Source organism: Streptomyces sp. NPDC048441 (assembly GCF_043200235.1).
Taxonomy (GTDB): Bacteria; Actinomycetota; Actinomycetes; order Streptomycetales; family Streptomycetaceae; genus Streptomyces.
Genome location: NZ_JBICXM010000002.1, coordinates 56,649 through 169,528, shown reverse-complemented (window position 1 = coordinate 169,528; position 112,880 = coordinate 56,649). Strand labels below are relative to the sequence as shown.

Sequence of the window (112,880 nt, the reverse complement as noted above, 5' to 3'; positions counted from 1 at the left end):
CATGCCCTCGACGACGGCGACGGAGATGGCGCGGAAGAAGCGGCCGAGCCGGAGTGCGCCCATGGCCAGCTGGAGGATCCCGGCGGCGAGCACGAGGGCGCCGAGCGCGGCGAGACCGTACTCCCGCACGGCTTCGTAGACGAGGACGGTGAGTCCCGCGGCGGGACCACTGACCTGGAGGCTGCTGCCGGGCAGCAGGCCGGTGACGAGACCGCCGACGATGCCGGTGATCAGGCCGAGTTCGGCGGGTACTCCGGAGGCGACGGCCACGCCCACGCACAAGGGCAGGGCGACGAGGAAGACGACTACGGAGGCGGTGAAATCGTGCCGCGCGCTGTCGCGCGCGCTGAACAGCGAGCGGGCGCGGTCGAGTACGGAGGCAGGGGAATGCTGCATGTCGGTTGACTCCTGAGCGCCGTGGGGGGCGCATCGGTGTGACGTGGACCGGTGTTCGGGTCCGGCTCGCGGCGGCGTCAGGCAGGGGAGCCCGGCGGCAGAGCCGCGCCGGAGGGACCGATCAGCAGCGGAAGACCTGGAGGATGGCCGGTAGTTCGCGGCCCGCGGGTCTCGTCTCGCGGTAGGCGGCGTTGACGGGGCGGTACGCGCGCGTGCCGTCGTCCACGGTGGTGCCGGGACGGGCGGGCCTGGGCGGGGCGGAATCGGGGGAGAGGTCGCGGCAGTGCGACCGGCCGCGGACCCGGAAACGCTCGGATGTCTCTTCCGGGTGCGTGTCGTCGCCGCAGTGTGTGTACGGCGATGTGGCGGGCGCCGAGCGTGACTCCGGGGCGGACGTGGGTTCGTTGACCCCGTGGGCGAAGAACTGGACGATCACCAGGATCACGGCGGCAAGCACCGCGACCATCACCGCGGGCAGCACGCGTCGGCGCGCTCCGGATCCCGTGGCAGTGGCCGTCACAGTGGCAAAGTCCTCACGTGGCTGCGTAACTCTTATCGTCACCAAGCAACTTAACCGCCAGATGTGTCATCAAGGTGACCGGGTGGTGACATGGCGCGATAGCCACCCTTCGATCAGGAGTACGTGGCGCATTCGCGCCGGGCAAGGCGGGTGCGCCTCGCCCGGCACAGAGCCCGGCACAGAGCCCGGCATAGAGCCCGGCACGGAAGCCCGGCACAGGGTCAGTGCACGTGCGGCCCGCCCGTCAGCTGTGGCTTCCCGCGCGGCACGAGTACGAACGTGGCGACCGCGCTCGCCGCCGCCACGACGGCGCACACCGTGAATGCGTTGGCGAAGGCGCCGCTCGTTCCGCTCTCGATACCGGCGGCGGCGACAGTCGAGACCACGGCGACCCCCACCGAGCCGCCCACCTCGTGGAAGGTGTTGACCACACCGGACGCGACGCCCGCCTCCTCGTGGGCGATGAATCCCAGCGCGGTGGTGGTAGCCGCGACGAAGACGGATCCGAGCCCCAGCGCCGCCACGGACATGGCGACGGCCACACTCGTCCACGCGTTGCCGGCAGGCCCCGCGGCGGTGAGCAGCCCGGTGCCGAGCCCCGCGAGCGCGAGCCCCACGGCCGCGGTGGGCCGTGCCCCCAGCTTGCCCACGAACTGCCCGCCCAGGTGCGCGCCGACCCCCGTGGCGACGGCCACCGGAAGGAACAGCCCCCCGGTCCTGAGGGCGCTGTAGCCGCGTACCTCCTGGAGGAACATCGATCCCAGGAAGAACAGTGAGATCAGCAACGCCGTGGCGACCAGCATCAGATACGAGCCCGCGACCACCGGGCGCCGCCGAAGAACGGCCAAGTCGATCAGCGGCGTACTCTGCGCACGCTCGACGAAGGTGAACGCTCCATAGGCCACCACCGCGGCCGCCACCGGCACCAGCGTCCGAGGGTCCGACCAGCCCGTGTCGCCCGCGGCGACGAGGCCGTAGATGAGCGAACCCGTACCCGCGGTGACGAGGAGCGCTCCCGGGATGTCGAGCCGGGCGGGCCGGGGCGCGCGGGCGGGGACGACGGCGGGCAGGGCAAGGAGCAGGGCCGCGCCGATGGGCACGTTGATGTAGAAGATCCACTCCCAGCCGGGACCGTCGGTCAGGACGCCGCCGAGCAGCACGCCGATGGCCGCGCCCGCGCCGCCGATCGCCGCCCACACGCCGAGCGCGCGATGCCGGTCGCGGCCGTGGAAGGAGGTGGTGACGAGCGCCAGGGCGGCGGGGGAGAGCAGCGCGGCCCCGACGCCCTGGGCGGTGCGGCCCGCGAGGAGCGTCGCCGGCCCCGAGGCGAGGCCGGTCATCAGTGAGGCCGCGGTGAACAGGGCGAGGCCCATGAGGAGGGTGCAGCGCGCTCCCAGGACGTCCGCGAGCCGTCCGCCGAGCAGCATCAGACCGCCGAAACAGAGGGTGTACGTCGTGACGACCCAGGTCAGCGCGGTCCGTCCGAGGTCGAGATCGGCGGCCATGCTCGGCAGCGCGACATTCACGACGGTGACGTCGAGCACCAGCATGAACTGGGCGAGACAGAGCAGCGCGAGCGCGGTCCAGGGGCGTGGGCCGCCGGGTGGTGGCTCGGCCGTGTGGGGCGCGGCGGGGGTCGGGTGGGGATGCGTCATGGCAGGTCCTCGCTAGGGAGATGGGCTGGGGCCGAAAGCGGACGTGGCCACGTCGCTGACGCATCTGAACTGTACTGACTAGTTCACATGAACTCAACTGTTCAGTTCAGTTCGCTGATAAAGTGCGACGCATGAGCAGCGAGGGAAGCGGCGTCAGAAGCGGCCAGGGAAGAAGCGTGGGACCCAGCGGCCCGCGCGCGGAGCGCAAGCGCGAGGCCATCGTGCGGGCGGCCCGCGCACTCTTCCTGCGTGAAGGATTCGGCGTCGGCATGGACGCCATCGCGGCCGAGGCGGGCGTGTCCAAGGTGACCGTCTACAACCACTTCGGCAACAAGGAAGCGCTGTTCACCGCGGTGATCGCGGGCGCGCTCGACGAACCCCTCGCCGCGTCGTCATCGGTTTCCGCGCTCGACGGTCTCACCGAGGCGGACGACCTGCGCGAGGCATTCCTCGGTGCCGCCCGCAGCTGGGTCGACGCCGTCCGTACCGACCGGGAGATGAACGCCCTGCGCCACCTCGTGGCCCGCGAGATCCACCGTTTCCCTTCGCTCGGCAAGGCGTGGGAACAGCACGGCCCGGAGAGCCATCACCCGGCGATCGCAGGTGCGTTGCGCGAGCTCGCCGAGCGGGGACGGCTCGCCATCCCGGACTTGGAGGCGGCGGTCATCCAGCTCTACTCCCTGCTCGTCTTTCCGCACCTGGTCTTCGGCGCGTACGGCACCGACATCAGCGACGACCTGACGGAGCGCCTGATCGTTGCTGGTGTCGACATGTTTCTCGGGTGCTACGAAGCCGCCTAGGGCCTTTCGTTTGGGTCAGGCCGGGCTCGCGGGGTCTGGCACGCACATCTGCGGCGTTGTCGTCAGTCCCCAACGCTCCGCGTTGACTCCCTCCTCCGCCTTGCAGCTGCACGCACCAGACCCCGCTCCCTGATCCGGCCTGACCCAAACGAAAGGCCCTAGCGCCACGGTGGTGCGCCCGAATTGCGCCACCCGAAACCCCTCTGAAACCACCCAACCGCCCCGCCCGCCTACACTCCGGCCCATGGCGCGGATCCTGCCCTTCCAGTCCAGGCGGCTTCCTGCCGGCGACGAGAGCGGGGCCACCACCCTGCGGTTCCGTACCGTGCACGGCTACCGGCGCGCGTACCGCGTCGCCGGTGAAGGCCCCGCGATCCTGCTGATCCACGGCATCGGTGACGCCTCGGCGACCTGGGCCCCGCTGATGCCCCAACTGGCCCGCAACCACACGGTCATCGCCCCTGACCTGCTCGGCCACGGCGCGTCCGACAAGCCCCGGGCCGACTACTCGGTGGCCGCGTACGCCAACGGAGTCCGCGATCTCCTCGGCGTACTCGGCATCGAGCGGGTCACCCTCGTCGGGCACTCGTTCGGCGGCGGCGTCGCGATGCAGTTCGCCTACCAGTTCCCCGAGCGCGTCGACCGGCTCGTCCTGGTCAGCACGGGAGGCGTCGGCCCGCAGGTCAGCCCGGTCCTGCGAGGCGTATCGCTGCCGGGCGCCGCGCTGCTGCTCTCCCTGCTCGGGCTGCCCGGCGCCGACGTGCCGGTGCGGGCGGTCGTGGCCCTGCTCCGGCTGCTGGACACCGACCTCGGGCAGGACGCCCCCGACCTGATGGGCCTGGTCGACGCGCTGCCGGACGTCTGGGCCAGGGCAGCGTTCATCCGCACCCTGCGGTCCGTCGTGGACTGGCGGGGCCAGGTCGTCACCATGCTCGACCGCTGCTACCTCGCCCAGGGGATGCCCACGCTCCTCGTCTGGGGCGACCGGGACGGCGTCCTGCCGGTCGACCACGCGTTCACCGCACACGAGGCGATGCCCGGCAGCCGCCTCGAAGTCTTCCCGGGGGCCGGGCACTTCCCCTTCCACAGCGATCCCGCGCGCTTCCTCTCGCTCGTCGAGGAGTTCATCGGGGCGACGGAACCGGCCAATTGGAGCATCGAGCAGTGGTGGCGCCTGCTGCGGGCCGGGCGGCCAGGTGACGACGCGTACGTCGACGAGATGGAGCGGCGGTATCGCGAGGCGAGCGAGCGAAGCGCCACCTAGGGCGAAGCCCCCGGGCAGATCTCCTGCCCCTGAGCAGCGGCAGCCCAAGGGGTTCCCCGGTGACTGCTACTCCTCCGAGAGGACCCGCTGTGCCACCGCGAACGCCGAATTGGCCGCGGGGACACCGCAGTAGACCGCCGTCTGGAGCAACACCGCGCCGATCTCCTCCGGCGTGAGCCCATTGCGGCGGGCCGCCCGGACATGCATGGCCAACTCGTCGTAGTGCCCGTGCGCGACCAGGGCGGTCATGGTGATCATGCTGCGTTCGCGGTGCGCCAGGGTGGGATCCGTCCAGATCTCGCCCCAGGCGTAGCGGGAGATGAAGTCCTGGAAGCGGGCCGTGAAGGCCGTGGTGTCCCCCTGCGCGCGATCCACGTGGGCGTCGCCGAGCACCGCCCGGCGGACCGCCATCCCGCTAGCGGCCGTACCCGTCAAGTGCGTGCGCAGCACGGCGATCACGGCCTCTGGACGCTCCGCGGGCGCCAGGTGCGAGGCGCCCGCGAGCTCCGTGAGCGAGGCACCCGGCACCGCGTCGGCGATCTCGCGCGCATGGGCGGGCGGCGTCGCCGGGTCCTCGCGGCCCGCGACGACGAGCGTGGGCGCGGTGATCGTCGGCAGCGACTCCCTGATGTCGTACGCCGCAAGGGCGTCGCAGCACGCGGCATACGCGTCAGGGTCGGTGTTCCGGTGGTCGTCGACCAGCCGAGGGACCGTGAACCCGCGCGTGAACCAGCGCTCCGGTGCGCCTTCCGCGAGCGTGGCGAGCCCCTCGCTGCGTACGAGTGCCGCGCGCTCCTCCCACCGTGCGCTGCCGCCGAAGTGCGCCGACGAGCAGACCACGGCGATGCTCTCCACCCGCTCCGGGTGATGCACGGCCAGGTGCAGGCCGACGGCTCCGCCGAGTGAGACGCCCGCGTACGCGAAGCGGTCGATGCCCAGGGAGTCGGCGAGCGCGATGACGAGCGCGGCCAGGTCGGCGACGGTTGCTCCCGGGCCGATCAGGTCGGCGGGGGACTTGCCGTGACCGGGGAGGTCCCAGCGGATGACCCGGTGGTTGGTGGAGAGTTCGGGCGCGACGGCGTCCCATAGGGCGGTGGAGGTGCCGACGGAGGAGCCGAGGAGGAGAGGGGGCGCGGTCGGTGCGCCCTCGGTGGTGTGGTGCGGCAGCTTGCTGGTCATCGTCGCTCCAGGGCTCGGTCCGTGAGGGTTCCGGCGGAGCCGGTGTAACGGGTGGGGTCGGTGAGTTCGGCGAGGTCGGCGAGGTCGATGCCCGAAAGGTCGGGCTCTTCGGCAAGCACCTCTGCGAGGGACCTGCCCTCGTCCCGGGTGCGGCGGGCCGCCGCGGTGAGGAGTTCCTTCGCGCGGGCCCGCCCGACGAAGGGCGCCAGCTCTGCCGCGAGGCGCTCGGAGACGATCAACCCATGGGTGAGGCCGAGGTGTTCGCGCATCGCGTCCGGGTGGACCTGGAGGTTCTCGGTGAGTTCCACGGCGTGGTGGCTCGCGCCGCCGACCGTGCGGAGCAGGTCACGCAGGGTCTCCCACTCCGCGTGCCAGGCGCCTGCCGGGCGCTCGTCCTCGGCGGCCATCGACGCGTGGAGCGTTGCCGCGAGAGCGGGGGCGCGGCGGGCTGCCGCCGCGATGAGGGTGGAGCGTACGGGGTTCGCCTTGTGCGGCATGGCGGAGGAGCCGCCGCCCGACCCCTCGGAGAGTTCGGCGATCTCCGTGCGGGTGAGAGTGAGGATGTCCGTGGCCGCTTTGCCCAGGGCTCCCGCGGTGAAGGCGAGGGCCGCGGCGAGATCGGCGACCGGGGTGCGGAGGGTGTGCCAGGGCAGGTCGGGTTCGGCGAGAGGCAGTTCACGGGCGTAGGCCGCGATGAGGTCTTCCCCGAGCCTCGCCCTTACCGAAGGCGTCGTACGAGGGCGCACGCCATCCGCGTACGCCCCGAAAGCGGCCAACGTTCCTGCCGCACCCCCGAGTTGAGCCGGAAGTGAGTCGCGCACCGACCGCACACGATCCCGCGCGTCAAGGACCAGCGCACGCCAGCCCGCCGCCTTCAGGCCGAACGTCGTCGGGACCGCGTGCTGCGTCAGGGTGCGGCCGGGCAGCACCGTGTCCCGGTGCTCCGACGCGAGGCGGGCGAGTGCCGCCTCCGCGCGGGCCAGGTCCGCCAGGATCAGGTCCAGCGTGCGCCGCGCGACCAGCATCATCGCGGTGTCCATGATGTCCTGGCTCGTCGCGCCCCGGTGGACGTACGGCGCCGCGTCCGCGGGCACAGCGGCCGTCAGGTCCGCGACCAGCGGGATCACCGGGTTGCCGCCGGTCCGCGCGCGGAGCGCGATGTCTCGTACGTCGAAACGATCGGCGTGGGCCACTCCGGTGACGGCGTCGGCCGCCTCAGCCGGGGCTCGGCCCACCGTCGCCTGTGCCCGCGTCAGCGCGGCCTCCGCATCCAACATGGCCTGGAGGAAGGCGGTGTCGCCTGTCGCCGTATCGGCGGGGGAGCCCGCTCGCCCGGGGGCGAGCAGGCCGAAGTCGGCACTTTCAAGACTCACTGGAACTCCAGGAACACCGTTTCGCCCTCGCCCTGAAGGCGGATGTCGAAACGGTACGTGCGGGGTGTCTCGGAGCGGGCGATCAGCGTCGCGCGCCGCGCCTGTTCGAGGGAGCCGAGGAGCGGGTCTCCCGGCTCGTCGACCAGGTACGCGCGCGTGTACAGGTGGTGGAGCAGACCGCGCGCGAAGACGGCGACCGCGATGTACGAGACGCCGCCCGGCGGGAGCGTACGCAGCGTCCAGTGGCCGTCCGCGTCGGTCGGCACGCGGCCGAACCCGGTGAACGCGACGCCGTCGCGGCCGATGACCTCGCCCGTGACCGGGTCGTGCCGCAGCGAGCCGGGAGCGCCCGTGCGGGAGCCGTCAGGCGCGGGCTGCCAGGTCTCGATCAGGGCGTCCGGTACGGGATTTCCGGCGCCGTCGTACACGTACCCGTGCAGGGTGATCGTGTCCGGGTGCCCGGCCGGTGCGACCTCGCCGCCGCGCGGGAAGGGCAGCGCGTAGCCGTAGAACGGGCCGACGGTCTGGGAGGGAGTGGGCGCGGAGGGGGTGGGAGCGTACGACATCAGTGGTGGTCGCCTTCCTCGAAGAGTGTCGCGGAGGGGCCGTCGAGGACGATGTCCCAGCGGTAGCCGAGCGACCACTCGGGGGTGGAGAGATCGTGGTCGTAGGCGGATACGAGGCGCTGCCGGGCCGCTTCGTCGGTGACCGAGCGGAGGACCGGGTCGTAGGGGAACAGCGGGTCGCCCGGGAAGTACATCTGCGTCACCAGGCGCTGCGTGAACGCCGTGCCGAAGAGCGAGAAGTGGATGTGGGCGGGGCGCCACGCGTTGACGTGGTTGCGCCACGGGTACGCGCCCGGCTTGATCGTCGTGAAGGAGTACGTTCCCTCGCCATCGGTCAGGCAGCGGCCGAAGCCCGTGAAGTTCGGGTCGAGCGGGGCCGGGTGCTGGTCGAGCTGATGGGCGTATCTGCCGGACGCGTTGGCCTGCCACAGCTCGACCAACTGGCCGCGCACGGGCCGCCCTTCGCGGTCGAGGACGCGCCCGGACACGGTGATCCGCTCGCCGAGCGGCTCGGCAAGGTGCTGCCGCGTCAGATCGCGGTCGAGCGCCGTGACGTCGGTGACGCCGAACGCGGGGCCGTATCGCTCCACCGCCTCCGGGTCGCGCAGCGGGATCAGCGGCTGCTGGGGGTGGCGGAAGTGGCTGCTGCGGTACGGGGGATAGTCACGCGGCGGATGGTCGGCGCCGGGCGCGGCCGATGCCTGCGCCTTGGCGACCTCCGTGTCCATCTCCTGCTGGCTGAGACCGTCGGGCAGGGGTTCGGAACGGGTCATGTCTCTGGGCTCCGTTAGTACGGTGTGGTGCTGGGGAGTACGGCGGGGTGCTGAGGCTGCGAATGATCAGACGATGGAGCCGTCACGCAGACTCATCACGGGCATCACGGGCATCACGGGCGTCCTTCGAGGATCGCTTCGGGGATGTGGACCTTGGCCGCGGTGCTGGCGACGATCTCGTCCGAGGTGACGCCGGGCGCCGACTCGACGAGTTCCAGGCCGGTTCCGGTGATGTCCAGGACGCAGAGGTCGGTGATGATCCGGTTCACGCAGGCACGGCCGGTCAGCGGCAGCGCGCACTCCTCAAGGATCTTGGGGGAGCCGTCCTTCGCGGTGTGGGTCATCGCCACGATCACCGTGCGTGCCCCGTGCACCAGGTCCATGGCTCCGCCGATCCCAGTGATCATCTTCCCCGGGATCGCCCAGTTGGCCAGGTCCCCGCGCGCCGAGACCTGCATCGCGCCGAGCACCGCGACATCGATGTGGCCGCCGCGGATCATCCCGAAGGACAGCGCGGAGTCGAAGTAGGAGGCGCCGGGGCGGACGGTGACCGTCTCCTTGCCCGCATTGATCAGATCCGGGTCCACCTCGGACTCGGTGGGATACGGGCCCACGCCCAGGATGCCGTTCTCGGACTCCAGGACCACCTCGACGCCCTCGGGGAGGTAGTTGGGGATCAGCGTGGGCAGTCCGATGCCCAGGTTCACGTACTGGCCGTCGCGCAGTTCGCGTGCGGCGCGGGCTGCCATCTGCTCACGGGTCCAGGCCATCAGCTGCTCACCGTTCCCAGTGCCTCAGGCGCGGAAACCGTACGCCGCTCGATGTTCTTGTCCGTGGCCTGTGACGGGGTGAGGGCGAGCACGCGCTGGACGTAGATCCCCGGCAGGTGCACCGCGTCGGGGTCGATGGCGCCGGGCTCCACCAGCTCCTCGACCTCGGCGATCGTGATCCGTCCCGCCATCGCGGCAAGGGGGTTGAAGTTGCGGGTGGACTTGTTGAAGACGAGGTTCCCGTGCCGGTCGCCCTTGGCGGCCCGCACCAGCGCGAAGTCCGTGCGGATGCCGTGCTCGAGGACGTACTCCTCGCCGTCGAACTCCCGCACCTCCTTCGGCGGCGAGGCGAGGGCCACCCCGCCCGAGCCGTCGTAGCGCCACGGCAGCCCGCCGTCGGCGACCTGGGTGCCCACCCCGGCCGGCGTGTAGAACGCGGGGATTCCGCACCCTCCGGCCCGCAGCCGCTCGGCGAGCGTGCCCTGGGGGATCATCTCCACCTCCAGCTCACCGCCCAGGTACTGGCGGGCGAACTCCTTGTTGCCGCCGATGTACGACCCGGTCACCCGCGCGATCCGGCCCGCCGAGAGCAGCACGGCGAGCCCCGACTCCATGGCCCCGCAGTTGTTGGACACCACCCGCAGGCCCGACACGCCGGCTTCGTACAGCCCCGCGATCAGCACGCCGGGCACACCGCTGAGACCGAAGCCGCCCACCGCGAGCGACGCACCGTCCGGCACATCCGCCACCGCGTCGGCAGCGGAGGCCACCACCTTGTCCATCCGTCGAGCCCCATCTCTTCCAGCTCTTCCAGGCTTGCGATTCCCGGCCTTCGATGCCCGTCAATTAATCAGGGCACTGACTATCTACGCGAGATTGAACTTACGCTGCCACTCGTGACGTAAGGCGTCAAGGGCGGGTAGTGTTCAGTGCACCTACAGAAATTCTCAGGCGCGATGCAGTGGAGGACTCATGGCCTCGGTGGACCTGACCACCCACCCCGGGCACCTGGCCCGGCGGCTGCAGCAGGCGCACTATCTGCTGTGGAACACGATGGTCTCCGAGGAGATCACCTCGCCGCAGTTCGCCGTCCTGAACGCGCTCGTCGCCGAGCCCGGTCTCGATCAGCGCACCGTCGGCGAGCGGGTCGGCCTCGACCGCTCCACCATCGCGGAGGTCATCAGCCGCCTGATCCGCCGCGAGCTGCTCGACAAGGTGCGCGACCCGCAGGACGGCCGCCGGTATCTCCTGCACCTCACCGAAGAGGGCAAGCGCACGCACCGCAAGCTGACCGTGCGCACGGCCCGGATGAACCAGATCTTCCTCGGACCGCTCTCCGCGGACGAGCAGACCGTGTTCTTCGATCTGATCCAGCGGGTCTCCGAAGCGGCCGAGGGGCTCCGCAATCCCGCCGAGCCCCTCCCCGTCAACAGCCGCTGAGTCACGCCTTCGCGAACACCACCCACACCTGGCCCTTCGCGAAGGGCAGCTGCTCGCCGCCGTCCGCCGTGGTGAACTCCGTGCCGTCCTGCGGGGACGACCGCTCCCAGCGCGCGTCGTAGGCGCGGCCGTCCCGCAGGACCCGTGCCTTGCCTGAGCCGACGGTCTCGGTGAAGGGAGTGTTGTTGCCCGAGCGGTCGTGGAAGCGGGACTCGCGCACCTTCACGTACTGCACGACGACCGTGGCCGCGCCCAGCGTCTTGCCGTCGGCCGTGCGGGCCTGTCGCCCGTCCATGGAGACCAGCCAGCGCCCCCGCTCGGCCGACCAGTCGAAGGTGAACCGCGCCGCCGGGAAGCGGACGGTCCGCTCACGCTCCGGGGTGCCGCCCTTCGGGCGCGGGCCGAACCGGAAGCCCGTGCTGGCCAGGCCGCCCCCGCGCGGGTCCGCTTTCAGGGCTTCGGGGCGTACGAAGAGGTTGTGCGGGGCCACCTTGTCGCCTCCCCGGAAGTAGGCGTCGCCCGGTGCCTTGCCTGGAGACAGTGGGCGCAGCGGAGCCGACGAGATCAGCGGGAGGAGCTTCGACTGCGCCCCGGAGAACGCGAGCGCCGGATCGTCGAACTGCCGGAGCAGCTCCAGGTCCGTCTCCCGTGCGCTGCGCACCGGGCCGATTACCGGCGGCAACCGGCCCGCGTACACCGCCATCAGGCGGCTGAGACCCGCCTCGACCTGCTCCGCGTAGATGACGTCCGCCGCCTCAAGGCCCGTTTGCGGGCGTGCCGGGCCCACGTTGTCGATCTTCACGGCGAGTACGCGCCCTCCGCTGCCGCCCGGCACCTTCCCGTCGCCCCCGCTGGTGTCGCTCAGGGTGCAGCCGGGCGCGAGGCCCAAGGTGGCGACGGCCGCCACCGCCGCCACCGTCCTGCGTCGTGTCCGTTTCCGCGTTCCCATACCGGCTTCCTACCCCGTACGCCCCTGCTCTCCCGCCTCTCGGCCCCTCAGCTCTGCCCCTCAGCCCAGATCGAGGGCGTTGCGCAGACCGAGCCGGTAGCGCGTGCGGTCGTGGCGCTTGAGGAGTTCGATCGCCGGGGCGCGGAACAAGGAGGCCACCGTGCACGGTTTGGAATCCGAACCGACGCGTTCCAGGAGGGCATTCACCGCCTGTCGCGCCGAAGTGTTGGCGCCCTCCATCGTCGCGAGGTCGATCGGCACGGCCACGTAGTCGCCCGCCAGGTAGAGGTTGGGGATCTTCGTGGCGGCCGAAGGGCGGTTGTGGAGGGTGCCGACCGGGTGGATGAGGAGCTCGTCCTCGTTGGTCGGGTTCGGCGTCCCGATGCCGTCGACGCCCGGGTCGAGGAACCACGAGTGCAGTTTGCTGTCGCTCAGGACGACCTTGCCGGTGTCGTTGAGCGCGGCCTTGAGCTGGGCCCACACCTCCTTGGCGACCTCGTCGCGCGTGCATTGCTTGGCCGTCTTGCCGTACAGGATCCCCGGCTTGTCCCACTCGGAGATGTCCACGGAGAGGCACTCGACCGCGACGCCGTCTCCGTAGTCCGCGGGGAAGTCACGGTCCGGCCAGTGGCCCGCCTGCGCGATGCCGGTGAGCGACCAGGGCGAGTCGATGAGGTTGAAGTGCCCCTTCACGACGGGCGGGCGCTCCGTCAGATAGAACTGGATGCCCGTCATCCAGTCCGTCTTCAGTTGGTCGCAGCGCGCCAACTGCGGGTCGGCCGCCTTCAGTTCCGTACTCCACGTCGTGCGCGCGTGCTCCACCGGCATGGCCTGGATGTAGTGGTCGGCGGTGATGTCGCGGCGTACGCCGTCGGGATCCTCGATGACGGCCTTCGTGATGCGACCGCCCGCGAAGCCGAGCTGCCGCACGTTCCAGCCCATCCGGAACTCCACGCCGAGTGACTTCAGATGGGACACCCACGGGTCGAACCACGCCTCGTTCGTCGGCGCGTTCAGGATCCGGTCGGGCGGGCCGTCCGCGCCCTGGCCGAGGACGTTGAAGACGAAGGCCTCGCCGAGCGTGCCGACGGTGCGGGTGCTCGCCACCTCGGCCTTGGTGGCGACGATGTTGCGCGTGACGCCGATCGCGAGGATGCGCTGGTAGTCCTTCGACATCTTCTCGGCGCGCGTGAACTCCCACCAGGGCGTCGACTCCCAGGTGTCGTCCCGGCGTTCGTCGCAGCTGGTGAGGAAGACCAGGGCGCGGTTCACGAAGTACGCGGCCTCGTGCGCGGGCAGGTTGAACGCGGTGTCCAGGAGCGCGGTGAGCGCACGCGCGATGTCGTCCAGGGTGAGCTTCTCCGGCTCGCTGCCCGGCCAGGGGATCGGCATCCGGATGTCCTCGCGCCCGGTGCGCGCGAACGACATCTCGTGCGGCGCCGCGAGGTTGTCCCAGACGCCGTTCGCGTTCCCTGGGAACGGGATGCGGCGCATCGTGTCCGGGAGGTTGTGGTAGATCCCCGGGATGAAGCGGAACCCGTGCTCGCCGGGCAGCGGCTTGCGGTTGCCCTTCGCACTGTTCGGTACGTCCATGCTGCGCGCCTTGCCGCCCAGTGCCCGGCGTTCGTACACCGTGACGGCGAAGCCGCGCTCGGCGAGCTCATGGGCCGCGGTGAGTCCGGCGACACCGCCGCCGAGCACGGCCACGGACTGCCGTGCCGCGTCCGCTCGCGGGGCGTTGTCCTCGGCCGCCGCCGGTAGGGCCCCGACTCCCAGTGCCGCCACGCCGCCCGCCGCTGCCGCCCCCGCGACGAATGTCCGTCTCGTGCTGCCCGCAGCTCCCGAGTACCCCATGGACAGAACCCCTTACCGTCGGTAACTCCCGTATCAGGCGCAGGAGCTTACGGTCGCCGCCGGGGACGTGGAAGCGGCATGGGGGCGGGGGCCCGAACATTGGCGTGAATGCGCTGCCGGAGTGGGGGCGCGGCAGGGTGGTGTGACGTGCGGATGGCCGGAGTGCTAGCGCAGCACATCCGCCAGGTCGTACCGGACCGGCTCCTCCAGCTGGGAGAACGTACAGCTGTCAGGTGTACGGTCCGGTCGCCAGGTGCGGAACCGCGCCGTGTGCCGGAAGCGCTGCCCGCCCTCCATGTGGTCGTACGCGACCTCGCAGACGCGCTCGGGGCGCAGCGGTACCCAGGACAGGTCCTTCTTGCCCGACCAGCGGCTGGGCGCACCAGGCATCCGGGCCGTCTCATGCGCGGCCTCGTCGCCCCAGGCCGCCCAAGGATGACCTTCGGCCGACGCCGACTCCAGCCGCAGCGGCTCGAGTTCCTCCACCAGCTCCGCGCGCCGCTGCATGGAGAAGGCGGCGCAGACACCGACGTGCTGCAGGGTGCCCCCGTCGTCGTACAGGCCGAGGAGTAGCGAACCGACGATGGGCCCGCTCTTGTGGAAGCGGTAGCCCGCGACCACGCAGTCCGCCGTGCGCTCGTGCTTGATCTTGAACATGAGGCGTTCGTTCTGCCGATAGCGCAGGTCGGGCGGTTTCGCGATGACGCCGTCGAGTCCCGCGCCCTCGTACTGCTTGAACCACTCCCGGGCCAGCTCCGGGTCCATGGTCGCGGGCGCGAGATGAACGGGGGCGCTCACGCCTTCAAGGGCCTCGGTCAGCCGCGTACGACGGTCGGTGAGGGGAGCGTCGAGCAGAGCCTCGTCGTCCAGGGCAAGGAGGTCGAAGGCCACGAAGGAGGCCGGGGTGCGCTCGGCGAGGGTCCGGACCCGTGACTCGGCGGGGTGAATGCGCTCGGTGAGGGCGTCGAAGTCGAGATGGCCGTCCCGAGCGATCACGATCTCCCCGTCCAGGACGCAACGGGCGGGCAGGCGCTCGAGCAGAGCCTGGGCCAGCTCAGGGAAATAGCGGGTCAGCGGCTTGCCCGTGCGGCTGCCGATCTCCAGGTCATCGCCGTCGCGAAAGACGATCGCGCGAAAGCCGTCCCACTTGGCCTCGTACTGCATACCCGGGGGGATCTTCGCCACGGGTTTGGCGAGCATGGGCTTGACGGGGGGCATGACCGGCAGATCCATGGCTCAAATCTATGTGGGGTCCAGACAGCCCGCCTGTCCTGGCGATCTCGGCCGTCAGCGGTCACACTCCGATGAATCTCACCGTTTCCGTCATGTCCGCCCGCCCGGTACGCAGCCGTGGCACGCCTTCTTTCTCAAATCCCACTGAGATGCCGCAGAACAGCACGAGCTCGTCATCGGCTCCCACGGTTCGGCTGACGGTCTCGCGGTACATGGTCCACATCACTTGGGGGCAGCTGTGCAGCCCTTCCGCCCTCAGCAACAGCATGACCGTCTGCAAGTACATTCCCGCGTCACCCCACTGTCCGGGCCCCATCGCCCGGTCGAGGTAGCAGAACAAGACGACCGGCGCTCCGAACGCCTCCGAGTTCAAGGCAGCGATCTTCTGGGGCCGGTCGGGGTCGTCGCGCTCGATCCTCAGCGCTTCGTACCGCTGGGCCGCCGCAGCGGAGAAGCGGTCCAGATACGGCGAGGTCAGTTCGGCCGGGTACATCGGATACTCCCGCTCATCACCCGGGTCTCCCGCCAGTGCCCTGCCGGTCGCGCGCCTCTTCAGTTCGGCCAAAGGCTCGCCGGTTACGACATACAGCTGCCACGGCTGTAGGTTCCCGCTGGAAGGAGCCCGCGTCGCCGCGTTCAGCACTCGTTCGAGCACTTCCTTGGGCACCGGCTCATCGCTGAACGCCCGCACCGCCCGGCGACTGTCCACGGCCTCATACACATCCACCTCTTCGCGTCCTCTCATTCAACCGGGCAGCCCCTCCACCTGTCCCTGGCAAGGCACCTGACCTGGGCATTGTTGTCACGCCGCAGACCCATATGCCGATCCCGCCGCAATGTGTCACCTTCCACCCGGTATGCGGCTCTCGCGCCTTACGCCTAGCGTGGCCGCATGGGTGGTAAAGCGGTCGAGCTCGACGCGGGTGGGCGGACTGTGCGGATCTCAAGCGCCGACAAGGTCGTCTTTCCCGGGCCGGGCTTCACCAAGCTGGACGTCGCTCGCTACTTTCTCGCAGTCGGCGACGGGATCGTACGCGCCCTGCGGGACCGCCCCACGACGCTTCAGCGCTTCCCGGACGGCGTCACCGGCGAGTTCTTCTACCAGAAGCGCGCCCCCAAGAATCTCCCCGACTGGATTCCCACCGGCACCATCGCCTTTCCCAGCGGCCGCACCGCCGAGGAGATCTGCCCCACGGAAGTCGCCGCGGTCATCTGGGCCGCCCAGTTCAACACCCTCACCTTCCATCCCTGGCCGGTACGGCGCGACGACCCCGATCACCCCGACGAACTCCGCATCGACCTGGACCCGCAGCCCGGCACGGACTACGCCGATGCGGTGCGTGCCGCCCATGAACTCCGGGCCGTCCTGGAGGAGTTCGGGCTCCAGGGGTGGCCCAAGACCTCCGGCGGGCGCGGGCTGCACGTCTTTGTGCCGATCGAGCCGCGGTGGGACTTCACCGGCGTACGGCGGGCCGTGATCGCCTGCGGTCGCGAGCTGGAGCGGCGGATGCCGGACGCGGTCACCACCGCGTGGTGGAAGGAGGAGCGGGGCGAGCGGATCTTCGTCGATTTCAACCAGACCGCCCGCGACCGGACCATCGCCTCCGCCTACTCGGTACGGCCCCGGCCGAACGCGCCCGTGTCGGCGCCGCTGCGCTGGGACGAGGTCGACGACGCGGTGCCGGAGGACTTCGACATCGGCACCATGCCGGAGCGGTTCGGGCAAGTCGGTGATGTGCACGCTGACATGGAGAAGCACGCCTTCTCCCTGGACGCGCTCCTCGAACTCGCCGACCGGGACGAACGGGACCGTGGCCTCGGCGACCTGCCCTATCCGCCCGAGTACCCGAAGATGCCGGGCGAGCCGAAGCGGGTGCAGCCGAGCCGGGCCAGGCATGAGGAGTGAGTGACAGCGGCCCCCGCTCCCCCGGACAGCGCATTCCGGGGGAGCGGGGGCCGAAGCCGGTGCAGGAAGTCGCCGGCTACAGCTCCTTCACCCTGATGTCCCGGTACGAGATCACATCCGTGACCCCATGCACCTGCAACCCGACATAGCCGGACGAGTACCGCCGCCCGTCCGTGCCCGGGTCGTCGCCGCGCGGTGGCGTGAAGTCCTGGCCGCCCGTGTTGTCGAACTCGTTCAGGAGGACTCCGTTGCGGTAGATCGAGTAGTGCTGGTCCACCACCTTGATCTCGTAGTCGTTCCACGTGCCCTTCGGGGTGACTCCGGCGCCGCCGAGGCCCACCCGGTCGAAGCCGTAGATCGAGCCCGTCTTGTACATGTCGCCGTCAGGCTTGTCGAGCACCTGGACCTCGTGCCCGTACTTGATGGCGACCCACTCCGGACGCGGCTCCTCCGGGTGGTCGTGGACCTGCGGGAAGCGAACGAAGACGCCGCCGTTGGCGTTGCCGTTGGCCGGTGCGTCGTCACGCCACTGGAGCTTCAGCGAGAAGTCGCCGTACTTGCGCTGCGGGAACCACAACATGCCCATGCCCTCGACGGTGGTGCTGCTGGTGATCGAACCGTCGGCGTTCAGGCCGAACTTGCCGCCGCCGACCTGCTCCCACTTGTTCAGGGAGTCCTGGGTGCCGTCGAAGATCTTGCGGTAGCCCTCGGTCTGGCCCGGCTTGCCGATGCCGGACTGCTTGGCGGCGCGGTTGATCTTGTTGTACTCGCGCTGGTCGATCTCGCCGGCCTTCAGGAGCTTGTCCGTGACGCTCTTGACGTGCTTCAGGAAGAGCGCCTGGGACGTCCACTCCTTCTCGTCCTCGATCAACTCGTTGATGCGGCACCGGTTGTTGGTGACCCGGTTCGGGATGCCCGTGTCGACCGTGCCGACGAAGACAGTCGACCGCTCGTCGAACTCGGCGCAGTTGGGTGCCGGAACCCCGCCGCCCTCCGCGACCGTGAAGGAGACGTTCTTCGCCTCCGACGCGTTGCCCGCCTTGTCGCTCGCGCGGTACGCCACCGTGTGGCGGCCCACGCGGTCGACGACGACCGGGGCGGAGTAGGCGAGATACGGGCCGCCGTCGAGCGAGTACTCGACCTTGTCGACACCCGAATCGGCGTCGGTCGCGGTGACCGTCACCTTCGCCTTGCCGACGTACGCGCCGTCCGAGTCCTTGTCACCCTCGACCTTCGCGGTGGTCTCCGGCGGCGTCTTGTCCTCCACCGGCGGTGTGACCACGGTGAATTCGACGGACTTTTCGGCCGCCTGGTTGCCCGCCTTGTCAGAGGCGCGGTAGCGGATCTTGTGGGCGCCCGCCGCGTGGACCATGACCGGCGCGGTGTACGCCGTCCACTCGGCGCCGTCGCCGACCGCGTACTCGATCTTGTTGACGCCGGAGCCGGTGTCGGACGCCGTCACGGTGACGGTCGCCATCCCGATGTATTCGCCCTTGTCGTTCTTCTCGCCGGTCACCGTCGCCGAGGTCTCCGGAGGCGTCTTGTCGTCGGTCGGCGGCGCGACCACCGTGAAGTCGACGGCCTTCTCCGCCGCCACGTTGCCCGCCTTGTCGCTCGCGCGGTAGCGGATCTTGTGGGTGCCGACCTGGTCGACGACCACGGGCGCCGTGTACGGCTGCCAGGCGCCGTCGGCCCCGACCGCGTACTCGGTCTTGTCGACGCCCGAACCCGCGTCCGTCGCCGTCACCGAGACGGTGGCGGAACCGACGTACGCGCCATCGGCGTTGGTCTGTCCCTCGGCCTTGGCCGCCGTCTCGGGAGCAGTGGTGTCCTCGCCGCCGCCCTCGCTGACCACGAGGATGCCCTGCATCGAGCTGTGGCCGGGGATCGTGCAGTGGTAGCGGTAACGGCCGGGCGTGAGGGTGACCTCCGCCGTGTACTTGCCGCCCTGGTCGTCGTTCGGGTTGGCCATGATGTTCAGCGGTACGTCGTTGTTGTACTCGGGGTCCGAGACGTCGAACGTCAGCGTGTGCGGCATACCGGTGTCGTTGCCGGTCGCCGCGCTGTTCTCGAGGACGATCGTCGTCGCGCCCGCGACCGCCGTGGTGGGCGCGGAGGCGTACTTGGTGATGTCGTTGTTCGCGGTCCAGGTCAGTGTCTGGGCCGCCGCCGGGCCCGGGACGTCGGGCTGGCCGGCCGCCGTCGACGTCAGGCCCAGCACCATCAGGAGCGACGCGAAAAGCGCCGTCCAGAGTCTTCGCTTGCGTACCGCGGGAATCGTCATCCTGCCCTCCTTGCCAGGTCCTTGGCGGCCGGTGTGGCCTCGCCGCCCGAGTAAGTGACGCGCCACAGCGCCGACTTGGCGTCCGAGGTGAAGAACCCTCGGCCGTAGTCGAGGACGTAGAGCGAACCGTCGGGGGCGAACTTCCAGTCCATGAGGTTCTTGATGCCGTCGTTGCCGATCGGGATGATCTTCTTCAGGGATTCGGCATGGGTCGGCAGGCCGCCGCTGCCGACCGTCTTCGGGTCGGTCAGGACCGCGTGCCGGGGCTGGTCGGCGTCGTAGAAGTCGCCGACGAACCACTTGCCGTCCCAGTACGAGGGCCACTTGTCGGCGCTCGTGCTCGCCGCGTCGTAGCGGTAGACCGGGCCGTTCATCGTGGCCTGGCCGCCGCCCTTGAGCCACGGCAGGAGCGTCTTCTGCTCCGACGTCTGGTAACTCGGGATACCGTTCGCGTCACGTGGGTAGTCGACTCCGCCGCCCTGTGGCGAGTACCAGATGTTGTTCGGCTCGGCCGGCGGGATGTTCACCAGACCGTCGTTGTTGGGCGACTCGTTCTTGAGCTTCTTGCAGTCGTACCAGCCGAGCGGCTTCGTCGGGTCCGGCAGATTGCGGTCGCGGTAGGGCTGGTTGTTGCCCATGCAGTACGGCCAGCCGCGGTTGGACGCGTGGGTGATCGCGGCGAACGTGTCGTACTTCGCCGGGCCCCACGTCGTCGACGGCTCCCCGGCATCGGGACCGACCCAGCCCGCGTAAAGGGTGTCGGTCTTCTTGTCCACGGAGATGCGCGCCGGGTTCCTGACACCCATCACATAGATCTCGCCGCGCGTCTTGCCGCCGCCCTCGTCCGGCTCCTTGCCGGTGAAGAGGTTGCCGTCGGGGAGTGTGTACGTCCCGTCGGTCTCCGGGTGGATGCGCAGGATCTTGCCGTTGAGGTTGTTGGTGTTGCCCGCCGTGCGGCGCGCGTCGGCGAAGGAGACGCCCTTGAAGTTGGGCTGCGGGTTGTTGCCCGAGTAACCGCCGCTGAAACCGGAGGAGTTGTTGTCACCGGTCGCGATGTAGAGATTGCCCTTGGAGTCCCAGGCCATCCCGCCGCCCGCGTGGCAGCAGCTGTGGATCTGCACCGGCCACTTGAGCAGGACCTTCTCGCTGGCCAGATCCAGCTTGTTCGTGGCCTGGTCGAGCGTGAAGCGCGAGACGTAGCGCTCGGCCATGTGCGTCTCACGGTTGATCTTCGAGTGGGGTGTGTAGTGCAGATACACCCAGCCGTTCTGCTCGAACTTCGGGTCCAACTCGATGCCGAGCAGGCCCTCTTCGACCTTGATCAGCTCATCGCCGCCGCCCTTGTTGCCGAAGATGGTGAGCGCTCCGGCGAGCGTCGACTTCTTCGTCCTGGGGTCGTAGACGTGGATCTCGCCCTTGCCCTTGCCGATGTCCGGGTTGTTCCAGTCGGTGACGACCGGCTGCGAGGAGTCGGCGCCGCCCCGGCCGATGTAGAAGACGCGGCCGTCGGGCGCGGTGACCAGGCCGTGCGGCTCGCCGATCTGGTCGTTCTGGCCCGGCTGGTTGGGCTGGGTCAGGCGCTGCGCCTTGTAGTTGGCGGTGATCGTCGACTTGCAGTCGGCGCGTGAGATGCGGGTCGTCCAGTTCAGGGCGCCGCGCAGGTGCTGACGGAAGTCGGTTTCGTCGTACGAGGATGCCGTGCCGCCCATTCCGGTGTAGAAGGAGCGCCCGCCGTCGTAGTCACGGCACCAGGAGACCGGGTGGTCGGCGCCGTTCTTGCTCTCGCCCGGCTGGTACGTCGACTCGCGCACGCGGGCCACGGTGTGGACCTCACCGGTCGGGTTCTTGGTCCAGTTCAGCCACTGGTCGGGGCGCTTCCACTGAAGGGGCAGGTCCTTGGTGGCCGGATTCTCCCGGTCGCCGACCTCGACGGTGGCGCGCTGGACGTTCGTCGGGCTGGAGTCGGCGGGACGTGCGCCGATCAGGCCGGTGAACCAGTTCGAGTACGGCTCGGCGCGGGCCGCGTCATGGATGCCGAGGAAACCGCCGCCCGCCTCCATGTAGGTCTCGAGGCCCGCTTCCTGCTCGGGGTCGAGGACGTCGCCGCCGCCGGTCAGGAAGGCGACCGCGTTGAACTTGCCGAGCTTGGCCTCGTTCGTGAAGACCGCCGGGTCGTCCGTCGCCTCGATCTTGAACCGCTGGTCGGCCGGTCCTGAGAGGCCGATCTTCTCGATGGCCTCGATACCCGCGTTGACGACAGGGGACTCGTCGCCGCCAGCGGCGGAGCCGTGGAAGACGAGTACGCGTACGTTCGCCTGGCCGGGAGGTGACGGCAGGGACATCGTTGTCAACGGTGGCTCGGGATAGGGCCGCGCGGTGGCGGCCTGTGCGGAGAGCGCGCCGGTGACCATGGCCCCGGAGAGCAGGGCGGCGGCCCAGGCGCGGCGCGAGCGGATCAGGTCACGGGTCCGGGCCTTGCTCCGGTTCCACCGCTGATCCTGTTCGTGGCGGTTCGGTCTGCGTCTGACTCTGCTCAACCCTCGTACAGCCAACGGTTCTTGATGCGGTGTGAGCCGCATGAGTACACCCACCCCTCGTCGGTCACAGCAACAGGCGCGGATGAAGCTAGACCTCTTTTCGCCACTCGCCAATAGGTAACACCGGAATGCCGCTAACTTTGTCCTGAGTGTGGATAAACAAAGATCCCCCCGATACCGTGTGGCCGTCTCGGGGGCTACCTGCGCCCCGTCAGTCTCCGTACCGCAGTGGGGAGTTCGGCATGGACAGACGGAGCTTCAACCGGCGGATGCTCGTGGGCGGGGCGGCCGCGACGGCCGGGGTGACATCGTTGTCTCTCGCTTCCGCGCCCGAGGCGAGCACGGCCGAGAGCGCACCGAGGACGGCGCCGGCGGGCGGCGAGGTGCGCCGCATCAAGATGTACGCCGAGAAGCTGCCCGACGGGCAAATGGGCTACGGCCTGGAGAAGGGCAAGGCGTCCATCCCCGGACCGCTCATCGAGCTGAACGAGGGCGACACCCTGCACATCGAGTTCGAGAACACGATGGACGTGAACGCCAGCCTGCACGTCCACGGCATGGACTACGAGATCTCCAGCGACGGCACCAAGCACACCAGGAGCGATGTCGAGCCGGGCGGCAAGCGGACCTACACCTGGCGCACACACGCGCCCGGCCGCCGCAAGGACGGCACCTGGCGCCCCGGCACCGCGGGCTACTGGCACTACCACGACCACGTCGTGGGCACCGACCACGGAACCGGCGGCCTGCGCAAGGGTCTCTACGGTCCGCTGATCGTGCGCCGCAAGGGCGACCTGCTGCCGGACAAGACCTTCACCATCGTCTTCAACGACATGACGATCAACAACAAGGCGGGCCACGAAAGCCCCAACTTCGAGGCCACGGTGGGGGATCGGGTCGAGTTCGTCTCGATCACGCACGGCGAGTACTACCACACGTTCCACATTCACGGTCACCGCTGGGCGGACAACCGCACGGGCCTGCTCACCGGCCCCGACGACCCGAGCCAGATCCTCGACGACAAGATCACCGGGCCGGGGGACTCGTTCGGCTTCCAGGTCATCGCGGGGGAGGGCGTGGGGGCGGGCGCCTGGATGTACCACTGCCATGTCCAGAGCCACTCGGACATGGGGATGGTGGGCCTCTTCTTGGTGAAGAAGGCGGACGGGACGATCCCGGACTACGAGCCGCATCATGCCGCCGCCGGGGCCGCGGAGAAGTCGGAGAAGTCCGGGAAGTCCGAGGGATCCGAGGAGTCCGGTCACGATCACGGCTAGGCCGATTCGTATCACGGCCAGGCCGTTTCGTTCGGGCCGTCCGGGGTGATCGTCAATCGGTCCGGGCGCCCAGGCTCCGCGCCAGGGCGGGGATCATCACCGTCGCGGGGACGAGGTGCAGTCCGACGAGAGCGGCGGTGGTGGCGGTGTCTGCCCCGGAGAGGAGGGGCGGGACGAACGAGATGGCGGTCAGCGACACTGCCGTCCACACGAATCGCTTGGCCGGGAGAGCGCTCCAACGAAGAAGAGCGACGGCGATGACGATGCCCACGACCGAGAAGAAGCCGGTCACCACGGCGAACCCGGACAACGGGATCGTCTCACCACCGTCGGGGAGCTCGAAGCCGACGCCGGCGGCCCGGGCGAGCGCAGCGGCGAGGGTGGTGGCCGCCACCGCTGCGAGCGCGGCAACGAAGCCGGTGCCGGCGAGCCCGCGGAATCGGTGGGTGCGGCTGGGCAGGACCGCTGCCGGGCCTGCGGCGACCTGGGTGTCAATCGTGCTGTTCATGTCGTTCCTCCATCATTCGGTACCTGGCGTACGGGTGTGTTGACCGGCATGTGAGGTCCTGGCCCCGGGGGTGACGATGCGCACCCTCGCCGTGCGACGGCCGGGGTTGCGCAGAGCGCGGGCGCCGGTGCCCTGGAGCCAGAACCCGGCGCCGCGTCCGAGGACCGGTCCGGGCTCGCCGTCGCGCAGCTCCAGCTGCACCCGCCCGCGGGTGACGACGCCGAACGCGTCACGCCAGTCCGCCGCGACCACCGCGACACGCGAGCCGCCGCGCAGCGCGAGCGTCCACATCGGGACTACTCCGTGCCGTCCGCCGGCAGACGTTCCGGCAGCCCGAGCCGCGGGAACTGGTCGTCGTGGAACGAGACGATCTCGGTGATCGCCCCGCCGGTGACGCGCAGGACGTCGATCGCCAGCGGCAGGTACGCGCCCTCCGGCTTCTGCCAGAGGTAGTAGGCGACGGCGGGCTGCCGGTTCACGGAGGTGGGGACGGCGCGCAGGCCCGTCATGCCCTCGAAGCCGCTCTCGGTCCAGTAGTTCACCACCGTGTCGCGGCCGACGTACAGGCCCGGTGTGGGCGGCATCGAGCAGCGGACGTCGTCCCGCAGCAGTGTGGCGAGCCGGTCGACGTCCGTGGCCACGCTGGCGTCGGTGTAGCGGCGCACCAGCTCGCGCGTCCCTGCGTCCTCCTCGCCGCCGGTCCAGTCCTGCCGCTCCGCGGGCAGGTGCTCCCGCATACCGGCGCGGGCCCGTTGCAGTGCGCTGTTCACGGAGTTGACGGAGTCCCCGAGGAGCTCCGCGACGTCCTTCGCCGGCCAGCCGAGCACGTCCCGCAGGATCAGCACGGCCCGCGGGCGCGGCGCGAGGTGCTGGACCGCGACCAGGTACGCCAGCTCGATCGTCTCCCGCGCGACGGCGACGGTCTCCGGCTCGTCCGCGTCGCCCGCGGGCAGCTCGTCGAGCAGGCGGTCCGGGTAGGGCTGCAGCCACAGCACCTCACCGCCGGTCGCGGGCTCCGGGCGGCGTTTGGCGAGCAGGTCCAGGCAGGCGTTGGTGGCGATCCGGTACAGCCAGGCCCGGAAGGTCGACCGCCCCTCGAAGGTCTCCCGCCGCCGCCAGGCACGGAGGAACGTCTCCTGCACGGTGTCCTCGGCGTCCTCGAACGACCCGAGCATCCGGTAGCAGTGCACGTGCAGCTCCCGCCGGTGCCGCTCCGCAAGCCCCGAGAACGCGGGCTCGTCGGCCTCGCCCAACCCGCTCACGCCCAGTTCCTCCAGCTGCTTGTCCGTACTCATCACGTCATCCTTCCGTCGTGTCGTGTCCCGTCGTAGGTATGACGGGTGCGGGCGCGACAACTCATCACCGGGGTCGGTCGGCATGGCTGAGCGTCTTCTGGTGCGCCGAAGCCCCCTAGAGTTGCCACATGCGGTCGACCTGGGGGTTGGTAGTGGGCGGGGCTGCTGCCCTGGCCTGGGGTGAGTGGTTGAATCGGCGCTGGTCTCGAACGCTCGTCGGGAACCGTGACGGTGTACTCGTCGGGAACGTCGACGGTGCGTCCGAGGCCGTGGTGGTGCCGGGCTACCGCAATCCGCACGCGGTGATCAACGTCATCAACCGGTGGCGAGTCCGTGCCGGGCTGCGGTCGATCGCCGCCGACCGTGCGCACGACACCCGGGTGATCTTCAGTGGCGGTGCGACCGGCAGCGGTCCCGCGGAAGCCCAGTTGATGGCCGACTACGCGAAATCCGCGTTCGGATTCGACGGCCACGTACTCATCGAGGACCAGAGCAGGACGACATGGGAGAACGTGACGAACGTGATCCCACTGCTCGAAGGCGTCGACCGCATCAAGATCGCCTCGCAGCCGGCTCACGCACTCAAGGTCCGCGTGTACGTGCGTCGGCAGCGCCCTGATCTCGCTGAGCGTCTCGTGCCGGCGGGTGACTACCGCCTCGGCGAGTGGATCCTCCTCAAACCGCTGCTGGCTCTGTACGGACTCTGGACGCTGCGCGGTCTCAAAGCCGCCGAACGGAAGATCTCGCTCTAGCCGGCCGCTCTCGGCGCGTCGGCCCTTCTGGTCGTCGTGTGGAGATCCTGTAGGACACCGGGATCCGCTCGGTATCCCTTTGCCCAGAGGTGCACGGTGGGTGCAGTTGGGTGTACTCCTTGTACGCCTCATTCATGCGGGGCCCGAACACGTCACCTGTGAGCACCCCTCGAACTACCGCCCAAGGGAGCCGAGTTGAGCAAGGACAGCGTGTACGACTACGTCATCGTCGGTGCGGGATCCGCTGGATGCGTCCTCGCCGCGCGGCTCTCCGAGGACCCTGCGATACGGGTGGCGCTCGTCGAGTCGGGGCCGCGTGACCGCAAGACCGAGATACGCATTCCGGCGGCTTTCCCGAAGCTGTTCAAGACGCCGTACGACTGGGACTTCACCACCGCCAAGCAGTCCGCGCTCGACGGCCGCGAGCTGTACTGGCCGCGCGGCCACACGCTGGGCGGCTCGTCGTCGATGAACGCCATGATGTGGGTGCGCGGCCACCGCGACGACTACGACGCCTGGGGCGAGGCCGCGGGGCCCGAGTGGTCCTACGACGCGTTCGAACGCCACTTCCGCCGCGCCGAGCGCTGGTCGGGCCCGGCGGGCGCGGACAGCGTCTACGGAACCGACGGGCCGCTCTGGATCTCACCGCCGCGCGACCTCAACCCGTCCACCACCGCGTTCCTCGACGCCTGCCGCGGTGCGGGCCTGCACGAGCTGACCGAACTGAACGAGCCGGACCACAGCGGTTTCTCGCTCACTCCGGTCAACCAGCGCCGCGGCCGCCGCTGGAGCGTGGCCGACGGCTATCTGAAACCGGCGAGGCGCCGACGCAACCTGGACATCCTCACCGAAGCGCGGGTCCGCAGGCTGGAGTTCGACGGGACGCGAGTGGCAGGCGTCATCGCCGACGGCGTCCCCGGGAGGCTGATCGCCCGCCGCGAAGTGCTGCTCAGCGCGGGCGCCATCGGCTCCCCGCAGCTCCTTCAGGCCTCCGGCGTCGGCGACCCGGACGAGCTCGCGAAAGCGGGCATCACCACGCGCGTCGCGTCCCCGGGGGTGGGCCGCCACCTCCAGGATCACCTTGCCTATACGGTCACGGCGCACTGCCCGCAGCCCATCACGCTGACCGGCGCGGACTCCCTCGCCAACGTCGGCCGCTTCCTGCTCGGCGGGCGCGGGCCGCTCACGTCGAACATCGCCGAGGCCGTCGCCTTCATCAAGACGCGGCCCGAACTGGCCGCTCCGGACATCGAGTTGATCTATGCGCCGGTCCCCTTCGTCAACCACGGCCTGACCCCGCCCACCGAACACGGCATCACGATCGGCGTGGTGCTGCTCCAGCCGGAGAGCGAGGGCCGGATCACGCCGACGGGTCCTGGGGTCGGTTCGCCGCCCTGCATCGACCCCGGCTATCTGACGGCCGAGGCCGACATCCGCACCCTTGTCGCCGGGGTGCGCCGCGCCGAGGAGCTCCTCGCGAGCCGTGACCTGACCCCGTACGTGTCAGGGCCGCTCGCGCCCTATCCCGGCACGGTCGACGATGCGGCCCTCGCCCGGTCGATCCGGGCGTCGTCCGAGACGCTCTACCACCCCGTCGGCACCTGCCGGATGGGCAGCGACGAGGATTCGGTCACCGACCCGGCTCTCCGCGTGCGGGGTGCGCAGGCCCTGCGGGTCGTGGACGCCTCGGTCATGCCGCGGATCACGCGCGGTCACACGCACGCCCCCACGGTGGCGCTCGCGGAGAAGGCGGCGGAACTGATCAGGGCGGATGCGCGGCGGTCAGCGTGACGGACGTACGGAGGCGATCGTGACGGCTGCCCGGAGGTGAGCCCGCCGGGCGCCGCCTTCGGCCCCGCCCGTCCGCCGTATCCTGACCGGCGAACATCAGTACCCCGCCCCCGAGGAGCCCCAGGTGACCGAGCCGCCGAGCGCCGCCCCGCGCCCCACCCTGGAGGCCGTGGCCGCCTTGGCAGGCGTCTCGCGGGCCACGGTGTCCCGCGTCGTCAACGGAGACCAGGGGGTGCGCGAGGCGCTCGCCGAGAAGGTCAGACACGCGGTCGACGAGCTCGGCTACGTACCCAATCGCGCGGCCCGCAGCCTGGTCACCCGGCGCCATGACGCGGTCGCCGTGGTGATCGCCGAGCCGGAGACCCGCGTCTTCGCCGACCCGTTCTTCGCACTGCAACTCCGGGGAATCAGCAAGGAGTTGACGTCACGGGACGTCCAGCTGGTGCTGCTCCTGACCGAGGGCCCCGACGATCATGAGCGGGTCGGCCGCTATCTGTCGGGCGGCCACGTCGACGGCGCCCTCGTCTTCTCCCTGCACCTCGACGATCCACTGCCCGGCATCATCAGGGGCGCGGGGGTGCCGACGGTGTTCGGCGGCCGTCCCGGCTGGCCGGAGGGGACGGCGACCTCACCGTACGTCGACTGCGACAACCGTGGCGGTGCGCGGGAAGCCGTCCGCCATCTGGTCTCGCTCGGCAGGACCCGCATCGCGCACATCGCGGGCGCCCTCGACCAGACATCGGCGGTGGACCGCCTCGACGGCTTCCGCGACGTCCTGCCGGATGCGGGTCCTGAGCTGGTCGCGGAGGGGGACTTCACTCCGGCGGGGGGCGAGCGTGCGATGCGGGAGCTCCTGGACCGTGTCCCCGATGTGGACGCGGTCTTCGCTGCCAATGACCTTTCGGCGTCGGGGGCGCTCCGTGTCCTGCGCGAGCGGGGCAGGCGGGTGCCGGACGACGTGGCGGTGGTCGGGTTCGACGACATGCTGCCGGTGGCCGAGCAGGTGGACCCGCCGTTGACCACGGTGCGCCAGGACATCGAGGAGATGGGGCGGCTGATGGCACGGATGCTGCTGCGGCGGGGCGGCCCCACGGAGAGTGTCGTGCTGCCGACGGAGCTGGTGCGCAGGGGATCGGCGTAGGGGCGCTGTGTCCCAGGGGCCCGGCTCGTCCGACGCAGGGCCGAAAGGCCGCCCCCTTACCCACGAACGAGTGTCCTCGTTGCCCCGCGCGGCTCACCGGCGTTTTCGCCGTGCCGCACCCCGGTGAGGCTCGAAGCAGCACTTCCCCTCATCAGGAGGTAACACCATGCGCAAGCGCGCAATTCTGGCGGCGGCAGCCTTCGCCGCGGTCACCGTCATCGGCGGCGCCGGTGCCGCGGTCGCCGACCCGGGTCCCGGCGCCTACGCCGAGGGCACTGTGGCGCACTCGCCCGGCCTCCTCAGTGGCAACCTCGTGCAGATCCCCGTCGACGTTCCCATCAACGCATGCGGCAACTCCCTGAACCTCATCGGCGCCCTCAACCCCGCCGCGGGCAACAACTGCAAGTAGGACGCCTCACCACTGAACGGCGTACGGCCCCGTCGCGTGTCTTCGCGACGGGGCCGTACGAGCCTTCCCTTCCGGGCTACGACCCGACGCTCACCGTGAAGCGCTTCGGGTTCCCGTCGTGCGCGGCCCCGGACACGTCAGGTTCCCCGTCGGGCCGGACGTCGTCGTACGGGAACGCGTACCCGATGGGCGAGTTGGCGTGCACCACGCGAGCCCAGTGATTGGTCACATCACCCTTGTAGTAGTCCCCGGCGCCGGCCCCGTTCGGCTGCTCCGCGTGCGTCAGCATGATGCTTCGGTTGAACCCCGCCGCGATCCGGGCAAGCAGCCCCTTCTTGTCGTCCGGGTCGTCCGGATTGTTGGCGAAGGGCCCGTGGTTGCAGGTGAAGATGTCCTTCGACGTCGGCTTCGGGAAGGCGTGCCCGCCGTTGAACGTCAGCGTGTCGCCGCTCACCCGCCCGGTGAACACGCCCCGGCCGCCCTGGAGATCGATCTTCAGGTCGGTGCTCTGGTACTTCTCCCAGGCCTTGTCGATGTAGCTGTTCCACACGTCCCGGAACGGCATCTCGTCCGGCCGGTCGAAGTACGGAGCCATGAGGTTCTGCGGCGAGATCACGCGCAGTACGTCATCACCCTCGCCGCGGATCACCAGATCGCCCCACGGCTGCCCGTCCTTCGCCTGCTGTGCGACGAGATCGGAGGCGATCTTGTCGACGGCTCCGTCCGGCAGCGGGGCCACCTTGTGGGTGGCGTCGCCTTCCAGGGTCAGGCCGATCGGCAGCGCGGTCACGAGGTCGACGTAGCTGATGTTGGCGTACAACTGCGAGCTGTTGAAGGTGAATTCGCAGAACGACCAGGTGCGCCCGTAGTTGGGGTCCTCCTTGGTCGCGAAGGCGGGCTCGACCAGGGAAGGGCCCGGGTTGAGGAAGAAGTCCAGCTTGTCGTCCCGTACGAAGTAGACGCGGGCGCCGAACATTTGAGGCAGCGTCAGTATTTTCGGCTCGGAGCCCGCCGCACCGAGCGGAATCGCGCAGTCGACCGGCAGGGGAGTCTGCGGGGCCGAGGGCGAATCGGGGCGGTAGACGCCGCCGTCCGGCTTCAGCAGGACCCAGCGGTCCGTGCCCTGCTCGTGTCCGGTGACGTAGGCGCTCACCTTGCCGGGCAACGACTTGTTCTGGAGGGCGAGTTCACAGGTCGCGGGGGCGGCCTTGGCGCCAGGGCTGAGGGCGCTTCCCCAGACGGGGTAGGTGAGGGCTCCGGTGGCAGCGGCTGCGGTGGACAGGAACACTCGACGCGAAATCACGGAAGGTCTCCCGGGATGGTGTGGGGGGATGTCGTGCGGCTGTGGGGGGTGGTTGGCCGTGCGGTGCGACCACTGTCGCTGCGGCGCATACGAGCGTCAAGAGTTGTGACTGAGAGCGCTCTCAGAATCTTCGTTCCTTCACAAGATGGCAGCCCGTGCGCACTGTCAGTGCCGAGTGCAAGACTCGGATGGACGGAAGAGATAGGCGACAAAGGAGTCGATCATGCTCAATACCCGTTATGCCGCCGGGGCCCCGATCTGGGTCGACCTCGGCACTCCGGATCCGGAAAGGGTCAACGCCTTCTATCGCTCGCTCTTCGGCTGGGAGTTCCAGTCGGGCGGGCCCGAAGTCGGCGGGTACAGCCTGTATCAGACGGACGGCAAGACCGTGGCGGGCGTCATGACCGTCGCCGCCGAACAGGCCCCTCCGGCCTGGATGATCTACTTCAAGACGCCGGACGCGGACGCGACGGGCAAGGCGGTCGAGCAGGCCGGTGGCGGCACGGTCTATGAGGCCATGGACGTCGGTGACCTAGGCCGCATGGGCGTCTTCACCGACGCTCAGGGGGTCGGCTTCGCCGTGTGGCAGCCGGGCACGAACAAGGGCCTCGACCTGGTGGACGCCCCGAACAGCCTGGTGTGGACCGAGCTCTGTACGCCGGACATCGAGGCGGCCAAGGAGTTCTACGGCTCCGTGTTCGGCTGGGGCAGCTCCACCGCGTCCTTCGCCGAGGGTTCGTACACGATGGTGCACCCGGCCGGCGGTACCGAGGACGACATGTTCGGCGGTCTGTGGTCGCTGTCCGACTCCCCGGAAGAGGCCGAAGGCGGGCCGTACTGGATTCCGTACTTCCAGGTGGCCGACATGGACGCGGTCCTTGCCAAGGTGGAGCCGTCCGGGGGCACGGTGCGGGTGGCGCGCATGGATCTGGCGGGCGTCGGCAGCTTCGCCAAGCTGGCCGATCCGTGCGGGGCGCGGTTCGCGCTGATGCAGCCGGAGGCGCCGAGCGCGGGCTGAGGCCCACGACTGTCCGGCATGGTTCGGCCACGCCGGGTGATGCCGGACTGGTCGGACGGGGTGGCTCCGGTTGCCCCGTCCATCACTTGAACCCGCCCAGGAGTGTTTCGCCACGCTCACCACGGGCAAGCAGGAGGAGCCCGAAACAGCACCCGGCGCGGTGTTGATCGTTCGTTGATCCTTTGTTTCGCGCCCCCTGCCAGCATCGGCGACATGCAGATCGACATGACAGCCGAGCCGGAACTCGCCTGGCAGGAGCAGGCCCTGTGCGCCCAGACGGGATCCGAGTTCTTCTTCCCCGAACCGGGCAGCTCCGTACGCGAGGCGAAGTACATCTGCCAGCTCTGCGAGATGCGCCCCGCGTGCCTCGAATACGCCCTGGCACACGATGAGCGGTTCGGCGTCTGGGGCGGGCTCTCCGAGAAGGAGCGGCTCGGCCTCAGGCGTACGTGACCGTGAACCTCCCCGTCCCCGCCGGAATGTGCACATCGTCCCCCGTCACCGTCAGATCCCGGCCGTCCGCCGTCACCGCCCGCACCGAGCCGAACCGGCACGGATAGACGTACCGCACCCGCTCGGGCGCCTGCGTGATGTCCACGGTCACCTTCCGCGCGCCCGCGTCATGGGTGAGCCGGTAGCCGAAGGGCGTGCCGAACAGGTTCGGGGCGCCGTCCACGGCCACCGAATCGCCGTCCGGCACCCAGTGGGGGCGGATGCCCGGGGCGATGTAGAGATGCGGGTCGCGGTCCTCGTCGGCCTCGAAGAGGAGGATGTCGCGGATCAGGAGCAGATACTCGGCCGCCGCCCAGCCGTGCGGGATGTCTCCCATGTACCAATGGCGGTACGGGACTTCGTGGTAGTCGGAGGCGATGGGGAAGGCGTGCTGTTCGTTCCACGCGCCGAGCGCCACCGCCCTTTCCTCGGTCCGTGGCAGCGACGCACCTACGATCCAGCCGAGCAGTGCGTCCATCCGCACCGTGTCCCCGGCCAGCAGGTAGGCGTGCGCCAACTGCGTGGTCAGATAGGGCCCGTAGGCGTTCCAGGCCGCCTCGTGCCGGTAGCCGCCGGTCACGAAGTGTGCGTACATCGTGTCGAGCGTCGAGCGGGCCGCCCGGTCGATGTCCTCGCCCAGCTTGCTGCCCATGTGCAGCCGCAGCGGATGGAAGAACGCCGCCGTGCCGATCATCGTCGAGTCGAGGCGGCCGGCGTCGGCGGGCCCGGTCGGGATGTACGTCTCCCAGGCGCCGAGCCTGCGCTGCTCCTCCAGAACCCAGCGCACCGAGGCGGCCGTGGCCCGCTTCAAGTCATCGAAGGCGCCCCATAGTTCGGGAACATCCGGGGACCCGATCCGCTCCGCGAGCTGCGCCGCTTCGTACAGTCCGGCGAGGCCCCACAGGTCGTCCCAGTAGTGCGGCTTGTGGCGCTCGCCGAGGTGCTCGGCGCTCCAGCCGCTGTGCAGCAGGCCGTACTGGTCGCGGTTGTCGCGCAGCCACCGGGCGCCGTCGATGACGTACGGCGTGTAGAGCTTCGCCCCGAAGGCGGCGGACCGGCCGCGCGTCCGGTCGAAACGGCCGATCGCCCACAGCGCCTGGCCGTTGCTGTCCCACTCGCGGTCGTCCTTCTCGTGCTGGCCGCCGTAGAAGCCGTACTCCGCGCAGGGCCCGATCCGGCCCGTGCCGCGGTTGAACTTGAGCGGATAGTGCGTGCCCAACTGGCGCTCGGCCAGGTTCGCGTCGCCGACCAGCGAACATGCGGTGGCCTCGACGGAGGAGTCACGGATCCAGAAGGAGTCGTACACCGTCGGTCCTGGATGGATCTCGCCGTGGTCGGAGAGGATGAGGAGCTGCGAGCGGCACTGCCGGAACTGGTCCGCCAAGTGCGCGACAGGGGCCGGGAGTTGTGGCTGTATGCCCTGCGCGAGGAGCTTGTCCGTCCAGAACGCGCGGTTGTTCTCCTCCAGTTGGGCGGCGGGCGTGGCCCTGATCTCCGCCAGATCGGCGGCGCCGCTGTAGAGGTCCACCGGAAGCCGTACGTCGAGCTCGAACAGCTCGTCGTCCGCGATCCGGTAGGGCCACGCGAACGCAGCGCTGCACAGACCGGCGATCTGGTCCTGTGCCTGCGGCGCGCCGTTCAGCTTGCCGCCCATCACGAGGTCGTGGAACGGGCTGCGCGTCAGATAGGAGTCCGGGTCGTACGTGAAGTCAGGGTTGCCGTACACGCCGTACTGCTCGGGAGGCGTGTCGAACACCGGCCCCCAGCCGCTGTTGGTCTCCACGCGCCCCTCGTCCGGCAGATGACGCAGGAACGTAAGGCGCCGGTCCGTGATCTGGCGGCCGTTGCGGTCGTGCCGCTGGAAGCCGCTCGGCCCCGCGGGCATCACGGCCGCGCACAGCCAGCCCTCGCGCGGCTGCCCGGTCGCGCTGCCCACCGTCAGCCGGGTCACGACGAGGTCCCGCTGCCGGGCGCCGATGGCGGTCGCGAAGGTCCGCTGCACGAACTCGGTGCCGTCAGCCGTACGGAACGTCGTCAGGACCACCGGCAGATGCGGCGCCTCCATCCGCTGCCCGACCGCGCCCGCGCCCGTCAGCTGGGGCAGACGCACGGCACCGGTCGACGGTTCGTAGAGGAAGAAGGACAGGCAGTACTTGTCGTAGACCGGCTCGATCTCGCCCGCCTGGCCGATCAGTGACTCCTGGCGGTGGTCCTTCACCCCCACCATGTGCCAGTAGCGGTACAGGGCGTTGGAGGCGAAGGCGGCCTCCTTGGATTCGTACGTGCCCGAGTCGAAGTCGTCGCTCCAGCGCCGGAAAGCGGCTTGCGCCCACCACGGGACGGGATAGGGCACTTGCGCACGCCCGGCCCAACTGCGCCACATGACCTCGTAGAACATCCACTCGTGGGTCTGTGCCATGGGTTCCACCCCCGCTGCCACCGTTGCACCGGGCCGGGCGGTCGTAAATCGGTTCGGCGAGGGGACTTACTTCCCCCGAGCCGCCAACCGTGCCTTGCGGGCGGCCAGCTTCTCGTCGAACTTGGCCGCCTCGGTGTCGAGCCCGTTCATGTACAGGCCGAGCTCTTCCTGCGCCTTGAGACCCTCGGGGCCGAGCCCGCCGATCTCCATGACCTTCAGGTAGCGAAGGACGGGCTGGATCACGTCGTCGTGGTGGATGCGCATGTTGTAGATCTCGCCGATCGCCATCTGCGCGGCGGCCCGCTCGAAGCCGGGCATACCGTGTCCCGGCATCCGGAAGTCGACGACGACGTCGCGAACGGACTGCATGGTGAGGTCGGGAGCGAGCTCGAAGGCCGCGCCCAGGAGGTTGCGGTAGAAGACCATGTGCAGGTTCTCGTCGGTGGCGATGCGCGCCAGCATCCGGTCGCAGACCGGGTCGCCCGACTGGTGGCCCGTGTTGCGGTGCGAGACGCGGGTCGCGAGTTCCTGGAAGGCGACGTACGCGACGGAGTGCAGCATCGAGTGGCGGTTGTCGGACTCGAAGCCCTCGGCCATGTGCGCCATGCGGAACTGCTCGAGCTTGTCCGGGTCCACGGCGCGCGAGGCGAGGAGGTAGTCGCGCATCACGATGCCGTGGCGGCCCTCCTCGGCGGTCCAGCGGTGCACCCAGGTGCCCCAGGCGCCGTCGCGGCCGAAGAGCGAGGCGATCTCGTGGTGGTAGCTGGGGAGGTTGTCCTCGGTCAGCAGGTTGACGACGAGGGCGACCTTGCCGATGTCGGTCACCTTGGACTGCTCGGGCTCCCAGGCCTGGCCGTCCTCGAAATAGCCGGGGAAGTTCCGCGCGTCCGAGAACGGGACGTACTCGTGCGGCATCCAGTCCTTGGCCACCTTCAGGTGCCGGTTCAGCTCCTGCTCGACTACTTCTTCCAGGGCGAACAGCAACCGGGCGTCGGTCCAGTCTTCCGTGCTGCCGAGATGGGGAGAGGTGATCGTCACGGGGGCTCCAGGGGGACGGGAGTTTTTTAACGGATTACGTGCGTGGGGGTTACGCGGTGGCACGAGCGGGTGCTACCTACCTACGGTGTCGTAGGTTACGTTGCCGTAGGTTAAACCCTCCGTAAAGCGCTCCAGGAGGCGGGGCCCGAAGGCCTCACACGCCACAGCCGCCCCAGGACTGGTCAGGCGTACAGCCCTCTGAGTCGCACTGAGAGGCATGTCACACAGCCTTCGAGCTTCTCGAATTCGCTGATGTCCACCAGGACCGGATCGAAACCGAGGCTCGCGAACAGTTCCGCCGTCTTCGGCGCGCTCGCCGCCATCAGCAGCTTCGCGCCGCCGAGCAGCACCACGTGCGCCCCCGACTCCTCCGGGACCGGCAGGAAGCGCGGGAAGAGCGACGGTGTGTCCACGAGCGGCGCGTAGCCGATGACCGTGCCGTCAGGCAGCGCCGTCACCGCCGACTTCAGGTGCAGGACCTTACTGACGGGTACGGCCACGACCCGCGCCCCCAGCGGCTCGAAGGCGGCCCGCAGCTGCCGTACGCCGTCGGCGTTGGTGCGTCCGCCCCGGCCCACATAGATCGTGTCGCCGACCTTGAGGATGTCGCCGCCGTCCAGCGTTCCCGGCTCCCACACCCAGTTCACGGAGGCGCCGAGCCGGGCCACGGCCTCCTCCACGGCAGCCGTCTCCGCCCGCCGCGACTCGGCGCCGGGCCTGGCGATCAGTGCCACATTGCGGAAGACCACGACCGCGTCCTCGACGAAGACCGAGTCCGGGCAGTCGTCGGCGGGCTCCACCTCGACCGTCTCCCAGCCGTGCGCCCACAGCGCGCCGGCGTACGCCGCCCACTGATCGAGAGCGAGGCCGGTGTCGACCGGGGTCCGCTCGACATGCGTGACCAGGCCCTCTGCGAGGCGCGGGCCTGGTCGGCGTATCAGCGCTTTCTGGCTGGGCACGGCTAGGTCTCCGTAGGTGCGGGAGCGGCGGGGGGCCCGGTCCGGCGGGAAGCCGGATCAAGGCGCTGCCGCACATCATGCAGCGCGCGAGGCCTCCAGGCCCAGGTCTCGCCGCAGATGAGATGCGGTGAACGACCCCTCCGCGTCGATCAGCTGCCCCGGAGTCCCCTCGAAGACGACACGGCCGCCGTGCTTGCCACCGTCGGGGCCCAGGTCGATCACCCAGTCCGCGTGCTTGACGACCTCCAGATTGTGCTCGACGACGATCACCGTGTTCCCCGCGTCGACCAGGCGGTCCAGGAGGGCGAGCAGGCCGTCCACGTCCGCCATGTGCAGACCGGTCGTCGGCTCGTCGAGGACGTACGTCGTCCCGGTGCGGTGCAGCTGTGTGGCGAGCTTGATGCGCTGCCGCTCGCCGCCCGACAGGGTGCTCAGCGGCTGCCCGAGCGTCAGATATGTCAGCCCCACGTCACGCAGGGCGCGCAGTCGGCGGCGCAGGGACTCGTCGTCGAAGGCGGCCAGGAAGTCGAGCGCGCGCCCGGCCGTCATCTCGAGCACATCGACGATGGAGCAGCCGCCGATGGAGCAGCCGCCGATGGAGCCGCCGCCGATGGTCAGCCGGCGCACCTCCTCCTTGAAGCGGCGCCCCTCGCACGCCTCGCAGGTCGTCGTCACCGGATCCATGAACGCGAGGTCGCTGTAGATGATCCCGCGCCCCTGGCAACTCTCGCAGGCACCACGGGAGTTGAAGCTGAAGAGCCCCGCGTCCTCGCCGGTCTCGCGCGCGAAGAGCCTGCGCACGGAGTCCATGATTCCCAGATACGTCGCCGGGGTCGACCGGCCCGAGATGCCGATGCTCGTCTGGTCGACGACCACGGTGTCCGGATGCTCGGCGACGAACGCCCGCGACACCAGCGTGCTCTTGCCCGAGCCCGCGACCCCTGTCACCGCGGTGAGCACTCCGGTCGGCATCCGCACGCTGACGTCCTGGAGGTTGTGCAGATCGGCGCCCTTGACCCACCGGCCGCCGATGGGCTCGCGCGGGTTCTCCTTGACGCCCGTGGAGCGCCGCAGGTGACGGCCCGTGAGGGTGTCCGTGCGCCGCAGGTCGTCCGGCGTCCCCTCGAAGACGACCAGGCCGCCGCCGGTGCCCGCCGCCGGTCCCATGTCGACGATGTGGTCGGCGACGGCGATCACATCCGGGTCGTGCTCGACGACCAGGACGGTGTTCCCCTTGTCGCGCAGGCGCAGCAGCAGATCGTTGAGACGGCCCACGTCGCGCGGGTGCAGGCCCACGCTCGGCTCGTCGAAGATGTACGTCATGCCGGTCAGGCTGGAGCCGAGGTGGCGCACCGTCTTCAGGCGCTGCCCCTCGCCGCCGGAGAGCGTGGACGTCTCCCGGCCGAGGCTGAGATAGCCCAGGCCGATCGCCTCGATCCGCTCCAGGGCAGCCACGGCCGCCGCGGCGATCGGGCCCGCCACCGGGTCGTCGATCGGTTCCAGGGCGGCGATGAGGTCGGTGACCTCCATCCGGGCGCAGTCGGCGATGTTCATGCCGTGGATACGGGTGGCGAGCGCCGCCGCGTTGAGCCGGGCCCCGTGGCAGACGTCGCACGCGCCCTCGACCAGGAAGCGCTGCACCAGATCGCGGGTCTTCTGGGAGAGCGACGACAGATCGCGGTTGAGGTAGAGCCGCTCGAAGCGGTCGGCGAGCCCCTCGTAGTCGATGTCGCGCGCGCCACCGGTGTTGTCGACGTTGACCTTGCCGCCCTGTTTGCCGCCGCGCAGCAGGAACTGCCGCTCCGCCGCGGTGAATCGCCCCACCGGCTTGTGCGTGTCCAGGTCGGGGGTGTTGGTGTATGTCTGGCCCTGCCAGGTCCCGGCGGCGAACGGCGGGAACAGGATCGCGCCGTCCGTGAGGGACCTGGCCGGGTCCAGGATGCGGTCGTAATCGGGGTGCACGGTCCTGCCCAGGCCGTGGCACTCGGGGCACATGCCCGACGGGTCGTTGAACGAGTACGCGGTCGCCGCCCCCGCGCTCGGTGTGCCGTGCCGCGAGAACAGCACGCGCATCACCGAGTAGATGTCCGTCATCGTGCCCACCGTGGAGCGGGAGTGGCCGCCGATCGGCTTCTGGTCGACGACGATCGCGGGCGAGAGATCCTCGATGGTCTCCGCGCGCGGCCGCTCGTACTTCGGCAGCCGGTTGCGGACGAACCAGGTGAAGGTCTCGTTCAGCTGGCGCTGCGACTCGACCGCGATCGTGTCGAACACGACCGACGACTTCCCCGACCCCGAAACGCCCGTGAATACCGTGAGCAGGCCCTTCGGGATGCGCAGGCTCACCTCCTTGAGGTTGTTCTCATGGGCTCCGGTGATGGTGATGTATTGGTGCATACACCCGAAGCTAACCGGAATACCCGACACCTTCTGTCGTGATTTCCTTCATTTCACCGTCGAGGAGCAGCCAGCGTGTGATGCCGATCGACTCCAGGAACGGCACGTCGTGACTGGCCACGATCAGCGCTCCCTCGTACGACTCCAGGGCCGTGGCCAGCTGTTTCACGCTCGCCATGTCGAGGTTGTTGGTCGGCTCGTCGAGCATCAGGAGCTGCGGCGCGGGCTCCGCGAGCAGCAGCGCGGCGAGCGCCGCCCGGAACCGCTCGCCGCCCGACAGGGTCGCCGCGCGCTGGTCGGCCCGCGCCCCCTTGAACAGGAAGCGGGCAAGCCGGGCCCGGATCCTGTTGTTGGTGGCGTCGGGTGCGAAGCGTGCCACGTTCTCCGCGACCGTCAGCTCCTCGTCGAGTACGTCGAGACGCTGCGGCAGGAAACGCAGCGGGACGTGCGCCGTCGCCTCCCCCTCGACGGCTTCAAGATCCCCGGCGATCGTACGCAGGAGCGTGGTCTTGCCCGCGCCGTTGCGGCCGACCAGCGCGATCCGTTCGGGACCGCGCAGCTCGAACTCGCCCTGTACGCGCGCCCCGTAACGCAGGGTCAATTCTCTCAGCGTGAGTACGGTGCGGCCCGGAGGGACCGCGGTGTGCGGCAGGTCGACGCGGATCTCGTCGTCGTCCCGTACCGCTTCTACAGCGTCGTCGAGGCGCTCCTTCGCCTCGCTGAGCTTCTCCTCGTGCATGATGCGGTGCTTGCCGGCGGACACCTGAGCCTGGCGTTTGCGCTCGCCCATGACGACCTTCGGCTCGCGCTTGGTGTCCCACATCTTCTGGCCGTACCGCTTGCGGCGAGCCAACTTGACCTGGGCGTCGGCAAGTTCACGCTTCTGCTTCTTCAGATCGGACTCGGCGACGCGCACCATGCGCTCCGCCGCCTCCTGCTCGGCGGCCAGTGCTTCCTCGTACGCGGTGAGATTGCCTCCGTACCACTTGACCTCTCCGTCCCGCAGGTCGGCGATCTGGTCGACCCGGTCGAGGAGTTCACGGTCGTGGCTGACCACGACCAGGACTCCCGACCAGGCCTCGACGGCCGCGTACAGGCGCCGACGGGCATACAGGTCAAGGTTGTTGGTGGGTTCGTCGAGCAGGAGCGCGTCGGGCCTGCGCAGCAGCAGCGCGGCCAGCCGGAGCAGCACGGACTCGCCGCCCGACACCTCGCCGGTGGTGCGGTCGAGGCCGATGTGGCCGAGGCCGAGCTGATCGAGGGTCGCGACGGCGCGCTCCTCGACGTCCCAGTCGTCTCCGACGGTGGTGAAGTGCTCCTCGGCCACATCGCCCGCCTCAATGGCGTGCAGTGCGGCGCGAGTTGCCGTGATGCCGAGTACTTCGTCGACGCGCAGGCGGGTGTCGAGGGTGACGTTCTGTGGCAGATACCCGATGTCACCCGCGACGCGCACAGCGCCTTCGCTCGGCGTGAGTTCACCGGCGATGAGCTTCAACAGGGTTGACTTCCCTGACCCGTTGACGCCGATCAGGCCGGTCCTGCCGGGCGCGAAGGCCACCTGGAGTCCTTCGAAGACGCCGGTGCCGTCCGGCCAGGTGAAGTCGAGCGATGTGCAGGTGATGGAGGTGGGGGAAGTAGACATACAGGCCTCGCGGTTGCGTGAGATGAAGCGCGGTCAACGGGCGACGCGTTTCGGGACACCGCGGGGCGCGACAGCAGGACGGATGCGGAGACATCAGGGGGCGAGGGCGGAAGTGGCAGAAAAAAGGGCCCTGCGCCGGGGGACGGCTCGTACGTCGAGGTCGCACGCTACGCACACAGCCGAGCTGTGTGACGCGGTGACTCCGGACCTCAGACGAGCAACGTCCTTCTCCTATCGACGGCAACAGAACCGTTGTACAGCGTAAGGCGCACCCCGGCCGGGAGTCAACGCTTTATCGTGATCGCGAAAGGGAGGCCCCCATGCCCTACGGCTCGCTCTCACTGCCGACCCGGATCTTCCTGCTCGCCTGGGACACCGGGCGCAACAAGATCGCCGGCGCTCCCGACCTGCACCTCGCGGTGCGGGCCTGCGCGCTCGCGGAGCTGGCCCAGCGCGGACTCGTCTCGGATGTGGACGGCGTCGTCACGCCGGTCCTCGGCGCGCGCACCGGCGACGCGGCGCTGGACAGCGTCCTCGAACTCATCGAGGAGTCGAGGCCCCGCAAGTGGCGCGGCTCGATCACGCACAGGGCGCGCGACACGCAGGCCGCCGTGCGCGACCAGCTGGTCTCCGGGGGCTATCTGCGGGCCGAGCGCACGCGGGTCTTCGGGATCTTTCCCTCGAGGCGGTACGAGCTGGAGCGCGCCGGATACGTGGAGGTCCTGCACGCGGAGGCGCTCGCGGTCCTGCGCGGTCCCGTGCCGGTGTCCGAGGTGTCCGAGGGCGACGCGGCCCTGGTGGTGTGCGCGGCGACGGGCAAGCTCCGCGGCGTCGTCTCGGGCAAGGACCGCAGGCAGTACGAGGAGCGGCTCGACGCGCTCACCGACCGCAGCGGGGCTTCGTCGCCCGAGCTGCCCGAACTGATGCGGGGGCTGCGCAAGGCGCTGGCATCGGCGGTGTCGTCCGCGGAGGCGGCGCGGTCGTCCGGTGGTGGCGGGGGTGGTTGAGAGAGCGGAGGCGGCGGCTCAGCGGGCGCCCCGCATCAGTCAGCAGGCGTCCCGCATCAGATCGGCGAGGTCCTGGTCCAGGTCGACGTGCAGATGCTCCTCGCCCGTGGGGACCAGGGCCATGGAACGGTGCAGGAAGCGGCGCAGCTCGCCGGTGCGGATGTGGACGATCGCCGTGCCCTCGGGCGCGTGGAACTCCACGACCGTGCGGTCGAATCCGTACGGCCGCACGCGGACGTCGCCGTCGCCCACCTCCCACTCCATGCCCGCCGCGAGCAGCTCGCGGGCGAAGGTCCAGTGGACCTCGATGCCCTCGAGGGTCGCCGGGGCGGGAAAGCTCATCCGGACGGCGAACGGATCGCCCCGGTCGTAGTGCAGCGTCGCGGGAATGGTCGACATCCGCGGTGCGGCGGCGACGAGGCGGGCCTCTACGGCTTGCTCGATGCTGTTGGACAACGCCTGCTCCCTCACTGACAGCTGGACGACTCGGATCGGTTCGTGGATAGCCGGTACTGGGATAGACGTCGGAATGACGGAATCCGTGCACGCGAACACCGAGTGACCTCGGTCACCGCTTCCTCTTCACCGTCTTCACACAATTCTCGGAAGGAATCGTGCGTTCCGGTGGTAACTTCCCCCGCCATGAGGTCCTTGGGGAAGACGAGGTGGCCGCGGTCCGTGGGCCGTGCGGTGTCGGTGGGACTGTGCGGGGCGGCTCTCGCCGCGACGGCGCTGGCCGCGCCAGGGCTGGCCCTGGCGGCTCCCGCGGGCCCTGAGGGGCAGTCGCAGCGGGGCGGCGGCTGGGATCTCAAGGACAGCTGGGATCTCAAGGACAGTGGCAGCGACGCGCGTTTCCGCGGTCTGGCCGCCGTCAGCCGGAACACCGCCTGGGTGGCCGGCACGAAGGGCACCGTGCTGCGCACGTCGGACGGCGGCGGAAGCTGGCGGAACGTCTCACCGCCCGGAGCCGGAGAGCTGGAGTTCCGCGACGTCGAGGCGTTCGACGGCCGCCGCGCTGTGGTCCTGGCCATCGGTGAGGGCGAGGCTTCGCGCGTCTTCCGCACGTCGGACGGAGGGGCCACGTGGACGGAGTCCTTCCGGAACACCGATCCCAAGGCCTTCTACGACTGCATGACGTTCTTCGACCGGCACCACGGCCTGGCGATGAGCGACCCGGTCGACGGCAAGTACCGCATCCTGTCCACCGCCGACGGCGGCCGCTCCTGGAAGGTCCTGCCCGACGACGGGATGCCCGCCGCCCAGGAGGGCGAGGCGGGGTTCGCCGCGAGCGGCCAGTGCCTGGTGAGCTCCGGCTCGCGCGATGTGTGGCTGGCCACCGGGGGAGCGGAACGCGCGCGTGTCCTGCACTCCGCCGACCGCGGCCGCACCTGGACGGCCACCGACGCGCCGATCCCGGCGGGCGATCCGGCGCGTGGCGTCTTCGGCGTGGCCTTCCGCGACCGTACGCACGGCATCGCGGTCGGCGGTGACTACCGAGCCGACAAGCCCTCTCCGAAGGCCGCAGCCACGACGGGCGACGGCGGTCGCACCTGGACCACGGCCGGCACACCCCCGCCCGCCTACCGGTCCGGGGTGGCCTGGCTGCCAGGGAGCCGCAGGGGCGCACTCGCGGTCGGGCCGACCGGCACGGACGTCACGTCGGACGGCGGGCGCACCTGGCGGACGGTCGACCCGGGGTCGTACGACACCGTGGACTGCACGCGGGACCGGGCCTGTTGGGCGTCCGGTGAGAAGGGCCGGATCGCGCGCTGGGAGCAGCGGGACTGAGCAACTCCCGTCGGCAGGACTAGGGCAGTACCTGTCGATAGGGAGCGAGCTCCGGGGCCGTCTTCGTGGCGATGAACTCCGTGATGCGGTACTCGCAGACCTCCGCGAGCACGAAGGGATCGCTCGCCGCGATCTTCTCGATCGCCGCACGGTCGTCGGCCACGGCGAGGATCACACCGCCGTCACGCGGATTCTTGCGCCCGGAGGCGATGAACACGCCCTGCGCGTAGAGCTGGTCGAGCCAGGCGACGTGGGCGGCCATCTCCTTGTCGACGGCGGACACGGGCGCGGTGTAGGTCAACTCGAGAACGAACATGATCGCGAGGCTACCTCTGAGCGTCGCTCTACGCCGCCGGGGCCCGGCCGTTCGCTTTATCCCGTATCCGTAGCAAGTGTGAACGCGCCTCGTGTGTGCGGTGCGGAACCAACTCGACCCATTGCGTAGTCGACTCGTATGCTGACCGCTCAACCGGCCGCCCCACGGGATGACTTCGTGGTGTGCGGTCGGTCCATTTCTGCCGGGAGTTCACTTTGCTGTACAGGAAGACCGCTCTGCGCATCGCCGCGCCCGTGGCCGTGCTCGCCCTCGCGCTGACCGCCTGCGGGGGTGGCGACGACAAGAAGGACTCCGCGGACAAGCCGAAGGCCGGGGCGAACGAGCCCAAGGCCAAGCCGTCGCCCGAGTCCGGCGGCGAGCTCGGCACCGGCGAGAGCGCGACCGGCAAGGTGAAGGAGGGTGACACCCCCGTCACCTACGAGATCACCGCGCAGAAGGTCGACCTGGGCACGGAGGCCGAGACCAAGAAGATGGTGGCGGACCCCAAGGAGGCCAAGGGCCTGGTCCCGGCCATCGCCTACGTGAAGTACACGCACAAGTCCGGCGCGGCCCTCGCGGAGACCCCGGACGCCAACGACTCCACCACGGTGTGGGCCGACGGCCAGCGCGGAACCCTGGTCATCGGCGCCGCCGACGACGCGCCGGGCTGCGAGGACGCCTCGTCCATCGAGGGCTGGAAGCAGGGCGAGACCCACGTCCTGTGCGACACGTACCTGGTCCCCAAGGACACGAAGGACCTGGAGATCCACTGGTCCGAGGAGGACGGCGAGCCGTTCACCTGGAAGTTCGCCGCGGCCAAGTAGCGCACCGCCGGGCGGGCGGGCGGGGTGGGGATGGGCCAACGGCCTAGTCTTGACCGCACCATGACGACCCACGCCGCCGCCCTCGCACACATCCCCGCCGACTGGCCCACAGACGAGCCGACCGCCCGCGCGGTCCAGGACGAACTCCGTGCCCGGGTCGTCCTCGACGAAGCGGGGCCGCGGCCGATCTCGGGGCACGTCACAGGAGTCGACGTCGCCTACGACGACGAGCGCGACATCGTCGCCGCCGCGGTCGTCGTCCTGGACGCCGCGACGCTGGACGTCGTCGAGGAGGCGACCGCGGTGGGCCGCGTGGCCTTCCCGTACGTGCCGGGCCTGCTCGCCTTCCGCGAGATCCCGGCGGTCCTCGCCGCCCTGGGGGAGCTGGAAACCGATCCGGGCCTCGTCGTCTGCGACGGCTACGGCATCGCCCACCCACGCCGCTTCGGCCTCGCGAGCCACCTCGGCGTCCTCACCGGACTCCCCACGATCGGCGTGGCGAAGAACCCCTTCACGTTCACGTACGAGGCTCCCGGCGCACCGCGGGGCAGCGCGGCCCCGCTCCTCGACGCGGAGGACGAGATCGGCCGCGCCCTGCGCACCCGCGAGGGCGTCAAGCCGGTCTTCGTCTCCGTCGGCCACCGGGTGAGCCTGGACAACGCCTGCGCCCACACGCTCCGCCTGACGCCGCGCTACCGCCTCCCGGAGTCGACGCGGCGCGCGGACGCCCTGTGCCGCGAGGTCCTGCGCGAGGCGACCGCCACCGCGGCTACCGCGACGCGGCCACCCGGAACCTGAGCCCCGCCGCCGTCAGCCGTGCCGTCAGCGCGTCGCCCATCGCCACGGCGGTGGTCAACTGCCCGGCCACATCCGGCAAGTCGTCGTCGAGCGCCAGGCACAGCGCCGCCTCGCCCAGCATCTTCGCCGTCTCGTCGTACCCCGGATCGCCGCCCGAGACCTCCGTGAACACGCGCTTCCCGCCGCCCTCGCCGACGAACCGCACGGAGAACCAGCTCTCCGCGCGCCGCTGCGCGCTCGGTCCCTCGCCCGGCTTGAGGCGCGACGACAACCACCGCCGCGCGGGCGGCAGTTGAGCCGCGGCCACCAGACCGCTGACGGCGGCGGCGCCGCCCAGGGCGAACGGCAGGGTCTTCACGGCCGCGTAGTGGCGGTAACGGAAGTCGGGGCCGTAGCGCTCGAGGGCCCGCGCCGAGCGCTGCACCACCTGTGGGTCGATCGTCGGCAGCGGAAGGGCCCAGGCGCCGACCTCGCCCGCGTACCGGGGCGCGCTCGGCGGCGCGTACGCCTTGCGGTCCACGACGCGCGGCTCGTGCCGCCGCCGGTCCCGCGCGGCGGCCAGCATCTGCGGGCCCCGCGAGAACTGCGCGAGGGCGGAGGCGAACGTGCCCCCGGAGAACGTCGCGTTGCTGCGCACGAACCCGTCGACGCGCAGCGGCACACCCTCCGGGAGCTGCTGCACGGTGAAGTACGCGCCCAGGTCGTGCGGGACCGAGTCGAAGCCGCAGGCATGCACGAGCCGTGCGCCCGTCTCCCGTGCGCGGGCGTCGTGCCGCACGTACATGAGGTCGACGAACTCCGGCTCACCCGTGAGGTCCACGTAGTCCGTGCCCGCCTCCGCGCACGCGGCGACGAGTTCCTGGCCGTACTCGATGTAGGGGCCGACGGTCGTGGCCACCACGCGCGCGCGGCCTGCCATGTCCCGGAGGGAAGCGGGGTCCGCCACGTCCGCTCGGACGAGGGGGAGTTCCGCACAGGCCGGGTGGGTGTCGGCGAGCTCCTTCCGCAGCCGCTCCAGCTTCCCGGTGTCACGACCCGCGATCGCCCAGCGCAGCCCTTCGGGCGCGTGCGCGGCGAGATACTCCGCGGTGAGCACGCCGACGAAACCGGTCGCCCCGAAGAGCACGATGTCGTACGTGCGGTCCGCCGCACGCTCCTTGCCGTTGCCGTACTGACTGGTCATGGCACCTCTCCGTCGTGCACCCCGTGCCGTTGTCGGTGGCCGAGGCTAGCGTGCGGGGTGAGCACGCGGACCAGGAGGTACCCATGGCTGTCCCGAAGAGCGCCCCGAAGAAACGGGAGCGGGACGAACACCTTCTGGTTGGCCTCGGCGGCGGCCTCATACCCCCGGCGCCGCTCGCACGCTGATCCCGTTCCGCTCGAACAGCGCCGCCGTCACGCCGTCGCCCGCCACAAGGTCCCCGCTGAATGATCCGTCGTAGACCGTGCCGCGCCCACACGACGGGCTGCGCGGCATCAGCAGCGCCTGGGTGCAGCCACCGGCCAGCGCCGCGGCCAGCGCGCTCCGGGCGCCCGCTACGAACTCGGCCGTCACATCCTGTCCGGTGTCGTCGACGACACGGGCCGTCCCGTCGAGCACGTCGTGCCCGTCGCCGCCGACGAGCTCGGCCGGCCGGCGGGGGGTCGAAAGGCCGCCTGCCGCCTCGGGGCAGAAGGAGACGACCTCGCGGCCCGCCACCGCGTCGTCGAGTTCGGGCGACGCCTTGGCGCGGCCGTCGAACCGGCAGGGCACCCCGCGTAGACACGCGCTGACCAGTACGGAATCCATGGCTTCAGGTTAGTTGCCGCACGGCCCGTCCCCCGATTTGTCTAAGCGCTTGCTTGCTAGGGTCTTGTGCGGAGTGGAACACGTTCTTAGCATCATTGGTGTTACATCAGTTGTGTCATAGCGCTGGGGGCTCAATGGCTGTGCCGGACAAGGGCGTTCACGGACCGCTCGCAGGAGTGCGCGTGGTCGAGCTGGCGGGCATCGGGCCCGGCCCGTTCGCGGCCATGCTCCTCGCGGACCTCGGTGCCGATGTCGTACGCGTCGACCGACCTGGCGGCGGCGGTCTCGCGGTCGATCCCGAGTACGACGTCACCAACCGCAACAAACGCTCGGTGATCATCGATCTCAAGGCGGCGGACGGCGCGGACCGCGTCCTCGACCTCGTCGAACGCGCCGACGTCCTCATCGAGGGCTACCGCCCCGGCGTCGCCGAGCGCCTGGGTGTCGGGCCGGTCACCTGTCACACCCGCAACCCGAAGCTCGTCTACGGACGGATGACGGGGTGGGGCCAGGAGGGCCCGCTCGCCCAGCGTGCCGGGCACGACATCGCGTACATCGCGATCACCGGCACCCTCGGCATGATCGGCGACCCCGACGAACCGCCCACCGTCCCCGCGAACCTCGTCGGTGACTACGCCGGCGGCTCGCTCTATCTCGTCGTCGGCATCCTCGCCGCGCTGCACCACGCGCGCGAGAACGGCACAGGCCAGGTCGTGGACGCCGCGATCGTCGACGGCACCGCCCACCTCACGTCGATGATCCACGGAATGCTGGCGGCCGGTGGCTGGCAGGACCGGCGGGGCGCCAACCTCCTGGACGGCGGCTGCCCCTTCTACGGCAATTACGAGACCGCCGACGGTGGATACATGGCCGTCGGCGCCCTTGAGCAGCAGTTCTACGACGAGTTCATCGAGTTGCTCGGCCTGGCGGACGAGGCGCCGGAGCGCAAGGACATCGCCCGCTGGGGCGAGCTGCGCGAGACGGTCGCCGCCCGCTTCAAGGCGCGAACGCGCGAGGAGTGGACGGCCGTCTTCGAAGGCTCCGACGCGTGCGTCGCGCCCGTGCTCTCCCTGCGCGAAGCCCCCGGCCACCCCCATCTCTCGGCCCGCGGCACCTTCGTCGACCACGGAGGCATCACCCAGCCCGCCCCCGCGCCCCGCTTCTCCGCGACCCCGACGGACATCCGCGGCGGGCCCGCCCAGCCGGGCGCGGACACCGAGGCAGTGGCCCGCGACTGGGGCGTACCGGCCCTGATGGACGCCGCCACGACGGACACCCCCACGAAGGAAGAAAGCTGATGCAGATCTCCGCACCTCTCGCCTACGCGGGCGACCCGCGCCAGGCCGCCGACGATGTCGCGGCCCTGGAGTCCGCGGGTCTGGACGCCGTCTGGGTCGCGGAGGCCTACGGCTTCGACTCACCCACCATCATGGGCTACCTGGCCGCGCGCACCGAGCGTATGAAGATCGGCGCCGGGATCCTCAACGTCTACTCGCGCACCCCTGCCCTCATCGCCCAGACGGCCGCCGGACTCGACGCGATCTCCGGCGGGCGCGCCATCATCGGGCTCGGCGCGTCGGGCCCGCAGGTCGTCGAGGGCTGGCACGGGAAGCCGTACGACAAGCCGCTTGCCCGCACCCGCGAGGCCATCGAGCTGACCCGCCGCATCCTGCGCCGCGAGGTGATCGACCACCACGGCATCACGGACATGCCGCTGCCCCCGGAGAAGGGCGGCAAGCTGGGCAAGCCGCTGAAGATCCTCACCAAGCCGGTCCGCTCCGAAGTGCCCCTCTACGTAGCGTCGCTCGGCCCCGCCAACGTCCGGATGACCGCCGAGATCGCCGACGGCTGGCTGCCCACTCTCTTCATCCCGGAGAAGGCCCACCAGGTGTGGGGCGGTCCGCTCGCCGAGGGCAAGGAGAAGCGTGATCCGGCGCTCGGACCGTTGCAGACGGTCGCGGGAGGACTGCTCGCCATCGGTGACGACGCGGCGGCCGTACGGGATATGGCCCGACCCCAAATCGCCCTCTACGTAGGCGGCATGGGAGCTGTGGGGAAGAACTTCTACAACGACCTCGCGGTCGCGTACGGCTACGAGAAGGAAGCCAAGCGCATCCAGGAGCTGTATCTCTCGGGCAAGAAGAAGGAAGCCGAGGCCGCGGTCCCGGACGAGTTCTGCGAGCTCATGTCGCTGTGCGGGCCCGAGAGCTACGTCCGCGAGCGCGTCGAGGCCTTCCGTGCGGCAGGCGTCACCATGCTCAACGTCATTCCTGTCGGCCCCGAGCCGGCCAAGTTGATCGAAACCGTCAAGGGCTGGCTCTAGGGCTCTAGGAGGCCGTACGTGAAGCGACAGATCTTCTCCGCCGAACACGAGGCGTTCCGCGAGACCGTCCGCACCTTCCTCACGAAGGAGGTGCTGCCCCACTACGAAGAGTGGGAGAAGGACGGGATCGTCAGCCGTGACGCCTGGCTCGCCGCGGGCAAGCAGGGGCTGCTCGGGCTCGCCGTGCCCGAGGAGTACGGAGGCGGCGGGAACGCCGACTTCCGCTACAGCGCGGTCCTCGCCGAGGAGTTCACCCGCGCGGGAGCGGCCGGGCTCGCGCTTGGCCTGCACAACGACATCATCGGCCCGTATCTGACCTCCCTGGCCACCGAGGAGCAGAAGCGGCGCTGGCTGCCCGGCTTCTGTTCCGGCGAGATCATCACGGCCATCGCGATGACCGAACCGGGCGCGGGCTCCGACCTCCAGGGCATCCGCACCACCGCCGTGGACCAGGGCGACCACTGGCTGCTCAACGGCTCCAAGACGTTCATCTCGAACGGCATCCTCGCGGACCTGGTCGTCGTGGTCGCCAAGACCTCCCCGGAGGGCGGCGCGAAGGGCCTGTCCCTCCTGGTCGTCGAGCGCGGCACGGAGGGCTTCGAGCGGGGCCGCAACCTCGACAAGATCGGCCAGAAGTCCCAGGACACCGCCGAGCTGTTCTTCAACGACGTACGCGTACCCAAGGAGAACCTCCTCGGCGAGCTCGACGGCGCCTTCATCCACCTGATGACGAACCTCGCGCAGGAGCGCATGGGCATCGCCGTCGCCGGGATCGCTGCCGCCGAGCACCTCCTGGAGATCACCACGACGTACGTCAAGGAGCGCGAGGCCTTCGGGCGCCCGCTCTCCAAGCTCCAGCACATCCGCTTCGAGATCGCCGAGATGGCGACCGAGTGCGCCGTCACCCGTACGTTCCTCGACCGGTGCATCGTGGATCACTCGAACGGGGAACTCGACGCCGTGCACGCCTCGATGGCCAAGTGGTGGGCCACCGAACTGCAGAAGCGCGTCGCCGACCGGTGCCTCCAACTGCACGGCGGATACGGCTACATGACCGAGTACCGCGTCGCCAAGGCCTTCACCGACGGCCGCATCCAGACGATCTACGGAGGTACGACCGAGATCATGAAGGAGATCATCGGCCGCTCCCTGCTCGCCTGAGCCCGCTCGACCCCTCACCTGCAAAGTTCTTTGCGAAAGGCTGCTGTCTTGACCACCGAAGCGTATGTATACGACGCGATCCGCACCCCGCGCGGACGCGGCAAGGCCAATGGAGCCCTGCACGGCACCAAGCCGATCGACCTCGTCGTCGGCCTGATCCACGAGATCCGGGCGCGGTTCCCCGACCTGGACCCGGCGGCCGTCGACGACATCGTCCTCGGCGTCGTGGGTCCCGTCGGTGACCAGGGCTCCGACATCGCGCGGATCGCCGCGATCGCCGCCGGTCTTCCCGACACCGTCGCGGGCGTCCAGGAGAACCGCTTCTGTGCCTCGGGCCTCGAAGCCGTCAACATGGCCGCGATGAAGGTGCGCTCGGGCTGGGAGGACCTCGTCCTCGCGGGCGGCGTCGAGTCGATGTCGCGCGTCCCGATGGCCTCGGACGGCGGCGCCTGGTTCGCCGACCCGATGACCAACTACGAGACGAACTTCGTGCCGCAGGGCATCGGCGCCGACCTGATCGCCACCATCGAGGGCTACACGCGGCGTGACGTCGACGAGTACGCGGCCCTGTCCCAGGAGCGTGCCGCTGCCGCCTGGAAGGACAACCGCTTCGAGAAGTCCGTCGTACCGGTGAAGGACCGCAGCGGCCTGGTCGTCCTCGACCACGACGAGTACATGCGCCCCGGCACCACCGCGGACTCCCTCGGCAAGCTGAAGCCTTCTTTTAAGGACATCGGCGACCTCGGCGGCTTCGACGCCGTCGCGCTGCAGAAGTACCACTGGGTCGAGAAGATCGACCACGTCCACCACGCGGGCAACTCCTCCGGCATCGTGGACGGCGCCGCGCTCGTCGCCATCGGTACGAAGGAGGTCGGTGAGCGCTACGGCCTCACCCCGCGTGCGCGGATCGTCTCCGCGGCGGTCTCCGGCTCCGAGCCGACCATCATGCTGACCGGGCCCGCCCCTGCCGCGCGCAAAGCGCTCGCCAAGGCGGGTCTGACCATCGACGACATCGACCTCGTCGAGATCAACGAGGCCTTCGCTGCGGTGGTCCTGCGCTTCGTCAAGGACATGGGCCTGTCCCTGGACAAGGTCAACGTCAACGGCGGTGCGATCGCGTTGGGCCATCCCTTGGGCGCGACCGGGGCGATGATTCTGGGCACGCTCGTCGACGAACTCGAGCGCCAGGACAAGCGGTTCGGTCTCGCGACGCTCTGCGTCGGCGGCGGCATGGGTATCGCCACGATCGTGGAGCGGATCTCCGGCTAAGCGCCGCGGGGCTGCCCCTCCTCGCCGACTGACCGCCGGTGGGGGCTGGTCGCGCAGTTCCCCGCGCCCCTGAGATGCGCACTTCGTGCGGCATCTCATCGGGGAAGGCTGCGCGCAGCGCATGCCTTCAGGGGCGCGGGGAACTGCGCGAGCAACCCACCAGGACCCGCAGTCGGCGACGAAGCACAGCCATCCTCCCCAGACCCCGCCCCGCCAAGGGCCCGCATCAGACTTCACGGAGACAGGACCATGACCGAAAGCACCACCATCCGCTGGGAAATGGACGCCACCGGCATCCTCACCCTCGTCCTCGACGACCCCAATCAGTCCGCGAACACCATGAACCAGGCGTTCAAGGACTCCATCGCCGTCATCGCCGACCGCGCGGAGGCCGAGAAGGACTCCATTCGCGGCATCATCTACACCTCCGCCAAGAAGACCTTCTTCGCGGGCGGTGACCTGAAGGACATGATGCAGGCAGGACCCGAGAACGCCCAGGTGGCGTTCGAGACCGGCACCGCCATCAAGGGCTCCCTGCGCCGCATCGAGACCCTGGGCAAGCCGGTCGTCGCCGCCATCAACGGCGCGGCCCTCGGCGGCGGTTACGAGATCGCCCTCGCCAGCCACCACCGCGTCGCGCTCGACGCGCCGGGATCCAAGATCGGCCTGCCCGAGGTCACCCTCGGCCTGCTCCCGGCGGGCGGCGGCGTGACCCGCACCGTGCGCCTGATGGGCATCGCGGACGCACTCCTGAAGGTGCTGCTCCAGGGCACCCAGTACAACCCGAAGCGCGCCCTGGAGAACGGCCTCGTCCACGAAGTGGCCGCCACCCGCGAAGAGATGATCGAGAAGGCCCGCGCCTTCATCGACGCCAACCCCGAGTCGGCCCAGCCCTGGGACAAGCCCGGCTACCGCATCCCCGGCGGCACCCCGGCCAACCCCAAGTTCGCCGCGAACCTGCCCGCCTTCCCGGCCAACCTGAAGAAGCAGACCAACGGCGCGCCCTACCCGGCCCCGCGCAACATCCTCGCGGCCGCCGTCGAGGGCTCGCAGGTCGACTTCGAGACCGCGCTGACCATCGAGGCCCGCTACTTCACCGAGCTGGTCACCGGGCAGACCGCGAAGAACATGATCCAGGCGTTCTTCTTCGACCTCCAGGCCGTCAACTCCGGCGCCAACCGGCCCAAGGGCATCGAGCCGCGCCCGGTCCGCAAGGCGGCCGTCCTGGGCGCCGGGATGATGGGCGCGGGCATCGCCTACTCCTGCGCCCGCGCGGGCATCGAGGTCGTCCTCAAGGACGTGTCCGCAGAGGCCGCCGCCAAGGGCAAGGCCTACTCCGAGACGCTGTGCGCCAAGGCGGTGCAGCGGGGGCGTACGACCCAGGAGAAGGCCGACGCGCTGCTCGCCCTGATCACTCCGACCGCCGACCCGCAGGACCTCGCGGGCTGCGACGCCGTGATCGAGGCCGTCTTCGAGGACACCTCGCTCAAGCACAAGGTGTTCCAGGAGATCCAGGACGTCATCGAGCCGGACGCGCTGCTGTGCTCCAACACCTCGACGCTGCCCATCACCCAGCTCGCCGAGGGCGTCACGCGGCCGGTCGACTTCATCGGCCTGCACTTCTTCTCGCCCGTCGACAAGATGCCGCTCGTCGAGATCATCAAGGGCGACCGGACCGGGGACGAGGCGCTTGCCCGCGCCTTCGACCTCGTACGCCAGATCAACAAGACGCCGATCGTCGTCAACGACTCGCGCGGATTCTTCACCTCGCGCGTGATCGGGCACTTCATCAATGAAGGCGTCGCCATGGTCGGCGAGGGCATCGAGCCCGCGTCCATCGAGCAGGCGGCGGCCCAGGCGGGCTACCCGGCGAAGGTCCTCTCCCTGATGGACGAGCTGACCCTCACCCTGCCGCGCAAGATCCGCAACGAGACGAAGCGTGCCGTTGAGGAGGCCGGTGGCAGCTGGGCCGGGCACCCGTCGGACGCCGTCATCGACCGCATGGTCGACGAGTTCGAGCGCCCCGGCAGGAGCGGGGGAGCGGGCTTCTACGAGTACGTGGACGGCAAGCGCGCCGGGCTCTGGCCGGGCCTGCGCGAGCACTTCACCAAGCCGGGTACGGAGATCCCGTTCCAGGACATGCAGGAGCGGATGCTCTTCTCCGAGTCGCTCGACACCGTGCGCCTGGTGGAGGAAGGCGTCCTGACGTCCGTCGCCGACGCCAACATCGGATCCATCTTCGGCATCGGCTTCCCCGGCTGGACCGGTGGCGTGCTCCAGTACATCAACGGCTACGAAGGCGGGCTCCCCGGTTTCGTAGCACGCGCGCGTGAGCTGGCCGACCGCTACGGGGAGCGGTTCACGCCGCCCGCGCTGCTCGTCGAGAAGGCGGCGAACGGCGAGAAGTTCAGCGACAGCTGAAACCGGCAGCTGACTGACGACTGGCCCCGTTCACCTGCGGTTCCGCCCTTCCGGGGGCGGAACCGGAGGCCTTCCTGCCGCGTCGTATCCTGCCGTAGGCATGATCACGACAAACGGAGGATCACCGCTGTGCGGTTGACAACTGGGGGAACGACGCGAGCAGTCGGCGTCGGAGTGCTGGTCCTTTCGCTGGCCCTGACGGGCTGCGGGGGCAAGAAGAAGAACAGGAAGCACAAGTCGGGTTCGGGCTCGTCGCACAGCCGCACCATCGGCGGCGCTACGGGCGGATCCAGTGGCAAGGGCACCGGCACCGGCACCGGCTCGCTGAGCGGCGCTCAGGACGCCAAGGCGATCCTGCCGCCCACCGACACGATGCCGGCCGCCCTGCGCAACGTCAGCACGGAGCTGCACAGCCGCGCCAAGGCGCCGTCCGTGTGCAAGGACCCCGGCGGCAAGTGCAAGAACGCCGTCGCCAACGGCCAGGTCGGCTACCGCAGCGGCGACAAGGGTGAGGGCGCCGCCTACGACCTGATCGTGTACCGCAACGACCGGGCCGCCCAGCGCGCCTTCACGGCCTGGGACAGCTACGTGCGCAACAACCACCACGAGCTGAAGGTCGTCGAGGGGCCCCAGCAGGGCGCCGACAGCGTCGCCTTCGGGTTCACCCGGCCTGCGGAGAAGAACATCCAGGAGATCGTCATCCTCCAGGGCAAGTTCGTCGGCACGCTGAAGCTCCGGGACAACTCCGGGTCCGCGAACGCCAGGAAGGACCTGAACGTCCTCTCCGAGGTCTTCGCCACACGGCTGCTGCAGGCCACGCAGGACGAGGCGCCGACCGCCACGGCGGCCGACGCCAGGGTGTAGCCAGGAGGTCGGGGAGTGGCTCAGCTTTCCTTGAGCCACTCCCGCAGCTCTTCCTTCAGCGATCGCTGGAACGCGGTCACCAGGGCCTGCACCACCATCGGCTGCATATGGGCCGACAGGGACCGCATCGCCGCCACATGCTCCGGGTCCGACTCCCGTTCCCTGTAGGGGCCCCACACCTCGTCGCGGAAGAGCCGGGACAGCTCGACGGCGGCCGAGCGGGTGTGTTCCATCAGGACCGTGCGCGCCGCCAGGATCGTCTCGTGCGCGATGGGTACGTCGAGCAACTCCACACCGAGGCGCAGCAGCCCCGGATCGACGCGATACGTCCCCGGCGGCTCCGTCGGCGCGACGACCCCCATCGCCGCGAGCCGGTCGAGATCCTCGTCCGCCAGCGCCCGGCCCGCCCTGCGCTCCAGCTCCGCGCGGTCGGTGTCCTCGGCCGAGTCCGGGGCCCAGGAAGCCACCACCGCACGGTGGATGGCGAGGTCGTGGGCGCTCAGATCCGGCGGCAGCTGCTCCAGATACCGCTCGATCGCGGCCAGCGTCATGCCCTGGTGCTGCAGCTCCTCGATGAGCCCGAGCCGGGACAGATGCTCCTGGCCGTAGTGGCCGACCCGGCGCGGGCCGATCACGGGCGGCGGCAGCAGGCCCTTGGTGCCGTAGAAGCGGATCGTACGGACGGTGACGCCCGCGCGCGCGGCCAGTTCGTCGACCGTGAGCGTCGGTTCGTCGGTGTCCGACGTCGTCGTCATCGTCATGGCAGCGCATCGCCTCCCCAGTTGTGCGACCGATGGTTGTCCACCGTCCGGCGGCGCACCGGCGGTTGTGCACCGATCCGGTGCAACAGTATTGCTGTCTCACCACTGTTGTGAAAGCGTCCCGGCCAGTCACTTGCTTCGTCGATGACGCCAGGAGGCGGTCATGACCACGATCCTGCGACTCCCCGGTGACCCCGCCGACATCACGCTCCCCGCCCTGCTGCTCCGCAACGCGGAGGACCACGGCGACCGCCCCGCACTCTCCTGGCGCTCCACCCCCGAAGGGGAGTGGGCCACCCTGACCTGGCATGAAGCACGCCGCAAGGTCGCCGTACTCGCCGCCGGATACGCGGCGCTCGGCGTCCGGCGCGGCGAGCACGTCCTGATGATGATGGGCAACCGACCCGAACACTGGCTGAGCGATCTCGCACTCGTGCACATCGGCGCGGTCCCCGTCACCGTGTACGGCACATCGGCCCCCGATCAGATCGCGCACATCGCCCGGCACAGCCGCGCCCGCTTCGCGATCGTCGAGGGCGCCCGCGAACTGGAGCGCTGGGAGCCCCTCCTGTCGGACGCGACGGCACCCCTGGAGCGTCTGGTGGTCGTCGAGGCGGCCGACGCGGGCCCGCACCGCACGTACGGCTCGCTGCACGCCACCGGAGGCCGTCTCTTCAACCCGGACGCCTTCGAGAAGGCCTGGCGCGAGTCGAGGGCCGACGAGCCGCTGACCGTCGTCTACACCTCGGGCACCACCGGCGACCCCAAGGGTGTCCGCATCACTCACCGCAACGTCGTCCTCAACGGCGTAGCCCTGGACACCGTCGTCGAGCTCCCCGACTTCGTCGAGCACATCAGCTACCTCCCCTTCGCACATGTGGCAGAGCGCATGCTCGGCCTCTACTTGCCGGTGTTCCGCGTCTCGCACGTGCACCTGTGCGCGGATCCGGCCGCCGTCGCCGCGACCGCACGCGAGCTGCACCCCGCGCAGTTCTTCGGGGTTCCGCGTGTGTGGGAGAAGCTGGCCGCGTCCGTACGGGCCGCGCTCGCGGGTCTTCCGCAGGCGCAGCAGGAGTCGATCGAGGCGGCGAACGAGGCGCTGCGTGTGCGCGTGGCGTACGTGGAACGCGGTGCGGAACCGCCGGCCGACGTCGAGACGGCGTACCGCGAGGCCAAGGAGAAGATCCTCGATCCGCTGCTCGCCCTGGCCGGGTTCGACCGCCTGGTGTGGACGGCGAGCGCGGCGGCGTCGATGCCGATGGACATCATGCGCTTCTGGGCCGGCTTCGGCCTCGTGATCATGGACGCGTGGGGTCTGACGGAGACGACCGGCGTCGTCACCATCAACACCCCGGCCGCCTTCCGGCTCGGCTCAGTGGGCAAGCCCTTGGACGGCCTGGAGATCCGTACCGCCGACGACGGCGAGATCCTGGTGCGCGGCGCGACGGTCTTCGACGGCTATCTCCGGCCCGACGGCGGCGTCGAGTCGGCCTGCGACGCGGACGGCTGGTTCGCCACCGGGGACGTCGGGCGGATCGACGAGGACGGCTTCCTCTGGCTCACCGACCGGAAGAAGGAACTGATCGTGACCTCGACGGGCAAGAACGTCTCGCCCGCGCTCGTCGAGAACGTCCTCAAGGAGCACCCCCTCATCGGCCAGGCCCTCGTACACGGTGACGGTCGCTCCTACCTGGTGGCGCTGCTCGTCCTGGACGCCGAGATGGCCCCCGCGTGGGCCGCCGCGCGGGGAATCAGGGGCGACCTGATGGAGAGCGAGGCCGTACGGGAAGAGGTCGCGCGGGCCGTCGAAGTGGCCAACGCGCGCCTCAACCGAACCGAGCAGATCAAGCGGTACCGGCTCCTGGGGGAGGAGTGGGGCCCGGAGACAGGGGAGCTGACACCGTCCCTGAAGCTGCGCCGCAGGGTCATCCGGGAGAAGTACGGGGACGCCATCGAAGGGTTGTACACCGAGTGATTCGCGGGCTGTACACCCGCTGACCAGCGGGTGTACACCCCCTGCCCACCATGTGAGAAGTGCCGCTATGTGACGTGCGCCACCGCATGTCGCGGATCTCTGGGGGAAGGTGTCGCGTCGGTCCACGCACTTCAGGGGTGTCGTGGACCGGAGCACATCCGGACACCGGAGTTTTCCGGGCACCAGAGAGTAGACCCCCCACGTGAGCAACGAAGCCGTAGACACGGCCGCTGCGGACGCATCCCGCACAGATGCGTCCCAGGCCCCCGCGGACGCGGGCGACGCCGGTTACAGCAAGGACCTCAAGGCCCGTCACGTCAACATGATCGCGATCGGTGGCGCGATCGGAACCGGACTCTTTCTCGGTGCGGGCGGCCGCCTGCACTCAGCGGGCCCCGCGCTCGCCGTCGCGTACCTCGTGTGCGGCATCTTCGCCTTCTTCGTCGTACGCGCCCTGGGCGAGATGGTCATCTACCGTCCGTCGTCCGGTTCGTTCGTGTCGTACGCGCGTGAGTTCCTCGGCGAGAAGGGTGCCTACGTCGCCGGCTGGATGTACTTCCTCAACTGGTCGACCACCGGCATCGCCGACATCACGGCGATCGCGCTCTACACGCACTACTGGAGCTTCTTCACCGACGTCCCCCAGTGGGCGCTCGCGCTGATCGCCCTCGCCGTGGTCCTCGCGATCAACCTGATCTCGGTGAAGTACTTCGGCGAGATGGAGTTCTGGTTCGCGATCGTCAAGGTCGCGGCCCTGATCGCCTTCATGCTGATCGGCATCTTCCTGCTCGTCACCCAGCATGACGTCGACGGCCAGACGCCCGGTCTGAGCGTGATCACGGACAACGGCGGCTTCCTGCCGCACGGCATGATGCCGGTCGTGATCGTCATGCAGGGCGTCGTCTTCGCGTACGCATCGCTCGAGCTGGTCGGCGTCGCGGCGGGCGAGACCGCCGATCCGCAGAAGGTCGTCCCGCGCGCGGTGAACTCCATCATGTGGCGCGTGGGCCTCTTCTACGTCGGCTCCGTCATCCTCCTCGCGCTGCTGCTGCCCGGATCGGTGTACTCGGCGGACCAGAGCCCGTTCGTGACGGTCCTGTCCAAGATCGGCGTCCCGGCGGCCGGTGACGTGATGAACCTCGTCGTCCTCACGGCGGCGATGTCGTCGCTGAACTCGGGCCTCTACTCCACCGGGCGCATCCTGCGCTCGATGGCGATGGCGGGTTCGGCGCCGAAGTTCACCGCGAAGATGAACAAGAGCCAGGTCCCCTACGGCGGCATCCTGCTCACCTCCGCGGTGTGTGTGCTCGGCGTCGGCCTGAACTTCCTCATGCCGAGCCAGGCCTTCGAGATCGTCCTGAACGTGGCGTCCCTCGGGATCATCAGCACCTGGGTGATCATCATGATCTGTCACCTGGCGTTCGTCCGCCGCGCCAAGGAAGGCCTGATCAGCAGGCCCAGCTTCCGGCTCCCCGGCAACCCGGTCACGGAGATCGTCACGATCGTCTTCCTGCTCGCCGTGCTCGGCCTGATGTGGAAGGACCCCGAGATCGGCCGCAAGACGCTCTACCTCATCCCGGTCATCGCGGCGGCCCTGGTCGCCGGCTGGTACGCGATCCGGCGCAACGTGGACCGCGAGGCGGCAGGCCTCACGAAGTAGCCGCGCCATTGGCGTGACGCACATCACTCAACTCCCTTGCAGGTGTGCTTGGTTGTGCACGGATGAGCGGGTAGGTCAGCGGTATGCAGCTCATTCCCATGCCGCTAGGGCCGATCAACCCGGATGTCGAGAATCTCGTTGTCGGGGTCGTGCTGTTCGCCCCCCTCTACCTCTTCGTCAGGCGCATGCTTCTCCGCATCAACCGCGTACTCGAAGAGCGCGCCACGCTCCTCGACGGCGTCACCGGCGGACCGGCGGCGGAACTGCGGCGGGAGGCCGAGCGGATACGCGCGGAGCGTGCGGCGATGCTCGCCGAAGCCCGGCGCGAGGCCGCGCATGTGCGTCAGCGGGCCCGCGAGGAAGGTGCCGTCCTGATCGCCGCCGCCCGCGAGGACGGCCTGCGCGAACGCGACGAGGCGCTGGCAGCGGGACAGGCCCGGGTCGAGGCCGAGCGTGCGTCGGCGGAGACCGAACTGCGCGGCCAGGTCTCCGAGCTCGCGTCCGACCTCGCGAGCAGGATCGTGGGCGAGCCGCTCGCGGCGGCGACGGGATCCGGCCGCTAGGGCCTTTCTGGGACGCTTTGGCGGATCGCCGGTCTGGCGCTCCGATCGGTGTCGCGGCAGGCTCGCACCATGGAACGCATGGTGCGGGTCAAGGGCGGCGAGATCTGGACGGACGACTCGGGTGAGTTCGGAGGCGACGGCCTGCCGCTCGTCCTGCTGCACCCAGGGGTCGCGGACTCCCGGGTCTGGGACGGGATCCTGCCGCGCCTCGCCCAGGGGCGCAGGGTCATCCGCTACGACGCCCGGGGGTACGGCAGGTCGCCTGCCCCGACCGCGTCGTTCTCGCTCGTCGACGACCTGAGCGCGGTCCTCGACCACTTCGGCATCGCGCGGGCGGTCCTCGCGGGATCGAGCATGGGCGGCACCACGGCCATCGGCCTCGCACTCGGCGACCCCGCCAGGGTCGCGGGGCTCGCCCTGCTGGTCCCCGGCATCACCGGCAACCCCGACTTCCTCATGGCGGAGTTCACGGCCGAGGTGGGCAGGCTCGCGCAGGCGGGCGACATGGACGGCATCGTGGCCCTGGTGAAGCGGACGTCCGCCGCCGCGGGAGCCGGGGGCGACGACCTGGAGGCGGAGGCGCTCGTCAGGGCGGTGATCCCGGCCTGGTTCGCCGTCCATCCCCACCAGGTCCCGGACCCGCCCGCCTTCGACCGGCTCGGCGAACTCGACGTGCCGTGCGTCCTCGCGCTGGGTGAGCGGGACGACCCCGAGGTGGTCCGCTGCAACGAGGAGATGGCGGCTCGCATCCCGGGCTGCCGACTCGTACGGCTGCGAGGCAGCGATCACTTCCCGACCTTGCGGGACCCGGACGCGGTCGTGGACATCATCCGGGAGGCGTACGCGGCCGCGCGATAGGTGTGGCGGCGGGGGACCCGTCGGCGGCCGGCTCCGAAGCGTCGTGCTCTGCGAACGGCTCGGCTCGGTCCGGTGTCACCCGCCCCCCCCACGGATCACCATGACCACAGCGGTCGCATACTGGAACACGTACAAACCGGTCACCGACCGGCGGGCCCGCCGACCGCAGGGAGCCGCGTGATGCCGAACCACCGCCCGGCTCCCGAGCCGCCCCCGCCCGGCGGGATCCTGTGGGACATCGCGGGTGACGTCAGGGCGTTGCTCGCGCTGCCCGCCGCGCTCACGATGCAGGTCGCGCACCCCGCGGTGGGCGCGGGCGTCGACACCTACTCCGTCTTCCGTACCGACCCCTGGGGGCGCGGCGAGCGGTCGCTGCGGTCGCTGCAGACCTGGGTGTACGGCGGGCAGAGCGCGGCCGACGAGGGGCGCAGGCTGCGCGCCCTGCACAGGGACATCCGGGGCACGGACGCACACGGCCGCGACTACCACGCGCTGACGCCCGCCTACTACGCGTGGGTCCACGCCACGGGGTTCCCCGTCTACCACCACGCCCAGAAATACCTGGGCCGCCCCTTCACCGAGGCACAGCAGCGGCAGCTGTACGCGGAGTGGCTCCAGGTCGGCCGGATCCTCGGCATCCACGACCGGGACATGCCGCAGACCCTTGAGGAGTTCTGGCCGTACTTCGACAAGATGCTGGCCGACGAGATCGAGCTGACGGCGGTGGCCCAGGAGCTGGTGGCCGTCGACCAACCGGTCCCGCCCCCGGACCGGGGCCCGCGTGCACTGCGTCTTGTGCTGCGCACCCTGTGGCCCGTCCTGCGCCCACCCCTGGCCCACTTCCGTCGCTTCATCACGATCGGCCTGATGCCTCCTGACGCGCGGTCGGCCATCGGGCTCCCCTGGACGCCCGTCCAGGAGCGCCGCCTGCGCCGCTTCGGCCGCGTGGTGCGCACAGTGGTCCCGCTGCTCCCGGAGCGCCTGCGCTATCTGCCGATGGCCCGCAGGGCTCGGGCGCGCCGCACCCGATTACCCCAGGGCAATCGGGTGCGGCGCGCGGGAAGAATTCGCCGCGAAGCGGCGGCTCTGTATCAGTGACCGTGCACACCGTTCGTCGCAGCGATCGACTTCCACGACTTCGGCTTGGCGGCCGACCCCGCAGAGGACCGAGCGATCCCCGCGCTCTTCGCGGCGGGCGCTTCGGGGCGCGACGGCTGGTACAGCCACGCGTCGAACAGCGAAGCCAGCGGCTTACCGGACACCTTCTCCGCGTACTTGACGAAGTCACCCACCTTCGCGTTCCCGTACGCGTGCTCCTGCGGCCACCCCTTCAGAATCGCCGAGAAGGACTCCTCGCCGACCTCGTTGCGCAGCGCCTGAAGTGCCAGCGCCCCGCGGTCGTACACGGCGATGTCGAACTGGTTGTCCGGACCCGGATCACCCGGCTTGACCTTCCAGAACGGGTCGTCGGCGGGGTGCTGGGCGTACACATAGTCCGCGAGCTCCTGCGCCGTCCCCTCACCCTCCTTCTCCGACCACAGCCACTGGCTGTACCGCGCGAAGCCCTCGTTGACCCAGATGTCCTTCCAGCCGTCCACCGACACGCTGTCGCCGTACCACTGGTGGGCCAGCTCATGGACCACGACGGACACGTTCGCCCCGTTGGCGAACTGCTTCGGGCTGTAGAACGGCCGCGTCTGCGTCTCCAGGGCGAAGCCGCTCGTCACGTTCGGGACGTACCCGCCAAGGGCGTTGAAGGGGTACTTGCCGAAGACCGTCTCCAGCCACTCCGCGACCTCGGTGGACCGCTCGATGCTCGCCCGCGCGGCGCCCGCGTTGTCGCCGAGGTCCTTGCTGTAGGCGTTCAGGACGGGCAGACCGTCCGCGGTCTTGTCCGTGGTGATGTCGAACTTGCCGACGGCGAGGGTCGTCAGATAGCTGGCCTGCGGCTTGTTCGAGCGCCAGTTGAAGCGCGTCCAGCCGAGCTTCGAACTCTGCGACTGCAGTACGCCGTTGGAGATGGCCTGCGATCCGTCCGGCACGGAGACCGAGACGTCGTACGTCGCCTTGTCGAGCGGGTGGTCGTTGGACGGGTACCACCACGCGGCCGAGTCCGGCTCCTGGGCCGCCACGGCACCGTCCGGCGTACGGGCCCACGCCGTATAGCCGTTGATCTTCACCTCGGACGGCTTGCCCGCGTACCGCACGACGACGGTGATCGGCGTGCCCTTGGGCAGTCCTGCCGCCGGGGTGATCTCCAGCTCCTGCTCGCCCGACTTCTTGAAGGCCGCCTTCTTGCCGTTGACGCGCACCTCGCTGACCTTCAGGCCGAGGTCGAGGTTGAAGCGGGAGAGGTCCTGCGTCGTGGTGGCGTTGATGGTCGCCGTGCCTTCGAGCAGGTCGGTGGCCGGCTGGTACTTCAGCCGCAGGTCGTAGTGCGAGACGTCGTAGCCGCCGTTGCCGCTCGCCGGGTAGTAGGGATCGCCGATACCCGGAGCCCCGGGCGTGAAGTCGGCGGCCGATGCCGGGATCGCCAGCAGCATAGAGGCCGCGAGCGCGCCGGGGGCGATGAGTCTGCGGTGCACAGGAACTCCAAGTCGTACGAGTCGTAGGGGCACTTCGGTAGATGGGTCCGACCTTATTGAGCCCTTCCGCCACGCGTCATGTCCATGGTCGTTCCTGTCACACGATCGCCATTCGGCCGACATGTGCCAAAACGCCCCATGAGCCTGACATCGACGCGTACTGCCCTCTGTCGCGCAGGAGTTGACCGGTGTACCTTCCGCGCCATGCCGATACGTGCGCGTCGTATGCGCCTCATCTGGAGATCACTGGTGACGGCGGCCCTGGCCGCCCTGCTTGCCACACTCGTGGCCCCGGGTGCCGCACAAGGGGCACCGGCCGCCCCGCGTGAGAGCGAGCCCGTCTACTCGTACGAGAGCGCCATACGCGAATCCGTCTGGGTCGATACGAAGGTGGACGGTGACGACGACGGGAAGACCGACCGCGTCGCCGTCGACATCGTCCGGCCCCGCGAACCGGCCCAACAGGGCCGGAAGATACCCGTGATCATGGATGCGAGCCCGTACTACTCCTGCTGCGGGCGGGGCAACGAGAGCCAGAAGAAGACGTACGACGCGGACGGCAACCCCGTCCAGTTCCCGCTCTACTACGACAACTACTTCGTGCCCCGCGGCTATGGATTCGTCGCCGTCGACCTCGCGGGAACGAACCGCTCCGACGGCTGCGTGGACGTCGGTGGCCGCTCCGACATCCAGTCCGCCAAGGCCGTCGTCGACTGGCTGAACGGCAGGGCCCGCGGCTACACCACCCGCACCGGGGGCAAGGGCGCCAAGGCGTTCTGGACCACCGGCGCCACCGGAATGATCGGCAAGAGCTACGACGGCACCATCGCGCAGGGCGTGGCCGCCACTGGAGTGCGAGGTCTCAAGACCATCGTCCCGATCGGTGCGATCTCCTCCTGGTACGACTACTACTTCGCCAAGGGCGCCCCCCTCTACGACAGCGGCCCCGAGTGGCTGTCGGACTACGTGGAGAGCCCGGAGGCACGTGGCCGCTGCGCCGCCGTACAGAAGCGACTTGTCGACGAAGCGCCCCGGAACGGCGACTGGACCCGGCTGTGGAGCGAGCGGGACTACACCCCGGACGCGGACAAGGTGAAGGCCAGCGTCTTCGCCGTACACGGGATGCAGGACCTGAACGTCCGCACGAAGCACTTCGGCCAGTGGTGGGACGCGCTGGCGAAGGAAGGCGTCGACCGCAAGGTGTGGCTCAGCCAGACCGGGCACGTCGATCCGTTCGACTTCCGCCGAGGCGACTGGGTACGCACCCTGCACCGCTGGTTCGACCACGAGCTCCTCGGCTACGACAACGGCATCGACCGCGAGCCGATGGCCGACATCGAGCGCGCCCCCGACCAGTGGTCCACCGACCGCGTCTGGCCCCCGCGCGCCACGGACACGGTGAAACTCCGCCCCGGCAAGGGCACTTCACCCGGTGTCGGCACTCTCAGCACGCGCCCCGGCACCGGCAGCGAGACCTTCACCGACGACCCGAAGCTGAGCGAGACCGACTGGGCCGCGCAGATCGACACGTCGACCCCGTCGAAGGCCGGGTTCATCAGCCGTCCACTCGGCCGTGACCTGCGCCTCTCCGGCTCCTCCGAGGTGACGGTCACCGCGACCCCGACCACGAGCACCGCCCATCTCTCCGCGGTCCTCGTCGACCTCGGCCCCGCCACCATCCGCGACTACGCCGGGGCGGGCGAGGGCATCAGCACGCTCGCCGATCGCACCTGCTGGGGCGCGAGTACCGGCGGTGACAGCTCCTGCTTCAAGGAGACGAAGGCGAAGACCGCCGACGTCGACTACACGGTCTTCAGCCGCGGCTGGGCCGACCTCGGCAACTGGGCCGACGACCACCAGGGCCGCCCTCTCACGCCGGGCAAGCCGCACACCATCAGCATCGACCTCGCCGCGAGCGACCACGTCGTACCGAAGGGGCATCGCCTCGCGCTGATCGTCGCGGGCACCGACAAGGACCTCATCGATCCTCCGTCCACCACCCCGACGCTCGCCATCGACCTCTCCCGTACATCCGCCGAGGTCCCGCTGGTCGGCGGTGCCGACGCGTTCCGCACCTCCGCAGCCGTCACCCCCCGCGAATCCCGTCTCGACGGCGTGGCCCCGCCGCGTCCGTTCCGCCCCGTCCCGGGAGGCAGCACTTCATGAGACCCCGCACCGGCATCACACCCCGCGTCCGCACCCTGACGCTCGCCTGCGCCACCGCCGCGCTCGCCGCACCGCTCCTGACCGTCCCCGCCCAGGCGACGCCGACCCCGCCGCGTACCGGATTCGAGGAGACCGACGGGGCCCGCTGGACCAGCCAGCCCGAGGAGCAGCAGCTCCTCGCGGCCGTCGACAAGGCGACCGACCGCGTCTCGGTCGCCCGCATCGGCACCACCAAGCAGGACCGGCCGCTCCAGCTGGTCCGCATCGGTGAACGCCCCACGAAGAACACCGTGTTGCTGATCTGCAGCCAGCACGGCGACGAGCCGTCGGGCCGCGACGCATGTCTGTCGACGATCCGCGATCTGGCGTACGCGAAGGACAAGAAGACCCGGAAGTTCCTCTCGAGCACCACACTGCTCGTCGTCCCCACCGCCAACCCGGACGGCCGCGCCGCCGACACCCGCGGCAACTCCGACGGTGTTGACATCAACCGCGACCACCTCTCCCTGAAGACCGCGGAGGCCCGCGCCATGGCCGCCGTCATCCGCGACCGGCAGCCCGATTCCATCTACGACCTGCACGAGTACGGAGCGACCCCGAAGTACTACGACAAGGACCTGTTCGACCTGTGGCCGCGCAACCTCAACACCGACGAGGCGGTGCACGAGGAGGCGCAGACCCTGTCCGAGGCGTATGTCAGGCCGGCCGCCAACACGTCCGGATACACGACGGGGACGTACGGAATCTGGACCGACCCCGTGACCGGTGACCCGATCAAGCAGACGGCGGGCGACGGCCAGGAGCGCATCCTGCGCAACATGTCGGGCATCAAGCACGCGGCAGGGCTGCTCATCGAGAGCCGCGTCGATCCGCTCACGGATGCCGAGAAGAAGGACGAGGCGCTGAACAACCGGCGCCGCGTGAAGTCCCAGACCGCCGCCCTGGGCGGCCTGTTCGCCTTCGCCGACGAGCGGCGCGGTCAGCTGGAAGCGGCCACCGGGGCCGCCCGCGTCGAAGGCTTGCGTGACCGCGGGCCCGTCTACATCGGCGGCGCGGACAACGACCCCGCCGAACAGTCCGAGGTGATCCAGGACCCGCCCTGTGGCTACCGGCTCGACGCCACCCAGTACGGCGACATCAAGGACGAACTCGCCCTGCACGGAGTCAAGGCCGAGCGGGACGGCAAGGGCGCCTACGTACCACTGCGGCAGTCCGCACGAGCCCTCGTGCCGTTGCTTCTCGACGAGCGCGCTCCCTATCACCTCGTCACAGGTCGCCCCGACACCCGCTGTTGAGTAGGTGGTAGGTGCGTCACATGTGGTACTGGGTAGCGGAGCACAGAGATTGTACGAATGTGAAACCCGCGAAAGGTGCACTTGTGACGCAAGACCAACAGAAAATGGACGACGGGGGAGGGGACGGGCACCTCATGCATGCCGCTCACGGCGGCAGTCATCCCCAGACCGACCGCATCGTGTTCGGTGTGACCGCAGTGCTCACCCTGGCCTTCGTGGTCTGGGGCGCCGTCGCCACGGACTCGCTCGAGAGCGCCTCGACGAAGATGCTCAACGGCCTGATCCACAACGGTGGCTGGGCCTTCATGCTGGCGGCGAGCGGGTTCGTGGTCTTCGCGCTCTGGCTCGCCGTCAGCCGGTACGGGAAGATCACACTCGGTGAGGAGGGTGAGGAGCCGGAGTTCCGCACCGTCTCCTGGGTCGCGATGATGTTCAGCGCCGGTATGGGCATCGGCCTGATGTTCTACGGCGTGAGCGAACCCCTCGCCCACTTCAGCTCGCCCCCGCCGGGCACCGATCCCGCCGACTCGGCGGCGAAGATGGAAACGGCGATGGCCACCACCCTCTTCCACTGGACACTCCACCCGTGGGCGATCTACGCGGTGGTTGGTCTCGCCATCGCGTACAGCACCTTCCGGCGCAAGCGCAGGCAGACCATCAGCGCCGTCTTCACGCCGCTCATCGGCGAGAAGCGTGCGAACGGCGCCTGGGGCAGGGTCATCGACATCATCGCCATCTTCGCGACGCTCTTCGGCTCCGCCGCGTCGCTGGGTCTCGGTGCCCTGCAGATCGGCAGCGGTTTCGAGGTCCTCAACTGGATGGACAACGCGAGCACGGGCCTGCTCGTCGCCATCATCGCCGTCCTCACGGTGGCCTTCGTGGCCTCCGCCATCTCCGGTGTGGAGAAGGGCGTTCAGTGGCTTTCCAACATCAACATGGTGCTCGCGCTGCTGCTCGTCGTGTTCGTCTTCATCGCGGGCCCGACCGTCATCGTCCTCGACCTGCTGCCGACCTCGATCGGCGCCTACCTCGGTGATCTGCCCCAGCTGGTCGGGCGCACCGAAGCGGCGAGCGGCAAGGGCGTGGCGGGCTGGCTGGGCAGCTGGACGGTCTTCTACTGGGCCTGGTGGATCTCCTGGACGCCCTTCGTGGGCATGTTCATCGCCAGGATCAGCCGTGGGCGTACGATCCGGCAGTTCGTGGGCGGGGTCATTCTGGTGCCCAGCACCGTCAGCCTCGTCTGGTTCGCCGTCTTCGGCGGATCGGCGATGAAGGTGAAGGAGGCCGGTGGTCTCGGTGACCAGCCGACCTCCGAGGGCCAGCTCTTCGGCCTGCTGCACGAGTATCCGATCGCCACGGCGACGAGCCTGCTCGTGATGATCCTCGTGGGCATCTTCTTCGTCTCGGGTGCCGACGCCGCGTCGATCGTCATGGGCACGCTCTCCCAGAAGGGCGCGCTCGAACCCGGCAAGCTCGTGGTCGTGTTCTGGGGTGTCGTGACCGGAGCCGTGGCAGCGATCATGCTGCTCATCGGCGACGGGTCGGGGAACGCCCTCACGGGCCTGCAGAACCTGACGATCCTGGTCGCCGCGCCGTTCACCCTGGTGATGATCGGGATGTGTGTGGCGCTCATGCGGGACCTGCGCCACGACCCGCTGATCGTCCGGGGCGAGCATGGCACGGAGGCCGTCGAGAAGGCCGTCATCGCGGGCCACGAGCAGTACGACGGTGACTTCGAGCTCCGCATCGGCCCGAGCGAGACCGGCGACGAGGAGGAGACCTCGGCCAAGTCGGTCTGAGTTCGCTCTCGGTCTGAGTTCGCTCTCGTTGTTCGCTCTCGTTTCAGGAGGCGGCCGCTTCGTCCGCGAGGCGCGCCGCCTCCTGCGCGCATCCCCAGGCCACGGTGACCCCGGCACCACCGTGGCCGTAGTTGTGCACCAACACCCTGCCGTCGGCGGCAGGTTCGCGCTCGATCCGTACCGCCGGGCGGACGGGGCGCAGGCCCACCCGGTGGTCGAGCACCCGTGCCCCTGCGATCTCGGGCCGCACCGCGGCGCACCGCTTCACGATCGCCTCGGCCGTCGCGGGATCGGGCGTGAGCGACCAGTCGTCGTCCTGGGCCGTACCGCCGAGGACGAGCCGGTCCGGCTGCGGGAAGAAGTAGGTGGATGCCTGCCCGGCGGAACGGGCGGAGGCGAACCAGGTCCGCACCCCGGGGTTCTCCACGATCACCAGCTGCCCCCGCACCGGCCGCACCGAGCCGTCAGGCACCAGGCTCCGCGCGCCGATCCCCGAGCAGTTGACCACGACCGGCGCCTCGGTCAGCGGCTCGTCGAGGCTCCCCGCCGTGCGCGCCTCCACCGTCCCGCCCGCACGGGCGAGGCGTGCGCGCAGCCACCCCAGATGCACCGGCATGTCGATCAGCGGAACGCGCGCCCACACTCCCGGCCCGTCGTACTCGTCCCGGGTCGCGGGCCGCAGTCCCGGCACCTGGGCGGCCCAGGGCCCCAGGTCGTCCAGCCGGGTCTCGCCCTGTACGCCATCGACCATGCGTACGCCGGTCTCTTCGGCCCGCTCGGCCAACTCCTCGTAGATCACGAGGGATTGGAGCGACCAGTCGCCGACGAGCGCAGCCGGTTCGATGCGATAGGGCCACCACAGCGCACCCGCGACGGCCGAGGTCGTCCGCTCGGCGGGCTCCCTCGCCCACACCCGCACGCGGCGCCCCCGCTCGGCCAGCAGAACAGCGGTCGTGAGGCCGATGACACCGCTCCCCACCACGATCACATCGTTGTCATGCGTCCCGTCCATCCCAGGAACGTAGCGGAATAGGGGATGCCGTGCTCACATCACGTGCCAGATGGGGATACTCACACCATGTCTGCCGAGTACGCGACCTTCGGTCTGGCACCGGCCATGCGCGCCGGTGGAGTTCTCGCCAACGGTGACTACCAAGTCCACCGCGATTTCGTCGACTTCATCGTGAACGGGCGCCCGCTGCTGTTCCAGCTCTCCGACCTCGACGCCGTCTCCCCACTGGCCTCCGACGTACCACCCGCGATCTTCACCCACCATGTCCGCGGCCTCCTCCTGGAAGCGGAAGCGCCGCTGCACGACGGCCGCCACGTCATCTACGGATGCCCCGAGTGCGAGGGCCTGGAGTGCGGGGCGGTCACGGCGGTCATCGAGAGAGCGCCGGACGGTACCGACACCTACGTCTGGCGGGACTTCGCCTGGCAGACGGCCGAGCGGGCCGATCTCGAACTCAACGGCTACCACGGCATAGGGCCCTTCCGCTTCCAAGGCGCCCAGTACCGCGAGGCGTTGGGGCAGTTGCTCGAGAGCGGCGAACCGGCGGCCCGCCGCCGGGTGCTCCTCATCGGCGCCCGCGTCGCCGTCCTCGCCAAGCTCGCCGCGGCGCTGCGCACGATCGGCGTCGGCGCCGAGATCGCGGCCGACGCGGCGGGTGTGCCGCCGGACGAGCTGCGTACGTACGGGGCGGTGGCCTTCGGCCGTGCGGTCCCGGCGGCGACGCGCGACGGGGTGCGCGCGGCGTTCGAGGGGGCGGGGATCCAGGTCGCGTACGTCGACGGGCTCGCCCCGATCATCCCGCTCCTGGTCGCCCAGATAGAGCACGCTCTGGACCGCAGTCCTTCGGCACAGCGGCGCCTGACACGGCTCGGAGCCGCGGAAGGATCGGCGGAGGTCGAGATCACCTCGACGTGCCGGGTCCAGCTCATCGCGTACCGCCTGGACCGGCTCTGGCGCGCGCAGGTCCACGAGGTCTTCGAAGGCGTCCTCGAGCCGGGGGAGCACCGGGTCGTGCTTGACGCCAAGGCGACGAAGGGGGAGTCGTTCGTGGTGGCACGGACGACGGACAGTGTTCTGGTGGCGCCGATAGAGAGGTAGGGCGAGCCGCCCAGGGGGCCTCGCATAAACTCGATCTCCTGATGACCGCAACCCTCGTCGCCAAGAACCTCGCCGCCGGCCACGGCGACCGCTCCCTCTTCTCCGCCCTGGAGCTCGTCGTCGCCCCCGGTGACGTCATCGGCCTGGTCGGCGCCAATGGCGCCGGCAAGTCGACCCTGCTCCGTCTGCTCGCGGGCCTCGACACTCCGGAGACCGGCGAGCTCCGCCTCTCCCCGCCCACCGCGGCCGTGGGGCACCTCCCGCAGGAGCCGGAGCGCCGACCCGGCGAGTCCATCCGCAGCTTCCTTGCCCGCCGCACCGGCGTCGACGAGGCCCAGCGGACCATGGACGAGGCCACCCAGGGCCTGGTCGACGGGACGCCGGGCGCGGACGACGCGTACGCGGTCAGCCTGGAGCGCTGGCTCTCGCTCGGCGGTGCGGACCTGGACGAGCGGGCCGAGGAGGTCGCCGCGTCGCTGGGCCTCACCGTGGGCCTAGACCAGCCGATGACCTCCCTCTCCGGCGGCCAGGCCGCCCGCGCCGGCCTCGCGTCCCTCCTGCTCTCCCGCTACGACGTGTTCCTCCTTGACGAGCCGACCAACGACCTCGACCTGGCGGGCCTCGACCGCCTGGAGAGCTTCGTACGAGGACTGCGCGCGGGCACGGTGGTCGTCAGCCACGACCGCGAGTTCCTCACCCGCACTGTCACCAAGGTCCTCGAGCTCGACCTCGCCCAGCAGCAGATCAACCTCTACGGAGGTGGCTACGAGGCGTATCTGGAGGAGCGGGACGTCGCGCGGCGCCACGCGCGCGACGAATTCGACGAGTACGCCGACAAGAAGTCGGCCCTTGAGGGCCGCGCCCAGATGCAGCGGGGCTGGATGGACAAGGGCGTCAAGAACGCCCGGCGGAAGGCGGGCGACAACGACAAGATCGGCCGCAACTTCCGCAGCGACGCCAGTGAGAAGCAGGCGGCGAAGGCACGCCAGACCCAGCGCATGATCGAACGGCTCGACGTCGTCGAGGAGCCCCGCAAGGAGTGGGAGCTGCAGATGGAGATCGCGTCGGCGCCGCGCTCCGGCAGCGTCGTCGCCACCCTGCGCGACGCCGAGGTGCACCGTGGCGACTTCACGCTCGGCCCCGTGACGTTGCAGATCGACTGGGCGGACCGGGTGGCCATCACCGGCGCGAACGGCTCCGGCAAGTCGACCCTGCTCGGCACCCTGCTGGACCGGATCCCCACGGACGCGGGTCACGCGGCCCTCGGCTCAGGGGTGCTCGTCGGCGAGGTGGACCAGGCCCGTGCGCTGTTCCACGGCCCGGAGTCGCTCCTTGACGCGTTCTGCGCTGCCGTGCCCGACACCGAACCGGCCGAGGTGCGCACGCTGCTCGCCAAGTTCGGCCTGAAGGCGGCACATGTCCTGCGCCCCGCCGCCACCCTTTCCCCGGGTGAACGCACCCGCGCGGGCCTCGCGCTGCTCCAGGGCAGGGGCGTCAACCTCCTGGTCCTCGACGAGCCGACGAACCACCTCGACCTGCCGGCGATCGAGCAGCTGGAGTCGGCTCTCGAGGCCTACGAGGGCACGCTGCTCCTGGTCACCCATGACCGCAGGATGCTGGACGCGGTCCGCGTGACGCGGCGGTTGGAGGTGGCGGAGGGCAAGGTGACCGAACTGTCGCCCTGACCTCCGCCGCCCCCTCCCGGCTCAGCGCTTCTTGGGGTCGAGCAACCCGGCCCGGCGCAGCGCGTCCGCCATAGCGTCATTGGCCGGCGGCGGCCCCGACCGCTGCTGCCGCTGGCCCTGGCCGCCCGGCTGCCGCTGACCCTGACCGCCCTGCTGGCGCGGGGGCCGCTGCCCCCGCTGCTGCGGCGGACGCCCACCGCGCTTCGGGCGCTCCTCGGCCGTGTCGGCCGCCGCCTCGTCGTCCAGGCGCAGCGTCAGCGAGATCCGCTTGCGCGGAATGTCGACGTCCATCACCTTCACCTTGACGATGTCGCCCGGCTTCACCACGTCCCGCGGGTCCTTGACGAAGGTCTTGGACATCGCGGAGACGTGCACGAGCCCGTCCTGGTGGACGCCGATGTCCACGAAGGCACCGAACGCCGCGACGTTCGTGACGACGCCCTCGAGCACCATGCCGGAGGCCAGATCGGAGATCTTCTCGACGCCGTCCTTGAAGGTCGCCGTCTTGAACGCGGGACGCGGGTCGCGCCCCGGCTTCTCCAGCTCCTTCAGGATGTCGCTCACGGTGGGCAGCCCGAAGACCTCGTCCACGAACTCGTCCGCCCTGAGCGAGCGAAGCGCAGCCGTGTCGCCCATGAGCGAGGCGACCTCGCCGCCGGTCTTCTTCACCATCTTGCGCACCACCGGATACGCCTCGGGGTGCACGCTGGAGGCGTCGAGCGGGTCGTCGCCGCCCCGGATGCGCAGGAAGCCCGCGCACTGCTCGTACGCCTTGGGGCCGAGCCGTGCCACGTCCTTGAGGCCCTTGCGGGACGAGAAGGGGCCGTTCGCGTCGCGGTGCGACACGATGTTCTCGGCGAGTCCGGCGCCGATCCCGGAGACGCGGGCGAGCAGCGGGGCGGATGCGGTGTTCACGTCCACGCCGACGCCGTTCACACAGTCCTCGACGACCGTGTCGAGCGAGCGCGACAGCTTCACTTCGGAGAGGTCGTGCTGGTACTGACCGACGCCGATGGACTTCGGGTCGATCTTCACGAGCTCGGCGAGCGGGTCCTGGAGGCGGCGGGCGATGGACACGGCGCCGCGCAGCGACACGTCCATGTCGGGCAGCTCCTGCGAGGCGAAGGCCGAAGCCGAGTACACGGAGGCGCCCGCCTCGGAGACCATCACCTTGGTGAGGTTCAACTCCGGGTGCTTGGTGATGAGTTCACCGGCGAGCTTGTCCGTCTCGCGGGACGCCGTGCCGTTCCCGATCGCGATCAGGTCGACCGCGTGCTCCTTGGCGAGCTTCGCGAGCGTGGCCAGGGACTGGTCCCACTTGTTCGCCGGGACATGCGGGTTGATGACGTCCGTCGCCACGACCTTGCCGGTCGCGTCGACCACGGCGACCTTCACACCCGTACGGAAACCGGGGTCGAGCCCCAGCGTCGCGCGCGTGCCCGCCGGTGCGGCGAGCAGCAGGTCGCGCAGGTTCGACGCGAAGACCCGCACCGCCTCGTCCTCGGCGGCCGTACGCAGCCGAAGGCGCAGGTCGATGCCGAGGTGCACCAGGATGCGGGTCCGCCAGGACCACCGCACGGTGTCCTGGAGCCACTTGTCCCCGGGGCGCCCGCGGTCCTGGACCCCGAAGCGGTGGGCGACCGTCCCTTCGTACGAAGAAGGCCCTTCCGCGGCCTCCTCCGGCTCCAGGACGAGATCGAGCACGTCCTCCTTCTCCCCGCGCAGCATCGCCAGGATGCGGTGCGAGGGCAGCTCCTTGAAGGGCTCGGCGAAGTCGAAGTAGTCGGCGAACTTGGCGCCCGCCTCCTCCTTGCCTTCACGGACCTTCGCGGCGAGGCGGCCGCGCACCCACATGCGCTCGCGCAGCTCACCGATCAGGTCCGCGTCCTCGGAGAACCGCTCGGCGAGGATCGCGCGGGCGCCGTCCAGGGCGGCCTGCGGGTCGGCGACACCCTTGTCGGCGTCCACGAAGGCTGCGGCCGCGGCGAGCGGTTCCACCGACGGGTCGCCGAGCAGTCCTTCGGCCAGCGGCTCGAGGCCCGCCTCGCGGGCGATCTGCGCCTTGGTGCGCCGCTTCGGCTTGAAGGGCAGGTAGATGTCCTCGAGCCGCGCCTTGGTGTCCGCGGCCCGGATCCGCGCCTCGAGTTCGTCGGTGAGCTTGCCCTGCTCGCGGACCGATTCCAGGATCGCGGCGCGCCGCTCCTCGAGCTCCCGCAGATAGCGCAGCCGCTCCTCGAGTGTGCGCAGCTGCGCGTCGTCGAGCATCTCGGTCGCTTCCTTGCGGTAGCGAGCGATGAAGGGCACCGTCGAGCCGCCGTCGAGCAGGTCGACGGCGGACTTCACCTGCCGCTCCCGTACGCCGAGTTCTTCGGCGATCCTGCCTTCGATCGATGCTGGAGTGGACGTCTGCAGTGCTGCCACGTTTCCCGCCTTCTCACTGGGGTTGCCGGGCAATTGTGGCAGGTGGCACCGACAGCGGGGGGATCAGACCCGGCGTGCCCTCCCCTGGCGGGGCCTACTCCTTGCCGAGCAGATCCGCCGGGAATGCCCCCGCCTTCAGTGCCGCGCCCGCGAACACCGTCCCCAGCTCCGTCAGACGCTCCACGCCTGCCGCGCCCAGGTGCTCGTACGGCGCGCGGTCGAGGCGGTCCGTGGCCACCTCGACGTCCTTGCGCAGCTCGACGCCCGCCTCCGTCAACTCGGCCACCCCGTCGTGCAGTCCACGGGCGTGCAGCCGCTCCACGGCGGCGTCCCATTCCTCCTGATTCCAGCCGCGCGTGGAGAAGTTCCACTTCGGCGTCATGCCCTTACCGGTCGCCGTGTGGCTCACCAGGGCTTCGAGGCCGTCGAGTTCGGCGCCCAGGAGCACCGTGAGGTGCCCGTCGCCCCGGTGCTCGCGCAGCAGCGTCGCGGCGTGCCAGAGCGCGAGGTGGGGCTCATCGGGGACGGGCAGGTCGGCGTGGGCGGCGTACAGCGGGCGGGCGGAACGGGAGCAGGCCTCGGTGGCGCGCAGGGCGAGCCCGGCGGCCTCCGCCATCTCCGGGGACGCGACGGCCTCCTCTCCGAGGAGGCGGCGCAGCGTCGAGTCGACGCCACGCGTGCGTGCCGCGAGGACGTCCTCGGGGGAAGCGGTACGCCAGATGCCGGGTACGTGCCGGGCGACGAGGTCGTACTTGTAGTTGTAGAACGCCGCGGTGACCGCTCCGGCGCCGACCGGTCCCATCGCCGCCGTGCGGATGGCGAAATTGACGGCCCGGGGATGGGTGATCCCGATCGCGGCCAACTCGTTCGCCACGTCGGGTGAGAAGTAGTGCGTCGAATGCAGAGAATTGAGCACGTTGTGACATCGGCGTCCCGCGCGCGCGTGAAGTGCGGCGGCCGGGGAGGGGGGCGTGAGAGAGGTCATGGCCGCACGTTACCGACTGGTTGGTATGACGTGAAGCCCTGGACGCCTCCACGGGCGGACCGCTGCGGCGTTCCGGCCGCCCACGGCAAGAAGAGAGGGCAGAAAAGGTGGGGGACTCGTCATTGCGGCCATCGCCCGCGAGGCCAAGAATCAGGGGCATGGAGCAGCGAACTGTCCTGGTCATCCTCTTCGACGGCGTACAGAGTCTCGATGTCACAGGACCGGTGGAGGTCTTCTCGGGCGCCGCCGCCTCCCGCGGCGGCGCCGAGCCCGCGTACCGCATCCGTACCGCGTCCCTGGACGGCGCCCCTGTACGTACATCGAGCGGGCTCACGCTCGTCCCCGACTCCGCCATCGCCGACGCCCCGGCGCCGCACACTCTCCTCGTCCCTGGCGGCCTCGGCAGCCGTGACGCCGACCCCCGCCTGATCGACTGGCTCCGCATGCACGCCCCGCACGCTCAGCGCCTGGTCTCCGTCTGCACCGGCGCCATACTGCTCGCCGAGGCCGGCCTCCTGGACGGGCGCCGGGTGGCGACCCACTGGGCATACTGCGCGCAGCTGGCCCGCGACCACCCGTCCGTCGAGGTCGACCCGGACCCGATCTTCGTACGCGACGGCTGTGTCGCCACGTCCGCGGGCGTGACCGCGGGCATCGACCTGGCCCTGGCCCTCGTCGAGGAGGACCAGGGCAGGGACGCGGCGCTGCTTGTCGCGCGCTATCTCGTCGTCTTCCTGCGGCGGCCGGGAAGCCAGGCGCAGTTCAGCGCCCAGCTCGCCGCGCAGACCGCCCGGCGCGAGCCCCTGCGCGAGGTCCAGCAGTGGGTCACCGAGCACCCGGACGGCGACCTCTGCGTCGAGTCGCTCGCCGCCCGCGCCCGGCTCTCTCCCCGGCACTTCGCCCGCGCGTTCCAGACGGAGACCGGCATGACGCCGGGCAAGTACGTCGAGCGCGTCCGCGTCGAGCACGCGCGCCGCCTCCTCGAGGACACGTCGGACGGGATCGAGGAGGTCTCGCGCGCCTGCGGCTACGGCACTCCGGAAGCGATGCGCCGTGCCTTCGTCAAGACCCTCGGCGCCGCGCCCGCCGAGTACCGGCGGCGCTTCCGCGCCCCTTTCACCGCCCAGGCGGCATCCGGCACCGCCCAGCAGGCACCCGCCCTCCACGGATAGGCATCCCATGCAGATCGCCATCGCCCTGTTCGAGCGCTTCACCGCCCTGGACGCGGTCGGCCCTTACGAGACCCTCAGCCGCATCCCCGGTGCCGAGACCGTCTTCGTGGCGGAGCGCCCCGGCCCTGTGCGCAATGACAACGGCTCCCTCGCGCTCGTCGCCGACCGAGCCTTCGCCGACGTACCGAGCCCGGACGTCGTGGTCGTCCCCGGCGGCCCAGGCCAGAGCGACCACATGGCGGACGAGCCGCTCCTGGCCTGGCTGCGCTCCGCGGACGCCACCAGCACCTGGACGACGTCCGTGTGCACCGGCTCCCTCCTGCTCGCGTCCGCGGGGCTGCTCAAGGGCCGCCGGGCCACCTCGCACTGGCTCGCCCTCGCGGAGCTGGAGCGGTTCGGTGTCGAGTCGACGGGGGAGCGGGTGGTGTTCGACGGCAAGTACGTCACGTCGGCCGGAGTCTCCTCAGGCATCGACATGGGACTCGCCCTCATCGGCCGGATCGCGGGCGACGAGCGGGCCCAGGCCGTACAGCTCCTGACCGAGTACGACCCCCAGCCGCCCTACGACGCGGGGTCCCCGCAGAAGGCGCCCGCGCACCTCGTCGAGCAGTTCCGCGCCGGGAGCCGGTTCAGCCGGTAGAGGTGTCGCCCGGCGTCCATGTGAAGCGCGGTTCGCGGCGCTCCAGGAAGGCGGCGACTCCCTCGGCGGTGTCGCCGCCCGTGCGCGCCTGTTCGCCCCAGTAGGCGTCCCGGTCCGTGTGCCCTGCCGCGAACTCCTTGGCCGCCGCCTGCGTCAGCTGCGAGCGGGAGGCGAGGACGGCGGTGAACTCCGCGACCCGCTTGTCCAGCTCGTCCGCGGGCAGCACCTCGTCCACGAGCCCGGTGCGCAGCGCACGCCCCGCGTCGATCAACTCGCCTGAGAACAACAGGTACTTGGCGGTGGCGGGCCCCACGAGGGACACCAGGCGCCGCGTGGACGACGACGCGTAGACGATCCCCAGCTTCGCCGGAGTGATCCCGAACAGCGCGCCCTCGTCCGCGAACCGCACATCGCAGGCCGCGGCGAGCTGACTGCCCCCGCCCACGCAGTAGCCGCGCACCGCGGCGAGCGTCGGCTTCGGGAAGGCGGCGAGCGCCTCCTCGGCCCGCACGGCGAGCTCCTGCGCCTCGCCCGGCGACTCCCGCAGCGAGGCGATGTCGGCGCCCGCGCAGAAGGTCCCGCCCTCGCCGGTCAGCACGACCGTCCGTACGGCCCGGTCGGCGGCGAGCCCCGCGAGCAGCGGCGGCACCTGGCGCCACATGTCCGCCGTCATGGCGTTGCGCTTGGCCGGGTGGTCGATGACGACGGTGGCGACGCCGTGCGTGACGGCCTGCCTCAGCTGCGGCTCCATGCGCCGGATGCTATCCGTACTCCTCGAACGTACGATCAAGAAGGGGCGGCCCTGAGAACTCTGCGCAGTGGGGGCAGCAGGACGGAGACGCCGATGGCCCGACCCAAGAGCGCGAAAGCCGCCGCACCGGAGACCCCGGACGCCAAACAGCTCAGCCGCAGCCTCGGCTGGCTGGCCCTGCTCGGCGCGATCCTGGCGGTGGCAGGGCTCGTGGGCCTCGTCTATACCGGCGTCGCCACCCTCACCTCCATGCTGCTCTTCGGCTGGCTGCTCCTGGTCGGAGGCCTTGTCGGCCTGCTGCACGCGGTGCAGTCGCGGGGCACGAACTTCTTCTGGCTCGGTGTCGTCGTGGCCGCGCTGAACATCGCCGCCGGTGTCGTGATCATTCGCAGGCCGGATGTGGCGGCGGAGGCGCTGACGATGTTCGCGGCGCTGCTCTTCCTGACCGGTGGTGTGTTCCGCCTGGTCGGCAGCCTGGTGGTGCGCGGCCCGCAGTTCGGCTGGACCCTCGTGCAGGGCGCCTTCGGTCTGCTGCTCGGCATCCTGGTGCTCGCCAACTGGCCGAGCAGCAGCCAGTACGTGATCGGCTGCTTCTTCTCGCTGGCGCTGCTCTTCGACGGCCTCGGCCTGCTCGCCGCGGGTCTCGGCGGGCGCCGGATCGTGAGCATGGTCGCCGAGGGACAGGAAGCGGAACGTCCCGAACAACCCGTACAACCCGAAGAAAGCTTGAAAGCGAAACCAGGGGAACAGGAGTAGTCGCACAGCTGGCGTGGTCAACCGTCAGTGGTCAAAAGTCGTCGATAGTCGCTGACTTCTGGTCAGTCATGGGGTCCGGACCAGAGCATTCCCAACACTCGATGTGTGGTGACAATCGAGCGCAAGGGCGGCGACCGGACGATGGACAACGACGGGAGGGGCCCTGGCCCACTCCCTCGGGAGAGCGGAAAGGTGCCGTACGAGGGCGTGTGGCGGTTCACCGCGGCCGCCGTCGACGCCTCGGTGCCCCAGGCGCGGCACGCGGTACGCGACCTGCTCGCGCGCCAGGGCGTGCCCGCGCCGGACGACCTCGTGCACGGCCTGCTGGTCATCGTCTCCGAACTGGTCACCAACGCGGTGCGGCACGCCGCCCTGCTCTCGCCGATGCTCGCGGTGGAGGTGGCGGTCGGCGCCGAGTGGGTGCGGGTCTCCGTGGAGGACGACCACCCCTACCGCCCGACCGCGCTGGTGGCCGACCACGGCCAGACGGGCGGCCGCGGGCTGCTCCTCGTACGCGAGATCACGCAGGAGGCGGGCGGTGCCTGCGACGTCGAACACACCGCGAGCGGGGGCAAGGTCATCTGGGCGGCCCTGCCCCTGAAGCCCAACGGCGCCGTCTAGAGGGGCAGCCGGCTCACCAGCCGGCTGCCGTGCCCGTCAGCTCCCTGATCGCGGGACGCGCCGCGTCGAGGACCGTCATGAACCATGCGGAGAACGGCCCCTGGGCGTGCCGCGCCGTCAGCTCGTCGGCGGTCACGAACGTGGTCTCGCCGACCTCGGACGGGTCGGGCCGCAGCTGCGCCTGCACCATGCCGACGAAGAGGTGGTTGAACTCCTGCTCCACCAGGCCCGAGTCGGGGTCCGGGTGGTTGTAGCGCACGGTGCCGGCCTCGGCGAGGAGCGAGGGCGAGACGCCGAGCTCCTCGTAGGTCCGGCGCGCGGCGGCCGCGAACGGCGCCTCTCCGGGGTACGGGTGCCCGCAGCAGGTGTTCGACCAGACGCCGGGGGAGTGGTACTTGCCCAGGGCGCGCTGCTGCAGCAGAAGACGCCCCTGCTCGTCGAAGAGGAAAACAGAGAACGCCCGGTGCAGTTGCCCGGGCGCCTCGTGCGCGGAGAGTTTCTCCGCTGTGCCGATCGTCTTGCCGTCCTCGTCGACGAGTTCCAGCAAGATCGCTTCTCCGGTGCCGTTCGACGAGCTGTTCGCCGCGGTGGCAGGTGTGATCGGCATACCCATCCTTCGCTTCGGTCTTCGAGCCTCAAGTCTGCCGTACGCGACGGGTGCTTCAGGCCGGAAACCACCGGAACCACCCTCAGTGACAGAGCTTCGCCTCGTGCTCCGCGTGGCCGACCGGCTCCAGCTGGAAGGTGCAGTGCTCGACATCGAAGTGATCGCCCAGGCATCCCTGAAGCTCGTGCAGCATCTTCTCGTGGCCGATCGCGTTCAGCGTGTCCGTGCTGACGACCACGTGCGCGGAGAGGACCGGCATTCCCGAGGTGATCGTCCATGCGTGCAGGTCATGGATGTCCTCGACGCCGGGCAGCGCCAGTATGTGCGAGCGGACCTCGGCCATGTCGACGCCCTTCGGCGCCGACTCCAGGAGCACGTTCAGGGTCTCCCGCAGCAGCTTCACCGTACGCGGGACGATCATGAGGCCGATGACCAGCGAGGTGATCGGGTCCGCGGCCTGCCAGCCGGTCGTCAGGATGAGCACCGCCGCGACGATCACCGCGACGGAGCCGAGCGCGTCCGCGAGGACCTCGAGGAAGGCGCCGCGCACGTTCAGGCTGTCCTTCTGGCCGCGCATCAGGAGCGAGAGCGAGATCATGTTCGCCACGAGGCCGATGAGTCCGAAGACGATGGTCAGTCCGCCCTCGGTCTCGGCGGGCGTGATGAATCGCTGGATCGCCTCGTACAGGACATAGCCGCCGACGCCGAGCAGGAGGAGGCAGTTGGCGAGCGCGGCGAGGATCTCGGCGCGTGCGTAGCCGAAGGTGCGGGTCTCCGTAGGCGGGCGACCGGCGAACTGGATGGCGAGCAGCGCCATGCCGAGGCCCAGGGCGTCCGTCGCCATGTGCGTCGCGTCCGCGATGAGCGCGAGCGAATCCGCCACGATGCCGCCGACGATCTCGACCACCATGACGGTGATCGTGATCGAGAGCGCGATGCGAAGCCGTCCCCGGTACGCCGCTGTCGCGGTGCCCGTGGGCGGCCCCCCGTGCGCGTGTCCGTGGTCGTGCCCAGCCCCCATGGAAGCCGCCTCCGTGTGCTCGGTATCGGTCTTCGGTTCCCTGCGCGTGTCTGCCGCGAAGACAGTCAACTACGGGAGGGGGGTATACGGCAACACGGCACTGAACACCGTTGTCATATGCTCTGACCTGCGGAAATGACAGCAGGTCAGAGCGTTGGGGGAAGTGGAGCGGGATCAGGAGCGGCGCGCACCGGGATGGTGGTGGCACCAACCGTCCCACGCGGATTCGACCATCTCGCGCACCCCGCGCCGAGCCCTCCAGCCCAGCTCATCGGCGGCCAGGCCCGCGTCCGCGACGGCACGCGGGGCGTCGCCGTCGCGGCGCGGCTCGACGAGCGCCGGACGGTCGTCGCCGGAGATCTCACCGATGAGCGTGACGAGTTCGCGTACGGAAACGCCCTCGCCGCGGCCGATGTTCACCGTGAGGTCACCCTCGGGGCGCGCTTCGACGCGGCGGGCCGCCGCGAGGTGCGCGTCGGCGAGATCGGCGACGTGGATGTAGTCGCGGACGCACGTGCCGTCCGGCGTCGGATGGTCGTCGCCGAAGATCCGCGGCGCCTCGTCGCGGGTGAGCCGGTCGAAGACCATCGGGATCACGTTGTAGACCCCGGTGTCCGCGAGCTCGGGGGTCACGGCACCTGCCACGTTGAAGTAGCGCAGGCACACGGTCGCGATGCCGTGCGCCCGTCCTGCCGCCCGCACCAGCCACTCCCCGGCGAGCTTCGTCTCTCCGTAGGGGTTGATCGGGACGCAGGGCGTGTTCTCCGCCACCAGATCCACGTCCGGCGGGTTTCCGTACACCGCCGCCGACGAGGAGAAGACGAACCGCTTGATCCCGGCATCGGCCACCGCTTCGAGCAGCGTCACCAGGCCGCCCACGTTCTCCCGGTAGTAGCGCAGCGGCTGCTCCACGGACTCGCCGACCTGCTTGCGGGCCGCGAGATGCACCACACCCGTCACCTCGTGCTCGGCGAAGACCCGCCGCAGCAGCTCACCGTCGAGCGATGAGCCCCTGATGAGAGGTATGTCCGGAGGGAGGCGCTCCGGCACCCCGGCCGATACGTCGTCGAGCACGACGACCCGCTCCCCGGCGCCGGCCATCGCCCGCGCCACATGTGCCCCGATATATCCAGCTCCGCCTGTGATCATCCATGTCATGGGCGTCGACTTTATGTCGTTTGTGCCGGTCGAACGAAGTGCGGTTTGTGGGTGCCGCCCCCGATCGACCATGATGATCGAGTTGGCACGGGCCCTCGCAGGCCGTGCTTATCGGGCCGTGAACGGGCGGTGAACGCCCGCTTCCCATCATCCGATAGCCTCTGCCGACGTGCCGCCCGGCCGCTGTCGGCCAGGGGCGCCCCCCTCTTCACGCACGTGCCCGGCGCGAGCCGCGCCGGGAATCAAGGAGTGAGTTCGTCTGTCGACCGCCATCCTGACCGGTCAACCGGTCCCCGGGTCGCCGCTCGAAGGCGATCTGCGGTCCCTGGGGTTTGACGTCCGCGTCGCCTCCGACGCGGCGGACACCGAGACCCTGCTCACCGCCGTCCCGGCCGGTCAGCGCGTCGCGATTGTCGACGCACGCTTCGTGGGCCACGTCCACGCGCTCCGCCTCGGCCTCACCGACCCGCGCTTCGCCGCATCAGCGGTCCCCGGCGCGGTCACCGCACAGCCCGAGGCCCGAGCGGACCTGACCCGCGCCCTGCGCACCACCACGGGCTCCGGCAACGGCGGCGGCTCCGCACTGACGGTCGAGGCGCTCGCCGACCACGTCGCCGATGCCCTGACCGCCGAAGGACACGACGTCCACCGACCCGACCTCGGCACCCTCGTCGCCACCGTGCCCAGCGATCCGCAGACGCGGAACGAGGCACGGCAGGCCGTCGCCGCCGTGGACGACGAGGCCGTACGCCTGCGGACCGCGGTCAAGTCCCGGGACGGCTTCTTCACGACGTACTGCATCTCCCCTTACTCGCGCTACATCGCCCGCTGGTGCGCGCGCCGCGGCCTCACCCCGAACCAGGTCACCACCGCGTCGCTGCTCGTCGCCCTGATCGCGGCGGGCTGCGCGGCCACCGGTACCCGCGTCGGCTTCGTCGCGGCCGGCCTGCTGCTGCTCTTCTCCTTCGTCCTGGACTGCACGGACGGGCAGCTCGCCCGCTACTCCCTGCAGTACTCGACGCTCGGCGCCTGGCTCGACGCGACCTTCGACCGCGCCAAGGAGTACGCCTACTACGCGGGCCTCGCGCTCGGCGCGGCCCGCGGTGGCGACGACGTATGGGCGCTGGCGCTCGGCGCGATGGTCCTGCAGACCTCCCGGCACGTCGTGGACTTCTCCTTCAACGAGGCGAACCACGACGCGACCGCCAACACCAGCCCCACCGCGGCCCTTTCGGACAAGCTCGACAGCGTCGGGTGGACCGTATGGCTACGCCGGATGATCGTGCTTCCGATCGGTGAGCGCTGGGCGCTGATCGCCGTGCTCACCGCGGTCACGACGCCGCGCATCACCCTGATCGTCCTGATCATCGGCTGTGGTCTCGCCGCCTGCTACACCACGGCAGGGCGCGTCCTTCGCTCGCTGACCCGCAGGGCGACCCGCACCGACCGCGCCGCACAGGCACTCGCGGACCTCGCCGACACCGGGCCGCTCGCGTCCGCCTTCGCGGCACTGAAGCCCGGCGGTCTGCCGGTGCCCGCACCGGCACTCGCCTTCGCCGGCGGCGCCGTGATCGCCTGCGTGGCGGGTCTCACGTCCTACGGCAGCCCCTGGGTGGTCGTCGCCGCGGTCGTCTACGTCATGGCTTCGGGCCTCGCCGTCGCCCGCCCCCTCAAGGGCGCCCTCGACTGGCTCGTCCCGCCGTTCTTCCGCGCGGCCGAGTACGGCACGATCCTGCTGCTCGCCGCCAAGGCGGACGTGAACGGAGCCTTGCCCGCGGCTTTCGGACTGGTGTCCGCCGTCGCCTACCATCACTACGACACGGTGTACCGCATTCGCGGCGACGCAGGCGCGCCGCCGCACTGGCTGGTGCGGGCGATCGGCGGGCATGAGGGCAGGACCCTGGTGGTCGCTCTCGCCGCCGCGCTGCTCACCGACACAGATTTCACCGTCGCGCTCACGGCACTCGCCGTGGCCGTGGCACTCGTGGTGCTCGTCGAGAGCATCCGCTACTGGGTGACCGCTCACAAACGTGGAGCACCCGCCGTACACGATGAAGGAGAACCCGCATGATCGGCCTTGTGCTGGCGGCCGGCGCCGGACGGCGTCTTCGCCCCTACACCGACACGCTTCCCAAGGCCCTGGTGCCGGTCGATGGTGACACCACCATCCTCGACCTGACCCTCGGCAACTTCGCGGAGATCGGTCTGACCGAGGTCGCGATCATCGTCGGCTACAAGAAGGAAGCGGTCTACGACCGCAAGGCGGCGCTCGAGGAGAAGTACGGCCTCAAGCTCACGCTGATCGACAATGACAAGGCCGAGGAGTGGAACAACGCCTACTCCCTCTGGTGCGGTCGTGACGCGATCAAGCACACGGTGATCCTCGCCAACGGCGACACCGTGCACCCGGTCTCCGTCGAGAAGACGCTGCTCGCCGCCCGGGGCGAAGGCAAGAAGATCATCCTCGCCCTCGACACGGTGAAGAACCTCGCCGACGAGGAGATGAAGGTCATCGTGGACCCCGCGAAGGGCGTCCAGAAGATCACCAAGCTGATGGACCCGGCGACCGCGACCGGCGAGTACATCGGTGTCACGCTCATCGAGGGCGACGCCGCCGAAGAGCTGGCGGACGCGCTGAAGACCACCTTCGAGCGCGACCCCGACCTCTACTACGAGGACGGCTACCAGGAGCTCGTCAACCGCGGCTTCAAGATCGACGTGGAGCCGATCGGCGACATCAAGTGGGTCGAGATCGACAACCACGACGACCTCGCCAAGGGTCGGGAGATCGCGTGCCAGTACTGACGAGGCTCATCCCCTCGCCGGTCGTCGTCGACATCCGGCCGGGGGCGCTCAACGACCTGGCCGGTGTCCTCGCCGACCAGCGGATCTGCTCGTCTACCGGCAAACTCGCCATCGCGATCAGCGGTGGCTCCGGCGCGGTCCTTCGCCGCAGACTCGAACCGTCGCTGCCCAGCGCCGAGTGGTTCGAGGTGGGCGGCGGCACGCTCGATGACGCCATCAAGCTCGCCGACGCCATCAAGAAGGGCCGCTACGACGCGGTCGTCGGCCTCGGCGGCGGCAAGATCATCGACTGCGCCAAGTTCGCCGCGGCGCGCGTCGGCCTGCCGCTGGTCGCCGTCGCGACAAACCTGTCGCACGACGGTCTGTGCTCGCCGGTCGCCACGCTCGACAATGACGCGGGCCGCGGCTCGTACGGAGTGCCGAACCCCATCGCGGTCGTCATCGACCTCGATGTGATCCGTGAGGCGCCCGTACGTTTCGTACGCTCCGGCATCGGCGACGCCCTGTCCAACATCTCCGCGATCGCGGACTGGGAGCTCGCCGCCCGCGAGCGCGGCGAGGACATCGACGGCCTCGCGGCCGCCATGGCGCGCCAGGCGGGCGAGGCGGTCTTGCGCCACCCCGGCGGCGTGGGCGACGACGCCTTCCTTCAGGTCCTGGCCGAGGGTCTTGTCCTGACGGGCATCGCGATGTCCGTGTCGGGCGACTCCCGTCCGGCGTCCGGCGCCTGCCACGAGATCAACCACGCCTTCGACCTCCTCTTCCCCAAGCGCGCGGCGAGCCACGGCGAGCAGTGCGGTCTGGGCGCGGCCTTCGCGATGTTCCTGCGCGGGGCGAAGGAGGAGTCCGCCTACATGGTGGAGGTGCTGCGAAGGCACGGCCTCCCCGTGACGCCTGAGGAGATCGGCTTCACCGTGGACGAGTTCGTCCAGGTCGTGGAGTACGCCCCGCAGACACGCCCCGGGCGCTACACGATCCTCGAGCACCTCAATCTGACCCCTGACCAGATCAAGGACGCATACGCCGACTATGCCAAGGCCATCGGTAGCTGAACTCCGCCCCGTCGTTCACCCCGCAGGGGTGAAGGACCGGCGCAGCGGTGAGCACTGGGCGGGACGCCTGTACATGCGAGAGATCTCGCTGCGCTGCGACCGCTACCTGGTGAACACCAGGATCACGCCCAACCAGCTCACGTATCTGATGACCGTGGCCGGCGCCCTCGCCGCCCCGGCTCTTCTGGTGCCGGGGATCACGGGCGCCGTGCTCGGCGTGGTGATGGTGCAGCTCTATCTCCTGCTCGACTGCGTCGACGGCGAGATCGCCCGCTGGCGCAAGCAGTACTCGATGGCCGGGGTCTACCTGGACCGTGTCGCCGCCTACCTGTGCGACGCCGCAGTCCTGGTCGGCTTCGGTCTGCGCGCCGCCGACCTGTGGGGATCGGGGCGGATCGACTGGCTGTGGGCCTTCCTCGGCACGCTCGCCGCGCTCGGCGCCATCCTGATCAAGGCCGAGACCGACCTCGTCGGTGTCGCCCGGCACCAGCAGGGCCTCGCGCCGGTCAAGGAGTCGGCCTCCGAGCCGCGCTCGTCCGGCATGGCCCTGGCCCGCAAGGCCGCGGGCGCTCTGAAGTTCCACCGGCTCGTGCTCGGCATCGAGGCGTCCCTGCTGATCCTGGTCCTCGCGATCGTGGACTCGGTGCGGGGCGACCTGCTCTTCTCGCGGATCGGTGTCGCCGTACTCGCCGGCATCGCACTCCTTCAGACGCTGCTGCACCTCGTGTCCATCCTCGCTTCGAGCAGGCTCAAGTGAGTGCGGCGGGGAACCGGCCCATGAAGGTCGGCGCGGTCATCATCACGATGGGCAACCGCCCCCAGGAGCTGCGTGCCCTCCTGGACTCGGTCGCCAAGCAGGACGGCGACCCGGTCGAGGTGGTCGTGGTCGGCAACGGCGCCCCCGTGCCCGACGTCCCCGAAGGCGTACGTACCGTCGAGCTGCCCGAGAACCTCGGCATCCCCGGCGGCCGCAACGTCGGCATCGAGGCCTTCGGCACCGGCGGCACCGACGTCGACGTCCTGCTCTTCCTGGACGACGACGGCCTCCTGGCCAACACGGACACGGCCCAGCTGTGCCGCGAGGCCTTCGCCGCCGACCCGGAGCTCGGCATCATCAGCTTCCGCATCGCCGACCCGGACACGGGCGAGACCCAGCGTCGCCACGTGCCGCGCCTTCGCGCGTCCGACCCGATGCACTCATCGCGCGTGACGACCTTCCTCGGTGGCGCCAACGCGGTCCGTACGCAGGTCATGGCCGAGGTCGGCGGACTGCCCGACGAGTTCTTCTACGCCCACGAGGAGACCGACCTCGCCTGGCGTGCGCTGAACGCGGGCTGGATGATCGACTACCGCGCCGACATGGTGCTCTTCCACCCGACGACCGCCCCGTCCCGGCACGCGGTCTACCACCGGATGGTCGCCCGCAACCGCGTCTGGCTCGCCCGCCGGAATCTGCCCGCGCTCCTGGTCCCCGTCTACCTCGGTGTCTGGATGCTCCTGACCCTGGCCAGGCGGCCTTCGGGCCCGGCGCTCAAGGCCTGGTTCGGCGGGTTCAAGGAGGGCTGGACGACGCCTTGCGGACCGCGCAATCCGATGCGGTGGCGTACGGTGTGGCGGCTGACCCGACTGGGCCGACCTCCTGTCATCTGACAAGCTCGGGTCTGAGAACATCTGGGCCATACCCCGGTCCCTGGCCCACGCCTACGCCCGACCGGCTGCGCATCTGAAGACGAAAGTTTCCACTCGTGAGTGAGACAACGCATGACGGCGGAGTCGCGGTGACCGCACCTCCGTCGCCCGATGACGGGCTCTCCCGAACCGATCTCGCCGCCAAGTACGGTCTGACCGTCAGCGGCGCCCGGCCCGGACTTGTCGAGTACGTCCACCAGCTCTGGGGACGGCGCCACTTCATCCTCGCCTTCTCACAGGCGAAGCTGACCGCCCAGTACAGCCAGGCCAAGCTCGGCCAGCTGTGGCAGGTGGCGACGCCGCTCCTGAACGCGCTCGTCTACTTCTTGATCTTCGGTCTGATCCTGGGCGCCGACCGGGGCATGGGGAAGGAGATCTACATCCCGTTCCTCGTGACGGGAGTCTTCGTATTCACCTTCACGCAGTCCTCGGTGATGGCGGGTGTCCGGGCGATCGCGGGGAACCTGGGCCTGGTCCGTGCGCTGCACTTCCCGCGGGCCTCGCTGCCGATCTCCTTCTCGCTCCAGCAGCTCCAGCAGCTGCTGTTCTCGATGATCGTGCTGTTCCTCATCACGATCGGCTTCGGCAGCTACCCGCGGCTGTCGTGGCTGCTGATCTTCCCGGTCCTCGCCCTGCAGTTCCTGTTCAACACGGGTCTCGCGATGATCATGGCGAGGCTGGGCAGCAAGACCCCCGACCTCGCGCAGCTGATGCCGTTCGTGATGCGTACGTGGATGTATGCCTCCGGCGTGATGTTCTCCATCCCGGTCATGCTCAAGACCAAGCCCGAGTGGATCTCGGACGTCCTGCAGTGGAACCCCGCGGCCATCTACATGGACCTGATGCGTTTCGCCCTGATCGACGGCTACGGCTCGGACAACCTGCCGCCGCACGTCTGGGCGGTCGCGGCCGGATGGGCCGTGCTGGTCGCCGTGGGCGGCTTCGTGTACTTCTGGAAGGCTGAGGAGCGATACGGCCGTGGCTGAAGACAACTCCGCCGGCAAGAGCGACAAGATCGACAGGAACGGCAAGATCGAGGACGCTGTCGACTTCTCCAAGGCGCACATCCCCACCGTCATCGCCGACGAACTGCACATCGTCTACCGCGTGAACGGCGCGAAGACAGGCAAGGGCAGCGCCACCTCCGCGCTGAGCCGCATGTTCAAGCGCGGCGAGGAGCGTGGCGTACGCAAGGTGCACGCCGTGCGCGGCGTCAGCTTCACCTCCTACCGCGGCGAGGCCATCGGCCTGATCGGCTCGAACGGCTCCGGCAAGTCGACGCTGCTCCGCGCCATCGCGGGACTGCTCCCCGCGGAGAAGGGCAAGGTCTACACCGACGGCCAGCCCTCGCTGCTCGGCGTCAACGCGGCCCTGATGAACGACCTGACGGGCGAGCGCAACGTCATACTCGGCGGGCTCGCGATGGGCATGACACGCGAGCAGATCAGGGAGCGCTACCAGGACATCGTCGACTTCTCGGGCATCAACGAGAAGGGCGACTTCATCACCCTGCCGATGCGCACCTACTCGTCCGGAATGGCGGCCCGCCTGCGCTTCTCCATCGCGGCGGCCAAGGACCACGACGTGCTGATGATCGACGAGGCCCTGGCCACCGGTGACCGCAAGTTCCAGAAGCGCTCCGAGGCCCGTATCCGCGAGCTCCGTAAGGAGGCGGGCACGGTCTTCCTGGTCAGCCACAACAACAAGTCGATCCGTGACACCTGTGACCGCGTGCTGTGGCTGGAACGCGGTGAGCTGCGCATGGACGGACCGACCGACGAGGTCATCAAGGAGTACGAGAAGTTCACGGGCAAGTAGGTAGTCCCGTACACCCGAATGCGGCGGGGCCCCACCGGAGTCAACCCGGTGGGGCCCTGTCGCGTCCTGAGTCTTCGACTGCCCCGGTGGATATTTCAAGTCACGGACACCCAGGGAAGATTGAGGCCAATCGGTGTGTTGTTGTGACGTGCGAAACACCCCGACGATCCATGCCGCGTTGTACAACGTAAGCTGTAGCGGTGCTGATTCGCGGCAAGTGGGGCGATATCGCGCGGTGCCCGGCTCACGGCACGGTCCGCCTCGCGGGGGACCGGGCGGCGTGTCCGAAATAGGATGTATTGGGTCGGCAGTGTAGAACGGGAGATGTGACGGCAATGGCTATGGATGATCTCCAGCTGCGCGACGCATCCGCCGTCCTCGCGAAGGCCGCGGACGAGAACTTCCCGGTGGCGCCCTTCTTCCTGCCCCGAGCCTGGCGCGACGACCTCATGGCCGTGTACGGCTACGCCCGCCTCGTGGACGACATCGGCGACGGCGATCTCGCCCCCGGTGGCGCGGACGCCCGATATCTCGGCGTGGACCCCGAGTCCGCCGACGACCGGCTCGTCCTCCTCGACGCCTTCGAGGCCGACCTGCACCGGGTCTTCGACGGCACCCCGCACCACCCGCTCATGCGTGCCCTCCAGCCCACGGTGCGCCGCTGTCACCTCACGCCCGAACCCTTTCTCGGCCTGATCGCGGCCAACCGTCAGGACCAGCTCGTCGCGCGCTACGAGACGTACGACGATCTCCTCGCCTACTGCGAGCTGTCCGCCAACCCCGTGGGCCGCCTGGTCCTCGGCATCACCGGCACCGCGACCCCGGAGCGGATCCGTCGCTCGGACGCGGTGTGCACCGCCCTCCAGATCGTCGAGCACCTACAGGACGTCGCCGAGGATCTGGCACGGGACCGCATCTACCTGCCCGCCGGGGACATGAAGCGGTTTCATGTCCAGGAGCGGGATCTGGCCGCACCGACAGCAGGCGCGTCGGTGCGCGCACTGGTTGCATATGAAGCAGAACGCGCCCGCTGCCTCCTGAATGAAGGCACCCCCCTGGTGGGTAGCGTCCACGGCAGGCTGAAGGTGCTGCTTGCGGGTTTCGTGGCTGGGGGGAGGGCGGCGGTCTCGGCGATTGCCGCTGCCGGATACGACGTACTTCCTGGACCGCCCAAGCCCACCAAGCCGCGCTTGCTGCGCGAGGTGGGGGCGGTTCTGCGAGGAGAGGGGTGAGCCGGACCGTGGAGTCAGGCCCGAACGTGTCCGCGCCGGTTCTCGCCGCATACAGCTATTGCGAGGCCGTGACCGGACAGCAGGCACGCAATTTCGCGTACGGCATCAGGCTGCTCCCGATGCCCAAGCGCCGCGCGATGTCGGCGCTCTACGCCCTCTCGCGGCGCGTGGACGACATCGGCGACGGCGCACTCGCGCCCGACGTCAAGGCCGACCGCCTCGACGACACCCGGGCCCTGCTCGCCCGGATCCGCGAGGGCGAGGTGGAGGAGGACGACACCGACCCCGTCGCGGTCGCGCTCGCACATGCCGCCACGCACTTCCCGATTCCGCTCGGCGGTCTCGACGAGCTGATCGACGGCGTCCTGATGGACGTCCGCGGTGAGACGTACGAGACGTGGGAGGACCTGAAGGTCTACTGCCGCTGTGTGGCCGGGGCCATCGGCAGGCTCTCCCTCGGCGTGTTCGGTACGGAACGCGGCGCACTCCATGCCGAGCGCGCCGCGGAGTACGCCGACACGCTCGGCCTCGCGCTACAGCTCACCAACATCCTGCGTGACGTGCGCGAGGACGCCGAGGACGGCCGTACGTACCTGCCCGCCGACGACCTCGCCAAGTTCGGCTGTTCCGCCGGGTTCTCGGGCTCGGAGCCGCCCGCGGGCTCCGACTTCGCGGGGCTCGTGCACTTCGAGGTGCGCAGGGCGCGGGCGCTGTTCGCCGAGGGATATCGCCTCCTCCCGATGCTCGACCGGCGCAGCGGGGCCTGTGTCGCCGCCATGGCGGGCATCTACCGGCGGCTTCTCGACCGGATCGAGCGCGAGCCGGAGGCCGTTCTGCGCGGCCGTGTCTCGCTGCCGGGCCGCGAGAAGGCGTACGTCGCCGTGCGTGGTCTCTCCGGGCTCGACGCGCGCACCATCTCCCGACAGGCCGTCAGGAGGCGTGCGTGACGGGCATCGGCGGCGCACACGATGGGCGTAGGGCATCCCTGGTCAACCGGTGGGCAACCCTCCGCTCCACCCTGGCGTCCCAGACTGCAACGGCCGAGGGGGAAACTGCATGACGAACGACGATGTGCGGCCCGGACGGCCGGACGCGGACGCCACAGGCCGCCCGGGTGGGGCGGCCGCTGTAGTGGTCGGCGGCGGTCTGGCCGGGATCACCGCCGCCCTGTCGCTCGCCGACGCCGGGATGCGCGTGACGCTGCTCGAAGGGCGGCCGCGCCTCGGCGGGCTCGCGTTCTCCTTCAAACGCGGCGAACTGACCGTCGACAACGGCCAGCACGTCTATCTGCGCTGCTGCACCGCCTACCGCTGGTTCCTCGACCGCGTCGAAGGCGCGGACCTCGCGCCCTTGCAGGAACGTCTCGACGTGCCGGTGCTCGACGCCGACCGGAACCGGCTCGGGCGCCTTCGCCGCACCGCGCTGCCCGTGCCGCTGCATCTGGCGGCGAGCCTCGCCACGTATCCGCATCTGTCGCTCGCGGAGCGCGCCAACGTGGGGCGCGCCGCGCTCGCCCTCAAGGGACTCGACCCGGCCGACCCCAAGCTGGACGGCCAGGACTTCGGCAGCTGGCTGGCCCGGCACGGTCAGTCGGCGCGCGCCATCGAGGCCCTGTGGGACCTGGTCGGCGTGGCCACGCTCAACGCCGTCGCGGGCGACTCCTCGCTGGGCCTCGCCGCGATGGTGTTCAAGACCGGGCTGCTGTCGGAACCGGGCGCAGCCGACATCGGCTGGGCGCGGGTGCCCCTCGGTGATCTGCATGACACGCTCGCCCGCAAGGCGCTCGACTCCGCGGGCGTGCGAACCGAACTGAGGGCACGGGTCACCTCCATCTCCCCTACGGACAACGGGGGTTGGAAGGTCCAAGTTCCCGGTGAGGACATCGAGGCGGACACCGTCGTGCTCGCCGTGCCGCAGCACGAGACGCACGACCTGCTCCCGGAGGGCGCGCTCGACGAGCCCGACCGGCTGCTCGACATCGACACGGCGCCGATCCTCAACATCCACGTCGTGTACGACCGCAAGGTGCTCAAGCGGCCCTTCTTCGCGGCCATCGGTTCGCCGGTGCAGTGGGTCTTCGACAGGACCGACGCCTCCGGGCTCACCGAAGGCCAGTATCTGGCGCTGTCCCAGTCCGCGGCCCAGGACGAGATCGACGCGCCCGTCGCCGCGCTGCGCGAGCGCTATCTGCCGGAGCTCGAACGGCTGCTGCCCGCGGCGCACGGCGCGGAGGTACGGGACTTCTTCGTGACGCGGGAACGCACGGCGACGTTCGCGCCGACTCCCGGCGTGGGACGGCTGCGGCCCGAAGCCCGCACCAAGGCTCCCGGCCTGTACCTGGCCGGGGCGTGGACCGCCACCGGGTGGCCCGCGACCATGGAGAGCGCCGTCCGCAGCGGCATCAGCGCCGCCGGGGCAGCTCTCGCCGCACTCGACCGCCCCCGTGATCACCTCTTCGACGTCGAGGAGGCCGCGTGAAGCTAGACCTTCTGGGGTCAGGTCCCCAGAAATCCAGCATTGGAACAAGAGGAGAGACTGTGCCGACTGTGCCCTCGGCCGAACCGGCTGCCGACACGGTGGACGTGACCTCACTGCTCGAGCGCGGAAGGACGCTGGCCACCCCGGTGCTGCGGTCCGCCGTGGACCGCCTCGCGCCGCCCATGGACACCGTCGCCGCCTACCACTTCGGCTGGATCGACGCCGAGGGCAACCCGTCCGACGGCGACGGCGGAAAGGCCGTGCGCCCCGCGCTCGCCCTGCTCTCCGCGGAAGCCGCGGGCGCCGCACCGGAAGTCGGTGTTCCCGGCGCGGTCGCCGTGGAGCTTGTGCACAACTTCTCGTTGCTGCACGACGACCTGATGGACGGCGACGAGCAGCGCCGCCACCGCGACACGGTGTGGAAGGTGCACGGCCCGGCGCAGGCCATCCTCGTCGGCGATGCCCTGTTCGCCCTCGCCAACGAGATCCTCCTGGAGATCGGCACCGTCGAGGCGGGCCGCGCCACGCGCCGCCTGACCGCCGCCACGCGCGCGCTGATCGACGGCCAGGCGCAGGACATCTCCTACGAGCACCGCGAGCGGGTCACCGTCGAGGAGTGCCTGGAGATGGAGGGCAACAAGACCGGCGCCCTGCTCGCCTGCGCCGTCTCCATCGGCGCGGTCCTCGGCGGCGCCGATGACCACACCGCCGACGTCCTGGAGAAGTACGGCTACCACCTCGGCCTCGCTTTCCAGGCCGTGGACGATCTGCTCGGCATCTGGGGCGACCCGGAGGCCACCGGAAAGCAGACCTGGAGCGACCTGCGCCAGCGCAAGAAGTCACTGCCGGTGGTGGCCGCGCTCGCCGCCGGCGGGCCCGCGTCCGAGCAGCTCGGCGAGCTGCTCGCGGCGGACGCCAAGAGCAACGACTTCGACAGCTTCTCCGAGCAGGAGTTCGCCGCACGCGCCGCCCTGATCGAGCAGGCGGGCGGCCGCGAGTGGACCGCCGACGAGGCCCGGCGCCAGCACACCATCGCCATCGAGGCGCTCGACACCATCCAGATGCCGGACCGGGTGCGGGCTCAGCTCGTCGCGCTCGCCGACTTCGTCGTCGTACGGAAGAGATGATCACTATCGCGCGTATATGACTCGCAGTCGCCGGCCGGCGCCCAGCGCGTCGGCCGACGGCGGACCCACAGCAGAGAAGACGACTGCACGAAGGGGAAGCCATGACAGCGACGACCGACGGAAGCACCGGAGCGGTAGCGCCCCGCGCAGCCTCGGCCAGCCAGCCACTCGACACGACCGCCGCGACGGCGAGGCCGCATGACGCCGCCGCGCGCGCCATACAGCGCTCCACCGATTTCCTGCTGGCGCAGCAGGACGCCCAGGGCTGGTGGAAGGGCGACCTCGACACGAACGTGACGATGGACGCCGAGGACCTGCTGCTCCGTCAGTTCCTGGGAATCCGGGACGAGTCGACCACCCGCGCCGCCGGACTCTTCATCCGCGGCGAGCAGCGCGACGACGGGACCTGGGCCGGCTTCCACGGCGGACCCGGCGAACTCTCCACCACCATCGAGGCGTACGTCGCGCTGCGTCTCGCGGGCGACGCCCCGGACGACCCGCACATGGCGAAGGCCGCCGCCTGGATCCGCGACCAGGGCGGCATCGCCGCGAGCCGCGTCTTCACCCGCATCTGGCTCGCCCTGTTCGGCTGGTGGAAGTGGGACGACCTGCCCGAACTCCCGCCGGAGCTCATCTACTTCCCCAAGTGGCTGCCCCTCAACATCTACGACTTCGGGTGCTGGGCCCGGCAGACGATCGTGCCGCTCACGATCGTCTCCGCCAAGCGCCCCGTCAGGCCCGCGCCTTTCCCGCTGGACGAGCTGCACCTTGACGCGCGCCTGCCGAACCCCGCCACACCCCTTGCTCCTCTGGGGAGTTGGGACGGTGTCTTCCAGCGGCTCGACAAGGCGCTGCACGTCTACCACAAGGTCGCCCCGCGCAAGGTGCGCGAGGCCGCGATGAACAGCGCCGCCCGCTGGATCATCGAACGCCAGGAGAACGACGGCTGCTGGGGCGGCATCCAGCCGCCCGCCGTCTACTCGGTGATCGCGCTGCATCTGCTCGGCTACGACCTGGAACACCCGGTCCTGAAGGCCGGACTTGCGTCGCTCGACCGTTTCGCCGTCTGGCGCGAGGACGGCGCCCGGATGATCGAGGCGTGCCAGTCGCCGGTCTGGGACACCTGCCTCGCGACCATCGCACTCGCCGACGCGGGCGTGCCGGCCGACCATCCACAGCTCGTCAAGGCGGCCGACTGGATGCTGGGCGAGGAGATCGTGCGGCCCGGCGACTGGGCCGTGAAGAGGCCCCAACTGGCACCCGGTGGATGGGCGTTCGAGTTCCACAACGACAACTACCCGGACATCGACGACACCGCCGAGGTCGTCCTCGCCCTGCGCAGGGTGGATCATCCGGACCGCCCGCGCCTGGAGAACGCGATCGCCCGTGGCGTGCGCTGGAACCTCGGTATGCAGTCCAAGAACGGCGCCTGGGCCGCCTTCGACGCCGACAACACGAGCCCGTTCCCCAACCGGCTGCCGTTCTGCGATTTCGGCGAGGTCATCGACCCGCCGTCCGCCGATGTCACCGGGCACGTCGTCGAGATGCTCGCCATCGAGGGCAAGGCGCACGACCCGCGCACCCGGCGCGGCATCGAGTGGCTGCTCGCCGAACAGGAGGCGGACGGCTCCTGGTTCGGGCGCTGGGGCGTCAACTACGTATACGGGACAGGGTCCGTGGTGCCCGCGCTCACCGCGGCGGGCCTGCCGGGCTCGCACCCGGCGCTGCGCCGGGCCGTCCGCTGGCTGGAGTCGGTGCAGAACGACGACGGCGGCTGGGGCGAGGACCTGCGCTCCTACCGCTACGAGGAGTGGCGGGGCCACGGAGCCACCACCGCCTCGCAGACCGCCTGGGCGCTCCTTGCGCTGCTCGCGGCCGGCGAGCGGGACTCCAAGGCCGTGGAGCGTGGCATCGCCTGGCTCGCCGAGACCCAGCTGGCCGACGGCTCCTGGGACGAGCCGTACTTCACCGGCACCGGGTTCCCCTGGGACTTCTCCATCAACTACCACCTCTACCGCCAGGTGTTCCCGCTCACCGCACTCGGCCGGTACGTCAACGGAGAGCCGTTCGCCAGTGCCTCCGGCAAGGGGGGCTGATGGGCCGGACCCCGGCCGGGCCGGACCCCGCGCCGCTGCTGATCGCCTGTGCGCTCGGCATCGAGCACCTCGCCCTGCGCACAGGTGACCGCGGCGGCTCGCACGGGCGGGTCACCGTGCTCCGTACGGGAATGGGCCCCAAGAACGCCGAGCGCGCCGTCATCGACGCGCTGGGCAAGGAGCCGATGCGCCACGCAGCCGTCGTGGCCACCGGCTTCTGTGCCGGGCTCGCCCCCGGTATGCACCCCGGTGATCTGGTCGTCGCCGATGAGACCCGGGACGTACACGGCCGAACACCCTGTGTAGGGACGGAACTGCTGGTCAAGGAGCTGATGCGGGCCGTGCCAGGACGCACCGTGCACACCGGCCCGCTCACCGGCTCCGACCACGTCGTCCGCGGCAACGAACGCGCGGACCTGCTCGCCACCGGGGCGATCGCGGTGGACATGGAGTCCGCCGCGACTCTGCACAGCGCGACACGGGCGGGACAGCGGCCGGTTGCCGCCGTCCGGGTGGTCGTGGACGCCCCACAGCACGAACTCGTCCGTATCGGCACGGTGCGCGGTGGAATATCAGCTTTCCGCGTCCTTCGTGCCGTGCTTCCCGCATTTTTCGAATGGCACCGTTCTTCTTTGCTCCCTCGGAGGTGAGCCAGATGGCCATGCCGCTGCGCCAGACCGTCAAGGTCGCGACGTATCTCATTGAACAGAAGCTCCGCAAGCGTGAGAAGTTTCCGCTGATCGTCGAATTGGAGCCGCTCTTCGCGTGCAATCTCGCGTGCGAGGGATGCGGAAAGATCCAGCACCCGGCCGGAGTGCTCAAGCAGCGGATGCCGGTGGCCCAGGCCGTGGGCGCCGTGCTCGAATCCGGTGCACCGATGGTGTCCATCGCCGGTGGCGAACCACTGATGCACCCTCACATGGACGAGATCGTGCGGCAGTTGGTGGCGAAGAAGAAGTACGTCTTCCTCTGCACCAACGCCATGCTGCTGCGCAAGAAGCTGGAGAAGTTCACGCCTTCCCCGTACTTCGCGTTCGCCGTGCACATCGACGGAATGCGCGAGCGGCACGACGAATCCGTCGCGAAGGAGGGCGTGTTCGACGAGGCGGTGGAGGCCATCAAGGAAGCCAAGAAGCGTGGCTTCCGGGTCACCACCAACTCGACCTTCTTCAGCAACGACACCCCGCAGAACATCATCGAGGTCCTCAACTTCCTCAACGACGAGCTGGAAGTCGACGAGATGATGCTGTCGCCCGCCTACGCCTACGAGAAGGCGCCGGACCAGGAGCACTTCCTGGGCGTCGAGCAGACCCGCGAACTCTTCAAGAAGGCCTTCGCGGGCGGCAACAGGCGGCGCTGGCGTCTGAACCACTCGCCGCTGTTCCTCGACTTCCTCGAGGGCAAGGCGGACTTCCCGTGCACCGCGTGGGCGATCCCGAACTACTCGCTCTTCGGCTGGCAGCGCCCCTGCTATCTGATGAGCGACGGGTACGTCCCCACGTACAAGGAGCTCATCGAGGAGACCGACTGGGACAAGTACGGCCGCGGCAAGGACCCGCGCTGCGCCAACTGCATGGCGCACTGCGGCTACGAACCGACCGCCGTGCTCGCCACCATGGGCTCCCTCAAGGAGTCCATCCGCGCCGCCCGTGAGACGGTCTCCGGAAACCGCGGGTGACGTCATGACCACTGGAACGCCCGTCTCGCTGGGCCTTCCTGAGCTGCCGGTCCGGCCGATCTCGGAGCGTCGCGTCTCGCGGCGCATCGAGGTCGGGCCGGTGGCAGTGGGGGGCGGTGCACCTGTCTCGGTGCAGTCGATGACGACGACGCGTACGTCCGACATCGGGGCGACGCTTCAGCAGATCGCGGAGCTGACCGCGTCCGGCTGCCAGATCGTGCGGGTGGCGTGTCCTACGCAGGACGACGCGGACGCGCTTGCCACGATCGCGCGGAAGTCGCAGATCCCGGTGATCGCCGATATTCACTTCCAGCCGAAGTACGTGTTCGCGGCGATCGACGCCGGTTGCGCCGCGGTGCGGGTGAACCCGGGCAACATCAAGCAGTTCGACGACAAGGTCAGGGAAATCGCACGGGCGGCCTCGCAGACGGGCACGCCCATCCGCATCGGAGTCAACGCCGGTTCGCTCGACAAGCGGCTGCTCGCCAAGTACGGCAAGGCCACTCCGGAGGCGCTCGTCGAGTCCGCCCTCTGGGAAGCCTCACTGTTCGAGGAGCACGGCTTCCGGGACATCAAGATCTCGGTCAAGCACAACGACCCGGTGGTGATGGTCAACGCCTACCGTCAGCTGGCCGCGGCCAGCGACTACCCGCTGCACCTCGGTGTGACGGAGGCGGGTCCCGCCTTCCAGGGCACGATCAAGTCGGCAGTTGCGTTCGGGGCCTTGCTCTCCGAGGGCATCGGCGACACGATCCGCGTCTCCTTGTCCGCGCCGCCCGCCGAGGAGGTGAAGGTCGGCATCCAGATCCTGGAGTCGCTGAACCTCAAGCAGCGCCGCCTGGAGATCGTCTCCTGCCCGTCCTGCGGACGCGCCCAGGTCGACGTGTACAAACTGGCCGACGAGGTGACGGCGGGGCTCGACGGCATGGAAGTGCCGCTGCGGGTCGCCGTCATGGGATGTGTCGTGAACGGGCCTGGGGAGGCCCGCGAGGCGGATCTCGGTGTCGCCTCAGGCAATGGCAAGGGGCAGATCTTTGTCAGGGGCGAGGTCATCAAGACCGTCCCCGAGTCGAAGATCGTGGAGACCCTCATCGAAGAGGCGATGAAGATCGCCGAACAGATGGAGGGCGAGGGGGTCACCTCAGGGGTGCCCGACGTCACCGTGAGCTGAGTTCAACCGGAGAGGGGGACCGAGCATGACCATTCTGGACACCATTCGGGGACCGCGTGATCTAAAGGCGCTGACCGAGGCCGAGCTCGACGAACTGGCCAAGGAGATCAGGGAGTTCCTGGTGCACGCCGTCGCAAGGACCGGAGGTCACCTCGGGCCCAACCTGGGGGTGGTGGAACTTTCCATCGCACTCCACCGGGTCTTCGAGTCGCCGGTCGACCGCATCGTGTGGGACACCGGCCATCAGAGCTATGTACACAAACTCCTGACCGGCCGGCAGGACTTCTCCAAGCTGCGCGGCAAGGGCGGCCTGTCCGGCTATCCCTCGCGCGCGGAGTCAGAGCACGACATCGTCGAGAACAGCCATGCCTCGACGGCGCTCGGCTGGGCCGACGGTCTGGCCAAAGCGCGCCAGGTGCAGGGGGAGCGGGGGCATGTCGTCGCCGTCATCGGGGACGGCGCGCTCACCGGGGGCATGGCGTGGGAGGCGCTGAACAACATCGCGGCCGCGAAGGACCGGCCGCTGATCATCGTCGTCAACGACAACGAGCGTTCGTACGCCCCCACCATCGGCGGCCTCGCCAACCACCTCGCCACGCTGCGTACGACCGACAGTTACGAGCGGGTCCTCGCCTGGGGCAAGGACATACTCCAGCGCACTCCCGTCGTCGGTCACACCGTGTACGAGTCGCTGCACGGCGCCAAGAAGGGGTTCAAGGACGCCTTCGCGCCGCAGGGCATGTTCGAGGACCTGGGACTCAAGTACGTCGGGCCGATCGACGGCCACGACACAGGGGCTGTCGAGTCGGCACTGCGACGTGCGAAACGCTTCCACGGGCCCGTCCTCATCCACTGCCTCACCGAGAAGGGGCGCGGCTACGAGCCCGCGCTCGCCGATGAGGCCGACCGTTTTCACACGGTCGGCGTGATGGACCCGCTGACGTGCGAGCCGCTCGCGCCGTCCAACGGGCCTTCCTGGACCTCGGTGTTCGGCGATGAGATCGTACGCATCGGGGCCGAGCGGAAAGACGTCGTCGCGATCACCGCGGCCATGCTGGGGCCTGTCGGCCTGACGAAGTTCGCCCAGGCCTACCCCGACCGGGTGTGGGACGTCGGGATCGCCGAGCAGCACGCCACGGTGTCGGCGGCCGGGCTCGCGACCGGGGGACTGCACCCCGTCTTCGCGGTCTACGCCACCTTCCTCAACCGGGCCTTCGACCAGCTCCTGATGGATGTCGCGCTGCACGAGTGCGGCGTCACCTTCGTCCTCGACCGGGCCGGGGTCACGGGCGTCGACGGGGCCTCGCACAACGGCATGTGGGACATGTCGATCCTCCAGGTCGTGCCGGGCCTGCGGATCGCCGCACCACGCGACGCCGACCAACTGCGGGCGCAGCTGCGGGAAGCGGTCGCCGTGGACGACGCGCCGACGCTCCTTCGCTTCCCCAAGGAATCGGTGGGCCCCGCGATCCCGGCGGTGGACCGGATCGGCGGCATGGACGTGCTGGCTCAAGACCCGGTGGCGGACGTGCTGTTGGTGGCGATCGGCGTGATGGCGCCTGTCTGTCTGCAGGCCGCGGAGCTGCTGCGGGAGCGCGGCCTCGGCTGCACCGTGGTCGACCCCCGCTGGGTCAAGCCGGTCGACGCCGAGCTGCCCGCCCTCGCCGGGCGGCACCGGGTCGTGGCCGTCGTCGAGGACAACAGCCGGGCCTCGGGGGTCGGAGCGGCGGTCGCCCTCGCGCTGGGCGACGCCGAAGTGGACGTACCCCTGAGGCGGTTCGGCATCCCCGAGCAGTTCCTCCCACACGCCAAGCGGGGAGAGGTGCTCGCGGACCTCGGCCTGACGCCGGTCGAGATCGCGGGCAGGATCAGCGCCACCCTGGCAGCCAAGGAGCACGGAGCATGACCAAGGAGTTCGACCTCGGCAGACTCCTCGCCGAGCGGGGCGCCGAGCGCTACGACCTGCATACGCGGCACCTGAACCATCAGCTGCCGCGCATGTTGCACACGATCGGCTTCGACAAGGTCTACGAGCGGGCCGAGGGCGCGTACTTCTGGGACGCGGAGGGCAACGACTACCTCGACATGCTCGCGGGCTTCGGGGTGATGGGACTCGGCCGCCACCATCCCGTCGTACGCAAGGCGCTGCACGACGTCCTGGACGCCTCGCTCGCCGACCTCACGCGCTTCGACTGCCAGCCGCTGCCCGGACTCCTGGCCGAGAAGCTGCTGACGCACAGCCCGCACCTGGACCGGGTGTTCTTCGGCAACAGCGGCACTGAGGCGGTCGAGACCGCGCTGAAGTTCGCGCGGTACGCGACGGGCAGGCCGAGGATCCTCTACTGCACACACGCCTTCCACGGCCTGACCACCGGGTCCCTGTCGGTGAACGGCGAGTCCGGCTTCCGGGACGGGTTCGCGCCGCTGCTGCCCGACACGGCGGTCCCGCTCGGTGATCTGGACGCGCTGCGGGCGGAGCTGAAGAAGGGCGACGTGGCGGGGCTCATCGTCGAGCCCATCCAGGGCAAGGGCGTGCACGCGGCGCCGCCCGGCTATCTGCTCGCCGCCCAGGAGCTGCTCCACCAGCACAAGGCGCTGCTCATCGCCGACGAGGTGCAGACGGGCCTCGGCAGGACCGGCGACTTCTACGCCTACCAGCACGAGGAGGGCGTCGAGCCGGACCTGCTGTGCGTCGCGAAGGCGCTGTCGGGCGGCTATGTGCCGGTGGGCGCGACCCTCGGCAAGGACTGGATCTTCAAGAAGGTCTTCTCGTCCATGGACCGGGTGCTCGTGCATTCGGCGAGCTTCGGGTCCAACGCGCAGGCCATGGCGGCCGGGCTCGCGGTCCTTTCCGTCATGGACGACGAGAGGACCGTCGAGAACGCGCGCGTGACCGGCGAGCTCCTGAAGTCGCGGCTCGGCGCGCTCGTCGACCGCTATGAGCTCCTGAGCGAGGTGCGCGGCCGTGGCCTGATGGTCGGCATCGAGTTCGGGCGGCCCAACTCGCTGAAGTTGCGCGGCCGTTGGACGATGCTCCAGGCGGCGCGCAAGGGGCTCTTCGCGCAGATGGTGGTCGTGCCCCTGTTGCAGAAGCACCGCATCCTCACGCAGGTCTCCGGAGACCATCTGGAGGTCATCAAGCTGATCCCGCCGCTAACCATCGGGGAGCGGGAGGTCGACCGGTTCGTGGAGGCCTTCACCTCGGTGATGGACGAGGCGCACAGTGGCGGCGGGCTGATGTGGGACTTCGGTAAGACGCTGGTGAAGCAGGCTGTCGCGAACCGCTGAGGCGCGATGGGCCGGACGTCCGGGGTGCGGCGGGCCGGATGGCTTTTGCCTCTGAGGCAAGAAATTTGCCTCGGAGGCAAGCGCCTGGCTCAATCAAGGTATGAGCAACGCCGAGCCCGAACCGCTCGACCCGGAGGCTGCCGAGGCCCTGCCCGCCGTCGCCCCGCAACTGCGTGAGCTGCGGCGCCGTGCGGCACTGACCCTGGAGGCCGCGGCCCGCGCCGCGGGGCTCTCGCCCGCCCATCTCTCCCGCCTCGAGACCGGGCAGCGCCAGCCTTCGCTGCCGATGCTGCTCGCCCTCGCACGCACCTACGGTACGACGGTCTCGGAGCTCCTCGGCGAGACGCCCGCCGACCGGGACGCGATCGTCCGCAGCGCGGACATGGAGCCGACGCGGGCGGGTGGCTGGACCTACTGGCAGGCGGGCGCGCAGGCCCGTGGAATGCAGGCGCTGCGGGTGCACGTGCCGCACGGGGCGCAGGGTGACATCGTGCGCGTCCATCCCGGTGAGGAGTGGCTGTACGTCCTCCAGGGGCGCCTTCGCCTGCGCCTCGGCGACACCGCGTACACGCTCGAACCCGGCGACAGCGCGCACTTCGACTCGCTGACCCCGCACCGGATCGCCGCCGCGGACCACCTCGGTACCGATCTCCTCTTCGTCCACACCCTGCTACAGAGCCCCGCCACCGCGCTGTGTCTCGGCGGGACCCCGCACAGCCCCACCTTGGGAGACCCGCGATGACGGAACGTGAAGCGCAGCAGCCCGAGCCTGCCAAGAAGAGGATGTCCATGGAGGAGAAGTTCCCCCGCGGGCTCTGGGTCCGGCTGATCGTCTACGTGGCGGTGGGCCACCTCTTCGCGGCCTTCATCTACCTGCTGTTCACGATGGGCGCGCAGAACCAGTGAGGTGAAGTGACGGTGGGGCTCAGGTGGGGCTCAGTCCAGGAGGTGCTCGCGGAGCCGCTCGCGGAGCTCCGGGGTCACCTTGAGGCCTTCGGCGAGGTAGGTCTCCGTGTCGCCCCAGGTCTGCTCGATCGTCTCGAAGGCGGCGGCCAGATATTCGGCGCGGGCCTCGAAGAGGGGGCTGAGCAGCTGCATGACCTCGGGGGACATCGCATGGGGTGAGCTGTCGTTGCGGCGCACCTTGTAGCGGCGGTGGGTGGCGTTCGACTCCAGGTAGTCCGCCTCGATGGCGTCGCGCTCGACGCCGACGGCAAGGAGCGTGACGGCGATCGAAAGGCCCGCGCGGTCCTTGCCCGCGGCGCAGTGCATGAGCGCGGGCACGCTGTCGGCGGCCATCTCGTGCAGTATTCGGCTGTGCTCGGCGGTGCGGTCCCTGATGATCTCGCGGTACGTGGCGGAGAGGCGGCCCGCGGCCTGCCCCTCGGAGAGGGCCGCGCGCAGCTGGTCCAGATCGCCGTCGCGGACCATCGTCCAGAACTCGGCGCCGTGGGCCGGGTCGGTCAGCGGCAGGTTCACATTGCGCACGCCGGGCAGCGCGACGTCCGGGCCCTCGAGCCGCTGGTCGGCCGCGTTGCGGAAGTCGTAGATCGTGTGCAGACCCAGGGTGGAGAGGAACGCGGCGTCGGCGGCCGTGGCGTGCGCGAGGTGCCCGCTGCGGAAGAGCCGGCCCTTGCGGACCCGGCGGCCGTCCACGGTCGGAAGTCCGCCCACGTCACGGAAGTTGCGGACTCCGGCCAGCTCGGGCTCTGCCGCCTCCGCCGCCTCGGTCAGCTCAGTCAGCTCTGTAGGCGGGACCTGCTGCGTCACGGGGGCTCCTCCCGTCCGGCCGCCGGCGCGGCTCGCCGGTGGGGGTGCGTCTTCGACCATACGACATAGGTTCCTGAGGCAATCACTGCCAGTGCGGGAACGGTGCCTCACAGGTGATGCCCGTTGCTTCAGGGGCAACGCGGCCTCGATGATGTGCGTACGCGCGCGTGCCTGTTCGGATCGGGTCGGATCTGTGGGGGATTGATGATCGAGGTCGGCGAAAACGGTCGTACGTGGCTGCTCTCCGGGCTCACCAGCAGCTATGCGCTGCGGCTCACGGATGACGACGAGCTGCTGCATCTGCACTGGGGGCCGCGCATCGCACCGGCCGACGCCGAGGCGCTCGCGGCGGAGCCGCTGCCCGCGGAGCGGTCCTTCGAGTCGCGGCTCGACGGGCGCGAGGAGTATCCGGTCGAGGGCGGGCGGCGCTTCGTGTCTCCCGCGCTCTCCGTACGGGGTGCCGGGGTGCGCGGCAGTGAGTGGCGGTTCTCGGAGGCGGTGATCGACGGCGACGAGCTACGGCTCCGATTCGCCGATGACGTACACCAGTTGGGGGTCGAACTCGTCTACCGCACGCGCGGGGTCGTCATCGAGCGGTTCGCCGTACTCCGCCACGAGGGGCCCGCGGACGCACCGGAACTTGAGCTGCTCCGCGCCGACTCCGCGACCTGGACGCTGCCCTCGCGCGAGCACTGGCGGCTCTCGCAGCTGCACGGGCGCTGGGCGGCGGAGTCGCGGCTCGTGCGGTCGGAGATCACGTACGGCGAGAAGGTCATCGGCAGCCGCCGCGGGCACACCGGGCATCAGCATCTGCCCTGGGTCGCGCTCGACGCGGAGGGGGCGACCGAGGAGCGCGGCGACGTCTACAGCTGCGCGCTCGCCTGGTCGGGGTCCTGGCGGATCGGGGTGAGCGGGCTGCCGGACGGCTCCGTGCAGATCACCGGCGGCAGTGGGCACGACGACTCCGGGCAGGCGCTGCTCGCACCCGGCGAGGAGCTCGTGACGCCGGTCTTCGCAGGGCTGTGGAGCGACGGCGGCTTCGGCGGTGCGAGCCGGGCCTGGCACGCCTACCAGCGCGAGCACGTGATCCCGGACGCCGATGTGACGCGGCCCGTGCTCTACAACTCCTGGGAGGCCACCAGGTTCGACATCTCCGAAGAACAGCAGCGGGCGCTCGCCGGGCGGGCCGCGGCGATGGGCGTCGAGCTGTTCGTGGTGGACGACGCGTGGTTCGGGCAGCGGGTCAGCGACCGGGCGGGGCTCGGCGACTGGACGCCCAACCCGGACCGCTTCCCCGGCGGTCTGAAGCCGCTGGCCGACGATGTGCACGCCCTTGGGATGCGGTTCGGGATCTGGGTCGAACCGGAGATGGTCAACCCGGACAGCGACCTCTACCGGGCGCACCCCGACTGGGTGCAGCATCACCCCGGCCGCAAGCGCACGGAGTTCCGCAACCAGCTCGTCCTCAACCTCGCGCGCGAGGACGTCCAGGAGTATCTGTGGGAGCGTCTCGACGCGCTTCTCGCCAGCGCTCCGATCGACTATGTGAAGTGGGACTTCAACCGCTGCTTCACGGACGCGGGCTGGCCGGGCGAGCGCTACCCGCAGCGGATCTGGAACGCCCATGTGCACGCCCTGTACGGCCTGGTGGACCGGCTGCGGGCCGCGCATCCCTCCGTCGCCTTCGAGTCCTGCTCGGGCGGCGGCGGCCGGACCGACCTCGGGATCCTCTCCCGCACCGACCAGGTGTGGACCTCCGACAACACGGACCCCTTGGACCGGCTGACGATCCAGCACGGCTTCAGCCAGCTGCACCCGGCGCGGGTCATGGCCGCCTGGGTCACGGACAGCCCGAACACCCAGCTCAACGGCCGGGTCAGCTCGCTGCGCTTCCGCTTCGTGAGCGCGCTGGCGGGCGTGCTCGGCATCGGCGGCGATCTCACGCAGTGGAGCGCGAGCGAGCTCGCCGAAGCGGGGGAGTGGGTGGATCTCTACAAGGAGATCCGGCCGGTGGTGCAGCTCGGCGACCTGTATCGGCTACGACCGCCGTCGGACGCGCTGAGCGCGGTGCAGTACGTCCACGGCGACGAGACCGTGGTCCTGGCCTGGCTGCGGGCGCAGTCCTACGGCGAGCAGCCGCCCAGGGTGCGGCTGCGGGGGCTCGACCCGGCGGCCACGTACGTGTGCCGGTCGACGGGGGTGGTGCACCGGGGTGCGGTGCTGCTGCACCACGGGCTGCGGACCGGGCTGCGGGGCGACCTGGACGCGGCGGTGTTCCGCTTCCGGCGGGTGTGAGCGGCACCGTGACCCGGGACCGCCGTCTATTCCGGCTTGGACGAATCTTGACCGGTGGCTTATCTCACCCTCCGTCAACCCCTCCCTACGGTGGCGTAGGTCACTTAGCAAGGTGAAAGATATGACGACGTGACAGCAGAGTCGACAACCTTCATCCGTGACACATTCACCTCCTACGCAGCGGTCGGCGACAGCTTCACCGAAGGTGTCGGGGACCCCGGGCCCGACGGTACGTTCGTCGGCTGGGCCGACCGCCTCGCCGTCCTCCTGGACGACCGGGTTCCGGAGCACACCTTCCGGTACGCCAACCTCGCTGTACGCGGCAAGCTCCTCGACCAGATCGTCGCTGACCAGGTGCCTCTGGCCAAGGAGATGGGCCCCGACTTCCTGACGTTCTGCGCGGGCGGCAACGACATCATCCGTCCCGGCACCGACCCGGACGAGGTCGCCGAGCGCTTCGAGCGGGCCGTCATCGGCCTCACGTCCGCGGTCGGTACGGTCATGGTGACCACGGGCTTCGACACCCGCTCGGTGCCGGTCCTCAAGCACCTGCGCGGCAAGATAGCCACGTACAACGGCCATGTCCGTGCGATCGCCGACCGCTACGGCTGCCCCGTCCTCGACCTGTGGTCCCTCAAGACCATCCAGGACCGCCGCGCCTGGGACGGCGACCGGCTTCACCTCTCCGCCGAGGGCCACACGCGCGTGGCGCTGCGCGCCGCCCAGGTCCTCGGACTCGAGGTCCCGGCGGACCCGGACCAGCCGTGGCCCCCGGAGCCGCCGCGCGGCACGCTCGAAGTGCGGCGCGACGACATCCACTGGGCGCGCGAGTACCTGGTGCCGTGGTTCGGACGGCGGCTCCGGGGGGAGTCGTCGGGGGATCACGTGGTCGCGAAGGGGAGCGTGGACCCGTACACCGTGAGGATGCACATTGAGTCGGCGTCCTGAGCGGATCGAGCAGAGTGAAAGCCACCGGTCGACCGGTGGCTTTCGCCATTCGGGTCCCTCCACGCGCGCGTGGATGCCCGATGCGGGTGCCTCCGGACGGCTTCTGTCGGCGGCGGTGCACATAATGGAGATCTGACCTACCCCTTCCAGGAGGTGCTGTGTCCCGTTCGCTGAGCTCTGGGCTCCGCTCGCTCAGGACCGCTCCCTTCGGCGCGGATCCGGCCGGTGAGCGGCTCGCGAGGATCCACCGATCGCCGAACTTCGCCGACGGGTCCTTCCAGAACCCCGAAGGGGCGCGGACCCGGCCCACCGGTTCGTCGCTCGAGTTCGCGAAGATCTACTTCCGTAAGGAGGAGCGGATCCGGCGCGGCCCCACGGGCACCGTCCCCGTGCATCCCACGACCCTCGCCGACCTCGCAAGGCCTCCGGTCAGCGGGTTGCGGGTCACCTGGATGGGGCATTCCAGCGTGCTCGCCGAGATCGACGGGCGGCGGGTGCTCTTCGACCCGGTGTGGGGTGAGCGGTGCTCCCCCTTCTCCTGGGTCGGTCCCAAGCGGCTGCATCCGGTGCCGGTGCCGCTCGCCGCGCTGGGGCCCGTGGACGTCGTGGTCATCTCGCACGACCACTACGACCACCTCGACATGCCCACCATCAAGGCCCTGGTCGGTACGGACACGGTGTTCGCGGTCCCGCTCGGCGTCGGCGCCCACCTGGAGCGCTGGGGCGTACCCGCTGACCGGCTGCGCGAACTCGACTGGAACGAGTCCACGAAGGTGGCGGGCCTGACCCTGACGGCGACGCCCGCACGCCACTTCTGCGGCCGCGGCCTGCGCAACCAGCAGCACACGCTCTGGGCGTCCTGGGCGGTCGCTGGGCCCGACCACCGCATTTACCACAGCGGGGACACCGGCTATTTCGCCGGGTTCCGGGACATCGGCGCGGAGCACGGACCGTTCGACGCCACGATGATCCAGGTCGGGGCCTACTCCGAATTCTGGCCCGACATCCACATGACGCCCGAGGAAGGGCTGCGCGCGCACCTGGACCTCCAGGGCGGTCGTCCTGACGGCGTGCTGCTGCCGATCCACTGGGGCACGTTCAACCTCGCACCGCACCCGTGGTCCGCTCCGGGTGAGGGCACGATCACCGAGGCGGGTCGGGTGGGGGCGAAGATCGCGCTGCCGGTCCCCGGAGAGCCGTTCGAGCCCGCGTCGGACTCCGTTCCCGCCCAGCCGTGGTGGCGCGGGGTCGCGATCGAGCCGGAGAGCGGGTGGGCCGCCACGGAGGATGCCGCCGATGCTGCCGAGCGCGTCGGTCGCTCCGGGCGTGCGGAGCCCGCCGAGGGCACGGGAGAGCCCGAGGCCGCGCGGGTCGGCTGAGGGGAAGGGAGAGGAGATACCGCCGGTGCCGCGGTATCTCCCGAACTCCCGGGGGATCGGGGCGGCCGCGTACGACGCGCCGCCCCTCACTCATGTCCGCTCACTCATGTCCGCGGTCACCCTCGCCTGGAACTGGTGTCCGAAGCCGAATATCAGACAGCCGTACGAGACGTCATACCGGAGCAGGACGTGGGCCACCGGACTTTGTCAACTGCCCCCCGCACATGATGCGTTGGCAACTACCGTGAGTGGCCGCCGGTCGACGCAGGGATCATGTTCACGGCCCTCCCGACCAGCACGGCGATGCCGCGAAGCCACGCGTCGCGCGACCGTCGGAGCCCGTACCCTGACCGAGGACGCTGATGTCTCACCTTCGTGCACCGGCCGCCCGCGCAGACCGCCGTGAGGGCGGACGGCACGGCAGGCCGGGCAGCCGTCCAGCCGCGGCACTCCCCGAGGCACGGATACGGCCCCAACTCCTGCGCATCGCCGTCCTGCCCGCCGTCGCTGTGGCGCTCTGCGCCGGTGCGGCCGTGCTGTTCGTCGTCCGGTCGACCCCCGCCCCGCTCGCCCCCGCACTCCTGCTCATCCTCGCCGCCGCCGGAGCCATCAGCCTGGCGAGCGTCGTGATCGCCGCCGTCGCCGCCGACCGCACGGCGACCTCCGTACGCGACCGTGTCGGCACCCTGCGCCGCACCACCGCACGCGGACAGGCCGACCTGCGCGAGGTCGTCGAACAGCTGCGCCGCGGCGACGGTCCGCCCGCGCGCAGGGCACCCGCGAGGACCGCTCAGGAAGGCGACGAGTTCGGACTGCTCGCCGACGATCTCTCGCGGGCCCAGGACGTCGCCGTCACTGCTGTCGTGCAGGCATCGCAGCTCTCGAGACACGCGGACAGCGAGCAGAAGGTCGAGGTCTTCGTCAATATGGCCCGGCGCCTTCAGTCGCTCGTCCACCGCGAGATCTCGATCCTCGACGATCTTGAGAATGACGTCGAGGACCCGGAGCTGCTCAAGGGCCTCTTCCACGTCGACCACCTGGCCACCCGCATCCGCAGGCACGCCGAGAACCTCGCCGTGCTCGGCGGCGCCATCTCGCGCCGCCAGTGGAGCAACCCCGTCTCCATGACGGAGGTGCTCCGCTCGGCCATCGCGGAGGTCGAGCAGTACTCGCGGGTCAAGCTGGTGCCGCCGATCGCCGGCACCCTGCGCGGCCACGCCGTCGCCGACGTCATCCACCTCCTCGCCGAACTCGTCGAGAACGCCACGGTGTTCTCCGCCCCGCACACCCAAGTCCTGATGCGCGCCAATCTGGTGACGGCCGGTCTGGCCATCGAGGTCGAGGACCGCGGGCTCGGTATGCCCGTGACCGAGCAGAACAAGATGAACCACCTGCTCGCCGACCCCGACCAGGTCAATGTCGCGAGCTTGCTCCAGGACGGCCGGATCGGCCTCTACGTAGTGGCCGCGCTCGCCCGTAGGCACAACATCGCGGTCCGGCTCCAGACCAATATCTACGGAGGCGTGCAGGCCGTACTCATCCTGCCGCAAGGCCTGCTCGGCGCCGACGCGCAGAACGAGCCCGTCCCCGCCGGGCGCCCGCAGCCGGCCCCCGAAGCCGCGCCGCCGGGCGCCCCCGGCGGCGTACAGGAAACGGCACAGGCACCCCCGACGGCGGCGGCCCTCTACGTAGAGCCGGTGTCCGTGCCGCGGCAGCCCCAGCGGGACGCGCCGCTGGGTGCGCCTTCGCACGCACCGGTGACGAACGGCTCCGGGCCCGCCCCGCTCCCCGTACGTGGCAGGGAGGGCAGGCCGACCCCCGCCGAAGCCGTGCCGGGGATCCGTCCGGAGGACCGGCAGGCGGCGGCCGAGCACGCGGGGACACCGCCGACCCCCCTCAACGGAGTCGTGCACGACCGGCTCGGAAAGCCCCGGCTGCCCAAGCGGCGCGCCCAGGAACACATCGCGCCCCAACTGCGGGACGCGCCGACACCCCGCCCGGAGAGCGAGGAGCTGATCGGCCACGACCCGGGTCTGATGGCCGCCTTCCAGCGCGGCATCGGGCTCGCCGCCGCCCAGGAGATGCGCGACCCGGCCGCCGAGCCAGGCCTCGGCGTCCCCCGCGACGGGGGTGACCAGGGTGGCTGAACCACCCCACCCCGCCAGCACCACGTCTGCCCCGGCAGACCCTCGTACCCCAAGGAGTCGATCCACCATGGTGAGCGATGCGCCGACCGGCCAGGTATCCGACCTCGACTGGCTGATGAGCGGACTCGTGCAGCGCGTGCCGCACACCCACAGCGCGGTCCTGCTCTCCTCCGACGGACTCGTGAAGTCGGTCCATGGCCTCGACCCCGACAGCGCCGACCACATGGCGGCCCTCGCCTCCGGGCTCTACTCGCTGGGGCGCAGCGCCGGCATCCGGTTCGGCGACGGCGGCGACGTGCGCCAGGTCGTCGTGGAGCTCGACTCCACCCTCCTGTTCGTTTCCACGGCGGGCTCAGGCACCTGTCTCGCGGTGCTCGCCGGGCGCGACGCGGACGCGGCGGTGCTCGGCTACGAGATGGCGATGCTGGTCAAGAGCGTGCGCCCCTACCTGATGACCGCACCCCGGCAGCCCACCGGCGAACCCGCCCCGATGAGGCATTGAGCGTGGCGGCCCCGCACGACGGGCCATGGCTCGACGCATCGGCGGGACGGCTCGTCCGTCCCTACACGGTCAGTGGCGGACGGACCCGGCCGACCGCCCAACTGGATCTCCTTACCCAGGTGATGGCCACCGGGGGTCCGGTCATCGGCTACCTGGGGCCCGAGCACACGGAGGCGCTCGGTCTCTGTACGGCACCCACATCGGTCGCGGAGATCGCGGCGCAGCTCAAGCTGCCCGCCGTCGTGACCAAAGTGCTGCTCTCCGATCTCGTCGACTGCGGGGCGCTCACCCTGAGAGCCCCGGACTTCTACCACAACCCCACTGACCGCTCCCTGTTGGAGGCAGTGCTTGATGGACTACGACGACAGCTCTGACCCCTTCCCCACCGCGCTGAAAGTCCTGGTCGCGGGAGGGTTCGGGGTCGGCAAGACGACCTTCGTGGGCGCGGTGAGCGAGATCGCGCCGCTGAGCACGGAGGAGCTCCTCACCACGGTCAGTGAGGGCACCGACGATCTGTCGGGCGTCGAGAGCAAGACCACGACGACCGTGGCCATGGACTTCGGGCGCATCACCCTCGACCCGGAGCATGTGCTCTATCTCTTCGGGACGCCCGGCCAGGAACGCTTCTGGTTCATGTGGGACGAGCTCTCCGAAGGCGCGCTCGGCGCGGTGATCCTCGCCGACACCCGCCGTCTGGAGGACTGCTTCGCGGCGGTCGACTTCTTCGAGCAGCGCGGCATGGGTTTCATCGTCGCCATCAACGAATTCGACGGCGGCTACCGCTACGAGCCCGAAGAGGTGCGTTCCGCCATCGACCTCGATCCACGGGTCCCCGTCGTGCGGTGCGACGCACGGATCTCCAGCTCGGGCATCGCGACTCTCCTCACCCTCGTCAAACACCTCCTCGCCCACGCCCCGGCCGCCCCGAGCTACGGAGCCCACACCTGATGTACGACGCGACCGCGCACCTGCTGCTCACTCCCGTCGACAAGGAGGCGCCGAGCCGGGTGCGGCGGCTGCGCAGGCTCGGCATAGGACTCCGTCCCGAGCCCGCCTTCGACGCCTTCGCCGACCGCCTGGCGGAGGTCACGGGGGCGCCGTACTCCATGGTCAACTTCATCGACGAGAACCGGCAGTTCTTCGCGGGCCTGCACACTCCGGGCGACACGGTGGACGGCTCCGAGCTGACCTCCACGGCAGCCGCACAGGACACGGCGTGCCGCTACATGGCGCGCGATCACGGGTACTGCCCGCATGTCGTCGTGCGACGCAAGGCCCTCGTCCTGGAGGACGTCTGCGACTACCCCCGGTTCGCG

Annotated in this window: 101 protein-coding genes (2 of these 101 cut by a window edge); 62 read left to right on the top strand and 39 right to left on the bottom strand. The window is 70.0% G+C overall.

Annotated elements, in window-relative coordinates:
* The 3 genes from ACGFSB_RS05080 to ACGFSB_RS05070 form a co-directional block, all read right to left on the bottom strand.
* Window positions 1-396, bottom strand: the start of a protein-coding gene (locus ACGFSB_RS05080; protein ID WP_393394248.1) for a SulP family inorganic anion transporter. It extends 1,107 nt beyond the left edge of the window; 396 of the gene's 1,503 nt are visible here — the first part of the coding sequence; it begins with the start codon at window positions 394-396; its stop codon lies off the left edge, out of view.
* Window positions 397-517: 121 nt separating this feature from the next.
* Window positions 518-916, bottom strand: coding sequence for a hypothetical protein (locus ACGFSB_RS05075; RefSeq protein ID WP_393394245.1), 399 nt, complete (start codon window positions 914-916; stop codon window positions 518-520).
* 221 nt (window positions 917-1,137) lie between these two features.
* Window positions 1,138-2,571, bottom strand: coding sequence for an MFS transporter (locus tag ACGFSB_RS05070; RefSeq protein WP_393394242.1), 1,434 nt, complete (start codon window positions 2,569-2,571; stop codon window positions 1,138-1,140).
* A 131-nt stretch (window positions 2,572-2,702) separates the two neighbouring features.
* On the opposite strand from ACGFSB_RS05070, the gene ACGFSB_RS05065 reads away from it, so the two are divergent.
* Window positions 2,703-3,371 (top strand): TetR/AcrR family transcriptional regulator, encoded by a 669-nt coding sequence (locus ACGFSB_RS05065; RefSeq protein WP_393394239.1) that lies wholly within the window; start codon window positions 2,703-2,705, stop codon window positions 3,369-3,371.
* A 244-nt stretch (window positions 3,372-3,615) separates the two neighbouring features.
* A complete protein-coding gene (locus ACGFSB_RS05060; protein ID WP_393394237.1) occupies window positions 3,616-4,635 on the top strand; it encodes an alpha/beta fold hydrolase in 1,020 nt (339 codons plus the stop codon).
* Between the two features lie 66 nt (window positions 4,636-4,701).
* Here the strand turns inward: ACGFSB_RS05060 and pcaD are convergent, their stop codons facing one another.
* The 6 genes from pcaD to ACGFSB_RS05030 form a co-directional block, all read right to left on the bottom strand.
* Entirely contained in the window at window positions 4,702-5,814 is a 1,113-nt protein-coding gene (gene pcaD / locus ACGFSB_RS05055; RefSeq protein WP_393394234.1) for a 3-oxoadipate enol-lactonase, read from the bottom strand.
* Window positions 5,811-7,187 carry a 3-carboxy-cis,cis-muconate cycloisomerase gene (pcaB, locus tag ACGFSB_RS05050; protein WP_393394232.1) on the bottom strand — a complete coding sequence of 459 codons (1,377 nt, stop codon included), beginning with the start codon at window positions 7,185-7,187 and terminating at the stop codon, window positions 5,811-5,813. Before pcaB ends, pcaD begins: the two co-directional genes overlap by 4 nt.
* The gene (gene pcaG, locus ACGFSB_RS05045) at window positions 7,184-7,753 is read right to left on the bottom strand and encodes a protocatechuate 3,4-dioxygenase subunit alpha (protein WP_393394229.1); all 570 of its coding nucleotides are present in this window, start codon (window positions 7,751-7,753) and stop codon (window positions 7,184-7,186) included. The genes pcaB and pcaG overlap by 4 nt, the downstream gene beginning before the upstream one ends.
* Window positions 7,753-8,526, bottom strand: coding sequence for a protocatechuate 3,4-dioxygenase subunit beta (pcaH, locus tag ACGFSB_RS05040; RefSeq protein ID WP_393394227.1), 774 nt, complete (start codon window positions 8,524-8,526; stop codon window positions 7,753-7,755). Before pcaH ends, pcaG begins: the two co-directional genes overlap by 1 nt.
* A 113-nt stretch (window positions 8,527-8,639) precedes the next feature.
* Window positions 8,640-9,296: a CoA transferase subunit B gene (locus ACGFSB_RS05035; protein ID WP_393394224.1), complete on the bottom strand. Its 657-nt coding sequence runs from the start codon at window positions 9,294-9,296 to the stop codon at window positions 8,640-8,642.
* Window positions 9,296-10,078 carry a CoA transferase subunit A gene (locus ACGFSB_RS05030; RefSeq protein ID WP_393394221.1) on the bottom strand — a complete coding sequence of 261 codons (783 nt, stop codon included), beginning with the start codon at window positions 10,076-10,078 and terminating at the stop codon, window positions 9,296-9,298. The genes ACGFSB_RS05035 and ACGFSB_RS05030 overlap by 1 nt, the downstream gene beginning before the upstream one ends.
* 190 nt (window positions 10,079-10,268) lie before the next feature.
* On the opposite strand from ACGFSB_RS05030, the gene ACGFSB_RS05025 reads away from it, so the two are divergent.
* A complete protein-coding gene (locus ACGFSB_RS05025; RefSeq protein WP_393394218.1) occupies window positions 10,269-10,736 on the top strand; it encodes a MarR family winged helix-turn-helix transcriptional regulator in 468 nt (155 codons plus the stop codon).
* Between the two features lies 1 nt (window position 10,737).
* Here the strand turns inward: ACGFSB_RS05025 and ACGFSB_RS05020 are convergent, their stop codons facing one another.
* From ACGFSB_RS05020 to ACGFSB_RS05005, 4 genes are all read right to left on the bottom strand, one after another.
* The gene (locus ACGFSB_RS05020; protein ID WP_393394215.1) at window positions 10,738-11,685 is read right to left on the bottom strand and encodes a DUF3048 domain-containing protein; all 948 of its coding nucleotides are present in this window, start codon (window positions 11,683-11,685) and stop codon (window positions 10,738-10,740) included.
* 60 nt (window positions 11,686-11,745) lie between these two features.
* Window positions 11,746-13,539, bottom strand: coding sequence for an FAD-dependent oxidoreductase (locus ACGFSB_RS05015; RefSeq protein WP_393394213.1), 1,794 nt, complete (start codon window positions 13,537-13,539; stop codon window positions 11,746-11,748).
* 165 nt (window positions 13,540-13,704) lie between these two features.
* The gene (locus ACGFSB_RS05010) at window positions 13,705-14,772 is read right to left on the bottom strand and encodes an ATP-dependent DNA ligase (protein ID WP_393394210.1); all 1,068 of its coding nucleotides are present in this window, start codon (window positions 14,770-14,772) and stop codon (window positions 13,705-13,707) included.
* Between the two features lie 61 nt (window positions 14,773-14,833).
* On the bottom strand, window positions 14,834-15,499 hold the full coding sequence (locus tag ACGFSB_RS05005) for a nitroreductase (RefSeq protein WP_393395748.1): 666 nt from the start codon (window positions 15,497-15,499) through the stop codon (window positions 14,834-14,836).
* A 165-nt stretch (window positions 15,500-15,664) separates the two neighbouring features.
* Here ACGFSB_RS05005 and ligD point away from each other — a divergent pair, with 165 nt between their 5' ends.
* Window positions 15,665-16,678 (top strand): non-homologous end-joining DNA ligase, encoded by a 1,014-nt coding sequence (gene ligD, locus ACGFSB_RS05000; protein ID WP_393394207.1) that lies wholly within the window; start codon window positions 15,665-15,667, stop codon window positions 16,676-16,678.
* Between the two features lie 76 nt (window positions 16,679-16,754).
* On the opposite strand, the gene ACGFSB_RS04995 is transcribed toward ligD, so the two are convergent.
* Both ACGFSB_RS04995 and ACGFSB_RS04990 read right to left on the bottom strand, forming a co-directional pair.
* Window positions 16,755-18,962: an OmpL47-type beta-barrel domain-containing protein gene (locus ACGFSB_RS04995; protein ID WP_393394204.1), complete on the bottom strand. Its 2,208-nt coding sequence runs from the start codon at window positions 18,960-18,962 to the stop codon at window positions 16,755-16,757.
* Window positions 18,959-21,373, bottom strand: coding sequence for a ThuA domain-containing protein (locus ACGFSB_RS04990; RefSeq protein WP_393395745.1), 2,415 nt, complete (start codon window positions 21,371-21,373; stop codon window positions 18,959-18,961). The genes ACGFSB_RS04995 and ACGFSB_RS04990 overlap by 4 nt, the downstream gene beginning before the upstream one ends.
* Window positions 21,374-21,741: 368 nt before the next feature.
* Between ACGFSB_RS04990 and ACGFSB_RS04985 the strand changes: the two genes are divergently transcribed.
* Complete coding sequence (locus ACGFSB_RS04985; RefSeq protein WP_393394201.1) at window positions 21,742-22,776, top strand: multicopper oxidase domain-containing protein; 1,035 nt, start codon at window positions 21,742-21,744, stop codon at window positions 22,774-22,776.
* Between the two features lie 52 nt (window positions 22,777-22,828).
* Here ACGFSB_RS04985 and ACGFSB_RS04980 read toward each other — a convergent pair whose 3' ends face one another.
* Genes ACGFSB_RS04980 through ACGFSB_RS04970 form a run of 3 tightly spaced genes read right to left on the bottom strand, consistent with a single transcriptional unit; the run spans window position 22,829 to window position 24,579 of the window.
* Complete coding sequence (locus ACGFSB_RS04980; RefSeq protein ID WP_393394198.1) at window positions 22,829-23,284, bottom strand: DUF6069 family protein; 456 nt, start codon at window positions 23,282-23,284, stop codon at window positions 22,829-22,831.
* A gap of 12 nt (window positions 23,285-23,296) precedes the next feature.
* Window positions 23,297-23,575, bottom strand: a complete 279-nt coding sequence (locus tag ACGFSB_RS04975; RefSeq protein ID WP_393394196.1) for a hypothetical protein — start codon at window positions 23,573-23,575, stop codon at window positions 23,297-23,299.
* A 5-nt stretch (window positions 23,576-23,580) separates the two neighbouring features.
* Window positions 23,581-24,579 carry an RNA polymerase subunit sigma-70 gene (locus ACGFSB_RS04970; RefSeq protein ID WP_393394193.1) on the bottom strand — a complete coding sequence of 333 codons (999 nt, stop codon included), beginning with the start codon at window positions 24,577-24,579 and terminating at the stop codon, window positions 23,581-23,583.
* 128 nt (window positions 24,580-24,707) lie between these two features.
* On the opposite strand from ACGFSB_RS04970, the gene ACGFSB_RS04965 reads away from it, so the two are divergent.
* From ACGFSB_RS04965 to ACGFSB_RS04950, 4 genes are all read left to right on the top strand, one after another.
* Window positions 24,708-25,331, top strand: a complete 624-nt coding sequence (locus tag ACGFSB_RS04965; RefSeq protein ID WP_393394190.1) for a YdcF family protein — start codon at window positions 24,708-24,710, stop codon at window positions 25,329-25,331.
* A 195-nt stretch (window positions 25,332-25,526) separates the two neighbouring features.
* Complete coding sequence (locus ACGFSB_RS04960) at window positions 25,527-27,122, top strand: GMC family oxidoreductase (RefSeq protein WP_393394187.1); 1,596 nt, start codon at window positions 25,527-25,529, stop codon at window positions 27,120-27,122.
* Between the two features lie 124 nt (window positions 27,123-27,246).
* Window positions 27,247-28,263 carry a LacI family DNA-binding transcriptional regulator gene (locus tag ACGFSB_RS04955; protein ID WP_393394184.1) on the top strand — a complete coding sequence of 339 codons (1,017 nt, stop codon included), beginning with the start codon at window positions 27,247-27,249 and terminating at the stop codon, window positions 28,261-28,263.
* A 166-nt stretch (window positions 28,264-28,429) separates the two neighbouring features.
* On the top strand, window positions 28,430-28,672 hold the full coding sequence (locus ACGFSB_RS04950; protein ID WP_393394181.1) for a chaplin: 243 nt from the start codon (window positions 28,430-28,432) through the stop codon (window positions 28,670-28,672).
* A gap of 76 nt (window positions 28,673-28,748) precedes the next feature.
* Here the strand turns inward: ACGFSB_RS04950 and ACGFSB_RS04945 are convergent, their stop codons facing one another.
* On the bottom strand, window positions 28,749-29,975 hold the full coding sequence (locus tag ACGFSB_RS04945; RefSeq protein WP_393394178.1) for a glycoside hydrolase family 64 protein: 1,227 nt from the start codon (window positions 29,973-29,975) through the stop codon (window positions 28,749-28,751).
* Window positions 29,976-30,198: 223 nt separating this feature from the next.
* Between ACGFSB_RS04945 and ACGFSB_RS04940 the strand changes: the two genes are divergently transcribed.
* Together ACGFSB_RS04940 and ACGFSB_RS04935 are read left to right on the top strand one after the other, a co-directional pair.
* On the top strand, window positions 30,199-30,993 hold the full coding sequence (locus ACGFSB_RS04940; RefSeq protein ID WP_393394175.1) for a VOC family protein: 795 nt from the start codon (window positions 30,199-30,201) through the stop codon (window positions 30,991-30,993).
* A 213-nt stretch (window positions 30,994-31,206) separates the two neighbouring features.
* Window positions 31,207-31,446: a WhiB family transcriptional regulator gene (locus ACGFSB_RS04935; RefSeq protein WP_393394172.1), complete on the top strand. Its 240-nt coding sequence runs from the start codon at window positions 31,207-31,209 to the stop codon at window positions 31,444-31,446.
* Here ACGFSB_RS04935 and ACGFSB_RS04930 read toward each other — a convergent pair.
* The 5 genes from ACGFSB_RS04930 to ACGFSB_RS04910 form a co-directional block, all read right to left on the bottom strand.
* Entirely contained in the window at window positions 31,433-33,904 is a 2,472-nt protein-coding gene (locus tag ACGFSB_RS04930) for a hypothetical protein (protein ID WP_393394169.1), read from the bottom strand. The genes ACGFSB_RS04935 and ACGFSB_RS04930 overlap by 14 nt on opposite strands.
* 66 nt (window positions 33,905-33,970) lie before the next feature.
* Complete coding sequence (locus tag ACGFSB_RS04925; protein ID WP_393394166.1) at window positions 33,971-34,942, bottom strand: acyl-ACP desaturase; 972 nt, start codon at window positions 34,940-34,942, stop codon at window positions 33,971-33,973.
* A 182-nt stretch (window positions 34,943-35,124) separates the two neighbouring features.
* Window positions 35,125-35,901, bottom strand: a complete 777-nt coding sequence (gene ddaH / locus ACGFSB_RS04920) for a dimethylargininase (protein WP_393394164.1) — start codon at window positions 35,899-35,901, stop codon at window positions 35,125-35,127.
* A 75-nt stretch (window positions 35,902-35,976) separates the two neighbouring features.
* Entirely contained in the window at window positions 35,977-38,298 is a 2,322-nt protein-coding gene (locus tag ACGFSB_RS04915; protein ID WP_393394161.1) for an ATP-binding cassette domain-containing protein, read from the bottom strand.
* A gap of 10 nt (window positions 38,299-38,308) precedes the next feature.
* On the bottom strand, window positions 38,309-39,940 hold the full coding sequence (locus ACGFSB_RS04910) for an ABC-F family ATP-binding cassette domain-containing protein (protein ID WP_393394158.1): 1,632 nt from the start codon (window positions 39,938-39,940) through the stop codon (window positions 38,309-38,311).
* A 320-nt stretch (window positions 39,941-40,260) separates the two neighbouring features.
* Here ACGFSB_RS04910 and ACGFSB_RS04905 point away from each other — a divergent pair, with 320 nt between their 5' ends.
* The gene (locus ACGFSB_RS04905) at window positions 40,261-40,947 is read left to right on the top strand and encodes a GPP34 family phosphoprotein (protein ID WP_393394155.1); all 687 of its coding nucleotides are present in this window, start codon (window positions 40,261-40,263) and stop codon (window positions 40,945-40,947) included.
* 39 nt (window positions 40,948-40,986) lie between these two features.
* Here ACGFSB_RS04905 and ACGFSB_RS04900 read toward each other — a convergent pair whose 3' ends face one another.
* Complete coding sequence (locus ACGFSB_RS04900; protein ID WP_393394152.1) at window positions 40,987-41,403, bottom strand: SsgA family sporulation/cell division regulator; 417 nt, start codon at window positions 41,401-41,403, stop codon at window positions 40,987-40,989.
* A 186-nt stretch (window positions 41,404-41,589) separates the two neighbouring features.
* Here ACGFSB_RS04900 and ACGFSB_RS04895 point away from each other — a divergent pair, with 186 nt between their 5' ends.
* Window positions 41,590-42,735, top strand: a complete 1,146-nt coding sequence (locus tag ACGFSB_RS04895) for a WD40/YVTN/BNR-like repeat-containing protein (protein ID WP_393394149.1) — start codon at window positions 41,590-41,592, stop codon at window positions 42,733-42,735.
* 19 nt (window positions 42,736-42,754) lie between these two features.
* On the opposite strand, the gene ACGFSB_RS04890 is transcribed toward ACGFSB_RS04895, so the two are convergent.
* On the bottom strand, window positions 42,755-43,051 hold the full coding sequence (locus ACGFSB_RS04890; RefSeq protein WP_393394146.1) for a YciI family protein: 297 nt from the start codon (window positions 43,049-43,051) through the stop codon (window positions 42,755-42,757).
* Between the two features lie 215 nt (window positions 43,052-43,266).
* Here ACGFSB_RS04890 and ACGFSB_RS04885 point away from each other — a divergent pair, with 215 nt between their 5' ends.
* Both ACGFSB_RS04885 and nfi read left to right on the top strand, forming a co-directional pair.
* The gene (locus tag ACGFSB_RS04885) at window positions 43,267-43,875 is read left to right on the top strand and encodes a hypothetical protein (RefSeq protein ID WP_393394143.1); all 609 of its coding nucleotides are present in this window, start codon (window positions 43,267-43,269) and stop codon (window positions 43,873-43,875) included.
* A 60-nt stretch (window positions 43,876-43,935) separates the two neighbouring features.
* Window positions 43,936-44,673: a deoxyribonuclease V gene (gene nfi / locus ACGFSB_RS04880; RefSeq protein WP_393394140.1), complete on the top strand. Its 738-nt coding sequence runs from the start codon at window positions 43,936-43,938 to the stop codon at window positions 44,671-44,673.
* On the opposite strand, the gene ACGFSB_RS04875 is transcribed toward nfi, so the two are convergent.
* Window positions 44,645-45,856: a saccharopine dehydrogenase family protein gene (locus ACGFSB_RS04875; RefSeq protein WP_393394138.1), complete on the bottom strand. Its 1,212-nt coding sequence runs from the start codon at window positions 45,854-45,856 to the stop codon at window positions 44,645-44,647. The genes nfi and ACGFSB_RS04875 overlap by 29 nt on opposite strands.
* A 156-nt stretch (window positions 45,857-46,012) precedes the next feature.
* Window positions 46,013-46,462 (bottom strand): DUF523 domain-containing protein, encoded by a 450-nt coding sequence (locus ACGFSB_RS04870; protein ID WP_393394135.1) that lies wholly within the window; start codon window positions 46,460-46,462, stop codon window positions 46,013-46,015.
* Between the two features lie 134 nt (window positions 46,463-46,596).
* Between ACGFSB_RS04870 and ACGFSB_RS04865 the strand changes: the two genes are divergently transcribed.
* The 6 genes from ACGFSB_RS04865 (at window position 46,597) to ACGFSB_RS04840 (ending at window position 54,500) form a co-directional block, all read left to right on the top strand.
* Complete coding sequence (locus tag ACGFSB_RS04865) at window positions 46,597-47,760, top strand: CaiB/BaiF CoA transferase family protein (RefSeq protein ID WP_393394132.1); 1,164 nt, start codon at window positions 46,597-46,599, stop codon at window positions 47,758-47,760.
* Window positions 47,760-48,785, top strand: coding sequence for an LLM class F420-dependent oxidoreductase (locus tag ACGFSB_RS04860; protein ID WP_393394129.1), 1,026 nt, complete (start codon window positions 47,760-47,762; stop codon window positions 48,783-48,785). Before ACGFSB_RS04865 ends, ACGFSB_RS04860 begins: the two co-directional genes overlap by 1 nt.
* Window positions 48,786-48,803: 18 nt before the next feature.
* A complete protein-coding gene (locus ACGFSB_RS04855) occupies window positions 48,804-49,946 on the top strand; it encodes an acyl-CoA dehydrogenase family protein (RefSeq protein WP_393394126.1) in 1,143 nt (380 codons plus the stop codon).
* Between the two features lie 48 nt (window positions 49,947-49,994).
* Window positions 49,995-51,215, top strand: a complete 1,221-nt coding sequence (locus ACGFSB_RS04850; RefSeq protein ID WP_393394123.1) for an acetyl-CoA C-acetyltransferase — start codon at window positions 49,995-49,997, stop codon at window positions 51,213-51,215.
* 249 nt (window positions 51,216-51,464) lie between these two features.
* Window positions 51,465-53,636 (top strand): 3-hydroxyacyl-CoA dehydrogenase NAD-binding domain-containing protein, encoded by a 2,172-nt coding sequence (locus ACGFSB_RS04845; protein WP_393394120.1) that lies wholly within the window; start codon window positions 51,465-51,467, stop codon window positions 53,634-53,636.
* Window positions 53,637-53,765: 129 nt separating this feature from the next.
* Window positions 53,766-54,500 carry a hypothetical protein gene (locus tag ACGFSB_RS04840; RefSeq protein WP_393394117.1) on the top strand — a complete coding sequence of 245 codons (735 nt, stop codon included), beginning with the start codon at window positions 53,766-53,768 and terminating at the stop codon, window positions 54,498-54,500.
* A 20-nt stretch (window positions 54,501-54,520) separates the two neighbouring features.
* Here the strand turns inward: ACGFSB_RS04840 and ACGFSB_RS04835 are convergent, their stop codons facing one another.
* Complete coding sequence (locus ACGFSB_RS04835; protein ID WP_393395742.1) at window positions 54,521-55,255, bottom strand: MerR family transcriptional regulator; 735 nt, start codon at window positions 55,253-55,255, stop codon at window positions 54,521-54,523.
* A gap of 169 nt (window positions 55,256-55,424) precedes the next feature.
* Between ACGFSB_RS04835 and ACGFSB_RS04830 the strand changes: the two genes are divergently transcribed.
* From ACGFSB_RS04830 to ACGFSB_RS04810, 5 genes are all read left to right on the top strand, one after another.
* On the top strand, window positions 55,425-57,236 hold the full coding sequence (locus ACGFSB_RS04830; RefSeq protein WP_393394115.1) for an AMP-dependent synthetase/ligase: 1,812 nt from the start codon (window positions 55,425-55,427) through the stop codon (window positions 57,234-57,236).
* Window positions 57,237-57,438: 202 nt separating this feature from the next.
* Complete coding sequence (locus tag ACGFSB_RS04825) at window positions 57,439-58,896, top strand: amino acid permease (protein WP_393394112.1); 1,458 nt, start codon at window positions 57,439-57,441, stop codon at window positions 58,894-58,896.
* Window positions 58,897-58,979: 83 nt separating this feature from the next.
* Window positions 58,980-59,459 (top strand): hypothetical protein, encoded by a 480-nt coding sequence (locus ACGFSB_RS04820; protein ID WP_393394109.1) that lies wholly within the window; start codon window positions 58,980-58,982, stop codon window positions 59,457-59,459.
* Between the two features lie 69 nt (window positions 59,460-59,528).
* Entirely contained in the window at window positions 59,529-60,317 is a 789-nt protein-coding gene (locus tag ACGFSB_RS04815; protein WP_393394106.1) for an alpha/beta fold hydrolase, read from the top strand.
* A 180-nt stretch (window positions 60,318-60,497) separates the two neighbouring features.
* On the top strand, window positions 60,498-61,415 hold the full coding sequence (locus ACGFSB_RS04810; protein ID WP_393394103.1) for an oxygenase MpaB family protein: 918 nt from the start codon (window positions 60,498-60,500) through the stop codon (window positions 61,413-61,415).
* Here ACGFSB_RS04810 and ACGFSB_RS04805 read toward each other — a convergent pair.
* Complete coding sequence (locus ACGFSB_RS04805; protein WP_393394100.1) at window positions 61,409-62,902, bottom strand: M1 family metallopeptidase; 1,494 nt, start codon at window positions 62,900-62,902, stop codon at window positions 61,409-61,411. The genes ACGFSB_RS04810 and ACGFSB_RS04805 overlap by 7 nt on opposite strands.
* A 204-nt stretch (window positions 62,903-63,106) precedes the next feature.
* Here ACGFSB_RS04805 and ACGFSB_RS04800 point away from each other — a divergent pair, with 204 nt between their 5' ends.
* From ACGFSB_RS04800 to ACGFSB_RS04790, 3 genes are all read left to right on the top strand, one after another.
* Window positions 63,107-65,068: a Xaa-Pro dipeptidyl-peptidase gene (locus tag ACGFSB_RS04800; protein WP_393394098.1), complete on the top strand. Its 1,962-nt coding sequence runs from the start codon at window positions 63,107-63,109 to the stop codon at window positions 65,066-65,068.
* Window positions 65,065-66,363 carry a M14 family metallocarboxypeptidase gene (locus tag ACGFSB_RS04795; RefSeq protein ID WP_393394096.1) on the top strand — a complete coding sequence of 433 codons (1,299 nt, stop codon included), beginning with the start codon at window positions 65,065-65,067 and terminating at the stop codon, window positions 66,361-66,363. The genes ACGFSB_RS04800 and ACGFSB_RS04795 overlap by 4 nt, the downstream gene beginning before the upstream one ends.
* Window positions 66,364-66,497: 134 nt before the next feature.
* On the top strand, window positions 66,498-68,162 hold the full coding sequence (locus ACGFSB_RS04790; RefSeq protein ID WP_393395739.1) for a BCCT family transporter: 1,665 nt from the start codon (window positions 66,498-66,500) through the stop codon (window positions 68,160-68,162).
* Between the two features lie 43 nt (window positions 68,163-68,205).
* Here ACGFSB_RS04790 and ACGFSB_RS04785 read toward each other — a convergent pair whose 3' ends face one another.
* Window positions 68,206-69,174 carry an FAD-dependent oxidoreductase gene (locus ACGFSB_RS04785; protein ID WP_393394093.1) on the bottom strand — a complete coding sequence of 323 codons (969 nt, stop codon included), beginning with the start codon at window positions 69,172-69,174 and terminating at the stop codon, window positions 68,206-68,208.
* 66 nt (window positions 69,175-69,240) lie between these two features.
* On the opposite strand from ACGFSB_RS04785, the gene ACGFSB_RS04780 reads away from it, so the two are divergent.
* Together ACGFSB_RS04780 and ACGFSB_RS04775 are read left to right on the top strand one after the other, a co-directional pair.
* Window positions 69,241-70,272: an oxidoreductase gene (locus ACGFSB_RS04780; RefSeq protein ID WP_393394090.1), complete on the top strand. Its 1,032-nt coding sequence runs from the start codon at window positions 69,241-69,243 to the stop codon at window positions 70,270-70,272.
* Window positions 70,273-70,313: 41 nt separating this feature from the next.
* Window positions 70,314-71,957 (top strand): ABC-F family ATP-binding cassette domain-containing protein, encoded by a 1,644-nt coding sequence (locus tag ACGFSB_RS04775; RefSeq protein WP_393394087.1) that lies wholly within the window; start codon window positions 70,314-70,316, stop codon window positions 71,955-71,957.
* A gap of 21 nt (window positions 71,958-71,978) precedes the next feature.
* Here ACGFSB_RS04775 and ACGFSB_RS04770 read toward each other — a convergent pair whose 3' ends face one another.
* A complete protein-coding gene (locus ACGFSB_RS04770) occupies window positions 71,979-74,378 on the bottom strand; it encodes a Tex family protein (RefSeq protein WP_393394084.1) in 2,400 nt (799 codons plus the stop codon).
* Window positions 74,379-74,472: 94 nt separating this feature from the next.
* The gene (locus ACGFSB_RS04765) at window positions 74,473-75,363 is read right to left on the bottom strand and encodes a hypothetical protein (protein ID WP_393394081.1); all 891 of its coding nucleotides are present in this window, start codon (window positions 75,361-75,363) and stop codon (window positions 74,473-74,475) included.
* A gap of 158 nt (window positions 75,364-75,521) precedes the next feature.
* Between ACGFSB_RS04765 and ACGFSB_RS04760 the strand changes: the two genes are divergently transcribed.
* Both ACGFSB_RS04760 and ACGFSB_RS04755 read left to right on the top strand, forming a co-directional pair.
* Entirely contained in the window at window positions 75,522-76,535 is a 1,014-nt protein-coding gene (locus ACGFSB_RS04760; RefSeq protein ID WP_393394078.1) for a GlxA family transcriptional regulator, read from the top strand.
* Between the two features lie 7 nt (window positions 76,536-76,542).
* A complete protein-coding gene (locus tag ACGFSB_RS04755; RefSeq protein ID WP_393394075.1) occupies window positions 76,543-77,175 on the top strand; it encodes a DJ-1/PfpI family protein in 633 nt (210 codons plus the stop codon).
* Here ACGFSB_RS04755 and ACGFSB_RS04750 read toward each other — a convergent pair.
* Entirely contained in the window at window positions 77,165-77,926 is a 762-nt protein-coding gene (locus ACGFSB_RS04750) for an enoyl-CoA hydratase/isomerase family protein (protein WP_393394072.1), read from the bottom strand. The genes ACGFSB_RS04755 and ACGFSB_RS04750 overlap by 11 nt on opposite strands.
* Before the next feature lie 93 nt (window positions 77,927-78,019).
* On the opposite strand from ACGFSB_RS04750, the gene ACGFSB_RS04745 reads away from it, so the two are divergent.
* Window positions 78,020-78,682, top strand: coding sequence for an HdeD family acid-resistance protein (locus ACGFSB_RS04745; protein WP_393394070.1), 663 nt, complete (start codon window positions 78,020-78,022; stop codon window positions 78,680-78,682).
* A gap of 141 nt (window positions 78,683-78,823) precedes the next feature.
* The gene (locus ACGFSB_RS04740; RefSeq protein ID WP_393395736.1) at window positions 78,824-79,303 is read left to right on the top strand and encodes an ATP-binding protein; all 480 of its coding nucleotides are present in this window, start codon (window positions 78,824-78,826) and stop codon (window positions 79,301-79,303) included.
* A gap of 13 nt (window positions 79,304-79,316) precedes the next feature.
* Here ACGFSB_RS04740 and idi read toward each other — a convergent pair whose 3' ends face one another.
* The 4 genes from idi to ACGFSB_RS04720 form a co-directional block, all read right to left on the bottom strand.
* Window positions 79,317-79,910: an isopentenyl-diphosphate Delta-isomerase gene (idi, locus tag ACGFSB_RS04735; protein WP_393394067.1), complete on the bottom strand. Its 594-nt coding sequence runs from the start codon at window positions 79,908-79,910 to the stop codon at window positions 79,317-79,319.
* 82 nt (window positions 79,911-79,992) lie between these two features.
* Window positions 79,993-80,931 (bottom strand): cation diffusion facilitator family transporter, encoded by a 939-nt coding sequence (locus ACGFSB_RS04730; protein WP_393394064.1) that lies wholly within the window; start codon window positions 80,929-80,931, stop codon window positions 79,993-79,995.
* Between the two features lie 174 nt (window positions 80,932-81,105).
* A complete protein-coding gene (galE, locus tag ACGFSB_RS04725) occupies window positions 81,106-82,089 on the bottom strand; it encodes a UDP-glucose 4-epimerase GalE (protein ID WP_393394062.1) in 984 nt (327 codons plus the stop codon).
* A gap of 208 nt (window positions 82,090-82,297) precedes the next feature.
* Window positions 82,298-82,525, bottom strand: coding sequence for a hypothetical protein (locus ACGFSB_RS04720; protein WP_393394059.1), 228 nt, complete (start codon window positions 82,523-82,525; stop codon window positions 82,298-82,300).
* On the opposite strand from ACGFSB_RS04720, the gene ACGFSB_RS04715 reads away from it, so the two are divergent.
* The 19 genes from ACGFSB_RS04715 (at window position 82,517) to ACGFSB_RS04625 (ending at window position 103,429) form a co-directional block, all read left to right on the top strand.
* Window positions 82,517-84,160: a DUF5941 domain-containing protein gene (locus ACGFSB_RS04715; RefSeq protein WP_393394056.1), complete on the top strand. Its 1,644-nt coding sequence runs from the start codon at window positions 82,517-82,519 to the stop codon at window positions 84,158-84,160. The two genes, ACGFSB_RS04720 and ACGFSB_RS04715, sit on opposite strands and share 9 nt — an antisense overlap.
* The gene (locus ACGFSB_RS04710) at window positions 84,157-84,894 is read left to right on the top strand and encodes a sugar phosphate nucleotidyltransferase (protein ID WP_393394053.1); all 738 of its coding nucleotides are present in this window, start codon (window positions 84,157-84,159) and stop codon (window positions 84,892-84,894) included. The genes ACGFSB_RS04715 and ACGFSB_RS04710 overlap by 4 nt, the downstream gene beginning before the upstream one ends.
* The gene (locus ACGFSB_RS04705) at window positions 84,882-85,946 is read left to right on the top strand and encodes an iron-containing alcohol dehydrogenase family protein (protein WP_393394050.1); all 1,065 of its coding nucleotides are present in this window, start codon (window positions 84,882-84,884) and stop codon (window positions 85,944-85,946) included. The genes ACGFSB_RS04710 and ACGFSB_RS04705 overlap by 13 nt, the downstream gene beginning before the upstream one ends.
* Window positions 85,924-86,703 carry a CDP-alcohol phosphatidyltransferase family protein gene (locus ACGFSB_RS04700; protein WP_393394047.1) on the top strand — a complete coding sequence of 260 codons (780 nt, stop codon included), beginning with the start codon at window positions 85,924-85,926 and terminating at the stop codon, window positions 86,701-86,703. Before ACGFSB_RS04705 ends, ACGFSB_RS04700 begins: the two co-directional genes overlap by 23 nt.
* 20 nt (window positions 86,704-86,723) lie before the next feature.
* Entirely contained in the window at window positions 86,724-87,596 is an 873-nt protein-coding gene (locus ACGFSB_RS04695) for a glycosyltransferase family 2 protein (protein WP_393394045.1), read from the top strand.
* A 95-nt stretch (window positions 87,597-87,691) separates the two neighbouring features.
* A complete protein-coding gene (locus ACGFSB_RS04690; RefSeq protein WP_393394042.1) occupies window positions 87,692-88,621 on the top strand; it encodes an ABC transporter permease in 930 nt (309 codons plus the stop codon).
* A 46-nt stretch (window positions 88,622-88,667) separates the two neighbouring features.
* Window positions 88,668-89,453: an ABC transporter ATP-binding protein gene (locus tag ACGFSB_RS04685; RefSeq protein ID WP_393395734.1), complete on the top strand. Its 786-nt coding sequence runs from the start codon at window positions 88,668-88,670 to the stop codon at window positions 89,451-89,453.
* 335 nt (window positions 89,454-89,788) lie between these two features.
* A complete protein-coding gene (gene hpnC / locus ACGFSB_RS04680; protein ID WP_393394039.1) occupies window positions 89,789-90,685 on the top strand; it encodes a squalene synthase HpnC in 897 nt (298 codons plus the stop codon).
* The gene (gene hpnD, locus ACGFSB_RS04675) at window positions 90,682-91,632 is read left to right on the top strand and encodes a presqualene diphosphate synthase HpnD (RefSeq protein ID WP_393394036.1); all 951 of its coding nucleotides are present in this window, start codon (window positions 90,682-90,684) and stop codon (window positions 91,630-91,632) included. Before hpnC ends, hpnD begins: the two co-directional genes overlap by 4 nt.
* 109 nt (window positions 91,633-91,741) lie before the next feature.
* A complete protein-coding gene (gene hpnE / locus ACGFSB_RS04670) occupies window positions 91,742-93,163 on the top strand; it encodes a hydroxysqualene dehydroxylase HpnE (protein WP_393394033.1) in 1,422 nt (473 codons plus the stop codon).
* On the top strand, window positions 93,160-94,290 hold the full coding sequence (locus ACGFSB_RS04665) for a polyprenyl synthetase family protein (RefSeq protein ID WP_393394030.1): 1,131 nt from the start codon (window positions 93,160-93,162) through the stop codon (window positions 94,288-94,290). The genes hpnE and ACGFSB_RS04665 overlap by 4 nt, the downstream gene beginning before the upstream one ends.
* Window positions 94,291-94,391: 101 nt before the next feature.
* The gene (shc, locus tag ACGFSB_RS04660) at window positions 94,392-96,386 is read left to right on the top strand and encodes a squalene--hopene cyclase (RefSeq protein WP_393394027.1); all 1,995 of its coding nucleotides are present in this window, start codon (window positions 94,392-94,394) and stop codon (window positions 96,384-96,386) included.
* A complete protein-coding gene (locus ACGFSB_RS04655) occupies window positions 96,386-97,036 on the top strand; it encodes a 1-hydroxy-2-methyl-2-butenyl 4-diphosphate reductase (protein ID WP_393394024.1) in 651 nt (216 codons plus the stop codon). The genes shc and ACGFSB_RS04655 overlap by 1 nt, the downstream gene beginning before the upstream one ends.
* Before the next feature lie 5 nt (window positions 97,037-97,041).
* A complete protein-coding gene (gene hpnH, locus ACGFSB_RS04650) occupies window positions 97,042-98,064 on the top strand; it encodes an adenosyl-hopene transferase HpnH (RefSeq protein ID WP_393394021.1) in 1,023 nt (340 codons plus the stop codon).
* Window positions 98,065-98,068: 4 nt separating this feature from the next.
* Entirely contained in the window at window positions 98,069-99,235 is a 1,167-nt protein-coding gene (gene ispG / locus ACGFSB_RS04645) for a flavodoxin-dependent (E)-4-hydroxy-3-methylbut-2-enyl-diphosphate synthase (protein ID WP_393394018.1), read from the top strand.
* A 25-nt stretch (window positions 99,236-99,260) separates the two neighbouring features.
* A complete protein-coding gene (dxs, locus tag ACGFSB_RS04640; RefSeq protein ID WP_393394015.1) occupies window positions 99,261-101,141 on the top strand; it encodes a 1-deoxy-D-xylulose-5-phosphate synthase in 1,881 nt (626 codons plus the stop codon).
* Window positions 101,138-102,523: an aspartate aminotransferase family protein gene (locus tag ACGFSB_RS04635; protein ID WP_393394012.1), complete on the top strand. Its 1,386-nt coding sequence runs from the start codon at window positions 101,138-101,140 to the stop codon at window positions 102,521-102,523. Before dxs ends, ACGFSB_RS04635 begins: the two co-directional genes overlap by 4 nt.
* Window positions 102,524-102,623: 100 nt before the next feature.
* Window positions 102,624-103,265 carry a helix-turn-helix domain-containing protein gene (locus ACGFSB_RS04630; RefSeq protein ID WP_393394009.1) on the top strand — a complete coding sequence of 214 codons (642 nt, stop codon included), beginning with the start codon at window positions 102,624-102,626 and terminating at the stop codon, window positions 103,263-103,265.
* Between the two features lie 41 nt (window positions 103,266-103,306).
* A complete protein-coding gene (locus ACGFSB_RS04625) occupies window positions 103,307-103,429 on the top strand; it encodes a DUF6126 family protein (RefSeq protein ID WP_393395731.1) in 123 nt (40 codons plus the stop codon).
* A gap of 30 nt (window positions 103,430-103,459) precedes the next feature.
* On the opposite strand, the gene ACGFSB_RS04620 is transcribed toward ACGFSB_RS04625, so the two are convergent.
* A complete protein-coding gene (locus ACGFSB_RS04620) occupies window positions 103,460-104,293 on the bottom strand; it encodes a tyrosine-protein phosphatase (protein WP_393394006.1) in 834 nt (277 codons plus the stop codon).
* A gap of 204 nt (window positions 104,294-104,497) precedes the next feature.
* Between ACGFSB_RS04620 and ACGFSB_RS04615 the strand changes: the two genes are divergently transcribed.
* From ACGFSB_RS04615 to ACGFSB_RS04580, 8 genes are all read left to right on the top strand, one after another.
* Window positions 104,498-106,588 (top strand): alpha-galactosidase, encoded by a 2,091-nt coding sequence (locus ACGFSB_RS04615; protein WP_393394003.1) that lies wholly within the window; start codon window positions 104,498-104,500, stop codon window positions 106,586-106,588.
* A gap of 129 nt (window positions 106,589-106,717) precedes the next feature.
* Entirely contained in the window at window positions 106,718-107,536 is an 819-nt protein-coding gene (locus ACGFSB_RS04610; protein ID WP_393394000.1) for an SGNH/GDSL hydrolase family protein, read from the top strand.
* Between the two features lie 158 nt (window positions 107,537-107,694).
* Window positions 107,695-108,915 carry an MBL fold metallo-hydrolase gene (locus tag ACGFSB_RS04605; RefSeq protein ID WP_393393997.1) on the top strand — a complete coding sequence of 407 codons (1,221 nt, stop codon included), beginning with the start codon at window positions 107,695-107,697 and terminating at the stop codon, window positions 108,913-108,915.
* Window positions 108,916-109,277: 362 nt separating this feature from the next.
* Window positions 109,278-111,062: an ATP-binding protein gene (locus tag ACGFSB_RS04600; RefSeq protein ID WP_393393994.1), complete on the top strand. Its 1,785-nt coding sequence runs from the start codon at window positions 109,278-109,280 to the stop codon at window positions 111,060-111,062.
* Window positions 111,063-111,129: 67 nt separating this feature from the next.
* Complete coding sequence (locus ACGFSB_RS04595) at window positions 111,130-111,564, top strand: roadblock/LC7 domain-containing protein (protein ID WP_393393991.1); 435 nt, start codon at window positions 111,130-111,132, stop codon at window positions 111,562-111,564.
* A gap of 2 nt (window positions 111,565-111,566) precedes the next feature.
* A complete protein-coding gene (locus ACGFSB_RS04590) occupies window positions 111,567-111,938 on the top strand; it encodes a DUF742 domain-containing protein (protein WP_393393988.1) in 372 nt (123 codons plus the stop codon).
* Entirely contained in the window at window positions 111,916-112,512 is a 597-nt protein-coding gene (locus tag ACGFSB_RS04585) for an ATP/GTP-binding protein (protein WP_393393985.1), read from the top strand. Before ACGFSB_RS04590 ends, ACGFSB_RS04585 begins: the two co-directional genes overlap by 23 nt.
* A protein-coding gene (locus tag ACGFSB_RS04580) for a GAF domain-containing protein (protein ID WP_393395728.1) crosses the window boundary here: on the top strand, window positions 112,509-112,880 show its 5' portion. Its footprint extends 201 nt past the window's final position; 372 of the gene's 573 nt are visible here — the first part of the coding sequence; the start codon lies at window positions 112,509-112,511; the stop codon falls past the right edge of the window. Before ACGFSB_RS04585 ends, ACGFSB_RS04580 begins: the two co-directional genes overlap by 4 nt.

What these genes read in the sequence shown, in the direction of transcription:
- ACGFSB_RS05070 (WP_393394242.1), bottom strand. Translation starts at nt 2,571, where the DNA reads ATGACGCATCCCCACCCGACCCCCGCCGCGCCCCACACGGCCGAGCCA.
- ACGFSB_RS05065 (WP_393394239.1), top strand. Translation starts at nt 2,703, where the DNA reads ATGAGCAGCGAGGGAAGCGGCGTCAGAAGCGGCCAGGGAAGAAGCGTG.
- ACGFSB_RS05060 (WP_393394237.1), top strand. Translation starts at nt 3,616, where the DNA reads ATGGCGCGGATCCTGCCCTTCCAGTCCAGGCGGCTTCCTGCCGGCGAC.
- pcaD (WP_393394234.1), bottom strand. Translation starts at nt 5,814, where the DNA reads ATGACCAGCAAGCTGCCGCACCACACCACCGAGGGCGCACCGACCGCG.
- pcaG (WP_393394229.1), bottom strand. Translation starts at nt 7,753, where the DNA reads ATGTCGTACGCTCCCACCCCCTCCGCGCCCACTCCCTCCCAGACCGTC.
- pcaH (WP_393394227.1), bottom strand. Translation starts at nt 8,526, where the DNA reads ATGACCCGTTCCGAACCCCTGCCCGACGGTCTCAGCCAGCAGGAGATG.
- ACGFSB_RS05035 (WP_393394224.1), bottom strand. Translation starts at nt 9,296, where the DNA reads ATGGCCTGGACCCGTGAGCAGATGGCAGCCCGCGCCGCACGCGAACTG.
- ACGFSB_RS05030 (WP_393394221.1), bottom strand. Translation starts at nt 10,078, where the DNA reads ATGGACAAGGTGGTGGCCTCCGCTGCCGACGCGGTGGCGGATGTGCCG.
- ACGFSB_RS05025 (WP_393394218.1), top strand. Translation starts at nt 10,269, where the DNA reads ATGGCCTCGGTGGACCTGACCACCCACCCCGGGCACCTGGCCCGGCGG.
- ACGFSB_RS05020 (WP_393394215.1), bottom strand. Translation starts at nt 11,685, where the DNA reads ATGGGAACGCGGAAACGGACACGACGCAGGACGGTGGCGGCGGTGGCG.
- ACGFSB_RS05015 (WP_393394213.1), bottom strand. Translation starts at nt 13,539, where the DNA reads ATGGGGTACTCGGGAGCTGCGGGCAGCACGAGACGGACATTCGTCGCG.
- ACGFSB_RS05010 (WP_393394210.1), bottom strand. Translation starts at nt 14,772, where the DNA reads ATGGATCTGCCGGTCATGCCCCCCGTCAAGCCCATGCTCGCCAAACCC.
- ligD (WP_393394207.1), top strand. Translation starts at nt 15,665, where the DNA reads ATGGGTGGTAAAGCGGTCGAGCTCGACGCGGGTGGGCGGACTGTGCGG.
- ACGFSB_RS04995 (WP_393394204.1), bottom strand. Translation starts at nt 18,962, where the DNA reads ATGACGATTCCCGCGGTACGCAAGCGAAGACTCTGGACGGCGCTTTTC.
- ACGFSB_RS04990 (WP_393395745.1), bottom strand. Translation starts at nt 21,373, where the DNA reads ATGGTCACCGGCGCGCTCTCCGCACAGGCCGCCACCGCGCGGCCCTAT.
- ACGFSB_RS04985 (WP_393394201.1), top strand. Translation starts at nt 21,742, where the DNA reads ATGGACAGACGGAGCTTCAACCGGCGGATGCTCGTGGGCGGGGCGGCC.
- ACGFSB_RS04980 (WP_393394198.1), bottom strand. Translation starts at nt 23,284, where the DNA reads ATGAACAGCACGATTGACACCCAGGTCGCCGCAGGCCCGGCAGCGGTC.
- ACGFSB_RS04975 (WP_393394196.1), bottom strand. Translation starts at nt 23,575, where the DNA reads ATGTGGACGCTCGCGCTGCGCGGCGGCTCGCGTGTCGCGGTGGTCGCG.
- ACGFSB_RS04970 (WP_393394193.1), bottom strand. Translation starts at nt 24,579, where the DNA reads ATGAGTACGGACAAGCAGCTGGAGGAACTGGGCGTGAGCGGGTTGGGC.
- ACGFSB_RS04965 (WP_393394190.1), top strand. Translation starts at nt 24,708, where the DNA reads ATGCGGTCGACCTGGGGGTTGGTAGTGGGCGGGGCTGCTGCCCTGGCC.
- ACGFSB_RS04950 (WP_393394181.1), top strand. Translation starts at nt 28,430, where the DNA reads ATGCGCAAGCGCGCAATTCTGGCGGCGGCAGCCTTCGCCGCGGTCACC.
- ACGFSB_RS04940 (WP_393394175.1), top strand. Translation starts at nt 30,199, where the DNA reads ATGCTCAATACCCGTTATGCCGCCGGGGCCCCGATCTGGGTCGACCTC.
- ACGFSB_RS04935 (WP_393394172.1), top strand. Translation starts at nt 31,207, where the DNA reads ATGCAGATCGACATGACAGCCGAGCCGGAACTCGCCTGGCAGGAGCAG.
- ACGFSB_RS04930 (WP_393394169.1), bottom strand. Translation starts at nt 33,904, where the DNA reads ATGGCACAGACCCACGAGTGGATGTTCTACGAGGTCATGTGGCGCAGT.
- ACGFSB_RS04915 (WP_393394161.1), bottom strand. Translation starts at nt 38,298, where the DNA reads ATGCACCAATACATCACCATCACCGGAGCCCATGAGAACAACCTCAAG.
- ACGFSB_RS04910 (WP_393394158.1), bottom strand. Translation starts at nt 39,940, where the DNA reads ATGTCTACTTCCCCCACCTCCATCACCTGCACATCGCTCGACTTCACC.
- ACGFSB_RS04905 (WP_393394155.1), top strand. Translation starts at nt 40,261, where the DNA reads ATGCCCTACGGCTCGCTCTCACTGCCGACCCGGATCTTCCTGCTCGCC.
- ACGFSB_RS04895 (WP_393394149.1), top strand. Translation starts at nt 41,590, where the DNA reads ATGAGGTCCTTGGGGAAGACGAGGTGGCCGCGGTCCGTGGGCCGTGCG.
- ACGFSB_RS04890 (WP_393394146.1), bottom strand. Translation starts at nt 43,051, where the DNA reads ATGTTCGTTCTCGAGTTGACCTACACCGCGCCCGTGTCCGCCGTCGAC.
- nfi (WP_393394140.1), top strand. Translation starts at nt 43,936, where the DNA reads ATGACGACCCACGCCGCCGCCCTCGCACACATCCCCGCCGACTGGCCC.
- ACGFSB_RS04875 (WP_393394138.1), bottom strand. Translation starts at nt 45,856, where the DNA reads ATGACCAGTCAGTACGGCAACGGCAAGGAGCGTGCGGCGGACCGCACG.
- ACGFSB_RS04870 (WP_393394135.1), bottom strand. Translation starts at nt 46,462, where the DNA reads ATGGATTCCGTACTGGTCAGCGCGTGTCTACGCGGGGTGCCCTGCCGG.
- ACGFSB_RS04865 (WP_393394132.1), top strand. Translation starts at nt 46,597, where the DNA reads ATGGCTGTGCCGGACAAGGGCGTTCACGGACCGCTCGCAGGAGTGCGC.
- ACGFSB_RS04860 (WP_393394129.1), top strand. Translation starts at nt 47,760, where the DNA reads ATGCAGATCTCCGCACCTCTCGCCTACGCGGGCGACCCGCGCCAGGCC.
- ACGFSB_RS04845 (WP_393394120.1), top strand. Translation starts at nt 51,465, where the DNA reads ATGACCGAAAGCACCACCATCCGCTGGGAAATGGACGCCACCGGCATC.
- ACGFSB_RS04835 (WP_393395742.1), bottom strand. Translation starts at nt 55,255, where the DNA reads ATGACGACGACGTCGGACACCGACGAACCGACGCTCACGGTCGACGAA.
- ACGFSB_RS04830 (WP_393394115.1), top strand. Translation starts at nt 55,425, where the DNA reads ATGACCACGATCCTGCGACTCCCCGGTGACCCCGCCGACATCACGCTC.
- ACGFSB_RS04820 (WP_393394109.1), top strand. Translation starts at nt 58,980, where the DNA reads ATGCAGCTCATTCCCATGCCGCTAGGGCCGATCAACCCGGATGTCGAG.
- ACGFSB_RS04815 (WP_393394106.1), top strand. Translation starts at nt 59,529, where the DNA reads ATGGAACGCATGGTGCGGGTCAAGGGCGGCGAGATCTGGACGGACGAC.
- ACGFSB_RS04810 (WP_393394103.1), top strand. Translation starts at nt 60,498, where the DNA reads ATGCCGAACCACCGCCCGGCTCCCGAGCCGCCCCCGCCCGGCGGGATC.
- ACGFSB_RS04800 (WP_393394098.1), top strand. Translation starts at nt 63,107, where the DNA reads ATGCCGATACGTGCGCGTCGTATGCGCCTCATCTGGAGATCACTGGTG.
- ACGFSB_RS04795 (WP_393394096.1), top strand. Translation starts at nt 65,065, where the DNA reads ATGAGACCCCGCACCGGCATCACACCCCGCGTCCGCACCCTGACGCTC.
- ACGFSB_RS04790 (WP_393395739.1), top strand. Translation starts at nt 66,498, where the DNA reads ATGCATGCCGCTCACGGCGGCAGTCATCCCCAGACCGACCGCATCGTG.
- ACGFSB_RS04785 (WP_393394093.1), bottom strand. Translation starts at nt 69,174, where the DNA reads ATGGACGGGACGCATGACAACGATGTGATCGTGGTGGGGAGCGGTGTC.
- ACGFSB_RS04780 (WP_393394090.1), top strand. Translation starts at nt 69,241, where the DNA reads ATGTCTGCCGAGTACGCGACCTTCGGTCTGGCACCGGCCATGCGCGCC.
- ACGFSB_RS04775 (WP_393394087.1), top strand. Translation starts at nt 70,314, where the DNA reads ATGACCGCAACCCTCGTCGCCAAGAACCTCGCCGCCGGCCACGGCGAC.
- ACGFSB_RS04765 (WP_393394081.1), bottom strand. Translation starts at nt 75,363, where the DNA reads ATGACCTCTCTCACGCCCCCCTCCCCGGCCGCCGCACTTCACGCGCGC.
- ACGFSB_RS04760 (WP_393394078.1), top strand. Translation starts at nt 75,522, where the DNA reads ATGGAGCAGCGAACTGTCCTGGTCATCCTCTTCGACGGCGTACAGAGT.
- ACGFSB_RS04755 (WP_393394075.1), top strand. Translation starts at nt 76,543, where the DNA reads ATGCAGATCGCCATCGCCCTGTTCGAGCGCTTCACCGCCCTGGACGCG.
- ACGFSB_RS04750 (WP_393394072.1), bottom strand. Translation starts at nt 77,926, where the DNA reads ATGGAGCCGCAGCTGAGGCAGGCCGTCACGCACGGCGTCGCCACCGTC.
- ACGFSB_RS04745 (WP_393394070.1), top strand. Translation starts at nt 78,020, where the DNA reads ATGGCCCGACCCAAGAGCGCGAAAGCCGCCGCACCGGAGACCCCGGAC.
- ACGFSB_RS04740 (WP_393395736.1), top strand. Translation starts at nt 78,824, where the DNA reads ATGGACAACGACGGGAGGGGCCCTGGCCCACTCCCTCGGGAGAGCGGA.
- idi (WP_393394067.1), bottom strand. Translation starts at nt 79,910, where the DNA reads ATGCCGATCACACCTGCCACCGCGGCGAACAGCTCGTCGAACGGCACC.
- ACGFSB_RS04730 (WP_393394064.1), bottom strand. Translation starts at nt 80,931, where the DNA reads ATGGGGGCTGGGCACGACCACGGACACGCGCACGGGGGGCCGCCCACG.
- galE (WP_393394062.1), bottom strand. Translation starts at nt 82,089, where the DNA reads ATGACATGGATGATCACAGGCGGAGCTGGATATATCGGGGCACATGTG.
- ACGFSB_RS04710 (WP_393394053.1), top strand. Translation starts at nt 84,157, where the DNA reads ATGATCGGCCTTGTGCTGGCGGCCGGCGCCGGACGGCGTCTTCGCCCC.
- ACGFSB_RS04700 (WP_393394047.1), top strand. Translation starts at nt 85,924, where the DNA reads ATGCCAAGGCCATCGGTAGCTGAACTCCGCCCCGTCGTTCACCCCGCA.
- ACGFSB_RS04695 (WP_393394045.1), top strand. Translation starts at nt 86,724, where the DNA reads ATGAAGGTCGGCGCGGTCATCATCACGATGGGCAACCGCCCCCAGGAG.
- hpnC (WP_393394039.1), top strand. Translation starts at nt 89,789, where the DNA reads ATGGCTATGGATGATCTCCAGCTGCGCGACGCATCCGCCGTCCTCGCG.
- hpnE (WP_393394033.1), top strand. Translation starts at nt 91,742, where the DNA reads ATGACGAACGACGATGTGCGGCCCGGACGGCCGGACGCGGACGCCACA.
- shc (WP_393394027.1), top strand. Translation starts at nt 94,392, where the DNA reads ATGACAGCGACGACCGACGGAAGCACCGGAGCGGTAGCGCCCCGCGCA.
- ACGFSB_RS04655 (WP_393394024.1), top strand. Translation starts at nt 96,386, where the DNA reads ATGGGCCGGACCCCGGCCGGGCCGGACCCCGCGCCGCTGCTGATCGCC.
- hpnH (WP_393394021.1), top strand. Translation starts at nt 97,042, where the DNA reads ATGGCCATGCCGCTGCGCCAGACCGTCAAGGTCGCGACGTATCTCATT.
- ispG (WP_393394018.1), top strand. Translation starts at nt 98,069, where the DNA reads ATGACCACTGGAACGCCCGTCTCGCTGGGCCTTCCTGAGCTGCCGGTC.
- dxs (WP_393394015.1), top strand. Translation starts at nt 99,261, where the DNA reads ATGACCATTCTGGACACCATTCGGGGACCGCGTGATCTAAAGGCGCTG.
- ACGFSB_RS04635 (WP_393394012.1), top strand. Translation starts at nt 101,138, where the DNA reads ATGACCAAGGAGTTCGACCTCGGCAGACTCCTCGCCGAGCGGGGCGCC.
- ACGFSB_RS04630 (WP_393394009.1), top strand. Translation starts at nt 102,624, where the DNA reads ATGAGCAACGCCGAGCCCGAACCGCTCGACCCGGAGGCTGCCGAGGCC.
- ACGFSB_RS04625 (WP_393395731.1), top strand. Translation starts at nt 103,307, where the DNA reads ATGTCCATGGAGGAGAAGTTCCCCCGCGGGCTCTGGGTCCGGCTGATC.
- ACGFSB_RS04615 (WP_393394003.1), top strand. Translation starts at nt 104,498, where the DNA reads ATGATCGAGGTCGGCGAAAACGGTCGTACGTGGCTGCTCTCCGGGCTC.
- ACGFSB_RS04600 (WP_393393994.1), top strand. Translation starts at nt 109,278, where the DNA reads ATGTCTCACCTTCGTGCACCGGCCGCCCGCGCAGACCGCCGTGAGGGC.
- ACGFSB_RS04595 (WP_393393991.1), top strand. Translation starts at nt 111,130, where the DNA reads ATGGTGAGCGATGCGCCGACCGGCCAGGTATCCGACCTCGACTGGCTG.
- ACGFSB_RS04585 (WP_393393985.1), top strand. Translation starts at nt 111,916, where the DNA reads ATGGACTACGACGACAGCTCTGACCCCTTCCCCACCGCGCTGAAAGTC.